General features: G+C 42.8%; 121 protein-coding genes, 4 tRNA genes and 3 pseudogenes (2 of these 128 running past the window's edge). 56 read left to right on the plus strand and 72 right to left on the minus strand.

Annotation, left to right across the window (positions count from 1 at the left end; genetic code table 11):
* Positions 1-1,177 carry the 3' portion of a hypothetical protein gene (locus C0582_05070; protein PLX29253.1) on the plus strand. It extends 8 nt beyond the left edge of the window, so the window shows 1,177 of its 1,185 coding nt (coding positions 9-1,185); its start codon lies beyond the left edge, outside the window; its stop codon occupies positions 1,175-1,177.
* Positions 1,174-1,785, plus strand: coding sequence for a hypothetical protein (locus C0582_05075; protein ID PLX29254.1), 612 nt, complete (start codon positions 1,174-1,176; stop codon positions 1,783-1,785). The genes C0582_05070 and C0582_05075 overlap by 4 nt, the downstream gene beginning before the upstream one ends.
* Positions 1,786-1,791: 6 nt before the next feature.
* On the opposite strand, the gene C0582_05080 is transcribed toward C0582_05075, so the two are convergent.
* Both C0582_05080 and C0582_05085 read right to left on the minus strand, forming a co-directional pair.
* A tRNA-Gln gene (locus tag C0582_05080) sits at positions 1,792-1,866 on the minus strand.
* A gap of 84 nt (positions 1,867-1,950) precedes the next feature.
* Positions 1,951-3,663, minus strand: coding sequence for a hypothetical protein (locus tag C0582_05085; GenBank protein PLX29255.1), 1,713 nt, complete (start codon positions 3,661-3,663; stop codon positions 1,951-1,953).
* 171 nt (positions 3,664-3,834) lie between these two features.
* Between C0582_05085 and miaA the strand changes: the two genes are divergently transcribed.
* Positions 3,835-4,746 carry a tRNA (adenosine(37)-N6)-dimethylallyltransferase MiaA gene (gene miaA / locus C0582_05090; protein PLX29256.1) on the plus strand — a complete coding sequence of 304 codons (912 nt, stop codon included), beginning with the start codon at positions 3,835-3,837 and terminating at the stop codon, positions 4,744-4,746.
* On the opposite strand, the gene C0582_05095 is transcribed toward miaA, so the two are convergent.
* From C0582_05095 to C0582_05105, 3 genes are read right to left on the minus strand one after another with little or no spacing between them, the layout of a single operon-like run.
* Positions 4,733-5,185, minus strand: coding sequence for a dUTP diphosphatase (locus C0582_05095; protein PLX29424.1), 453 nt, complete (start codon positions 5,183-5,185; stop codon positions 4,733-4,735). The genes miaA and C0582_05095 overlap by 14 nt on opposite strands.
* Positions 5,186-5,187: 2 nt before the next feature.
* Positions 5,188-5,817: a bifunctional demethylmenaquinone methyltransferase/2-methoxy-6-polyprenyl-1,4-benzoquinol methylase gene (gene ubiE / locus C0582_05100; protein PLX29257.1), complete on the minus strand. Its 630-nt coding sequence runs from the start codon at positions 5,815-5,817 to the stop codon at positions 5,188-5,190.
* A complete protein-coding gene (locus tag C0582_05105) occupies positions 5,769-5,936 on the minus strand; it encodes a hypothetical protein (GenBank protein PLX29258.1) in 168 nt (55 codons plus the stop codon). The genes ubiE and C0582_05105 overlap by 49 nt, the downstream gene beginning before the upstream one ends.
* 102 nt (positions 5,937-6,038) lie before the next feature.
* Here C0582_05105 and C0582_05110 point away from each other — a divergent pair, with 102 nt between their 5' ends.
* Positions 6,039-7,280 carry a hypothetical protein gene (locus tag C0582_05110; GenBank protein PLX29259.1) on the plus strand — a complete coding sequence of 414 codons (1,242 nt, stop codon included), beginning with the start codon at positions 6,039-6,041 and terminating at the stop codon, positions 7,278-7,280.
* Positions 7,281-7,367: 87 nt separating this feature from the next.
* The gene (locus C0582_05115) at positions 7,368-7,970 is read left to right on the plus strand and encodes an alkyl hydroperoxide reductase (GenBank protein PLX29260.1); all 603 of its coding nucleotides are present in this window, start codon (positions 7,368-7,370) and stop codon (positions 7,968-7,970) included.
* A gap of 62 nt (positions 7,971-8,032) precedes the next feature.
* Here the strand turns inward: C0582_05115 and C0582_05120 are convergent, their stop codons facing one another.
* On the minus strand, positions 8,033-9,928 hold the full coding sequence (locus C0582_05120) for a hypothetical protein (GenBank protein PLX29261.1): 1,896 nt from the start codon (positions 9,926-9,928) through the stop codon (positions 8,033-8,035).
* A 17-nt stretch (positions 9,929-9,945) separates the two neighbouring features.
* Here C0582_05120 and C0582_05125 point away from each other — a divergent pair, with 17 nt between their 5' ends.
* From C0582_05125 to C0582_05150, 6 genes are read left to right on the plus strand one after another with little or no spacing between them, the layout of a single operon-like run.
* A complete protein-coding gene (locus C0582_05125; protein PLX29262.1) occupies positions 9,946-10,206 on the plus strand; it encodes a twin transmembrane helix small protein in 261 nt (86 codons plus the stop codon).
* A gap of 2 nt (positions 10,207-10,208) precedes the next feature.
* Entirely contained in the window at positions 10,209-10,760 is a 552-nt protein-coding gene (locus C0582_05130) for an ATP:cob(I)alamin adenosyltransferase (protein PLX29263.1), read from the plus strand.
* The gene (locus C0582_05135; GenBank protein PLX29264.1) at positions 10,736-10,912 is read left to right on the plus strand and encodes a DUF1674 domain-containing protein; all 177 of its coding nucleotides are present in this window, start codon (positions 10,736-10,738) and stop codon (positions 10,910-10,912) included. The genes C0582_05130 and C0582_05135 overlap by 25 nt, the downstream gene beginning before the upstream one ends.
* Complete coding sequence (locus C0582_05140; protein ID PLX29265.1) at positions 10,872-11,507, plus strand: hypothetical protein; 636 nt, start codon at positions 10,872-10,874, stop codon at positions 11,505-11,507. Before C0582_05135 ends, C0582_05140 begins: the two co-directional genes overlap by 41 nt.
* Positions 11,508-11,511: 4 nt before the next feature.
* A complete protein-coding gene (locus C0582_05145; protein ID PLX29266.1) occupies positions 11,512-12,165 on the plus strand; it encodes a hypothetical protein in 654 nt (217 codons plus the stop codon).
* Positions 12,162-12,860, plus strand: coding sequence for a heme transporter HemC (locus tag C0582_05150; GenBank protein PLX29267.1), 699 nt, complete (start codon positions 12,162-12,164; stop codon positions 12,858-12,860). Before C0582_05145 ends, C0582_05150 begins: the two co-directional genes overlap by 4 nt.
* Positions 12,861-13,229: 369 nt before the next feature.
* On the opposite strand, the pseudogene C0582_05155 reads toward C0582_05150, so the two are convergent.
* Positions 13,230-13,325 (minus strand): annotated as a pseudogene (locus C0582_05155) (peptidase).
* A 46-nt stretch (positions 13,326-13,371) separates the two neighbouring features.
* On the opposite strand from C0582_05155, the gene C0582_05160 reads away from it, so the two are divergent.
* A complete protein-coding gene (locus C0582_05160) occupies positions 13,372-13,866 on the plus strand; it encodes a hypothetical protein (GenBank protein ID PLX29268.1) in 495 nt (164 codons plus the stop codon).
* On the opposite strand, the gene C0582_05165 is transcribed toward C0582_05160, so the two are convergent.
* From C0582_05165 to C0582_05195, 7 genes are read right to left on the minus strand one after another with little or no spacing between them, the layout of a single operon-like run.
* Positions 13,863-15,692, minus strand: coding sequence for a Fe-S protein assembly chaperone HscA (locus C0582_05165; GenBank protein PLX29269.1), 1,830 nt, complete (start codon positions 15,690-15,692; stop codon positions 13,863-13,865). The two genes, C0582_05160 and C0582_05165, sit on opposite strands and share 4 nt — an antisense overlap.
* A complete protein-coding gene (locus C0582_05170; GenBank protein PLX29270.1) occupies positions 15,676-16,191 on the minus strand; it encodes a hypothetical protein in 516 nt (171 codons plus the stop codon). Before C0582_05170 ends, C0582_05165 begins: the two co-directional genes overlap by 17 nt.
* Positions 16,148-16,483 (minus strand): Fe-S cluster assembly scaffold SufA, encoded by a 336-nt coding sequence (locus C0582_05175; GenBank protein ID PLX29271.1) that lies wholly within the window; start codon positions 16,481-16,483, stop codon positions 16,148-16,150. Before C0582_05175 ends, C0582_05170 begins: the two co-directional genes overlap by 44 nt.
* A gap of 8 nt (positions 16,484-16,491) precedes the next feature.
* Positions 16,492-16,878, minus strand: coding sequence for a Fe-S cluster assembly scaffold IscU (locus C0582_05180; GenBank protein PLX29272.1), 387 nt, complete (start codon positions 16,876-16,878; stop codon positions 16,492-16,494).
* 31 nt (positions 16,879-16,909) lie between these two features.
* Positions 16,910-18,127, minus strand: a complete 1,218-nt coding sequence (locus C0582_05185; GenBank protein ID PLX29273.1) for an IscS subfamily cysteine desulfurase — start codon at positions 18,125-18,127, stop codon at positions 16,910-16,912.
* Between the two features lie 11 nt (positions 18,128-18,138).
* A complete protein-coding gene (locus C0582_05190) occupies positions 18,139-19,260 on the minus strand; it encodes a cysteine desulfurase (protein ID PLX29274.1) in 1,122 nt (373 codons plus the stop codon).
* Positions 19,241-19,705, minus strand: a complete 465-nt coding sequence (locus C0582_05195) for an Rrf2 family transcriptional regulator (GenBank protein ID PLX29275.1) — start codon at positions 19,703-19,705, stop codon at positions 19,241-19,243. The genes C0582_05190 and C0582_05195 overlap by 20 nt, the downstream gene beginning before the upstream one ends.
* Positions 19,706-19,796: 91 nt before the next feature.
* Here C0582_05195 and C0582_05200 point away from each other — a divergent pair, with 91 nt between their 5' ends.
* Positions 19,797-20,435, plus strand: coding sequence for an alpha/beta hydrolase (locus tag C0582_05200; protein ID PLX29276.1), 639 nt, complete (start codon positions 19,797-19,799; stop codon positions 20,433-20,435).
* Between the two features lie 13 nt (positions 20,436-20,448).
* Here C0582_05200 and C0582_05205 read toward each other — a convergent pair whose 3' ends face one another.
* The 5 genes from C0582_05205 to C0582_05225 form a co-directional block, all read right to left on the minus strand.
* The gene (locus C0582_05205; GenBank protein PLX29277.1) at positions 20,449-21,318 is read right to left on the minus strand and encodes an acetyl-CoA carboxylase carboxyl transferase subunit beta; all 870 of its coding nucleotides are present in this window, start codon (positions 21,316-21,318) and stop codon (positions 20,449-20,451) included.
* 84 nt (positions 21,319-21,402) lie between these two features.
* Entirely contained in the window at positions 21,403-21,633 is a 231-nt protein-coding gene (locus tag C0582_05210; protein ID PLX29278.1) for an integration host factor subunit beta, read from the minus strand.
* A 48-nt stretch (positions 21,634-21,681) separates the two neighbouring features.
* Complete coding sequence (locus C0582_05215; GenBank protein ID PLX29279.1) at positions 21,682-22,350, minus strand: hypothetical protein; 669 nt, start codon at positions 22,348-22,350, stop codon at positions 21,682-21,684.
* On the minus strand, positions 22,334-22,789 hold the full coding sequence (locus C0582_05220; GenBank protein PLX29280.1) for a hypothetical protein: 456 nt from the start codon (positions 22,787-22,789) through the stop codon (positions 22,334-22,336). Before C0582_05220 ends, C0582_05215 begins: the two co-directional genes overlap by 17 nt.
* A gap of 44 nt (positions 22,790-22,833) precedes the next feature.
* Complete coding sequence (locus C0582_05225; GenBank protein PLX29281.1) at positions 22,834-23,796, minus strand: hypothetical protein; 963 nt, start codon at positions 23,794-23,796, stop codon at positions 22,834-22,836.
* A gap of 146 nt (positions 23,797-23,942) precedes the next feature.
* On the opposite strand from C0582_05225, the gene C0582_05230 reads away from it, so the two are divergent.
* From C0582_05230 to C0582_05255, 6 genes are all read left to right on the plus strand, one after another.
* Positions 23,943-24,019: transfer RNA gene (locus tag C0582_05230), tRNA-Met, on the plus strand.
* 62 nt (positions 24,020-24,081) lie between these two features.
* Positions 24,082-24,156, plus strand: a tRNA-Gly gene (locus C0582_05235).
* Positions 24,157-24,221: 65 nt separating this feature from the next.
* A complete protein-coding gene (locus C0582_05240; protein ID PLX29282.1) occupies positions 24,222-28,985 on the plus strand; it encodes a hypothetical protein in 4,764 nt (1,587 codons plus the stop codon).
* 19 nt (positions 28,986-29,004) lie between these two features.
* Positions 29,005-30,180 carry a Na+/H+ antiporter NhaA gene (gene nhaA, locus C0582_05245; GenBank protein ID PLX29283.1) on the plus strand — a complete coding sequence of 392 codons (1,176 nt, stop codon included), beginning with the start codon at positions 29,005-29,007 and terminating at the stop codon, positions 30,178-30,180.
* A gap of 99 nt (positions 30,181-30,279) precedes the next feature.
* A complete protein-coding gene (locus C0582_05250) occupies positions 30,280-31,089 on the plus strand; it encodes an enoyl-[acyl-carrier-protein] reductase FabI (protein ID PLX29284.1) in 810 nt (269 codons plus the stop codon).
* A gap of 7 nt (positions 31,090-31,096) precedes the next feature.
* Entirely contained in the window at positions 31,097-31,417 is a 321-nt protein-coding gene (locus C0582_05255; GenBank protein PLX29285.1) for a hypothetical protein, read from the plus strand.
* A 230-nt stretch (positions 31,418-31,647) separates the two neighbouring features.
* Here C0582_05255 and C0582_05260 read toward each other — a convergent pair whose 3' ends face one another.
* From C0582_05260 to C0582_05275, 4 genes are all read right to left on the minus strand, one after another.
* The gene (locus C0582_05260) at positions 31,648-32,412 is read right to left on the minus strand and encodes a hypothetical protein (protein PLX29286.1); all 765 of its coding nucleotides are present in this window, start codon (positions 32,410-32,412) and stop codon (positions 31,648-31,650) included.
* 110 nt (positions 32,413-32,522) lie between these two features.
* Positions 32,523-33,326, minus strand: coding sequence for a TIGR00282 family metallophosphoesterase (locus tag C0582_05265; GenBank protein PLX29287.1), 804 nt, complete (start codon positions 33,324-33,326; stop codon positions 32,523-32,525).
* A 63-nt stretch (positions 33,327-33,389) separates the two neighbouring features.
* Positions 33,390-33,941, minus strand: coding sequence for a 5-formyltetrahydrofolate cyclo-ligase (locus tag C0582_05270; GenBank protein ID PLX29288.1), 552 nt, complete (start codon positions 33,939-33,941; stop codon positions 33,390-33,392).
* Positions 33,941-35,350, minus strand: a complete 1,410-nt coding sequence (locus C0582_05275) for a deoxyribodipyrimidine photolyase (protein ID PLX29289.1) — start codon at positions 35,348-35,350, stop codon at positions 33,941-33,943. Before C0582_05275 ends, C0582_05270 begins: the two co-directional genes overlap by 1 nt.
* Before the next feature lie 106 nt (positions 35,351-35,456).
* Between C0582_05275 and C0582_05280 the strand changes: the two genes are divergently transcribed.
* Both C0582_05280 and C0582_05285 read left to right on the plus strand, forming a co-directional pair.
* A complete protein-coding gene (locus C0582_05280) occupies positions 35,457-38,174 on the plus strand; it encodes a DNA polymerase I (protein PLX29290.1) in 2,718 nt (905 codons plus the stop codon).
* 88 nt (positions 38,175-38,262) lie between these two features.
* Entirely contained in the window at positions 38,263-39,024 is a 762-nt protein-coding gene (locus C0582_05285) for a hypothetical protein (GenBank protein PLX29291.1), read from the plus strand.
* Positions 39,025-39,079: 55 nt separating this feature from the next.
* Here the strand turns inward: C0582_05285 and C0582_05290 are convergent, their stop codons facing one another.
* The 6 genes from C0582_05290 to C0582_05315 form a co-directional block, all read right to left on the minus strand.
* Complete coding sequence (locus C0582_05290) at positions 39,080-39,670, minus strand: hypothetical protein (GenBank protein PLX29292.1); 591 nt, start codon at positions 39,668-39,670, stop codon at positions 39,080-39,082.
* A gap of 152 nt (positions 39,671-39,822) precedes the next feature.
* Positions 39,823-41,247 (minus strand): anion permease, encoded by a 1,425-nt coding sequence (locus C0582_05295; GenBank protein PLX29293.1) that lies wholly within the window; start codon positions 41,245-41,247, stop codon positions 39,823-39,825.
* A gap of 75 nt (positions 41,248-41,322) precedes the next feature.
* Positions 41,323-42,063 (minus strand): tRNA pseudouridine(38-40) synthase TruA, encoded by a 741-nt coding sequence (locus C0582_05300; protein ID PLX29294.1) that lies wholly within the window; start codon positions 42,061-42,063, stop codon positions 41,323-41,325.
* Positions 42,063-43,007 (minus strand): methionyl-tRNA formyltransferase, encoded by a 945-nt coding sequence (locus C0582_05305; GenBank protein PLX29295.1) that lies wholly within the window; start codon positions 43,005-43,007, stop codon positions 42,063-42,065. The genes C0582_05300 and C0582_05305 overlap by 1 nt, the downstream gene beginning before the upstream one ends.
* Positions 43,004-43,537 (minus strand): peptide deformylase, encoded by a 534-nt coding sequence (gene def, locus C0582_05310; GenBank protein ID PLX29296.1) that lies wholly within the window; start codon positions 43,535-43,537, stop codon positions 43,004-43,006. Before def ends, C0582_05305 begins: the two co-directional genes overlap by 4 nt.
* Positions 43,538-43,542: 5 nt before the next feature.
* Entirely contained in the window at positions 43,543-43,875 is a 333-nt protein-coding gene (locus tag C0582_05315) for a BolA family transcriptional regulator (protein ID PLX29297.1), read from the minus strand.
* On the opposite strand from C0582_05315, the gene C0582_05320 reads away from it, so the two are divergent.
* Together C0582_05320 and C0582_05325 are read left to right on the plus strand one after the other, a co-directional pair.
* Complete coding sequence (locus C0582_05320; protein PLX29298.1) at positions 43,864-44,490, plus strand: hypothetical protein; 627 nt, start codon at positions 43,864-43,866, stop codon at positions 44,488-44,490. The genes C0582_05315 and C0582_05320 overlap by 12 nt on opposite strands.
* A gap of 184 nt (positions 44,491-44,674) precedes the next feature.
* Entirely contained in the window at positions 44,675-45,955 is a 1,281-nt protein-coding gene (locus C0582_05325) for a sodium:proton antiporter (protein PLX29299.1), read from the plus strand.
* A 9-nt stretch (positions 45,956-45,964) separates the two neighbouring features.
* Here the strand turns inward: C0582_05325 and C0582_05330 are convergent, their stop codons facing one another.
* Positions 45,965-47,320, minus strand: a complete 1,356-nt coding sequence (locus C0582_05330; GenBank protein PLX29300.1) for a hypothetical protein — start codon at positions 47,318-47,320, stop codon at positions 45,965-45,967.
* Positions 47,321-47,463: 143 nt separating this feature from the next.
* On the opposite strand from C0582_05330, the gene C0582_05335 reads away from it, so the two are divergent.
* From C0582_05335 to C0582_05390, 12 genes and pseudogenes are all read left to right on the plus strand, one after another.
* Positions 47,464-49,860 carry a hypothetical protein gene (locus C0582_05335; GenBank protein PLX29301.1) on the plus strand — a complete coding sequence of 799 codons (2,397 nt, stop codon included), beginning with the start codon at positions 47,464-47,466 and terminating at the stop codon, positions 49,858-49,860.
* 36 nt (positions 49,861-49,896) lie between these two features.
* Positions 49,897-50,676, plus strand: coding sequence for a hypothetical protein (locus C0582_05340; GenBank protein PLX29302.1), 780 nt, complete (start codon positions 49,897-49,899; stop codon positions 50,674-50,676).
* Positions 50,627-50,893, plus strand: coding sequence for a hypothetical protein (locus C0582_05345; protein PLX29303.1), 267 nt, complete (start codon positions 50,627-50,629; stop codon positions 50,891-50,893). The genes C0582_05340 and C0582_05345 overlap by 50 nt, the downstream gene beginning before the upstream one ends.
* Before the next feature lie 6 nt (positions 50,894-50,899).
* Positions 50,900-51,619: a F0F1 ATP synthase subunit A gene (locus C0582_05350; protein ID PLX29304.1), complete on the plus strand. Its 720-nt coding sequence runs from the start codon at positions 50,900-50,902 to the stop codon at positions 51,617-51,619.
* Between the two features lie 46 nt (positions 51,620-51,665).
* Complete coding sequence (locus tag C0582_05355) at positions 51,666-51,890, plus strand: F0F1 ATP synthase subunit C (protein PLX29305.1); 225 nt, start codon at positions 51,666-51,668, stop codon at positions 51,888-51,890.
* A 3-nt stretch (positions 51,891-51,893) separates the two neighbouring features.
* On the plus strand, positions 51,894-52,346 hold the full coding sequence (locus C0582_05360) for a hypothetical protein (protein ID PLX29306.1): 453 nt from the start codon (positions 51,894-51,896) through the stop codon (positions 52,344-52,346).
* On the plus strand, positions 52,339-52,761 hold the full coding sequence (locus C0582_05365; GenBank protein PLX29307.1) for a hypothetical protein: 423 nt from the start codon (positions 52,339-52,341) through the stop codon (positions 52,759-52,761). The genes C0582_05360 and C0582_05365 overlap by 8 nt, the downstream gene beginning before the upstream one ends.
* Positions 52,762-52,871: 110 nt before the next feature.
* Positions 52,872-53,426: a ubiquinol-cytochrome c reductase iron-sulfur subunit gene (gene petA / locus C0582_05370; protein ID PLX29308.1), complete on the plus strand. Its 555-nt coding sequence runs from the start codon at positions 52,872-52,874 to the stop codon at positions 53,424-53,426.
* Positions 53,426-54,655 (plus strand): annotated as a pseudogene (locus tag C0582_05375) (cytochrome b). The gene petA and the pseudogene C0582_05375 overlap by 1 nt, the downstream one beginning before the upstream one ends.
* Positions 54,652-55,428: a cytochrome c1 gene (locus tag C0582_05380; protein PLX29309.1), complete on the plus strand. Its 777-nt coding sequence runs from the start codon at positions 54,652-54,654 to the stop codon at positions 55,426-55,428. The pseudogene C0582_05375 and the gene C0582_05380 overlap by 4 nt, the downstream one beginning before the upstream one ends.
* 51 nt (positions 55,429-55,479) lie before the next feature.
* A complete protein-coding gene (locus tag C0582_05385) occupies positions 55,480-56,316 on the plus strand; it encodes a hypothetical protein (protein ID PLX29310.1) in 837 nt (278 codons plus the stop codon).
* 141 nt (positions 56,317-56,457) lie between these two features.
* On the plus strand, positions 56,458-57,954 hold the full coding sequence (locus C0582_05390) for a hypothetical protein (GenBank protein ID PLX29311.1): 1,497 nt from the start codon (positions 56,458-56,460) through the stop codon (positions 57,952-57,954).
* Between the two features lie 10 nt (positions 57,955-57,964).
* Here the strand turns inward: C0582_05390 and C0582_05395 are convergent, their stop codons facing one another.
* From C0582_05395 to C0582_05435, 9 genes are all read right to left on the minus strand, one after another.
* A complete protein-coding gene (locus C0582_05395; protein PLX29312.1) occupies positions 57,965-58,594 on the minus strand; it encodes a ribonuclease HII in 630 nt (209 codons plus the stop codon).
* Between the two features lie 86 nt (positions 58,595-58,680).
* On the minus strand, positions 58,681-59,889 hold the full coding sequence (locus C0582_05400; GenBank protein PLX29313.1) for a cation/H(+) antiporter: 1,209 nt from the start codon (positions 59,887-59,889) through the stop codon (positions 58,681-58,683).
* 94 nt (positions 59,890-59,983) lie between these two features.
* Positions 59,984-61,402, minus strand: a complete 1,419-nt coding sequence (locus C0582_05405; GenBank protein ID PLX29314.1) for a phosphoglucosamine mutase — start codon at positions 61,400-61,402, stop codon at positions 59,984-59,986.
* Positions 61,353-63,263, minus strand: coding sequence for a cell division protein FtsH (locus tag C0582_05410; GenBank protein ID PLX29315.1), 1,911 nt, complete (start codon positions 63,261-63,263; stop codon positions 61,353-61,355). Before C0582_05410 ends, C0582_05405 begins: the two co-directional genes overlap by 50 nt.
* On the minus strand, positions 63,260-64,573 hold the full coding sequence (tilS, locus tag C0582_05415; protein PLX29316.1) for a tRNA lysidine(34) synthetase TilS: 1,314 nt from the start codon (positions 64,571-64,573) through the stop codon (positions 63,260-63,262). The genes C0582_05410 and tilS overlap by 4 nt, the downstream gene beginning before the upstream one ends.
* A complete protein-coding gene (ygbF, locus tag C0582_05420; protein PLX29317.1) occupies positions 64,563-65,654 on the minus strand; it encodes a tol-pal system protein YbgF in 1,092 nt (363 codons plus the stop codon). Before ygbF ends, tilS begins: the two co-directional genes overlap by 11 nt.
* 155 nt (positions 65,655-65,809) lie before the next feature.
* Positions 65,810-66,334, minus strand: a complete 525-nt coding sequence (gene pal, locus C0582_05425) for a peptidoglycan-associated lipoprotein (protein PLX29318.1) — start codon at positions 66,332-66,334, stop codon at positions 65,810-65,812.
* A 123-nt stretch (positions 66,335-66,457) separates the two neighbouring features.
* Positions 66,458-67,054 carry a hypothetical protein gene (locus C0582_05430; protein ID PLX29319.1) on the minus strand — a complete coding sequence of 199 codons (597 nt, stop codon included), beginning with the start codon at positions 67,052-67,054 and terminating at the stop codon, positions 66,458-66,460.
* Between the two features lie 54 nt (positions 67,055-67,108).
* Positions 67,109-67,714 carry a NifU family protein gene (locus C0582_05435; protein ID PLX29320.1) on the minus strand — a complete coding sequence of 202 codons (606 nt, stop codon included), beginning with the start codon at positions 67,712-67,714 and terminating at the stop codon, positions 67,109-67,111.
* Between the two features lie 150 nt (positions 67,715-67,864).
* Here C0582_05435 and C0582_05440 point away from each other — a divergent pair, with 150 nt between their 5' ends.
* Positions 67,865-69,466, plus strand: coding sequence for a hypothetical protein (locus C0582_05440; GenBank protein ID PLX29321.1), 1,602 nt, complete (start codon positions 67,865-67,867; stop codon positions 69,464-69,466).
* A gap of 6 nt (positions 69,467-69,472) precedes the next feature.
* Here the strand turns inward: C0582_05440 and C0582_05445 are convergent, their stop codons facing one another.
* Positions 69,473-70,729, minus strand: coding sequence for a hypothetical protein (locus tag C0582_05445; protein PLX29322.1), 1,257 nt, complete (start codon positions 70,727-70,729; stop codon positions 69,473-69,475).
* Positions 70,730-71,117: 388 nt separating this feature from the next.
* Between C0582_05445 and C0582_05450 the strand changes: the two genes are divergently transcribed.
* Positions 71,118-71,327 carry a cold-shock protein gene (locus tag C0582_05450; protein ID PLX29323.1) on the plus strand — a complete coding sequence of 70 codons (210 nt, stop codon included), beginning with the start codon at positions 71,118-71,120 and terminating at the stop codon, positions 71,325-71,327.
* Between the two features lie 164 nt (positions 71,328-71,491).
* Positions 71,492-72,187, plus strand: a complete 696-nt coding sequence (locus tag C0582_05455; GenBank protein PLX29324.1) for a DNA polymerase III subunit epsilon — start codon at positions 71,492-71,494, stop codon at positions 72,185-72,187.
* A gap of 5 nt (positions 72,188-72,192) precedes the next feature.
* On the opposite strand, the gene C0582_05460 is transcribed toward C0582_05455, so the two are convergent.
* Positions 72,193-72,267: transfer RNA gene (locus C0582_05460), tRNA-Val, on the minus strand.
* A 160-nt stretch (positions 72,268-72,427) separates the two neighbouring features.
* Between C0582_05460 and C0582_05465 the strand changes: the two genes are divergently transcribed.
* From C0582_05465 to C0582_05480, 4 genes are read left to right on the plus strand one after another with little or no spacing between them, the layout of a single operon-like run.
* Positions 72,428-73,150, plus strand: coding sequence for a short-chain dehydrogenase (locus C0582_05465; GenBank protein PLX29425.1), 723 nt, complete (start codon positions 72,428-72,430; stop codon positions 73,148-73,150).
* Positions 73,114-73,377: a TIGR03643 family protein gene (locus C0582_05470; GenBank protein PLX29325.1), complete on the plus strand. Its 264-nt coding sequence runs from the start codon at positions 73,114-73,116 to the stop codon at positions 73,375-73,377. Before C0582_05465 ends, C0582_05470 begins: the two co-directional genes overlap by 37 nt.
* On the plus strand, positions 73,305-74,855 hold the full coding sequence (locus C0582_05475) for a deoxyribodipyrimidine photolyase (GenBank protein PLX29326.1): 1,551 nt from the start codon (positions 73,305-73,307) through the stop codon (positions 74,853-74,855). The genes C0582_05470 and C0582_05475 overlap by 73 nt, the downstream gene beginning before the upstream one ends.
* Positions 74,856-74,859: 4 nt before the next feature.
* Positions 74,860-75,024 carry a DUF2256 domain-containing protein gene (locus tag C0582_05480; GenBank protein ID PLX29327.1) on the plus strand — a complete coding sequence of 55 codons (165 nt, stop codon included), beginning with the start codon at positions 74,860-74,862 and terminating at the stop codon, positions 75,022-75,024.
* A 95-nt stretch (positions 75,025-75,119) separates the two neighbouring features.
* Here C0582_05480 and C0582_05485 read toward each other — a convergent pair whose 3' ends face one another.
* Genes C0582_05485 through C0582_05495 form a run of 3 tightly spaced genes read right to left on the minus strand, consistent with a single transcriptional unit; the run spans position 75,120 to position 76,238 of the window.
* Positions 75,120-75,569: a hypothetical protein gene (locus C0582_05485; GenBank protein PLX29328.1), complete on the minus strand. Its 450-nt coding sequence runs from the start codon at positions 75,567-75,569 to the stop codon at positions 75,120-75,122.
* Positions 75,499-75,999 (minus strand): hypothetical protein, encoded by a 501-nt coding sequence (locus C0582_05490; protein ID PLX29329.1) that lies wholly within the window; start codon positions 75,997-75,999, stop codon positions 75,499-75,501. The genes C0582_05485 and C0582_05490 overlap by 71 nt, the downstream gene beginning before the upstream one ends.
* On the minus strand, positions 75,984-76,238 hold the full coding sequence (locus C0582_05495) for a hypothetical protein (protein PLX29330.1): 255 nt from the start codon (positions 76,236-76,238) through the stop codon (positions 75,984-75,986). Before C0582_05495 ends, C0582_05490 begins: the two co-directional genes overlap by 16 nt.
* Positions 76,239-76,468: 230 nt before the next feature.
* Between C0582_05495 and C0582_05500 the strand changes: the two genes are divergently transcribed.
* Together C0582_05500 and C0582_05505 are read left to right on the plus strand one after the other, a co-directional pair.
* Entirely contained in the window at positions 76,469-77,569 is a 1,101-nt protein-coding gene (locus C0582_05500) for a hypothetical protein (protein ID PLX29331.1), read from the plus strand.
* Positions 77,570-77,663: 94 nt separating this feature from the next.
* Positions 77,664-78,071: a GNAT family N-acetyltransferase gene (locus C0582_05505; GenBank protein PLX29332.1), complete on the plus strand. Its 408-nt coding sequence runs from the start codon at positions 77,664-77,666 to the stop codon at positions 78,069-78,071.
* Between the two features lie 728 nt (positions 78,072-78,799).
* Here the strand turns inward: C0582_05505 and coaE are convergent.
* From coaE to rsfS, 17 genes are read right to left on the minus strand one after another with little or no spacing between them, the layout of a single operon-like run.
* Positions 78,800-79,354, minus strand: a complete 555-nt coding sequence (gene coaE / locus C0582_05510) for a dephospho-CoA kinase (protein PLX29333.1) — start codon at positions 79,352-79,354, stop codon at positions 78,800-78,802.
* A 4-nt stretch (positions 79,355-79,358) separates the two neighbouring features.
* On the minus strand, positions 79,359-80,294 hold the full coding sequence (locus tag C0582_05515) for a chromosome partitioning protein ParB (GenBank protein ID PLX29334.1): 936 nt from the start codon (positions 80,292-80,294) through the stop codon (positions 79,359-79,361).
* On the minus strand, positions 80,291-81,061 hold the full coding sequence (locus C0582_05520; protein ID PLX29335.1) for a chromosome partitioning protein ParA: 771 nt from the start codon (positions 81,059-81,061) through the stop codon (positions 80,291-80,293). The genes C0582_05515 and C0582_05520 overlap by 4 nt, the downstream gene beginning before the upstream one ends.
* Positions 81,045-81,671, minus strand: coding sequence for a 16S rRNA (guanine(527)-N(7))-methyltransferase RsmG (rsmG, locus tag C0582_05525; GenBank protein ID PLX29336.1), 627 nt, complete (start codon positions 81,669-81,671; stop codon positions 81,045-81,047). Before rsmG ends, C0582_05520 begins: the two co-directional genes overlap by 17 nt.
* 2 nt (positions 81,672-81,673) lie before the next feature.
* Positions 81,674-82,927 carry a transcription termination factor Rho gene (rho, locus tag C0582_05530; GenBank protein ID PLX29337.1) on the minus strand — a complete coding sequence of 418 codons (1,254 nt, stop codon included), beginning with the start codon at positions 82,925-82,927 and terminating at the stop codon, positions 81,674-81,676.
* Between the two features lie 24 nt (positions 82,928-82,951).
* Positions 82,952-83,389, minus strand: a complete 438-nt coding sequence (locus C0582_05535; protein PLX29338.1) for a TIGR00701 family protein — start codon at positions 83,387-83,389, stop codon at positions 82,952-82,954.
* Complete coding sequence (gene hemH / locus C0582_05540; GenBank protein PLX29339.1) at positions 83,386-84,216, minus strand: ferrochelatase; 831 nt, start codon at positions 84,214-84,216, stop codon at positions 83,386-83,388. Before hemH ends, C0582_05535 begins: the two co-directional genes overlap by 4 nt.
* Positions 84,168-84,422, minus strand: coding sequence for a hypothetical protein (locus C0582_05545; GenBank protein PLX29340.1), 255 nt, complete (start codon positions 84,420-84,422; stop codon positions 84,168-84,170). Before C0582_05545 ends, hemH begins: the two co-directional genes overlap by 49 nt.
* Positions 84,422-85,003 carry a hypothetical protein gene (locus C0582_05550; protein ID PLX29341.1) on the minus strand — a complete coding sequence of 194 codons (582 nt, stop codon included), beginning with the start codon at positions 85,001-85,003 and terminating at the stop codon, positions 84,422-84,424. Before C0582_05550 ends, C0582_05545 begins: the two co-directional genes overlap by 1 nt.
* Positions 85,004-85,447 carry a hypothetical protein gene (locus tag C0582_05555; protein ID PLX29342.1) on the minus strand — a complete coding sequence of 148 codons (444 nt, stop codon included), beginning with the start codon at positions 85,445-85,447 and terminating at the stop codon, positions 85,004-85,006.
* On the minus strand, positions 85,444-85,683 hold the full coding sequence (locus tag C0582_05560) for a hypothetical protein (protein PLX29343.1): 240 nt from the start codon (positions 85,681-85,683) through the stop codon (positions 85,444-85,446). The genes C0582_05555 and C0582_05560 overlap by 4 nt, the downstream gene beginning before the upstream one ends.
* A 1-nt stretch (position 85,684) precedes the next feature.
* The gene (locus tag C0582_05565; GenBank protein ID PLX29344.1) at positions 85,685-86,581 is read right to left on the minus strand and encodes a hypothetical protein; all 897 of its coding nucleotides are present in this window, start codon (positions 86,579-86,581) and stop codon (positions 85,685-85,687) included.
* The gene (gene lpxK, locus C0582_05570; GenBank protein ID PLX29345.1) at positions 86,578-87,558 is read right to left on the minus strand and encodes a tetraacyldisaccharide 4'-kinase; all 981 of its coding nucleotides are present in this window, start codon (positions 87,556-87,558) and stop codon (positions 86,578-86,580) included. The genes C0582_05565 and lpxK overlap by 4 nt, the downstream gene beginning before the upstream one ends.
* 2 nt (positions 87,559-87,560) lie before the next feature.
* Positions 87,561-88,817 carry a hypothetical protein gene (locus C0582_05575; protein PLX29346.1) on the minus strand — a complete coding sequence of 419 codons (1,257 nt, stop codon included), beginning with the start codon at positions 88,815-88,817 and terminating at the stop codon, positions 87,561-87,563.
* On the minus strand, positions 88,805-89,464 hold the full coding sequence (locus tag C0582_05580; GenBank protein PLX29347.1) for a hypothetical protein: 660 nt from the start codon (positions 89,462-89,464) through the stop codon (positions 88,805-88,807). The genes C0582_05575 and C0582_05580 overlap by 13 nt, the downstream gene beginning before the upstream one ends.
* Positions 89,461-91,209: an ABC transporter permease gene (locus C0582_05585; protein ID PLX29348.1), complete on the minus strand. Its 1,749-nt coding sequence runs from the start codon at positions 91,207-91,209 to the stop codon at positions 89,461-89,463. The genes C0582_05580 and C0582_05585 overlap by 4 nt, the downstream gene beginning before the upstream one ends.
* A gap of 48 nt (positions 91,210-91,257) precedes the next feature.
* The gene (rsfS, locus tag C0582_05590; protein ID PLX29349.1) at positions 91,258-91,635 is read right to left on the minus strand and encodes a ribosome silencing factor; all 378 of its coding nucleotides are present in this window, start codon (positions 91,633-91,635) and stop codon (positions 91,258-91,260) included.
* 112 nt (positions 91,636-91,747) lie between these two features.
* On the opposite strand from rsfS, the gene C0582_05595 reads away from it, so the two are divergent.
* The 9 genes and pseudogenes from C0582_05595 (at position 91,748) to C0582_05635 (ending at position 103,658) form a co-directional block, all read left to right on the plus strand.
* Positions 91,748-93,988 carry a cell division protein FtsK gene (locus tag C0582_05595; protein PLX29350.1) on the plus strand — a complete coding sequence of 747 codons (2,241 nt, stop codon included), beginning with the start codon at positions 91,748-91,750 and terminating at the stop codon, positions 93,986-93,988.
* A 43-nt stretch (positions 93,989-94,031) separates the two neighbouring features.
* Complete coding sequence (locus C0582_05600; protein PLX29351.1) at positions 94,032-94,796, plus strand: hypothetical protein; 765 nt, start codon at positions 94,032-94,034, stop codon at positions 94,794-94,796.
* A gap of 102 nt (positions 94,797-94,898) precedes the next feature.
* The gene (gene atpH / locus C0582_05605; protein PLX29352.1) at positions 94,899-95,450 is read left to right on the plus strand and encodes an ATP synthase F1 subunit delta; all 552 of its coding nucleotides are present in this window, start codon (positions 94,899-94,901) and stop codon (positions 95,448-95,450) included.
* Positions 95,447-96,988, plus strand: a complete 1,542-nt coding sequence (locus C0582_05610) for a F0F1 ATP synthase subunit alpha (GenBank protein PLX29353.1) — start codon at positions 95,447-95,449, stop codon at positions 96,986-96,988. Before atpH ends, C0582_05610 begins: the two co-directional genes overlap by 4 nt.
* The gene (gene atpG, locus C0582_05615) at positions 96,975-97,853 is read left to right on the plus strand and encodes an ATP synthase F1 subunit gamma (GenBank protein PLX29354.1); all 879 of its coding nucleotides are present in this window, start codon (positions 96,975-96,977) and stop codon (positions 97,851-97,853) included. The genes C0582_05610 and atpG overlap by 14 nt, the downstream gene beginning before the upstream one ends.
* Positions 97,854-97,863: 10 nt before the next feature.
* The gene (gene atpD, locus C0582_05620; protein PLX29355.1) at positions 97,864-99,291 is read left to right on the plus strand and encodes a F0F1 ATP synthase subunit beta; all 1,428 of its coding nucleotides are present in this window, start codon (positions 97,864-97,866) and stop codon (positions 99,289-99,291) included.
* 5 nt (positions 99,292-99,296) lie between these two features.
* A complete protein-coding gene (locus C0582_05625; protein PLX29356.1) occupies positions 99,297-99,620 on the plus strand; it encodes a hypothetical protein in 324 nt (107 codons plus the stop codon).
* Between the two features lie 74 nt (positions 99,621-99,694).
* Positions 99,695-102,267, plus strand: a pseudogene (gene clpB, locus C0582_05630) (ATP-dependent chaperone ClpB).
* A 203-nt stretch (positions 102,268-102,470) separates the two neighbouring features.
* The gene (locus C0582_05635; protein ID PLX29357.1) at positions 102,471-103,658 is read left to right on the plus strand and encodes a hypothetical protein; all 1,188 of its coding nucleotides are present in this window, start codon (positions 102,471-102,473) and stop codon (positions 103,656-103,658) included.
* Here the strand turns inward: C0582_05635 and mutY are convergent.
* Genes mutY through tatA form a run of 6 tightly spaced genes read right to left on the minus strand, consistent with a single transcriptional unit; the run spans position 103,655 to position 107,999 of the window.
* Positions 103,655-104,674: an A/G-specific adenine glycosylase gene (mutY, locus tag C0582_05640; GenBank protein PLX29358.1), complete on the minus strand. Its 1,020-nt coding sequence runs from the start codon at positions 104,672-104,674 to the stop codon at positions 103,655-103,657. The two genes, C0582_05635 and mutY, sit on opposite strands and share 4 nt — an antisense overlap.
* Positions 104,675-105,568 carry a M23 family peptidase gene (locus C0582_05645; GenBank protein ID PLX29359.1) on the minus strand — a complete coding sequence of 298 codons (894 nt, stop codon included), beginning with the start codon at positions 105,566-105,568 and terminating at the stop codon, positions 104,675-104,677.
* Positions 105,569-105,591: 23 nt separating this feature from the next.
* A complete protein-coding gene (locus C0582_05650; GenBank protein PLX29360.1) occupies positions 105,592-106,869 on the minus strand; it encodes a serine--tRNA ligase in 1,278 nt (425 codons plus the stop codon).
* Positions 106,866-107,597 carry a twin-arginine translocase subunit TatC gene (gene tatC, locus C0582_05655; GenBank protein PLX29361.1) on the minus strand — a complete coding sequence of 244 codons (732 nt, stop codon included), beginning with the start codon at positions 107,595-107,597 and terminating at the stop codon, positions 106,866-106,868. Before tatC ends, C0582_05650 begins: the two co-directional genes overlap by 4 nt.
* Positions 107,587-107,841, minus strand: a complete 255-nt coding sequence (locus C0582_05660; protein ID PLX29362.1) for a hypothetical protein — start codon at positions 107,839-107,841, stop codon at positions 107,587-107,589. The genes tatC and C0582_05660 overlap by 11 nt, the downstream gene beginning before the upstream one ends.
* The gene (gene tatA / locus C0582_05665) at positions 107,841-107,999 is read right to left on the minus strand and encodes a twin-arginine translocase TatA/TatE family subunit (protein ID PLX29363.1); all 159 of its coding nucleotides are present in this window, start codon (positions 107,997-107,999) and stop codon (positions 107,841-107,843) included. Before tatA ends, C0582_05660 begins: the two co-directional genes overlap by 1 nt.
* Before the next feature lie 204 nt (positions 108,000-108,203).
* Here tatA and C0582_05670 point away from each other — a divergent pair, with 204 nt between their 5' ends.
* Positions 108,204-108,845: a hypothetical protein gene (locus C0582_05670; GenBank protein ID PLX29364.1), complete on the plus strand. Its 642-nt coding sequence runs from the start codon at positions 108,204-108,206 to the stop codon at positions 108,843-108,845.
* A gap of 113 nt (positions 108,846-108,958) precedes the next feature.
* Positions 108,959-109,636, plus strand: a complete 678-nt coding sequence (locus C0582_05675) for a hypothetical protein (protein ID PLX29365.1) — start codon at positions 108,959-108,961, stop codon at positions 109,634-109,636.
* 108 nt (positions 109,637-109,744) lie between these two features.
* Here C0582_05675 and xth read toward each other — a convergent pair whose 3' ends face one another.
* Genes xth through C0582_05700 form a run of 5 tightly spaced genes read right to left on the minus strand, consistent with a single transcriptional unit; the run spans position 109,745 to position 113,170 of the window.
* On the minus strand, positions 109,745-110,527 hold the full coding sequence (gene xth, locus C0582_05680) for an exodeoxyribonuclease III (GenBank protein PLX29366.1): 783 nt from the start codon (positions 110,525-110,527) through the stop codon (positions 109,745-109,747).
* A gap of 2 nt (positions 110,528-110,529) precedes the next feature.
* The gene (locus C0582_05685) at positions 110,530-110,856 is read right to left on the minus strand and encodes an iron-sulfur cluster assembly accessory protein (protein ID PLX29367.1); all 327 of its coding nucleotides are present in this window, start codon (positions 110,854-110,856) and stop codon (positions 110,530-110,532) included.
* Positions 110,857-110,884: 28 nt separating this feature from the next.
* On the minus strand, positions 110,885-111,982 hold the full coding sequence (locus tag C0582_05690) for a redox-regulated ATPase YchF (GenBank protein PLX29368.1): 1,098 nt from the start codon (positions 111,980-111,982) through the stop codon (positions 110,885-110,887).
* Between the two features lie 7 nt (positions 111,983-111,989).
* Complete coding sequence (locus tag C0582_05695) at positions 111,990-112,565, minus strand: aminoacyl-tRNA hydrolase (protein PLX29369.1); 576 nt, start codon at positions 112,563-112,565, stop codon at positions 111,990-111,992.
* Between the two features lie 2 nt (positions 112,566-112,567).
* Complete coding sequence (locus tag C0582_05700) at positions 112,568-113,170, minus strand: hypothetical protein (protein PLX29370.1); 603 nt, start codon at positions 113,168-113,170, stop codon at positions 112,568-112,570.
* A 224-nt stretch (positions 113,171-113,394) separates the two neighbouring features.
* Here C0582_05700 and C0582_05705 point away from each other — a divergent pair, with 224 nt between their 5' ends.
* A protein-coding gene (locus C0582_05705; GenBank protein PLX29371.1) for a hypothetical protein crosses the window boundary here: on the plus strand, positions 113,395-114,216 show its 5' portion. Its footprint extends 780 nt past the window's final position; the window shows 822 of its 1,602 coding nt (coding positions 1-822); the start codon lies at positions 113,395-113,397; its stop codon lies beyond the right edge, outside the window.

The following is a 114,216-nucleotide window of genomic DNA, read 5'->3' on the forward strand; positions in this document are numbered from 1 at the left end:
CCATCTCTATATCATCATCTGCACTTTCTTCTGGTCGTTCAACCTTGTTGCTAACTTGTCTGAAGCAGAAACCTTAACACGCTATTTAAAGGCCTTAGAACACATCCAGAAATACCACCCCACGCTCAGCCAGAAAAGCTTGGTTGAACGGTCAATCGATTCACTTGCTCAATCATTGGATGCCCACGGAAAGCTTATTGACATGCATGAGCAAGCAGATCTCCATCAGCAACTTCGGGGCGAGTTTAAAGGTATTGGCGTTTTTATTCAGAAAAAATCCCCACATTTTATCATTGATAGGGTGTTAAGCCATTCACCAGCTGAAAAAGCCGGGATTGAAGCCGGTGATATCATTCTGGCCATCAACAACGTACAAACAACTGGGTTAACCCTGAAACAAGTGATGCAGCACGTTCAAGCGGATCATCCTCAGGGTGTTAAATTCTCCTTACAAAGGCATAACGATACGTTTGATTACACCTTGAAAAAAGAAAAAATACCCCTCAGTGAACCAAAGCTGACCTATATGAAGGATGTTGCCATTCTAACAATCCCTTCTTTTCTTTCTAAAAATTTTACGGCAAAGCTTCATGAACGCATCAAACAGATTGATGAAAAAAAAGCGAAAGGCTTGATTATTGATCTGCGAGGAAATGGCGGCGGCCTAATTGAATCCGGACTTACGTTATGTAACCTCTTTATTGAAAACAAAGTCATCACCCAAGTTCAAGAACGTGGCACTTCAAACATTAAAAAATATCTGAGCGGGGGTGGGCTTCTTTTTCCAAACCTCAAAATCATCATCTTAGTGGATGGTGAAACGGCCTCCACATCAGAAATTGTCGTTGGCTGTTTCAAAGATCATAAACGGGCGTTAATTGTAGGCAATCAAACTTTTGGCAAAGCCTCCATCCAATCATTGATTCGCATCCATCAAGACTGGCTACTCCAGCTTACAACCCATCATTATCTAACGCCCAACGGCACCTCCATTGATCAACAGGGCATCAAACCAGATGTGCCACTTTCTCCAGAAACCTCCAACGATTCAGTGCTGGAGAAAGCATTGACTCTCCTCAACACGGGTCATCCTCTTCAAACAAACAACCCTGACGAAACCTCAAAAAAGAGCCAAATATCGGCGATCAACCACCCTCAAAAACCAACCGTAGCATGATTACTATTTATACAAATATCACCTCTCGCTCACTGTTGGATCGCTTTCAAAAGCTCATGTTGCCCATTGCCTATCGCTTTATGCCCCTGGATCAGCACCCAGAAAAGACCGCGGCGATCTTTCTCATGAAGGATGAAGGGTCTTTGTCTTCAAGCTCTTTCCCGCCGCCAGGATCCACCGTCATTCTGATTACCCAACAAGACTCTCTCTCTTCCAACCAAAAGTCTGTAAAAATATATCCATTGAAAATCCCTTTTCGCATTCAAGAGTTGAAAATCCTACTCAAAAAAGCAGCGAGGATCTGCTTAACACATGGCTCCATTCAATTAGCCTATGAAAAGCGCATACTGCTCTGCACAGCGTCCAATAAGAAGGCAATCCTCACCGAAAAGGAAGCGCATATTCTTTTGATTCTTTTTCAACACCCCGATCCAAAAGGGCTTTTAAAGGCTGACTTGCTGTACAAAGTTTGGGGATACAAGTCAGACATGGAAACGCATACCTTAGAGACCCATCTCTATCGTTTGCGCAAAAAAGTGCGGGATGAGCTTGGGATAGCGCTGATTGAAACAGGACAGAACCGGGTTTTTTTAGAAAGAAAAACATAGAAGGAATGGCTGGGGTGGCAGGATTCGAACCTGCGCATGACGGTATCAAAAACCGCTGCCTTACCGCTTGGCTACACCCCAATTTAATATCCAAAACATAATGACCCTGCCCAAAAAAAGCAAGTGTCTTTTTGCGCGCATTACTTAGTCAACCTTTCTCTGGCTTTATTGAACACTAGCAACGCCTGCAGCGCTGGCTGTCTCTTGACGTTCTCCTTGATTGTAGAATTGCTGAACAACGCCTTCAACAAAAGTTTCAATAAAACGCGCCGGGACTTTTGAATCTTTAGATCCATGCGGCTGCGCAATTGTCTGATCCCCCACCGTTAAATGACTGCCGCGTCTGGTAAGTTTATGGCGCACATATTGCATAAAATGAGAGCCGCTTCTCCCCATCTGTCGGGCTTGCTGGTTTAAAATCTTTCCTAAACTGCTGAACTTTAAACGGGATTTTTTCCTAAGGTCCTCGAGTGAACGCTCAAGGTCTACAAGAGCCGCTGCTGCAGCGGCGCCTGTGGCAGCTGATCCCGCCGCAGATGATGAAGATTGCGTCTTTTGTCTTTGTGTATGCTTCTTACGACTCTGTTGTTTTTTCGTTTGTTTCGTAAGTTGCGCCCGCGCTGCCGCATTTTTTTGTGCCATATCCTTTTGCGGGTCTGCTTGCATAATTTGATCTAAGAGAGACTGCTTCACTTCATCTCGCATTCTTACCAGCGCTGCAGCAGGATTTTCCTCCCCTTCTTCTGCAGCTTCAAGAGCAGGTAACTCTCTCACAATGCCCAAAAGAACTTGGTAAGCTGTCTGATTGCCTTTTGCATCTGGGTTCTCAATAATCTCATCCAGCCAATCCAAATACATTAATTCCAATTCTTGCTGGGTTGGCAGAGGAATAAGATTACTATTTTCACCCCCTAAAATTGTTTTGAATCGTGCATAATCTCGGTGGTGCTCCAAAATAAGTTGAGTCAATGATGCCCCCGACTCACCAATATAACCGGTGAAAGAAGGATCCTCAATCTGCACACCTTCAAGGTCCACAGAAGACTTTGAGTTAAGATTTTTGAGGGGATTCATTGAATCACTCAGGCCATTATAAGCACTGACTTCAATTCCTCGCTTATCCTCTCTTAAGTAAATACCTTTGGCTGCAACGACTTCTCCTTCAGGGTTAATAATAAACGTTCGTGGAACACCTGCTTTCATTTCACCATAGGGAAGCTTAATAAGTTCATGCGCATGTGAGTTTTTGGCTCTGGAGAAAAAAGGAACTGGCCCCTGAGCGTTCCAAAAATAGTGCAGTGTTAAGCGATCACTCATGCCCTTAATATTTTGAAGCGTCCCATATGGATAGGTCACTTGAGCTTTATCCTGGTAATGGAGGTAAGAAAGAACGCTCAACGTCATCCGTTGGAATTGCTTGAATGAGTCTGCATAATTCTGTTCAGACAGTTTTTTTAAAAACCCGCTTTCTAATACTGCGCCTATGCGGCTCTGAGTATAGAGAGTTGTCACACTAGAGGCGATATATAAAGTTGCTCCATGATAGCTTGCTGTAGCGTTTTGAAAAGCCACCATAAGATCATTGTTTGGATCTTTTGCCGTTTTTATTGAGCGCGGGTTTATAAATGTTCTTTTATACGCCTCTACAAAAGAGATAATGCTCCCTTGAGCCATGGTAGCAACTTGAGTATCAACGGGTGATAAAGGATAATTTGTTCCATCAACACACCATTTTTTCTGAAAAAATGGCTGCAGCAGGCACTGTTGCTGATCATCCGAGAGATCTTCATGCTTTCCAACTGGAAAAACCACTGCCTCTACTGACAAAGAAAAAATAAAGAAAAGAAGAAGATGTTTCATAATAGTTCTATATAACATTTAAAAGGATATATTAATGTTTTTTAAAGATTTCAAGGTTGTTAATACTCATGAAAAATTAAAAAACCATTTAAAAATTCCTTATCCGCGGTATCCCCTTTATATTAAAAGAGGGAATCACCCATATTTTCTCTTGGTTTGGTTGCCACTCAGGCCTTATAAAGAGGGAACATGACTATCAACATGAAAAATATTTTAGTGGTCGGCCCAACCGCCTCTGGCAAATCAGGCTTTGCAAAAGCAGTACAAAGCCGGGCGGGGGGCACCATTGTGAATGCCGACAGTTGTCAGGTTTATCAAGATGTGCCAATTTTATCGGCCCAGCCCCAGTTGAAAGATCTAAAGCAAACGCCGCACGCTCTGTACACGTTCATTCCACCCGATCACTCCTACAGCGTTGGTCAGTATTTGGATGATGTCCACACCCTTGAAAATACAAAGCCACTTACACCTCTTACCTTTGTTGGCGGCACAGGCCTTTATCTCAGCGCCCTAACCAAAGGTCTGGATGTTGGGCCTTCCAGTGCAGAAATCCGCAACAAAGCCCATCAGGATGCAAAGCAGCTGGGACATGATGTCATCCATCAACGCCTTCAAAAAGCTGCACCAAATTTTTCTGTACACCCCAACAATCATCAACGTCTTTTGCGCGCCTATGAAATTTATCTGGCTGAAAAGCAAGAAACAGCGCCGCCAGAAACTCAGCCCAAGCCACCTCCTCTTACTGAAGTTTATGTTGTTTTACTCAATCCGCCCGCAGATGCGTTGCGACAAAAAATCAAGAGTCGTCTTGGCCAAATGATGGAAGAGGGCGCTTTAGATGAGATAGAAGCCCTGAAAAGAAAATACCCAAACCTTGGCACCAGCGCCCAAAAAATTATCGGCGTCAAGGAGCTTTCAGACTATCTAGACGGCAAAGGGACGCTCGCAGATGCCCAAGAAAGAATTTACATTCGCACCTGCCAATACGCCAAAAGACAACGCACGTGGTTTCGCCATAAAATTGCTGTCGATAAAGTCATCGATACAGCGTGGGATCTAGCTGATGTCAAAGAGGTGGTTCAAAAAATCACATGCCCGTAGAGCCAAATCCACCCGTGCCGCGCTCTGTGCCTTCTGCAATGCTGTCTGTTTGTTGAAATGAGGCGCGTGTAACAGGCGCAACAACAAATTGGGCGATGCGCATTCCATGCTCTACTACAAAAGCCGCCTCACAATGATTGATTAACAGAACCTTGATTTCGCCACGATAATCAGCATCAATGGTTGCGGGGCTGTTTAAAACCGTAATGCCATGCTTAAAAGCCAGACCCGATCTCGGCCGAATTTGAATTTCATAGCCATCAGGAATAAGAGCCTTTAAGCCCGTGGGGATCAGCACGCGGGCGCCTGCTGCAACCACAACTGACTTTCCATCCAAAGCTGCACAAACATCAGCTCCAGCGCTTCCAGCAGTGGCGTAAAAAGGAATCGGGTTATCTCCCGCATGAACCAATCGTTCCATTTTAATATCTACCATCATCATTACTCCTTCCATGCATGATACGCACGCACCACACCACATGCGTAATTTTTAACAGATATAGACTGATAGTTTGCCTCTTCTAAAAGCTGGCAAAATGTCTCTGGCGCCATAAATGTTTCAATGCTCTCGGCTAAATATTGATAAGCCGCCTCATTTTTGGCAACCCATTTTCCCATCAGGGGCAACAACCCAAAAGCATAGCCATCATAGATCCTTTTAATCACCTGGCTTTTGGGTTGGCTGAATTCCAAGCAATGAAAAGAGCCGCCGGGCCCCAAACACCGATAACTTTCTTTCAAAGCGGCCTGAACATCAGACACATTTCGAATGCCAAAGGCAATGGAATACGAATCAAAAGCATCTGATTCAAAGGGCAAACGCTCTGCATTGGCGTGTATCCAGTCAATATTTTTAAAGAGGCCTTGATTAAACAGCTGATCCTGGCCCTTTTTGAGCATCTCTTCATTTAAATCAGTTGCAACAATCTGATAATCAAGGTTGTTCTTTTCCAGTCGACGTACAAGGGCGGCTGTAATATCACCCGTTCCAGCAGCCACATCCAGATGCTTCAGACCAGGCTTTAGCGGAAAGTCAGCAACAAATGATTTTTCCAAAGACGGTGTTGAAATCCACTCATTAAGTCGTTCATCAGATCATATAGATCAGAAACATCGGAAAAAATCTTTTGAACACCCTCTCTTTTTTCTTCAGGGGTCACTTTTTGAAAACCAAAGGGAGTTTGTGTCATGTGGTGCCCTTTCTAACAACCCGCCCAGTTGACCGTATAATAAAAATTTTAAATGTCAAAATTGTCTGTGCGCCCATCTGTTTTTATACAATTTAAAATAAAATGAGTATTTTTTTAGTTTTACATCCTAGGGTTGATGTTTTAAACCTAATTTCTATGACAGTGCATTCGCTTTACACATTCAAAAAAATAATTGGATTCAGTGCCTTAGTCCTATCTTCTGCCTTTGCCATGTTTTGTATGTTCTTTGGCTCAGGCAATCTTATTTTTCCTCTGGCAATTGGTCAAAAAACAGGCAGCGCCTATGTGTACGGCATTCTCGGACTCACAATAACCGGTATCATATTACCATTCTTCGGTTTGATTGTGACGTTTTTATTCCAAGGATCTTATCAAAACTTTTTCAAAAATTTTGATCGTCGATTCGGCATCGTCATGCCCCTTGTTATATTATCACTGATGGGCCCTTTTGCTGTTATGCCGCGGTGCATTACAGTTGCTCATGGAAGCTTTCTTCTGGTATCGCCCGATACTTCCATCTGGCAATTTAGTCTTTTCAGTTGCTTCATCATCTATATCCTGTCTTTTGACAAAGGAAAAATCGTTCCCCTTCTTGGCAGCGCGTTAACCCCGATCCTGCTATTTTCACTGGGAATGATTATTTATTCAGGGATCTCCGCAGCCCCTAAAGTGCCGCTCAACCCAGAGACGCAAAAGGCTTTTTTGACCGGGATGCATGATGGATATCAAATGATGGATTTGTTTGCCGCTTTCTTTTTTTCTGCAACGGTCGTCTCTTATCTCAAGGCAAAGCTCAGCCATAAAAAAATCTCCGCAACATCGCGCGTACAACTCATCGTAGCCTCGCTCACATTGGGGGCCGTCTTCCTAGCTGTGATCTATGCCTTTCTCATTTATCTGGGCGCTGCCTACAGTCAAGAATTAGCAATTGTTCCAGTCGAGTCACGCCTGGCTTACATTGCTCAAAAAACCCTGGGTCATATTGCCGGGCCTATGGTTGCAACCGCCGTGGGTCTGGCGTGCATTACAACGGCTATTGTTCTCACATCGGTGGTAAGCGACTATTATCAGAAAGTCCTATTTCGCTCAAAAATATCTAAGGGGGCAACCAATGTCTTGATTCTCACCATAACTTTTTTTATTTCAACGCTCAAATTTAACGGCATCGCTCAATACCTCTCCCCAATTCTCACCTTTCTTTACCCTGGCATCATTATGATGACGCTCCTGTCCCTTGGACAAAAACTGTTTAATTGGCCCTATCCACGCTGGATCATTGTGGCGGTTTTTGTCCTTACCTTTCTACGAATGGTTCTAAATTAGTAAAAAACCAAATCCTTTTTTATTTTAAGGTTTTTTTAAAATTAAGAATCAACTAAAGATAAAGAACCCAATAACAAAGGAAAAGATATGAGTGTACTTGTTGGCCAAGAGGCGCCTAATTTCAAAGCAACAGCTGTCATGCCTGATAATGCCATTATCGAAAATTTTGATCTCAAAACATATTTAAACGGCGAAAAAGGATTTCTTTTCTTTTATCCGCTCGATTTTACGTTTGTCTGTCCGTCAGAAATTCTAGCATTTCACAATCGCCATGAAGACTTCAAGAAACGCGGAGCCAAGCTAGTTGGCATCAGCGTTGATTCACAATTCACCCATCTCGCGTGGCGGAACACGCCCGTTGAAAAAGGCGGGATTGGGCAAATCAGCTTTCCCCTTTTTGCTGATCTAACGAAATCTATTGCCAGAGACTATGACGTTCTCATCAATGACTCCGTCTCTCTCAGAGGGTCTTTCTTAATTGATGAAGATTTTGTTGTACGCCACCAAGTTGTCAATGATCTTCCTCTGGGCCGCAACGTTGATGAAGCACTTCGTATGGTTGATGCCTTGAACTTCCATCAAGAGAACGGCGAAGTTTGCCCTGCCAACTGGCGCACCGGTGAAGAAGGTATGACCCCCACAGCCGCTGGTGTTTCTTCGTATCTATCGAAGAACGCTTCACGCTTGTAAATATATAACAGGCTTTCAGAACAACTCAGGAGGGGGGATTTCCCCCTCTTTTTTTTATGGCCTTAATTTTTATGGCCTGAAGCATGTGGCTGCACGATAAACTGATATCCAGATCTTACAAGCGCGTCTTCATCCTCGAAAAGCTCCTTCACCTGTTTCACAAAAGCGTCAACATCTTTGTAAGGCACCATTTCTTTTGCCTTTGAGCCATCAATGAAATGAACACCATCAATCACATTAAACTGGCATTTTTCATCTTTATAATGCAGTTCTTCATTCAATTTTTCCCCCGCGCGCATACCGGTAAAAACAATCGGGATCTGCGTGTAGGGTTTATACCCAGATAGCTCGATGAGCTTTTCTGCCATTTTAACCACACGGACAGGTTCCCCCATATCAAGAACAAAGACGCCCCCTTGATACGTTTCTTTTAACGTGCCCAGCGCCCCGGCCTGCAAAACCAAAGAAACCGCTTCTTGGATGGTCATAAAGAATCTTGTCATGTCTTTATCGGTAACCGTGACGGGTCCTCCGCGGGCGATTTGTGACTGGAACAAGGGTATCACAGACCCTCGCGATCCTAAAACATTCCCAAAACGAACGGCCGCAAAACGTGTTTTAGATTGGCTCAGATCACACGCCTGACAGATGATTTCCGCTATTCTTTTGGTAAGTCCCATGGTGTTCGAAGGATTGACGGCCTTGTCGGTTGAAATCAAAATCATTGATTCAGCCTGAAAGTCCATTGCCAGTTTGGCAACGTTCCATGTCCCAATCACGTTGTTTTCAAAAGCTGCTTTGGGGTTGACCTCCGATAAAGGCACATGCTTCATAGCGGCTGCATGAAAAATAACGTGGGGGCGATATTTTTTAAAAATTAACCGCATGGCGTCCTGATCAGAAACATCCGCCATCAGCGGTATCCATTCATTGGCACATCGATTTTGTCGAAGCTGCTGATCGATTTCATATAAAAAATACTCAGATTGATCCAAAATCAGCGCCCTTTTCGGACCAAATTTCATAATTTGGGTAACGATTTCACTGCCAATGCTCCCCCCTGCCCCCGTGATCAGAATCGTTTTGTCATGGATCAATGTTGCAGGCAGCTCATTGGTCAGCTCCACCCGTTCACGGCTGAGCAAATCCTCAATCGCAACTGGCTTCAGCGTTAGCTGGTTGGTTTGCAAAGGATTCAAATCAGCAACCCGAAGTGTTTCAAGATCATGGCTTTTTGCCGCGTCAAAAATTTGTTCTAATGTTGCTCCAAACAGGCGCGCATCAACCACAATAAACAAAGTACCTTCTCGGTAGGTCCGCTCACCATGCCAGCTCATAAACTTTGAAAAGGTGAGAACGCGCACACCATGAATTTTTTGGGCGCTATGTTTTTCTTTTTTCTCCGTGACGACGGCATAATCAACCTTAAAAGGATTTTCACGGGTTTTGTTATAGCGCAGAAAAAGGTCGATACTGGTTAGGTTCCCAAATAAAATCACCTGGGTTTGACCAGCCGCTTTCTTGCGCTCAAACATGAAATATCGATAGAGCACGCGGGGGAAGGTTAAAAAAGTCAAAAATATAAAGGTCGCAATGATCAGCGTTGTCACCCTGAGCGGGAGGCCAATATGATATACATGCCGCAAAAGGAACAGACTTAGCAAGAAGCTCAAGTTTGTGCAAACAGCCACATAGGCAATCGACAATAAATCACTAAAGGAGGTGTAGCGCCATGACGGCTGAAACGTTCGAAAAACGGCAAAGTTTATAATACAGAGCGCCAGATAGATAGTATTAACAGCCCAAAACCCAGCGGTTTTCGGGGATGTCAGAAAACGATCTAATACCTCCCACTCAATGGCATAAACGGTAAAATAAAAGGCCGCATATGCAAAAACGACATCTAAAAAAACAACAAATAAATTTCTAAAAAAAGAAGGAGCCATATATTTTTTCATTCAAGATACTCAATACCGTGTTGAATTTGAAGTTTTTTATTATCTTGCTCAAAAAGCTTTTTTTTAGCTACAATGTTTTCATGTCTTTGAATTTTGTTGAGATCATCCTACTTATTTCCTTATCTTTGACGCTCATCGTCTTAGCAAGTGGGATTTTTATTATGCTTAAAGGTGGTCACGTGAATAAAAAATATGGTACAAAGCTCATGTGCTGGCGGGTATTTTTGCAAGGTATAAGCCTTGCTCTCCTCGCCCTGGTCATTTTACAAAGAGGATAAGTATGGTTCAACTCACACGCATTTATACAAAAGGGGGAGACAAGGGAAAAACATCGCTGGGCGATGGCACCCGTGTTTCGAAAAGTGCAGCACGCATCCAAGCCATCGGCGCTGTCGATGAGTGTAATTCTGTTTTGGGTGTTGCTGCCTTATATCTTGAAGTAATTCCTCTGTCTGATATTCGCCGCATTCAAAATGATCTGTTTGATTTGGGCGCTGATCTCTGCATTCCCTCAACAGAAAATAAACTGACTGTCTCAGATCAACAAGCCACGTGGCTGGAAAATCAAATTGATCTCATGAATGAAAAACTAAATCCGTTAAAATCATTTATACTGCCTGGGGGAACAAAGGCTTCTGCCTATCTTCATCATGCCCGCACAAGTGTCAGATCTGCAGAACGATTGGTTGTCGGCGTCGCTGAAAAAGAGGCGATCTCAAGCGCTGTTGTTCAGTATTTGAATCGATTGTCCGACTATTTATTTGTTGCAGCCCGCACTGAAAATTCTTATGGAGAAAATGAAGTTCTATGGGAACCTGCCAAAAATCGATAGAGTTTAAAAAGGACTCAAAAAAGGCACCAAAGCACCAAGTTCAATCATCATTGGCAAATAAAAGTCAAAAGTCTTCACCTGTTAAAGAAAAAGAGTTAGACCCCACACGTTATGGTGATTGGGTTAAGAATGGTCGTTGCATTGACTTTTGATTCCCTCCACCTTGATTTAGAAAAAGTGGTTGTGGCCCACCCTCCTGTTTTTTATTCAAAACCCATAAGTTTTAAAGCAAAGAATCGATCGTTGATCCATCTCGGCGCCAATGGCGCTGGCAAATCTTCTCTCTTAAAAGCCCTGGCAGGTCTAATTTCTGTTTACTCAGGGACGATAAACGGGCGTTCCCCAAAAAACGCCCCTTCTGACAGGTGTTACCTTTGCACAAACCAGGGGCTTAATAGAGATATCACCGTGAAACAGCAAATAAAGCTGTGGCATTTACCCTATCAAAATCCCACCTCATGGCAGACCAGCTTAGAGCCGTTTAATATTGAGGGCCTTCTCACTCAATTCATCCGATCTCTCTCCAGCGGCCAACGTCAACGGGTGGCTCTAACAAGGTTAGTGACAAGTCATAAGCCCATTTGGCTTTTGGATGAGCCCATGAATAACCTAGACAATCAGCATCGAAATTTTTTATCTGATGTGATGAAGCGACATATTAAAAAGGGGGGGATGATTATCTATACCGGCCATGAACCAATGCCAACGCTCTCCCCTCAGATCATTTCTTTAGAGTGCGAAGGATAAAGTCATGAGGTTGCATCTTTATCGTGAATATCTTTTTCTGAAATACAACACCTCCTTAGCCATTATAGCTGTTGGAATATTTGTGCTGTTCTGTCAACTGCTTCACTGGATAGGCGTTGAAGCATCTCTCTCCCCCGCCCATTTAAAAAACATGCTTTGGTTGTTGTCTTTGATCGGTTTATTTCTAACAGCAGATCATGTTTTTAAAGAGGACATTGATCAAGGTCTGTTGATGCATCATCATCTTGAAAACGTGAACTTTTATATCCTGACGTTAATGCGTTTTTTCTCCTACTTTCTTCTAGTTATTTTACCCCTTGCCCTGAGTAATATCATGATTTCAGGTCTTTTTAATTTAGAACCATTCCTATCCGATTTCAGTTATTTTCTTGTTTTATTTTGCCTGTATGCTTTTGTGATCTTGAACGCCTCCCTGTTGACACACGGGTCACAACAGCAAAAAGGGCTCATGTTTTTGATTTCCATTCCTTTGATGATTCCAATTTTTCTATGCCAAGTTATTTTACTGGATAAAGCCGCCCTTTATTTAACGATAGACAATCCTTTACTATTACTTGCGGGACTATTTTTGTTTTTTGTCCCCTGTTACAGTGCTATGGTAATGTATTGTTTGAAGCTCTCCGTAAAAGTATCATGATCACTTTTTTTCAGCCCAAGGTCTTTCAAAATCTATGTAATCGCTCATGGGTCTGGCTCATGATAGCCATGATGTTTTGTCTTAACATTGGGTATTTTTGGGCCTTGTTTTTCTCACCCATCGATGCACAGCAAGGCCCCATCGCAAAAATCATGTTTATCCATGTTCCTGCAGCCTGGATGGCTTTGATGTGTTATGCCTGTCTGGGTCTTTTTTCACTGTCCTACCTTTCTAGTAAAGCCTGGGTTTCTCTGTATTTGGCGCAGAGCGCCGCTCGGGTTGGATGTGTTTTTACCTTTGTTTGCCTTATATCAGGCAGTCTGTGGGGCCTCCCCACTTGGGGAACCTGGTGGGTTTGGGATGCCAGGCTTACGTCTGTTTTGATTCTGTTTTTTCTCTATATTTCCTATCTTCTGCTCTCAAGCACGTTCCAGAATCAAGAAAAGGCCACAAAGTTTTCAAGCGCCCTGGCTCTATTGGGCTTGGTGAACCTGCCAATTATCAAATGGTCCGTGGACTGGTGGTCAACCCTTCATCAACCTGCAAGCATCAGCAAGCTTTCAGCGCCTTCCATGCACTGGTCTTTTTACGTGCCACTCATCATTATTTCTTTTGGTTGGTTCTGCTACACGGTCTTTGTCATGATGTGCGCAGCCCAAACAAAACTTATTGAACAATCAAGGAAAAACGTATGACTTTCTGGTGCCTGACCCTAAGCTATATCATTGGCTTTTCAAGTTTGTTTTCTCTTCTGATTTTAACCATCTTACGGTATTATAAAGCTGTTAAAACTAAGAGATCCTCATGTCTAGATTGACCCTTTTTATATGTCTTTTATCAGTCGCACTCTTTGAATCTATGGGCGCCCTAGCTGCAAAGTGGCAATCCTCTCGTCAGGGTCAAGAAACCATTGTTGATCACTCTCATCCTAATCCCCCGGCAGAGGTTTCTGTGCCCAAAAAAGTAGCAGAAAGCCCTGAAGAAGGGTCTGATGAGGTTCTTTCTTCTCTTGACGATGGTACCTTTGAGGAGGAGATACCCACTGAGGAAGCAGGTATAAACACCGCGGAAGATGACGACGACGACTTAATGCTGGAAGGCTTAGAAGACGATGATGACGACGATGAAATTGAAGACAATGACATGGCTGATGATGAAGATTCCAGCGATGCCTAGACAGACATCTTAAACCTTGACCCTTGCCTCATGCAACCGCTCTCTAAACAACTGCTCTCTCTTTATCAAAATATTGCAACCATGGGGTATGTGGGCTACATGCCCTATCCCGGAACCGCTGCATCATTCGTAACGCTCCTTGTTGGTTATCCGATTGTTTTTTTGATGGGGATTCCTGTATCCCTTTTTTTGTGCTTACTGGTTTTATTTTTGGGTAGCCTTGCCTGTGCCGTTCTCATGAAAATTCGTCCCCACCTCAAAGATCCGCGCGATTATGTCATTGACGAATGCGCCGGGCAATTGATTGTAATTCTCGGCATCATGATGCTCCAGTTCTCTGCTTTATCATCACAGGTGGTGGGTTTTCTTTTATTTCGTTTTTTTGACGGGATAAAGCCGTGGCCGATATGCCTGATCAATAATTGGCGTCCAACATCGCCTGGCCTGAAGTCCATCGCGTTGATGTTTGATGATGTTTTAGCAGCTTTCGCCAGCTTGGTTGTTCTCTATTTTATTTATGCCTAAGAGGATTGCTCTTCAGAATGCCTGAAATAGTTTTCAAGCTTTGCCGTATAGGTGCGAAAAAGATCGGCCGATCCGTCCTCTTTTGTCAGCCTCTTTGTCTCTGTGACCAACTCTCTTAATTGATGATACGTATCATCAGAAAGATTGTCCTTCTGCGCCTTAAGTATTTTTTGACAAATATCCAAAACAAACTGCAGTTTTACCCACTCTTGTTCTTTAAGACGAATCGCCATATCATCCTGAGCAGCTTTAAAACCACTATAAACCATGTGCTCCATTTCGGCCGTCGTAAGCCCATGCCCAGGTTTCACTTCGATAGATTGATATACACCCGTCGTCTTTTCTTGGGCGCTGACCGTGAGCAACCCATCTGCATCCACATCAAACGTCACTTCGATGCGGGCAAACCCTGCAGGCAGAGGGGGAATACCCTTAAGGCTAAAGCGTCCTAACGTTCGACAGTCCGAGGCCATTTCACGTTCACCTTGCACCACATGAATAGACATCGCGGTTTGATCATCTTGATAGGTTGTAAATTCTTGTGTCACTTGGTCTGGGATCGGACTATTCCGCGACACAATTTTCTCAGCAATGCCGCCCATCGTTTCAAGGCCAAGAGACAGCGGAATCACATCTAGTAAAAGCGAGTCACTTCCATGGATCAAGGCCCGTGCTTGAATGGCTGCCCCCTCAGCAACAACATGATCTGGATTGAGATCGGCTAACGGCTTTTTACCAAAATACTGTTCTAAGAGATCTTGGACCGGTTTTAAGCGAGTCGATCCTCCAACTAAAACACATGCTTGGATGTCCTCTTTTGATAGGTTGGCAGCATCAAATGTTTGGTCCAAAAGGGTCTCAATTTTGGCCAAAAAGGGCCTCAAAAGTGTCAAAAAGTGGTCAAAATGGATCGAAAAAGACATGTTTTGACCCCTAAAAGAGACATTTTTTTCAGCTTTTTCTCCCTGCGTGAGCTGTTTTTTTAGGTCTTCGGCAACCTGTAATAGGCTCTGTTCCTCGTTCTGGCTCAACGTCTCAAGCTGATAGCGGTGCTGCAGATCAATCATCACCAGACGATCAACATCATCCCCGCCTAAAAGCGTGTCACCGCCTGTAGCAAGCACTTGAAAAATATTGTTTTCAAGGTTTAACACAGACAAATCAAACGTCCCGCCTCCCAAATCAAAAATCAGAAACAGCCCATTTTTTTTCTGATCTAAACCAAATTTAATAGCCGCTGCTGTTGGTTCAGAGATCAACCGAAGCACTTTCCAGCCAGCCAGCTTCGCCGCAAGCCGTGTTGCTCCCCGCGCACGCTCAGAAAAATACGCCGGAACGGTGATAACAGCATGATTGATCTCTTCTCCTAAAATTTCTTGCGTTTTGATTTTGAGATGTTTTAAAATTTCTGCTGAAATTTCAATAGGATTACTCAGGCGATTGCCAAGGGTGAAACGGGCCATTTCCCCAGCCTCTGATGGTAAATAGTCTAGTTTGGGCAATGCTTCTTTGAGTTGATGAGTGTCAGGATCCATAAGCCTTTTGACAGAAGCAATCACATGCTGATGCCCCTTTTTCTGAAGCGCCTTCGCATCTCGACCAACTTGAAATTGGTCTTCTACCAATGCAACGATTGAGGGCACAATAGTGGCGCCCTCAATTTCAAGTATCTTTGGACCTTGTTCATCAACAATCGACACAAGGGAGTGGGTTGTTCCCAGATCGATTCCAACTGCTTTGATGATATTATTATTTTGATGGCTGCCTGTTTGACCAGGTTCCATAATTTGAAGAACCATTTGATTTCCTTTAGCTACATCTCTCAATAAGCTGGTCTAGAAACCTTAACCTCTGCCATAACTCTAACAAGACGTCTTTTTCAATTTCTTTATTGCCTTTTTCAGAAAGCGCGTCAAGAAAAGCCGATACGGTTTGATTCATCCGCACGTTGATATCGGCAAGGACACCAGCTTTATCAGTAGGCTGTTGCGCCAGTCTCTCTTCAAGCTCCATAACTTCCATTAAAGTCTCCTGATCTTGAGTAGATGCGTCACCCTCAATTCCATAATGAAGCAAAAGGTAGCGCGCGGCATTACTTGTTTTTTTCATTTCGGTGTAATACCGATTGATAAGCCCCGCGTTTATCTCTCCTGTGGCTAAAGATTGCTTTTGATCCGGGTGATTTTGCCGCTGAAGCTCAAAATAAGTGTTTTTTAATTTTTCTGAATCAACTGGTAAAGTTAAGGGAAGATCAAAAAGGTCAAAGGGATTGATCCCGGCATCAGACATGAAATGACTCTCCACACCCACAACGTCCTTTTTCATTGGGGTTTTTAAAGACAAATCCCGATTCAAGCTCTGTTGTTTGAAAATCCATTTCACTGCCAAGAATAAAAAGAATGGTTTTAGGATCAATGAAAACTTTAAAATCCTGACAGTCTATAACTTCATCATATTTTTCTTGATGCTCGGCGAACTCTAAGGTGTAAGAAAGTCCGTTACATCCTTTGGTGCGCGTTCCAATGCGCACACCCATGCAAGGTTTTTCCCTTTGGCTTAGCAGAGCTTTGATCTGATCTTTAGCCCGATCTGTTATCTGAAGAGGCGATTTATCCATCTTTATAATCAACGATGACTTTTTTTTGTTTGATAATCTTTAATCGCTGATTTGATGGCATCTTCCGCTAAAACAGAACAGTGGATTTTAACTGGGGGCAATTCTAAATACTCCGCCACATCTCTATTCTTAATTTCAAGGGCCTCATCAATGGTTTTTCCCTTGATCCACTCCGTGATAAGAGAGCTCGAAGCAATTGCCGATCCACAGCCAAATGTTTTGAACTTAGCATCTTCGATGCGCCCATCATCGCTGATTTTTACTTGAAGCTTCATCACATCACCGCAGGCAGGCGCGCCCACTAAGCCTGTGCCGACCTGATCGTCCTTCGCATCTAAACTGCCAACATTTCTTGGTTTTTCGTAATGATCTATTACTTTTTCACTATAAGCCATTTTTCTCTCCTTGTACTATATTTTGGTTTTTTTAATGACCGGACCATTGAATTGATTTCAAATCAATGCCGGCTTGAGCCATTTCCCATAAAGGGCTCATTTCTCGTAGGTGGGTAACAGCAGCGATAATATCCTCAGCTGCTTGGTCAACTTCTTCTTGGGTTGTAAATCGTCCTATGCCAATGCGCAAAGACGTATGTGCTAATTCTTCATCCACGCCCAACGCCTTGAGAACATATGAAGGTTCAAGAGAGGCAGATGTACATGCAGAGCCCGATGAAACAGACAAGTTTTTGATACCCATCATAAGTCCTTCTCCTTCAACGTGGGCAAAACTTATATTTAAGTTGCCAGGATAACGCATGACTGGATCTCCATTTAAATAGATCTGAGGCAAGCTTTCCTTGAGCTTTTGATACAATCGGTAACTCAACTTTTGAATCTGTGCAGACTCTACAGCCATTTCTTTCTGAGCAATTTCACATGCTTCTCCTAATCCGACACATAAGAAAGCAGAAAGCGTGCCCGAACGCATCCCTCTCTCTTGACCGCCGCCACTGATCTGAGAAACCAGACGCACGCGGGGCTTACGTCGAACATACAACGCACCAATGCCCTTGGGACCGTACAATTTATGACCTGAGATGCTCAATAAATCTATGTTCATCTCCTCAACGTCTATGGGAGTTTTCCCCACAGCTTGGGCTGCATCTGTATGGAAAAAGATGCCGCGCTTGCGGCATAAAGCACCAATTTCTTTCAGCGGCTGTATCACCCCAATTTCGTTGTTAATAGCCATCACCGAAACCATTAACGTCTCTCCACGTATAGCCTTATTGAGAGTCTCCAAATTTACCAAGCCATTTGGTTCTACATCAAGGTACGTAATGTCAAATCCATTTCTTTCAAGCCAACGACAGGATTCAAGCACACATTTATGCTCTGTTTTGCAGGTGATGATATGTGTTTTTTTGTCCCGATAAAATTCTGCAACCCCCTTAATCGCCAAGTTATTTGACTCTGTCGCGCCAGAGGTGAAGATGATTTCTTTAGGGCTGGCATTAATAATATTGGCAACCTGCTTTCTTGCCTTTTCAATCGCTTGTTCCGCTAGCCAGCCATGATAATGGGTCCGTGAGTGTGCATTTCCAAAAATCTCTGAAAGAAAAGGCATCATTTTTTCTGTAACACGCAGATCACAGGGTGTTGTTGACTGATAATCGAGGTAAATGTGGTTATTTTCTGACATAAGCTATCCTACTATTTATTTTGTCTCGTTTGATTAAAAAGCTGAATCCAGGCTTTTGAAAAATGGTCTAAGTCTGATTGCGTTGTTTGCCAACCACTACTAATACGTAGAGCTGTTTCAGCAACAGAATCCTGAGGTATCATCGCTTTGATAACCCGTGATATCGAAACTTTTCCAGATGAACAAGCACTGCCCGCACTAACTGCAAACCCGGCCAAATCCAATGACATCACTTGTGTATGGTTTGGCACACCGGGCATGGTAATATTAGTTGTGTTACAAACACGCGGCGCTTGCCCGCCAACAACAACAGATTCTGGCGCTGCCGTGCGTAAAACTGTTTCAAGGTGATCATGCCATTTTCTAAGATGCTGCAGATCAGGCATATTTTCTAAAGCCGCCTGCCAGCCACAAATGGCCATAATGTTTTCAGTGCCAGATCTGCGGCTTTTTTCTTGACCACCCCCGCGCATCAGACTTTGCAAAGAAATAGTCTCTCGTAGAACCAAAGCACCTATACCCTGAGGCCCGCCCATTTTATGGGCACAGAGAGTCATGGCATCGATTGCAAGTTTAGAAAATGAAAGAGGTACCTTCCCCAGTGCTTGCGAAGCATCAACATGTACGAACACGTGATCATATGCATGCGCTAACCGAACAATGTCTTCCAAGGGTTGAATCACACCTGTCTCATTATTCGGGGAATTAACGGAAATCAGCACCGATCCTTGATCAGCACATGTAGACAGTTTTTTTTCAAGGTGCGCCAGATCAATCACCCCTGATTCACTAACCTTCAGCATCTCTCCTTTTTCAAGGGCTTTGAAAGCGCTGTCATGTGCAGTTGGGTCCATTAAGACAACATGCCAAGGAGCTCCTCGCAAAAGATGGTTGTTACCCTCTGTTCCGCCACTGGTAAAAACAACATGATCTGGATGCGCCTCAATACTTTCAGCAAGTGTTTTGCGCGCTCTTTCCAGAAGTCTTCGGGTATTTTGGCCCCAATGATGCACTGAAGAAGAATTTCCTAACGTCGTTTGCATTGTATGGCTTATAGCCTCAAGACAAGCAGGAAGCGGGGGCACCGTTGCATTATAATCCAAGTAAACCCTCTTAAGCATTTTTACTCTCATACATGAAAGAATACGCGGGGTCACTCACTCCAGACTGATGCCTTCTCAGCGCATCTTTTAGCGAAATGCCCTGTAAATAGGATAGAATTTGGTCTCCAAGATCAGCCCACAAATAATGGGTCAAACAACGCGCACCATTGGCCATACACCCTTTTTTACTGTGCGGCACACATCGGGTGACCCGCATAGGCTCATCCACTGCTTGAATCACATCTGCAATAAATATATCTCCAGTGCTCTTGCTCAAACGATACCCACCACCAGCGCCTCGGATACTTGATACAATCTGATGACGGCGCAGCTTATTAAAAATTTGCTCAAGATAGCTAAGAGAGATGCTTTGACGCTCCGCAATAGAAGAAAGTGAAACGGGCCCGTTTTTCTCATTCAAAGCTAAATCGAGAATGGCCATTACGGCGTATCTTCCACGTGTTCCAAGCTTCATTGTTGTTTTTCCCTATAAAAAAAGCTAATCTCCATTGAACTTAAACTAAAATACTTGACTAATTTAGTCAAGTTTAATTGAGGCACACCCAATGGCAGACATCGTTATTCCAGGCCCCGCAGGGCGGTTAGAAGTAAAGCACCACGCTCAGATAAACAATCCTGAAGCTCCCACGGCTCTTGTTCTGCACCCACACCCTCTTCATGGCGGGACCATGAATAATAAAATGACATATACCCTTTACCAATCGTTTTATCGCGCTGGGTTTCACGTTTGTCGGTTTAATTTTAGGGGGATTGGCAAATCCACCGGCGAGTATGATCATGGTGAAGGTGAGTTAAGTGATACCGCCACTGTTATGGATTGGCTGCAAATACAGTATAAAGATTCGCGAAACTTTTGGATCTCTGGTTTCTCATTCGGCGCCTGGATCGCCATGCAATTGTTGATGCGCCGGCCAGAAATCACCGGATTCGTTATCGCTTCCCCCCCTGCAAATAAATATGATTTTAGCTTTTTAGCGCCTTGCCCTGTATCAGGTCTCATCCTTCAAGGAGATCAAGATGATGTTGTTGATCCTACCAGCGTTAACAATCTCGTCAAAAAGCTACGACAACAAAAAGATATACAGATCAGCTATGAACCCATTCAGGGGACAGATCATTTCTTTTTAAACAGGCTGCAAGAGGCGTCTCAGCTCATTGAATCTTATCTAAAAAAAGAAGTATAAAAAGTTTAAGGAGCTACTTAGCTTTTGCGACTATCTTCTGATTCAATGGTCTTAAAATCCGAGCCAGCTTGCTTCGCAGATCATGACGATGCACAATCATATCAATCATGCCATGCTTAAGCAGGTGCTCTGCCGTTTGAAAGTCATCTGGCAGCTTCTCACGAATGGTTTCTTCAATAACTCGACGGCCTGCAAATCCAATCATTGCCTGGGGTTCAGCAATGGCTATATCACCGGCCATTGCAAAAGAGGCTGAAACACCACCAGTTGTCGGATCAGTGAGTAACACCAAATAGGGAAGGCCGGCACTTTTCATCATTGCAACAGCCACCATGGTTTTTGGCATTTGCATGAGAGAAAAAGCGCCTTCTTGCATCCGCGCGCCCCCTGAAGCCGTGATAATCAAGAGCGGCTTTTTAAGGCGGAGGGCTTCTTCAGCAGCTTTAACAATGGATTCACCGACAACAATTCCCATTGATCCACCCATGAAATTGAAGTCAAAAGCACAAATCACCAATTTTTCATTGGAAATTGTTCCTGAAGCAATGCGAACAGCATCAGAATGCTTGGTTTTATCACGGTATGTTTTTAGACGCTCAGAGTATCTTTTGGTGTCTCTAAACTTAAGAGGATCATGCAAAGCTTCCGGCAAGGTGATTTCTTTATACTGACCATCATCAAACAAAAACTTTAAGCGCTGCTCTGCCGACATGCGCAAGTGATGATCACACAATGTGCATACATTGTGGTTGCGCTCCAGATCGCGCATGAAAAGCATTTGCTCACACTTGGGGCATTTGGTCCAAAGGTTTTCAGGCGTTTCGTTCTTAGCTCCTACAAGAGCGCGGAGCTTTGGACGCACATAGTTGCTAATCCAGTTCATGTATGATCCTTCATAAGGTCAGCCGAAGCTATCAACTTTATTAAAAAAAAGCAATATCATAGCTTGAGCTGAAAAATGACTTGGTTATGAATTAAGACTTTCGTTCAATGCCTTGCCTGTCCGCGGATCACACCCAACGCGGGGCGTTCGGTGTTTGACATAAAAAGAGCCGAAGCCTCTTAGTTCCACACGATGATTTTTCTCAAGAGCTTTCACGATAGCATCAAAGAAAATTTTAACGATGTGCTCAACGTCCATTCTTGATTTTTGTGGCATCCTTTTCATAAGACGATCAACTAACTCTGACTGCGTCATAGCAAACTCCCTGTTATTATATATTTTAGGCTTCTTGGCGGCCTATTTTTACTTTACGATTGTGTCATAGCTTTTCTGCCTGGAAACAAAGGCTTTAGCTAGACCCTTCATGGCAGCGGCTTTGTTTTCAGCGAGCACCTTCCAGTGCCCTTTCAAGCTAACCACATCAAATTGGTATTGTTCGATAACTTCTATGAGGTCTTCACAGTTTTTAGCCATGGCTTGAAGGTGTGATTTTTCCAGTCGACTTAAAGTTGTCACCCCTTGAGGCTTTTGTGTTAATTTTTTAAATACGCCCAGCGGAGAATTATCATCTTCTTGAATGCGTTTTTTATCATCCAAATCATCATCATCATCTTCACCATCTTCGTCTTCGTCATCTTCGTAGCTGGAAATATATGATCTTTGCTTTTTCTTTTTTTTCTTTTCTTTTTCTTTTTCTCTTTTGATACGCTCATCTTCATCTTCTAGAACACCATAGGTGTTCGCCAGATTGACTAAGATCAAACAGTGTTTTTTGTATTCCTGCATTTCTTGCTTGGTTTGATCGCAGGATTTTTCATCTTCTACCCTGATAGAATAAGACATTAAACACAAAGAGAGCCCAATAAGAATAGATAAAAACTTGATCAATAAAACCTCCGTGTTGATATTATTATGGGGAACTAATGCATTTTTTGTCAATGACAATATCTGCACATCAGTGGGCTGGTGCACCTGCCCACGGCTCTCGAAAACCAATACCAGAATCCTTAGACGCTCGGCTTGATTTATCTTCTTTGAGCTCAAACTGCTTGAGCCTACTCTTCAAAATATCAGAGGCATATTGGTTTTCCCGTAGCACTTGTTTATTGAAAGAAGGGGGAGATTGATCCGATTGCGTTGAGAGAAGATTCAACATAAAAATAGGTTGTTTTTTATAGCTTAACCCCAATCCAGGTTTTGTCTTTTTTTCATAACTGCTTGCTCGAAACTGATTATTGCCTTGTGCATGAAAGCCACGGCTTGCCAAGCCTTTAGTAGGTTTCTTATACACTGATGAATGATAGCCAACATCAAGATTGATTGGCTTTTTTTTCCGGGGATAAAACGAGGCACCCATCCCTAAAAAAAGGGGAATAAAAGTTAAAAGAAAAATATATTTTTTATATTTCATTTTGATCAAAACCCTAAAAGTGTTATTTACATAAATAGGTTTGGCTAAACAAAGGGATCCTCTTCCTCCATGGATTGAACCTGCCTTGGTTGGGATCGTTTAGGGGGATTAAGAATGCTTTCAAGATAGTGTGTTTTAAACGTGTACAAATCCGGCGCCTGACTTTGAAGCCTGCTTTTCCAATCATCTTTAGATTCACCTTCTCCTTGACTTAACAGGCTTGTATATGCCGTTCCAGCTTGTAAGACTGGGATTTTACCCCGAATCGTAGCCATCAAAAGCGGCGCAGACATCTCTGAAGGCCTAAACCCACCAGAAACACCACCAATGGCATAGGTCATAACAGGGTCCTTTATTTTAATACCGCTAGGAATAAATTGAAGCTCAGCTAAATTGCCATCGTGAATCCACGCTGTCAGTGCAGATTCTGAAAAGGACATACTCAAATCCTTCAAATCGTCAACAACTTGATTTTTGAACGCGAGTCCATTATCCGCCCAATTAGCCAATCTATCTTGAGGAATTTGACGTCCTTCCCGACGAATAAATGCCACATAATATATCGGATCAACATCCTTATCTGACCTTAAAAGAGCAGAATTTTCAGCAACTGAGGCTTGTGGCCGCGGCAAAATAAACTCCACCATTTCTTCTGCTTCGTGAAAAGCTCTTTCAAGTGCCATTTTTTCAAGGGCGTTCATTCCACAAACAAGTGCTCTATGCATGGCACTTTCAATATTTCTTTTTGGGATGAATTGCTCAGCAAAACTTGGCTCTGCGCAAACATGCCAACAACTCAGCCCACAATCACGGATCCAGGAAAGAACCTGACGCCTGCCCTTTTCTGTTTTAAGTTGTTGGCGCACACCCTCTACGATGTCTTTTGCATAGGATCCAAGACCGGCCACAGAGCCAATGAGAGCCAGCTCCACTGGTGTTGTAGCTTTCACAGAAGTAGCCCCAAACACCATCATCACCATTAAAGAAAGAGGGATGATTTTTTTCATTCAATCTACTCAAAAAATGTTTTTCTATTCTAAATCTTTTGTGCTCAAATGGCGAAGAAAAATTATTAAAAATGCTTCCATAATGTCTATAAGGCTTCTAATTTTCTTGACTTTAAAACGGACTTTGGTCTAATGAGCATCTAAAAGGGCCTGTAGCTCAGTTGGTTAGAGCCCACCGCTCATAACGGTGTTGTCGTAGGTTCGAGTCCTACCGGGCCCACCAAAAAACTCGGATCAAAAAGATTGCATCCTCTTTTTTTTGTGATATGATCCGGCCATATTTAAGCGGGCGTAGCTCAGTGGTAGAGCACAACCTTGCCAAGGTTGGGGTCGAGGGTTCAAATCCCTTCGCCCGCTCCAAATATTTCCCCTTCTCACTTTTTTTTGATAACCTCACTTATACAAATTAATGATGACCTTATTTGATGATGAGAAAAAAATCACTTCCTGACTCTAAACCCCGGGCTGCGTCTAAAAATATTTTTTTAAAGAATTTATCGCTATCGGGCACCCCTAAAGATTTACTAGCTCTTTTGCTTGATGATCCCTCAACCAGTGGTGAGGACTTAGAGGAGCTTGGAAAAGCAGACCTTGAGCTTCTGTTAACAGAAAGCGTCAACTGCATAAAGAATACCGCCGCACAAGAAATTGTTATAGAATTTCTAATGCTCTCACATGAACCAAAAAACAAAACCGCTGTTTTAATTCACAACCAGGATAAACCATTTTTGGTAGATTCCATTACAAACTGTCTACGCCTGGAACAACTAAATGCTGATTATTTCTTTCACCCCATCTTTAGACGAAAAATAAGCAATACAGGCAATCTCTCTCTTATTGCGCCAGACGAAGAAAAGCCACATGAAAATGAATCTCTGATTATCATTGTTATCAATCAGGACCTTCAAAAAGAGCAAAAAAAACAATTACATTTGAGCCTAGAGCATGTTCTCAGCCAAGTTGGACTAGCTGTTACAGACTGGGAAGAAATGCTCAAGAAAATGACCCAAGCCAAGAGCAATATTGATCTGGGTAAAAAGCATTTTAAATCTACTTTCCTGAGTGAAATAAAGAATCTCCTGGAATGGTTTGAGCAGGGTCATTTTACATTTTTAGGATTCCGGGAATATATCTTTGAAGATCAAAACCCAAAAATCACTCAAAAGCTTGGCATTACCAAAGCACAAAGTTCTTGTTATTTTAAGCTGAATTGTACCCTGAATGATGAAGGGCAAGACTTTCTACCAACAGATGAGCTCTTTATCATCACCAAAACCATCAGTCGCTCTTGGGTCCACCGATCAACACCCATGGATGTTATTCGGCTCAAAAAATTTAATAATACTGGAGAAACTGTTGGGGAATATGAGTTTATTGGTTTGCTGACCTCCACGGCCTACAATATCAGTATTAAGCACATTCCCCTCCTTTCACAAAAATTAGAAATCGTTTTAGCAGCAAGTAAAACGCATCAAAACACCCATACACAGAAATCAATCATCCATATTCTAGAAACACTGCCCCGCGATGAATTCTTTCAATTCAGTGATGCTGATTTAATCTCCCTTGTACGGCACATTTTACAACTCCAAGATCGTGATCGTTTTCTCACTTATATTCGTCCTGATCCACTTGGACATTTGATTTCTGCGTATGTTTACCTTCCCACACAAAAATACAGCGATATGCTTCGTCAGAAAATTCAAGTTATTTTAGAACAAAGGCTTCAAGCACACGTCAACTCCTACAAACCAAATTTAGATCCCGATACCACCTATGCACGCATCTCATTTTCTCTTGCAAAAGCATCCGATCAAAAAACCAAACTAAACACAAAAGAGCTTCAAAAAGAAATTGAAGAAGCTTCACAATCTTGGTCAGAAAGGTTCAAGGCCCTTTTGCTCAATGAGAAAGGTATTCCATTAGAGTTTTCAGAGGCATTTCCAAAAAACTATCAGCTCCACCACACGCCCACTGAAGCCCTCTACGATACTAGAAAAAGCTTACAATCTCAAAATGATGGCGACAAAATCGTTCATTTAGAACTCCATCAGGATCAAACATATAAAGTCAAGATTTACTATCCAGGACCTGCGGCGCCTTTAACAGAGTTAATGCTTGTTTTTGAACTCATGGGGCTAACCATAAAGTCTGCAATGAGTTACACAGTTGATAAAGCAGGAACAGCTTGTTTATTTACGATTCACGATTTTATTATTTCCATCCCTCAGGAAGTCAAGAGCAAAAACCCAAATCATTTAGGCAACATCGAGGATGGCGTTCAATCTATTCTAAGGGGCTATTACGAAAATGACTTCTTAAATTCTCTTATCTTTTATGCCAACTTGACTGTGTCACAGGTTAATGTTTTCCGGGCTTATTTCAAATATCTAAAGCAAATACGGTTTCCTTACAGTTTTCGGCTGATTTCTTCTGTTTTGAAAGAAAATGTAGCGTTTACCCAAATCATATGGTCTCTTTTTGAGAAGCGCTTTGACCCAAGTCTTAAAAATCAAAATTTAAATCACCTTCATTACAAGATTGACCGTTATCTTAAAAAATTAAAATCCCTTGAAGAAGATAGTATCTTTAGAGCGCTTTATACCCTAATCAAGGCTAGTCTTCGTACAAATCACTTCCAAAGAAAGTTGGCTGTATCACCCATAATTATAAAATTGGACTGTGCTTCCATTAACTTCCTACCAGAACCAAAGCCCATGATTGAGCTCTTTGTCTATCACAAAGACTTTGAAGGCGTTCATTTGCGCACGGGTAAGGTAGCACGCGGTGGCATGAGATGGTCTGATCGGATTGAAGATTTTAGAACTGAAATTCTAGGCCTGATGAAAGCACAAAAGGTTAAAAATACGGTCATCATTCCTGTTGGCGCTAAAGGGGGATTTGTTCTCAAGAAAGCATTCAAACCTGAAGAACGCGATGAGAAACAAGCTTTTGGGATCGCGTGCTATCAGAAAATGATCCAAGTTATGATTGATATCACCGATAATGTGATTAACGATAAGCCCAAGCACCCTAAGAACATTGTGTGCCATGATGACTATGACCCCTATCTTGTTGTTGCAGCTGACAAAGGAACCGCCACATTTTCTGATTATGCAAATGAGATTGCTCTAGAAAATAAATTTTGGTTGGGTGATGCTTTTGCCTCAGGGGGATCAAATGGTTACGATCATAAGAAGATGGCCATTACCGCAAAAAGTGCCTGGAAGTCCGTTCAACATCACTTCCGAAAACTCGGCGTTGATGTTCAGGAAACCCCGATTGATGTTGTTGGTATTGGCGATATGTCCGGGGATGTTTTTGGCAATGGCATGCTTTGCTCTGATAAAATCAGACTGATTGCCGCTTTTAATCACCAGCATATCTTTATTGATCCAAACCCTGATCCCAAGAAAAGTTATGATGAGCGCCAAAGAATGTTTCAGCTTAAAAGGTCGACATGGCAGGACTATAATCAGGATATGCTATCCAAGGGTGGGGGTATTTACAGTCGCTCTGATCGAGAAATTGATCTGTCTTCCCAGGCCCAAAAAGCTCTTAAAATTTCAAAAAAAAGAGTCAATCCCAATGAATTAATAAAAATAATTTTAAAAGCTCCGGTTGATCTCCTCTGGTTTGGGGGAATTGGAACTTACGTAAAAAGCCGTCAAGAAACCCAAGATAGTGTCAATGATCACAGCAATGACGATATTCGTATTAATGGATCTGACCTGAAATGTACAGTTGTTGGAGAAGCTGCAAATTTGGGCATGACTCAGCTTGGACGCATTGAATTTGCGCTTGAAGGCGGACATGTTAATACTGATGCCATTGATAATTCCGCGGGTGTTGACTGCTCGGATTATGAAGTTAATATCAAGATCCTTCTTCGCAAACTTCTCCTTGAGAAAAAAATTACAGAACAGCAGCGCAACACGCTCCTCAGGGGCATGGAAGAAGAAGTTTCTGAATTGGTTCTATTTCATAATACGGCTCAGAATAATGCCATTTCTATTATTCAAGAAAGAGGGCTTAAAGTCCTGAGTAGGCAACAACGTTTTATGCGTTTTTTAGAATCAAAAGACTATTTAAACCGGCAATTAGAATTTTTACCCAGTGCAGATGGTATGCTTGAAAGACAAAATGAGCGAATGGGTCTGACGCGCCCAGAGATCGCTGTCTTGCTCGCCTATGGAAAAATTTTCACCTATGATCAAGTTTTAAAAAGTTGCCTCTTTGAGCAAAGATATTTTGTGAAAAATCTGAAAGACTACTTTCCAAAAGCACTGTCTCAGAAGTATCTCTGGGCTATAGAAGAGCATCCATTAAAAAAAGAGATCATTACGACATCTATCTGTAATGAAGTTGTGAATCAACAAGGTCCGTCTTACCTAACAGAGATCATGTCAATAACCAACGCAGAAGCTGAGATTATATTACTCTATTATTATCTGATTCGAGATAGCCTGAGTATCAAAAATCTCTCCCAAGCGATTAATGATCTGAAAGCAAATATCCCCTTTGATTCCCAACAAAAATTAACCCTTGAGCTGATGACGGCACTGGATTACTGCGTGATATGGGCTGTGTCAAATTTAGAGGTGCATAAAAAGAAAAATTTTGATTTAGAAACCACAATCACACACACCCATCAAAAAATTTCTGCTTTACGAGAAAAACTCCCTCAAATACTCGATAAGCTCTCCCTGAGAGAACTCGAAAAAGCCAAGGGCGCCTATCTAAAGAAAGGCGTTCCTGAAAAATTAGTACATCATGCTTTAGCCAATCGTCATCTAAAATACGCCTGGGTTTTTCTAAAAATCAGTCAAGAACAACACCATGATTTTCTCAAGGTCGCTGAAATCTTTTTTATGCTGAATGGCTTCCTTCACCTTCCTTGGTTCCATGAAAAAAATGAGCTTCTGAGAACAGATGATCCATGGCGAAAAAAGAATATCACACAGATCAAAACTGAACTTGACAGAGCTCATTTTAAATTAACAAAACAGGTGTTATCAAAGATGCCCTCCAAAAAATCCTCTGTGTCCCATTGTTTTGAAAACTGGAAAGATCAAGCTCAAGTCAAGGAGTATCAGAAACTCATGAAAGAATTTATAGGCTGTCAAAAAATAACCATGGACATGCTAAGAATTGCATTAAACTCTCTGTTATCCCTGATGCAGGAATAGTCATAAATAGGATAAAATCATGAAATATCAATCAGTCAAAACATTCATTCATAATCCCAAAAATGTGGGCCTCTTGCTAACTATCTCAACCATTATTGCTCTTGTGTGGCAAAACAGCCCTTGGCGCCCTCTTTATACAGATCTGTTTTCAGCCCAGCTTTCTCTGCCATTGGGAGTGGTGACAATTAATAAGTCCGTATCGCTCTGGATCAACGATGGATTAATGGCAGTTTTTTTCTTGCACGTTGGTTTGGAAATCAAACGGGAACTCTTACAAGGAGAACTCAACTCTTTCAAAAAAGCACTACTCCCCGCGATAGGTGCGATGGGAGGGCTTATCATACCAATTGTACTTTATAAACTGTTTGTTGACAGTGCATCAGCCTATGCTAATGGTTGGGCCATACCTGCTGCAACGGATATCGCCTTTGCACTTGCACTTTTATCTCTCGTTTCTTCAAAAGTGCCTCAATCCCTTAAAATCATTCTTTTAGCCATGGCAATTATTGATGATATTGCTGCCGTCATTATCATTGCCTTTTTCTACACACCCCATTTAGACATAAGTTTTTTACTATGGGCAATAATTCCTCTCTTTGGTTTATGGACCCTGAACCGAAGAGGCATAGGTGTCACAGGCTTTTATATACCCTTGGGATTCTTGTTGTGGGTTTTGATCCTAAAATCCGGCATTCATGCAACCCTCGCAGGAATTATGTTCGCTTTTTTCATTCCTATAAAAGCCAATAAGCAAAATAAGTCTATGTTGATCACGTTAGAGAAAAAGCTGCATGTCGTTGTCATGGGTTTTATTTTACCTCTTTTCGCGCTGGCGAATGCCGGTATTCCTCTCACAAATATTTCCATTGAAAACCTCACACATCCCATGACCTATGGAATCATGGCGGGATTGTTCTTTGGTAGTCAGATTGGTGTTTTTGGAAGTGTGAGAATAGCGAAACTCCTGGGTGTTTGCACGCTTCCTGATAACATTCGCTGGTCCCACTTTTATGGTCTCTCAGCACTGATGGGAATCGGGTTTACCATGAGTCTTTTCATTGCCAATTTATCCTTTACCGATCCTGATATTCTTGATCGGGCACGATTAAGCATCTTACTGGGGTCATCTGCCTCAGCCATTTTAGGATACAGCATCCTGAAGCTTATTCCAGCAAAAGCCCGGATTCAGTATTGAGTTTATTAAAAATATTTGCTAAACAGATTTTAATTTCAATTCAAGTCTGCTATGTTAAATCCCATATTTATTATAAGGCTTTGTTAAGTAGGAACTTCTATGAATCATCAACTTCTTAAAGGTAAGCGCGGCCTCATTATGGGGGTTGCTAACGAATTTTCAATTGCATGGGGCATCGCTAAAGCTTTTGCCGAAAATGGCGCCGAGCTTGCATTCACCTATCAAAATGATCTACTTTTGCGTCGGGTCAAACCCCTGGCAGAAAGCATTAGATCAGATTATATCATTGGCTGCGATGTTGCCAATGACGCTGACATTGACCAAACATTTGAAAACATTCAGCAAAAATGGGGTGAACTTGATTTTGTTGTTCACGCGATTGCTTTCTCTGATAAAAACGAACTCAAAGGCAAATACTGCCATACAAGCCGCGGCAACTTTAACACTGCATTAGATATCTCATGCTATTCTTTCACAGCTGTCTGTCAACGTGCTTATCCCCTTATGAAAAAGGGTGGAAGCTTCTTAACCATGAGTTACTATGGTGCTGAGAAAGTGATGCCCAACTACAACGTTATGGGTGTTGCAAAAGCTGCTCTTGAATCAAGCGTAAAATATATTGCGGCCGACCTTGGAGAATACCAAATCAGAGTTAACTCTATTTCAGCAGGCCCCATGCGGACATTGGCGGCTAGAGGAATTGGTGATTTCAATTACATTCTTCAGTGGAACCAAAGAAATGCGCCTCTACGCCGCAACACAACAATGGATGACATTGCTGGATCTGCCCTCTACCTAGCAAGTGATCTAGGTGCTGGTGTCACAGGTGAGAACCTTCACGTTGATGGGGGGTATCACGTGGTGGGTATGAAAGCAATTGAAGCCGAAGATATCCCTCTCGTTCGCTAAAACCACCATGAATGCAGTACTCTATCCATTATTAAAGATTTTATTATTTGCTCTCTCTGGATATAAGGTCCTGCTGCTCGCCTATGCCCTGTTAAGCTGGCTTTATCTTTTTGGAATTATTCGCCCGGACAGCAACTTTTTTGCCGCTGTCAATCAGTTCCTTACCTCGATTACTGAGCCGATCCTGGTACAAATAAGAAGATTTGTGCCTTCTCCAGGAGGCATTGATCTCTCTTTTATTGTGCTATTTATTGCCATTCAAATGTCTTCAGAAATTGTTAGGCGATTTTTAGTCAGCCTGAGCCATCAGGCTGACTATATCATTTAAAACTATAGTTTGACGGTGCCGCCCAGTGCAGCTGAATAGGATTTAAACGTTCCACCGCGAAAATAGTCCCCTAACGTTTGCTGATTGGTTTTGACGGACCCGCGCTTAATCTTAAAGTATTTCATACCAACATCTGCTGACATGTTAAAAGTCTGCGTGAGTTGAGCGGTTACCCCAACTTTGGCTTCCCCGCCATAGGTATTGCTAGAATCACGATAAGAGTGACTTGGTCATTTACCATTTCCTTTAAACCAACCATACATCAGCTTAAGTAGGCCTTGTCCTTTAACGTTACTGCTAATTTCCAAGTTCATATCTCCCCCGACCCACGGGCCATAAATTTTCATTTTATAAGTGCCACGCTTTCCACTGAATACTGTCCCAACAGCAGGAGGGGCGTTGTTGGCCCCATTATTCGGGAAAATATTATAATTGGCTTGGCTCGAGACCGTTTGTTTTGTATCACGCATTTCATAATCACGGCTTGTATAGAATGCCCCAGCAAGCGCTCTAAATTGATCCGCATCTAAAAAAGCAGCCCCCACACTTCCATCTAGTGCCGATCCTACAACTTTGCTCTGAGACTCCGACCACATCAGTGTTTTATTACTCCCTGAATAATCCCGATCAATCATTTTTCCTTTTTTGCGCAGCACACCATAAAAAACTTCATAGATCACTGGAATGCCCATGGCTTCAGCCTCCCCTGAAAGCCCTCCACCCATCACATGTATATTTTTCCAATCAAGCGTCGAAACCACATTAGGTGTGCCATTTTTATAACCAATGCCAATATCAAAATTTTCAATGGCATACCGAACAGCCGGCTTCATTACAACCTTAGGTTTTTTTTGGGGGCCAGATGAGCCAAACATCCCTCCCATTATACCAGAAGGGCTTGATCCAAATCCTCCAAGGGTTTGGGCAGCCTCTAAAGATACAACAGAAAAAAACAACACTAAAAACACATAAATAAAAAAGAAAGATTTTTTCATAAGCCCGATGTCCCTGCTTTACTCATCAAGAGGATATTAAAATATCAACTATTTTAACGTTTACATTATCATCAGAAAGCGCCTTATCCTACAAAAAAACAGATGCAAACCTATCGATTAATAAGGTGGGGCCCTTGAACAATGGGAAGGATTTCCCGGCACAACCCTGTTTCATCATCTGTGGTGATTAACGTACCACTCAGTGTTCCAGGGCCTTCGGCTGGTGACAATCTCTCTGTCGGTCCATGTTTAAGAAAGCGTTTCACAGGCTGTTCTGAGCAAAAACCAACAACCGAATTGTAATCACCGCACATGCCTAAATCCGTTTGGTACCCCGTTCCTCTTGGTAAAATTCTTGTATCAGATGTAGGAATATGCGTATGCGTTCCAACAACAGCAGACACACGGCCATCCAAAAAATAGCCCATGGCATTTTTCTCACTGGTTGCCTCAGCATGTACATCAACAATTGTAGCGGCAACATCTTTTCCAAGATCATAAAAGTTAACAACATTTTCAACGGCTGGAAAAGCAAGGTTCAGGCTATCCATAAACAAGTTACCCATCACATTAATAACCAAAACTTTTCTTCCATAGGCCAATTTATGAACCACATATCCTTTGCCAGGTGCTTGCTGAGGATAATTTAAAGGACGAATGACGGTAGGATTGTTCTCGATATCATGAGCAAAGTCTCGCTGATCCCACACATGGTTGCCGGTTGTAATCACATCAACGCCACAATCATAGAATTCTTGGCAAATTTTTTGATTAAGGCCAAACCCATGGGCGGCGTTTTCACCATTTACAATGATGAGGTCAAGGCTATGTTTCTTTTGTAGTTCTGGTATATAAGACTTTATCGCCTCACGACCTGACTTACCAACCACATCACCACAAACCAATATTTTCATATTCTCTCTTAGTACTTGTGGCCCCAACGGTACCAGAAATAATTCAAATCAGCAAAAAAATCCTTAATAAGTATGAACCCTCTTTTCTGTAACAACCATGTTCAAAGGAATATCATGCGTCTCTGAAGTTAAGGCTGAGCAATAACTCATTGAAAAACCAATGCCAATAAGAGTAGGTCGTTTCTCCACCTTTGAAAAGGTGCGGTCATAATGCCCTTTACCAAACCCTAAACGCACGCCTGTGGGGCCAAAGGCAACAAGCGGCACCAGAACAACATCCGGCCATAAAGCGTTATCCGTTGACTTGGGCTCTTGCATGCCATGAGAAGATGTTTTAAAGGCCGTTTTTTCTGTCACGTGGAAAAAGTGAAGCGCCTGATAAGAATCATGCACACCAGGAAGAAGTAGCCGATTTTGCTGCATCAAAGACGCATTGATCCATGTCAAATCCACCTCAGCATCAAAGGCAAGATAGCTCGCAACCAGTCCCTCATCAGGCAAAATCTGCGTCAGCTTTTTCGCAATCTCTAAGCTATAGTCTTTGTGAAGATTGGGAGCGGTTTCCTGAAAGATACGCCTTTGGTTCCGATACTGCTTACGCCATTTTTCTTTCATCAGTTGTCAGCATTTTCTTTAATTTTCTCATAAGCTGACAGTGCGCGATCGCGCGTCGCTTTCAAATCAACCATGGGTTTAGGGTAGTCTTTCCCCAGAACAACCTTATAATTTTCTTGAATATCACTTTCCTTTTCCCAGGGCGCGTGAATCACAGCGTCATCAATGCCTTTCAACTCCTGCACCCATGAGCGGATGTAAGCACCCTCTGGATCAAATTTTTTACTTTGCAAGACAGGATTAAAGACCCGAAAATAAGGAGCTGCATCGGCGCCTGATCCAGCAATCCATTGCCAACTTGCGGTGTTACTAGCGGGATCTGCATCATAGAGATGTTCCCAAAAATAGGCCTCCCCCTCTTGCCATGGAATCAGGAGATTCTTCGTTAAAAAAGACCCAACCACCATTCGAATCCGGTTATGCATATAGCCTGATTGGTTAAGTTGACGCATGCCGGCATCCACCAATGGGTAACCTGTTTTACCTTGCTGCCAGCGTTTCAAATCTTCTTGATAGTCTTCCTTTTGACGCCAAGGGAAAGCATTGAATTTAGACTGATAGTTTACTTTGCCAAGTTCAGGAAAATGATAAAGTAAATTATAAGAAAATTCACGCCAACCAACTTCGGATAAAAACTTATGCATGGCTTTGCCACTGGCTTTGTTGCGCACATAATGCCAGATCTGTCTGGGTGAAATGTTGCCAAATCGTAGGTATGCTGAAAGCTCTGATGTTGATTTTTCAGCTGGCATATCGCGTCCTGTGGCATAATTTTCAAGACGATCCTCAACAAACATTTCAAGCTTCTCCCAGGCTGCTTTTTCATCAGGATCGCCCACGCGATCAGACGTTGGACATTTCACATCAACCTTGATAGAAATCTCTTCCAGTGAATGTTTGGCAAATTCAACTTTGTCAGGCGCAGGCAAATCAGGGCCGATTCGATCTTCATGCTCAAGGCAGTTTTTCCAAAAAGGGGTAAAGACCTTAAAAAAGTCGCCTTGTTTGGTTTGAACCGTCCACGGCTCAAACAACAGAGAGCCATTATAAGAATGAGCATCAACCTCCAACTCTTTCAGAGACTGCTTCAACCGTTGATCTCTCTCAATGGCTGGCTTTTCATAGAGCCGATTCCAATGAATGCCCAAAACATTATACTCTTTGGCTATTTGGGGGATCCATTTTTCAGGCTCTCCCTTAAGATACACCAGTCCACCCCCTTGCTTTTTCAGGTCTTGATGAAGCTTGAGTAAACTTTGGTGCCGCCACCATGTGCTGTTACTGCCATCGGGCCGGGGCCAACTGTCGATATACACAGCTAAAACGGGGCCAAGATTGGCAGCCTGATAGAAAGCAGGGTTGTCCTTTAATCTTAAATCGTTGCGGAACCAAACTAATTGTGTCGACATACTTGAATCGTTTTTATGGTCATAGTACACCTTAAATGAATAAATTTTAATGGGTTTTTTTGAGCCACATTCATCGCAAGTTAATCTTTAAAAAGGCACCCCTCTAATGGCAGACACCCCCAAGAACCTCTTTCTGATTGACGGCTCGGGCTTTATTTTTCGGGCTTATTATGCCTTACCTCCCTTAACCAGGCCTGATGGCACACCTATTTCCGCCGTCTTAGGTTTTACCAACATGATTTTAAACTTAAGGGAAAATTTAAAAGCCCATCACATAGCGGTGGTCTTTGACAGTAAACGCCGGAATTTCCGCCATGCCATTTATCCTGACTATAAAGCCAATAGAAGTGAAGCCCCCGAAGATCTTGTGCCCCAATTCCCCCTAATGCGAGAGGCCTGTGACGCTTTTCAAATCCCAACGCTAGAGCTAGAAGGCTACGAAGCAGATGATCTCATCGCAGCCTATACCCACAAAGCCAGACAACAAGGCTATCATGTCACCATCGTGTCCTCTGACAAAGACCTCATGCAATTGGTTTCAGAGAATGTCACCATGTATGATCACATGAAAAGCACCTACATCCATCCAAAACAAGTGTTTGAAAAATTCAATGTCCCACCTGAAAAAGTTCGAGACGTTCTAGCGCTGGCTGGGGATAGTTCTGATAATGTGCCTGGTGTGCCAGGCATTGGCCCCAAAACCGCTGCAACGCTTATCAATGATTTTGGAAGTTTTGATGCTTTATTTGAAAACTTAGATCAAATCAAACAACCCAAACGGCGAGAAACGCTAAGGAATAATTTTGCTCAAGCCAAGCTATCGCGTGAATTGGTTTCACTCTGTGGAGATATTCCAAGTTTAAGGGAGATTGATAATCTTGTTCAAGGTCCAATGGATGAAGAAAAATTGGCCGAGTTTTTAGACATGCAAGGATTTAAATCAATTAAAGCGCGCCTCCAAGTCAACAGAAAATCGGAGGCACTCCCCACTCCTGCCAAGCCTAAAGTTAAAGCAAATTACAGCGGGATTACAACTGAAGAGGCCTTGCGCTCTTGGGCTGCTAAGGTCAAGAAAATGGGCTATGTTGCTTTTGATACAGAAACCACAGGTCTTGATGTGCACCATGACAAAATTGTTGGTTTATCGCTGGCCATTTCTGAGGGTGAAGCATGCTATATTCCCCTCGCTCATCAAACAGAGAGCACCCTTTTAAACCAACAGACAAATCAGCAACTCAGCATCCAAACAGTTGTAGAGATATTAAAACCCCTTTTCGAAGATCCCACTATTCTTAAGATTGCGCATAACGCCAAATTTGATGCCCATGTTCTAGGGTATATCGGCATTCATGTTAACCCTGTTGACGATACCCTCATCATGGCAGCGCTCTTGGAATCTGGAGGAAAAAGTCTTGATGAGCTGATCAGCAAGTATTTTGATCACCCCATGATCGGCTTCAAAGATTTGGTCGGAAAAGGGTTGGCCGAAAGCTTTGCCAAAGTTCCCATCGACCAGGCCATTACCTATGCTGCTGAAGATGCTGATTATACCCTAAGGCTATGGAAGCTATATCAAACGCAGCTCTTTTCACATCATCTCTATACGCCTTATTATACTGTTGATCGTCCTATGATCTCGGTTCTTCTTCAAATGGAACGCCGCGGGATTACCATTGATCAAGCATTACTTACCAAACTCGGGCAAAAATTTGATCATGAAATGATCGGACTCGAGCAAAAAGTTTATGCTCAAACGGCCGCGCCCTTCAACATCGGCTCCCCCAAACAACTTGGCATTGTCTTATTCGAAGAGCTTGGTTTACCTGGAGGCAAGAAAGGAAAATCAGGCGCCTATGCAACCGGCGCTGATGCGCTCGAAAAACTCTCCTATGACGGCCATCAAATTGCCAAAGACGTTCTGGAGTGGCGGCAATTTTCCAAATTGAAATCAACTTATGTTGAAGGACTGTTGCGTGAGTGCAACCCCCAAACAGGGCGTGTTCATACCAATTACACCCTCTCCTTAACTTCGACAGGTCGGCTTTCTTCGACAAATCCAAACCTTCAGAATATTCCCATTCGCACAGAGATAGGCCGACAAATTCGGCAAGCGTTTATTCCAGCTTCTGGCTACACGCTGGTGGCTTTGGATTATTCACAAATCGAACTCAGACTCCTCGCCCATATGGCCCACATTGAGGTTTTGCAAAATGCTTTCAGAGCCAATCAAGATATTCATTGCCTGACAGCAAGTCAGGTTTTTGATGTGCCCTATGCAGAGATATCGAAAGAGCAACGGCGTCAAGCAAAGGCCATTAACTTTGGTATCATCTATGGAATTAGTGGCTATGGTCTAGCCCGTCAACTGAACATTGGTATGTCTGAAGCCAATGAATACATCAAGCGGTACAAAGAGCAATATCCCGGTATCACCCTGTATATGGAACACACCATTGAACAAGCCCGCCATCATGGATATGTCAAAACGCTGTTTGATCGACCTTGTTACGTTCCTAATATTACGTCTAAAAATCCGATGATGAAGAACTATGCGGAACGACAAGCCATCAATGCCCCTCTCCAAGGATCCAATGCAGATATCATCAAGCGGGCCATGGCTAAAATACCCCACATGATAGAGCAGTATCATTTTGATGCGCATATGCTTTTACAGGTGCACGATGAACTCATTTTTGAAGTACGCCCTGATCAGGTTGAAGATTTCATCCAAAAAACAAAAAAACTGATGGAGCAACAAGCCAGCCTCTCTGTGCCATTGGTTGTAGATGCCGGCACGGGTCAAAATTGGGCTGAAGCTCATTGAGTGGTTGAAACAGGAAAGGATAAAGTCAGTCTTGACGTGCAAGCAATAACTTGCCAATATAATGTGTTAATAATTAGGACTTCAAACCATGTCTGATCCCATCTGGAACGAATCTTCATACGAAGCACGCAGCACAAAAGAATCCATCTTAACGTCCAAGTGGTTCACCATCGCATTGGCAGTTCTAGCAGGCGTTATCGGGCTGGTCATTTTATATTATCTTTTTTATCCAAGCGCTCAAAAAAACAACAAGCACTATGTGATTGGGCGTGAAGAACTTCCTTTAAAACAAAAACCAGCAAATCCAGGCGGCGTACAATTCCCACATCAAGACAAAGTCGTTTATGAAAATTTGTTGGGCAAAAATAGAGCCGTGGTTGAACCGGAAGAAGAAGTGGTTTTAAGCAACGATCCAGAAAAACCCATGGAAATCATTCAAAGAACTGCGCCTGTAAATACCGAGGAAAGAACCAAGCAGCCGCTTACCGTTGAAGAAATCACGCCTGTCATCGAAAAAGTTGTTGTTGAAGAACCGGTTATTGTTGCAACACCCCCATCAAATCCCGTTATGAAACCAGCGCCTAAACAGGCTAACAAACGTGAAAAAGTTTATCGGGTGCAGTTGGCGTCTTTTCCCAATAAAAAACGTGCTGAGATGGCTTGGAATTCTCTAAAACGCAAACACAAAAAGTTAGTTTCTAGCGAAAAAATGATGATTGATAGCAAAACAATCCCTGGCAAAGGCACCTTCTACCGTGTTCAAGTGGGTGCTTTCCCCACCCATGATCAAGCAGCTACCTTCTGCAATAAAATCAAAGCAGACAAAGGCCAGTGCTTCGTTGCTAAGTAAAACTCTTTCCTTCGTCTAAGCCTAAATACTTGGTTAGATAATGTTCTGTAGACTGTTATGCTGCAATAGCGACAGCGTTGTTCTTTTGGTAAAGCGCATATTCATTGCTTAAGCGCCTGACTTTCACCGCAAGTTTTTTTTGCGGCAACTCTAAAATAGCATCTAATGAACGTGTTCGGCTATGGTCTGATTGATAACGCTGGGTCCATGTTTCTCCAAAACCTAATTCAACAGAGTTATTCATTCTTTGATTGAATCTCATAGACGCATCACCCAGCAGTGGGCACAGATAAAAATGAAAATCACGCACCCATGCTTGCAAATGTGATGTCTTCATTTCTAATAATCCATCAAGGCGCTTGCCTTGATCCTGTATAGACTGTTTCCTTAGACGCCTCTCCCAGGCAACATCAACCGGCTGAAGCGGGTGAACAAAAATATCAGGAAGGGCGTTGTTGTTTACAACATTTGGTTGAGTAAGAACGGCTGGCTCTTCAATGCCCGCTGGAACTTGGTTTACAAAACCTTGAACGGGCAGATCATCATGCCCAAAATCATCAGAACTTTGAGATAAAACATTTTGAGCGTAAACCAAAAACATCCATACAAAAATATGGCGCGCAACAAAGGAGAGAAGAGTTTTCATTTTTTCCTCTTTTAAATTTAAGATGGGGATTTAAATCCAAATCAATACTCAAAATAGGAAGGAGAGAGTCAAAATTCAAGGGCAGAGAAATCGATCTTCCAATGCTACTTGTCGCATTAAAAACCAAAAATTTAGAAGGTGTTTTTAAATGGTCATCCCATGAGAAAAGGACTTGTGCCCAAGCCCAGCAGTTGCCACCAGAGGCTTCCAACTCCCCACCAAACAACAATGTAAAACAATCCAAGGACAAACCCAATTTTCCACCAGGTTTTGACCGTCAAGTAATTCCCTCCAAAATATACAGGGGCAGATCCTGTCCCGTAATGGGTAATACATGACGACAAGCAACTAAACGCAGCCAACGTCATAGCCGCTTGAAACCCATCAATCCCTTTGTTGATCAAAACAGCTAAGAATACGCCAAACATGGTGCTGATTAAAGCCGTTGTACTGGCAAAGAAATAATGCGTGTAAAAATAAACAGCCGAAATAATCACAAACGCCATCACAGGACTTTGGGTGGCAACAAGATCAGCCACGCCTGCCCCAAACCAATCGATGATGCCAGACTTGCTGATTTCATGGGCATACATAATCAAGGCCCCAAACCAAACAAACGTATTCCAAGCTGACTTCTCTTTAATCATATCATCCCAGCTAATAACCTTAGCCATCACCAGCAGAACAATCCCAATCATCGCTGCAAGGGTGGCATGAATGCCGTATGAGGCGCCACCCGCCCACATCAATAACAATCCAGCAAAAATAAAGGAGAGAATCTTCTGTTTTTGATCCATGGGGCCCATGTGCCCTAATTCCTTTTTGGCCATTTGCCGAGCATCAACCGATTCAAGTTTTTCCGGTTTCAAGAAGGGATAAATGATCACCGGAATCAAGGCCAAACAGATCAAACCAGGCAAGCTTCCGGCCAAGGCCCATTTACCCCAGGAAAGCTCTATCCCTTGCTGGGCTGCAAAATCAGCCGCAAACGGGTTACCCGCAATCGCTGTTAAGAACATGGTACTGGTGATGATATTTGCTTGAAATGCGCTTTTGATTAAAAAGGGCCCCAGCGCTCCTTTTTTATCAGGGGTAACGCGGTTGCCGTCAAAAGCATTAATCAAAGACCTAATAATGGGGTAGATAATACCACCCCCTCTCGCTGTATTACTGGGTATAGCAGGCGCCAAGATTAAATCCGTTAAAACAAAACTATACGCAAGTCCCAACGGGCTCCGCCCAAACCGCGCCAAAATATGATACGAAATCCGCTGTCCCAAACCCGTAAGAGTCAAAGCCTGGGCAATAAAAAACGCAAACAAGATCAGCCAAACAATCGGTTTACCATAAGCAGATAAGGCATCCTGGATAGTCAGAACACCCGTCAAACAGGCCGAGGAAATTGACAGCGTAATCAATGCACCAAGGGGAAGCGGTTTAAAGATAATGGCAACAATCGTTGCGATAAATATAATAAAAAGGTGCCAGGCATGCTCTGTCAAACCAGAGGGCACAGGTATATACCAAAAAACAACCGCTAAAAGAACAATAATTCCAAGGTTAATATAGTCTCTCATCAAAAATTTACCTCTATAATTTCAACATGAAATAAGCCGAGATTATGCGATTTTTAATAGTATTTGTAAAGCAATCTAATAGTCAACCCGTTCAAAGTAAAGACCTTGGGCAGGTGCTGTGGGCCCAGCTGCACGCCTGTCTTTAGCATCGAGAATATCTTGAATGTAAGAAGGGCGCCATTTTCCGCGACCAATTTCAACCAACGTGCCGACCATGATACGTACTTGATGGTGCAAAAAAGAGCGCGCCGATACATAGACAAAAAGGCTCTCTTTTTGCCGGGTAATCATTATTTTGTTCAGAGTTTTGACAGGGGAAAGGCTCTGGCATTGACTATCGCGGAAACTACTAAAATCATGATGTCCCATCAAGCATACGGCAGCCGCTGTCATGGCGTCACAATCAAGCCCTTGATAGACCTGCCACGCTTGGGTGCGTTGCCATGTAAGCGGCGCACATCGATTGAGGATGTGATAATAATAATGCCGCTCTCTGGCATCAAAGCGGGCATGAAATTGATCTAAGGTCGGCTCAATCGATACAACAGCGATACCAGTATTTTTCAAAAAGTGGTTTGTTGCTGACATTAACGTATCACAATTCCATTTCTCCCCCTCAACATCCACATGAGCCACCTGTCCCAGGGCATGAACGCCCGCATCTGTTCGCCCGGATCCAACTACTTCAACAGACCGGCCTAAAAATTGTTTAAAAGCCTCTTCGATGGTTTGTTGAATGGTTGGAGCATTCTCTTGCTTTTGCCACCCCGAATAGGATGTGCCGTCATATTCAAGGGTTAGTTTATAACGTGTCATTACTTGACCTGAGTGCCAGGGTGAATTTTGAAACCGCGCAAAAAGTCATCTCGATTCATCGGCTTTCCCCCTGGCTTTTGCAGGATAACCGGTCGTATCATTCCTGCACCACAGGCAATATCAAAACTGTCAGAGAGAATCGTTCCTGGTTTTTGATGGGGCGCGCAAACATGGTCATCGATCACATGAGCTTGATAGAGTTTTAATTTCTGATCTTCATAGCGAAACCAAGCAACCGGATTTGGGTTCATCGCCCGCACTTGGCGTTCAATATCAACGGCCGATTGATGCCAATCTATTTTTGCCATTTCTTTGGTAATTTTCGGCGCATAACTCTGTCCCTGAGTGGATTGGGGTTTCGGCTCCAGTTGATTGGATAAAATTTTAGGTAAGACGTCTGCTAAAGCCTCAATACTCAAACGCTCCATTTCCCAATAAAGATCTGCGCTGGTTTCCTGCCCCGTAAGTTGAATCGGCATCATCTGATAAATGGGCCCCGTATCAAGACCTTCATCCATCTTCATAAAACAAACCGCTGTCTTTGTATCTCCGGCCCAAATCGTATGTTGAATAGGCGCTGCCCCACGCCAGCGCGGCAAATGAGATGTATGAATATTCATACAGCCCAAACGGGGGGCTTCTAAAATTTCTTTGGGTAACAGTAACCCATAAGCCACCACCACAGCCATATCAGCCGCAAGCTCCTTAAAGTGAAGTTGATCTGCTTTGGGCTTTAAAGAAATCGGCGTTTCAACCGGCAAATCATACAGCTCGGCAAGACGATGGACGGGGCTTTTGGTCACTTTCTTTCCACGACCTTGGGGGCGTGGCGGCTGAGTATAGACGGATGCAATGGTGTAGTTTTGAGAGTGAATAAGTGATTCTAAAATCCTGGCTGAAAACGCGGGGGTGCCCATAAAGATCAAGCGTGGTTTTTGCGTCATTCGGATTGAGATTCTTTTTCCTGTTCACGCTGGTAACGGATGGATTTATTGAGCAACATCTTCCGTTTTAGGGGAGACAAATGATCAATATAAAGCTTACCGACAAGGTGGTCATACTCATGCAAAATGCACCGCGCCTGCCAGTGACAAAAGTCATTTTCATGCTCTTTAAAGTCCCGATCTAAATACTGAACACGGATCTTTTCTGGGCGGGTCACTTCAGCACTCACACCTGGAAGCGACAAACACCCCTCTGTTAAAGTAACCATTTCATCAGACATATACGTGATTTGGGGGTTAATAAAAACCTGAAGATGCTCCCCCTCACGTGTTTCTTTATCAGAAATATCCATAACAAAAAATGTTTTATGGATCCCAAACTGGGGGGCAGCAAGACCCGCGCCGTTTTCTCTGTACATAAGCTCAATAGCTCCATCAACCAAGCTAGATGTTTCCGGGCCGAAATCATCAACCAGGTCCGCTTTGATGCGTAATTTTGGATTTGGTACAGTTAACAACGTGTATGTCATATCATTTACCTTTCATTTACAATACATAAATGACTCTTACTTAAAATCAACCCTTTCATTTGAATTTTAAGAGACACTGCATGGATGGGCCTTGGAATCAAATCATCTAAAATTTTATAAACCAGTCGCTGTCTATCTAAAAGCCTGAGTCCTTCAAACTCGCTTGCCCATAAGCTCAGCTTAAAATGAGATTCCTGATGTGAGACATCTTTCATTGCTTGATGACCGGCGTGCAAATGACTTTGGTTTTCAACGTCTAAGTAAACCAAATCAAGCGCCTGACTTAAGCGTGTTTTGATGATATCTTCGACTGGCTTTTTAAGATCTTGAGTCATCATTTTTTAATCCAACAGCGTGCTATCTTGAAAAGCGCATTCAGCCCGATTATAGTTCAGGTTATGGCTCCTAACAAAGATAAGTTTTTCACCTTAAATTATACCGCTTCTGCCGAAGAAGCCAATAAACTATTGTGCTCTCATCAAGGTTGCACTCAACCGGGTGAACATAGGGCGCCCAAAAGCCGAGAAACTTTACATGATTATCTCTACTTTTGTACTAAGCACATCGCCAATTATAATGCCAACTGGAATTATTACAAAGGTATGAGCCCTGAACAGGTCGCCCGCGAAAATGATATTGATCTTACATGGCGGCGCCCCCGGCATCTCTTTGGCACACGATATAAAGATCAAAAAAAATACTGGCAAACCAATCCTTATGATCTTTTCAGTCAAGAATCAGCCAACACCCCGGTATCTGATATTCCTGAAACCGTTCATCAAGCCTTGAGAAGGTTTGAATTAAATTATCCCTTTACCTCAACAGAACTTAAAAAACGCTATCGACTTCTGGCTAAAAAATATCATCCGGATACCTCTTCAGATGCTCAGACCACCGATCAGTTCTTCAAAGTTCTCAAAGACTATCAGCTATTACGAGGGTATGCTCTGTAACGGTGAACCTCTTTTTGAATCATAAAATCAACATAAGGCCTCGGAAAACTATTAAAATAGGGTATGTTATTGATACCTAAAGCCTATAACCTTGTGTAAAGTTGACTCTAGAATTCTTACACAGAAAGAGAGCTGCATAAAAATGATTAAGCAACAAAAGGAGATATAAGTGCGATCTTACTTAATGCTGTTTTCCATTGCTATTTTCGTCATTCTGTTCTTAGGAGGCGGCTTATACCTAAGCGCCAACGGTGTTCCGAACGCCTTTTATCAAATTTCCCCCTCCGTTGCGATTTTACCTGCTCTGATCTGGGCTCTGCTCATGTCCCGGGGCCCCTTTGAAAAGCGCCTGAAACACATCTTCCAAGGAATGAGCAACCAAACGCTTTTGACCATGTGCATGATTTATATTTTCGCCGGAGCGTTCGGCGTGGTCACTCAAGCAGTCGGGTGTATCGATGATCTGGTGCACTTCATCATGACGTTGTTGCCATCAAAAGCTTTACTTCCCTCCCTGTTTATCCTCAGCGCGTCAATCGGTTTTGCCATGGGGTCGTCCATGGGGGTGGTGGCCGCTGTCAGCCCCATCGGGATCGGCCTTGCTCAATCAACGGGGACAGACATTTCTTTAACGCTCGGTATTGTCATTGGTGGCGCGATGTTTGGGGACAACTTATCTCTGATTTCCGATACAACGTTGGCAGCCGTTCATACTCAAAAAACCACCGCTCAAAAGAAGTTTTCCGCCAATGCGCCCATTGCCCTGGTTGCCGCTGCGCTCTATCTTGGTCTTGTGGTTGTTTTTCAGCCCACCGTTTCAGCGCCCTTTTCAACCGATTTTCACACCATCAAATTGATTCCTTATTTAGCTGTTATCGTCTTTGCTTTATCAGGAATGAATGTTTTTCTGGTATTAGGATTGGGAACAATCGTTGCCGGCTTGATTGGCATCATTGAGCCGTCTGACTATACCTTACTCCAATTCACCCAAGACATTTATCGAGGATTTGCCAGCATGAATGAAATCATGGTGCTCTCACTACTGCTCGGTGGTTTGATGGGACTGATTCAATCGCAAGGCGGATTTGCCCCTCTTTTACAGCGCTTAGAAAAAATCAACACTGGTCAAAAACACACCCAAGTTTATATTTCCCTAAGCATTGTGACCATCATTTCTCTGATAACTGCTGCCGTTGCCAATAACGTGATATCGATTTTAATCATTGGTGTCATTGTTGAAAAAATGGCAAAGAAATCTGGGCTAAGCGCGGCCCACTCGGCAACCCTACTTAGCGTTTTCTCATGTGTTGTCCAAGGAGTCCTCCCCCACGGCGCCCAAGTGTTATTGGCCAGTCGTCTGGGCCAAGTATCCCCCCTTGATGTCATAGGCCATGTGGGCTATTGCTATGTTCTCGCCGGGGTTGGCATCATGGTCATCGCGCTCAGATCTCTGACTCAAAAATAAAGCTATTCTTTATCTTGCTTCAGCGCGCGTGCGGACGGCGTTCAGAAGCCTATCTCGCTGCCCATGCTCCATCGCTTCAATAATACCACCTCCTTTTTCTTCAAGCTCTGTTATAAAAGGCACATCAACACGGGCCATGTCAGTATCACTCAGATCAGCATTTAAAGTGAAAATATTCTCTTCTTTAATACCCAGTGATGTTGCAAGCCTACGAGCATTGCCCTCTGCTAAGCCACTATCCATAAAACTATGAAAAACCGATCCCGCATGTTCATAGAGTCCCCCTCTTCTAAACGGACTAATTCGGTTTAAGGATCTGGTGATAAATCCCGGTTTTTTTTCTAATTTTGGATCTAATCCACCGGTTCGATACAGCAAAACAATGTCATCTGACCCTAATTTTTGATAATGTTCGTACGCCAGCAGCAAAACCTCATTATCTGGCGAGTTGGCAACAAGCCCGCCATCTAAGGCACGCGCTTTTTTTCCTGCATACTCCCACTCAGGGCTTCGAAAATAGGAGGGCGCTGCAGAGGTTGCCGCCAACACATGAGACATGTGCGTATCATGCAAAAGCAGGTTCTCAATGGCTATTTTTGAATTAAAAATATGCGACACTGGGTTGCTCCAAAACCCATACGGATCTTGATATTGCAACACACTCACAGCAGCATAAGGAATCCTGGCATCTGACAATTTTTTATCCCCAAATTTATCCTGCAATATAAGATCCAGGGGCTCTCTTGAATAAACCGGCGCTGCAAATCCACCCATGGTAATGAATTTATTCCACAGGGAGGCGGGAAATACTCCTGGCACTTCCTCTTTAAAAAAATTTACACAATCCTCAGCAGATAAAACATCAAAAGCCGAAGCCGCTCCTAAAATGGCACCAACAGATGTGCCGGCAACAGCGTCATATAAGTCTCTCAGCTTAATGCCTGTTTCCTCACATATCGCCCGTTGCGCACTGGCTTGTAGCAAGCCTTTTGCCCCACCACCACTAAAGTAGGCGTAAATTTGAGGGGTAGTATCCAGACCAACACCACCATCTTTCACGGGACTATTAATTGGCGTTCCATACTCATCATCAGAAACATCGCTGTCTCTCACCTGTTCAACGAGGGAAGGCAAAGCTTGTAAACGTTCCTCATAATCTTGACGCAAACAACTAAAAGGTTGAAAGGACCTCTGGCTCAACTTTTCACTAGGATGGCCAACGCTAAAAGTTGGCATCATCCACAATCGCGGCAAGCCTCCTAAAAATTCTGAACCATCCGGGCGCGGCTCAGGAGAACCACCACTTAAATTCATGGATACAATCAGGCTGCATAGGCCTTGTTTAAATAATGAGCGCATAAGCATCCTCCCTCCACACACCTATAAGACTAGCTGAACAAATAATAATATTTAGTAAATTTCTGTCATTATTATTTAAATATTACTCCAAAATTTATCAAACTACTTAAAGGGATCCAAACTTTCACGAGAGAATCTTGCATAGCCGCATGTCTTGCGATAGAAGTAAGATTAAAATGATGACTCAGCTTTTAAACCGACTTGCAATTATCTGTGGGGGCCCTTCAGCCGAAAGGGGTATTTCTCTTAATTCAGCGCGATCTGTTGTTGATCATCTCACCCCACTTATTGAGCAAATCCGTCTTTTTTATGTCGCGCCCGACTTAAAATTTTACCAGCTTTCGCCGGTTCACTTGTATTCAAATACGCCCATGGATTTTGATTTTAAGCTTGAAACCATCGCCCAGGCACTTTCTGAACAAGAGTTCGTTCAAAGCCTCAAAGAAGTTGATTTGGTTTTTCCAGCCATTCACGGCACGTTCGGAGAAGATGGCGCTCTCCAAGGGTTGCTGGAACAGAATCAGATTCCCTACATCGGTCCTTCAAGTGAGGTCTGTGATAGAATGTATCACAAGCCAAACGCTCGTAAAGTTTTGGAAAAGACCGGATTTCCAACCTATCCTGTTTTAGAGCTCACTAAAAATGATCCAAATCAAGCGCAAAAAATCCACCGTTTTTTTGACACGCATCAGTTAGACCGCGCCGTGGTAAAGCCTGCTGCTGGTGGATCTTCCATCGGGGTGATGTCGGTACAATCTCCCATGCACGCAGCGCAGGCTGTGCAAACTATTTTTACCGAAAAGCTGTGCGATCAAGCCTTGGTTGAGCCCTTTTTCAAAGGCAAAGAATTTACCCTGATTGTCCTTCAGAACAGGCGGGGAAAACCCGTTGCTCTGGTACCCAGTCAAATTCAGATCAGTTACGATCAAAATCAACTGTTTGATTATCGCCGCAAATATTTGCCCACGGCGAACACCCACTGGCTTTGCCCGCCCCAGTTTGAGGATGCGACGATTGACAAAATTCGGCATCTTGGCGAACAGTTATTCACCGCTTTTGGAATGCGGGACTTCACCCGGATGGATGGCTGGCTGCTCGAAACGGGGGAAATTCTGTTTACAGATTTTAATCCGATCAGCGGCATGGAACAAAACAGCTTTATTTTTCAGCAAGGCGCGTGGATGGGGCTTTCACACCAAGAGCTGTTAGCCTATATCATCACCCACGCCTGTCAGCGGTATGGCCTCACGTTCAAACACCCCTCCATACCAAATCGTCCCAAAAAATCAGTTGCTGTATTAATGGGGGGCAAAACAGCTGAAAGACAAGTTTCCTTGATGAGTGGGTCAAATGTCTGGCTCAAGCTCCGTCAATCAACCATCTTCAAACCCACGCCTTTTTTCTTAGGTTCTGATCAAACAGTTTGGTCTCTGCCCTACCCTTATACGCTGAGTCACACGGTGGAAGAGATTGAAGATAAATGCCAAAACTTTAAGGATCAAACAGCTAAAATCCAACCGTTTCAACAAAAAATTCGCCAGCAACTCGGCTTAGATCCGCTGCCTCTTTTAACCCCCACAAAATACACCCTCTCTGATTTCTGCACGCACATCAAAACAGATTATGATTTTCTTTTCCTGGGCCTCCATGGTGGCATTGGCGAAGATGGAACGTTGCAAAAAATCCTAGACAGCCACACCATCGCCTACAATGGATCAGGCCCTGAAGGCGCTGCCATCTGCATGGACAAAAACAAAACAGCAGTATACGTCAATCAAGCTCAGATCAAAGATGTCTCGGCCCTAGAAAAAGTCATCTTTGATCCACGAACAGAAGATCTCAGCCCCTACTGGCAAAAAGCCAAAGACCAGTCCCCAGATGCACAGGCCTTTATTGTGAAACCACAGTCAGAAGGATGCTCAGCAGGCATTGTGGTTCTTGCCTCGCTTAATGATTTATGTCGGTATTGTCAGTTAATCAAAGAAGGGCACACCGTTGCACCTGCCCATACTTTTCCTCATCAACCGATTGAAATTGAATTGATGTCAGATCCCCATCAACAGTTGATGTTAGAGCCCTACATTGACGTTGACATCATCGTCATGAAAGATCATCAACTGTCTCATACCCCGGGTACAGGATGGCTGGAACTGACCATCGGCATCCTTGAAAAAGATGGGAAATATCACGCTTTTAATCCCAGTATCACGGTTGCTGCTGAAAAGGTTTTATCCCTTGAAGAAAAATTCCAAGGAGGAACCGGCATTAACCTCACGCCCCCGCCTGAAACCTTGATCAAAGAGTCAAAACAGGCATCAATCAGAAATAAACTTGAAGAGGTTGCCAAAAGCTTAAAGATTCAAAATTATTGCCGCATTGATTTCTTCTACAACATCCACACCGATCAACTCATCATTATCGAAGCAAATTCACTGCCGGCCTTAACGCCTTCAACGGTGATTTATCATCAGGCCCTTGCCGAACCAAATCCCATATCCCCGTTATCATTCATAGAACACCTGATCCTCTCCAAACCATTCGTTTGACTAAAGCGGCGTGTGTGCTAAATTAGGTAAAATTCTGTGGGGTGTTTTGTGCGTGCTTTTCTTATTTTGGGTCTTCTCATTTGTTCTGGTGTTACCACGGCAAAATCCAATTCAAATCAACACTGTTCTAAAGTTTCTTCAAAACACCCTCACTCAAGTCAACATGGCATTCAATTTGGTTATGGAAATCCCAAAGCAAAAATTCACGTAACAGAATACAGCTCCATGGCTTGTGGGGCCTGCGGTTATTTTAAAAAACATGCCTGGCCCGAAATCAAGAAGCACTACATCAAAACCGGCAAAGTTTATTGGGTGGTTAAACCGTATGTGTTCTCAAAAGCAGATCTAGTGGCCGCACAACTCAGCCACTGTTCTTCAACAAACTTGCTCTTTGAACAATACTATTTGCAACAATCAAAGTGGTTAGCAGCTGATGATCCAGAAAAAGCTGCTGAAAAAATGGCGCGCAAATATGGACTCTCTCAAAAAGAAATCACCCAATGCCTGGCCAAAGAGTCCATTGAAGATGGCTTGATTAAATGCCGATTGGAAGCCGGCCAAAAAAACATTGAAGCCACCCCAACGTTTATCATTGGGAACACTAAAGTTTCGCAAGCGATCGATTTCAAAGAATTTTCTCAAATCGTCACACAGGCCCAGGCTTACTTAAAGAAACATGAAACATTGCAACATTTCTTTGTTAAAATTGATGGGGCTGAGAAATTAGTCAAAGCTCCTCGTCATAACAAGAAAAAGTCAGGTCAATATGACAGATCTTCAAAAACGCATCAAAGCGGCCCAGCAAAAAGCCGCTAGTGCTGCTCAAACAAAGTCTTCTAAAGATTCATCGCACGGATTTTTGCGTATCAGCATCGACTTGGTTTCTGCCTTAGCTGTGGGGATTTTGCTGGGCTATTTCATTGATCAGTTGCTAGGATCGAAACCCATCGGCATGGTCATTGGATTTTTTTTAGGATCTGTCTCTGGATTTTTATCGCTTTATCGGTTAAACCAGAAAGTGAAAAAAGGTTAATAAAGTATGCACAGCCCCCTTCATCAATTTGAGATTGAGGAAATCTTCCCCTTTTCAATAGGTGGTATTGATCTTCCATTTACCAACGCAGCCCTTTATATGGCCCTATCCGCGTTTGCCATTACCCTCATGGTTATGCTCAGCGGCCGTTCCATTGAAAAACCAGGGGTTCTTCAGGTTTTTGTTGAGAAGATTTTTGACTTTATTCATAACTTGGTCGATGAAAACATTGGCCCAACAGGCCAAAAATACATTCCGTTGGTCTTTAGCCTTTTCACCTTTATTCTCTTTGGTAACTTATTTGGCATGATTCCCTACGCCTATACATTTACCAGTCAAATTATTCTCACGTTTGCGTTGGCCCTTGTTGTTTTTATCCTGATTACAGTGATCGGGTTCATCAAACATGGATTTCATTTTTTTAGTTATTTCATGCCGCCCGGGGCGCCTCTTTTTATGGCGCCGTTGCTGATCGTGATTGAAATCATTTCATTTCTTTCACGCCCCGTCAGCCTTTCCATTCGGTTATTCGCCAACATGATGGCAGGGCACACCATGCTCAAAGTTTTCTCCATGTTCACCATTTCATTGGGTGTTTTTGGGTTTTCAACCATCATTGCCACATCGGTTTTGATTGGGTTTGAATTCATGATTGCTTTTTTACAAGCCTATGTATTTAGTGTTTTGACTTGTTTATATTTGCGAGATGTCATAGAACTCCATTAGAAACAAGTTTTAAGAAAATATAGAAATTAATAAAGGAGTATAGATTATGGATATTGGTGCAGCTAAAATGATCGGCGCTGGTTTAGCCGTTGTTGCTTTACTAGGTGTTGGTATCGGAATCGGCAACATCTTCTCAACCCTTATCAGCGCTATTGCCCGCAACCCTGAGGCTAAAAAAGATGTCTTTGGTGTGGCGATGTTGGGTTTTGCGCTTACAGAAGCAGTGGCTTTATTTGCATTGCTGATTTCCTTCCTGATTTTGTTCAACTAGAAAATGCCTCAGTTTCAGGTTGAAACGTTTCTACCGCAGCTTTTTTGGTTGGCGGTTATCTTTAGCCTTTTTTATGGCTTAAGCAGATACGTCTTTGTGCCCAAACTTCAAGATCTGTTTAAAAAGCGTAGTGAAAAAATTCAGTCTTATCTCTCTGAAGCAGAAACGCTGACAGACCAAGCCCTCGCTTTGGAACAAGACCTCAACCACAAAAGAGCGCTATTAGAGGCAGAGTTGTTGCAGGACTATGAAAAAGAAAGCCACGCTCTCCAAGAAAAGCATCAACAAAAAGAAAGACAGTTGATCAAGGAAATGGCTGAAAACCTTCATAAACGAGAGCAAGACCTGATTAACCATGAGCAAAAACTAAAAGGATCGCTAAAGGTCAGCAGCAAACCCTTATTTGAGTTGGCCTTGAAAAAGATTCAGTCTGCTCAGGAGCGTCTTCATGGCTAATCTATTTCAAGATCCAGCTTTTTGGTATGCCGTCTCCTTCGCACTCTTTGCCGCTGTTGCCGGGCGTCGGGTCGTCAAGTTGGTTCAAGGCATGGTTCAATCTTATCGTCAGAGCATCTTGGATGATCTACAAGAAGCCCAAGCCCTTAAAGCGGAGGCCCACAGAGTTCATGCCCAAATACAGCACGAGATTGCCCATTGGCCAGATGAAGAAAAAACCAAGCGCCGGCGTCAACACCAACAAATAAAAGATCTTAAAATCGCTTACGAAGAAGGCTATCAAAAACTCTTGCACCAAAAAACGCAAGGAAATGAAAGCTACATCCAAGCAAAAGAGGTCGAAAGCCGTAAAAGACTCGAAAGCCTTATTTCCGAAGAGATTATCACCAAAGTCCGCCACGATATTTTAACGTAAAGTCCCCACAGTTTTGCTGCGCTTCAAGCGTGATTCGCCATAAAAAGCTTGTCTTTTCAGCTCTCAAAATTCATGATAATTTTACATAAATCCAAAAGAGTAAGCTGAAGATGAATTCTTCAAGGGACGAGCTATCCGATACAGGCAAAAAAAGACGTGATTTTATCACGCTCACAGCAACAGCCATGGGCGGTGTCTTAGCTGGCTCCATTGCCTGGCCTCTTCTTCAAAGCATGAACCCTGCAGCAGATACGCTGGCTGAATCCGTTACCGAGGTTAATCTTGCGCCCATCTTATCCGGTGCGGCTCTCACCGTTATTTGGCAAGGTAAACCTGTTTTCATTCGCCATCGAACCGACCGGGAAATCGCCGAAGCAGTGGATGCCCCCTTGTCCACATTACCAGATCCTCAAGAAGACAAAGCACGGGTTCAAAAACCCCAGTGGCTGGTGGTCATGGGAATTTGTACCCACCTGGGATGCGTTCCTCTTGGTCAAAAAAAAACAGAGACACGGGGAGAATATGGCGGCTGGTTCTGCCCCTGTCATGGCTCGCACTATGATACATCAGGCCGAATCAGAAAAGGGCCAGCCCCAACCAATCTTGTTGTACCGCCCTATAACTTTATCAGCGATCAACTCATTCGAATTGGAAGGGAAGAGTAATGTCTGACGGTGGGTCCAACCCTTATCGCCATCCGTTTGTCCGCTGGCTTGAAAAGCGTTTGCCGATCATCAGCTTTGTAGAGCACGCCCTCAAAGGCTACCAGGTCCCTAAAAACCTCTCGATCCTCTGAACAAGTGGGTTTATCGCCGGCTTCATGCTGGTGGTGATGATCCTCACTGGGATCTTGCTCGCCATGCATTATGTCCCCCATCCCGATCATGCCTTTGATAGCGTTGAGCGCATCATGAGAGAGGTTAATTTCGGCTGGCTCATTCGCTATCTTCATGCCAACGGTGCGTCGCTGTTTTTCTTGGTTGTGTATATGCACATGTTCCGGGCGCTCTATTACGGCTCCTACAAATCACCGCGAGAAGTGTTATGGATCATCGGCATGATTATTTTCCTGGTCATGATGGCCACCGCTTTCTTAGGCTATGTGTTGCCCTGGGGGCAGATGAGTTATTGGGGCGCCACAGTCATCACCAATCTTTTTACAGCGATCCCCTGGATTGGGGATAGCATTCTTGAATGGCTGCTTGGTGCACCTTACGTAGGGGCGCCTGCTTTGAACAAATTCTTTGCGCTCCATTATTTGCTTCCCTTCCTCATGTTTTTACTGGTCTTTATTCACATATGGGCCCTGCACACCCATGGATCCAATAATCCCACCGGTATTGAACCTAAAACCGCCGAAGACACCCTTCCCTTCCATCCCTATTACACTGTTAAGGATCTCCTTTCTATCGCCGGATTTATGGTGATTTTTGCTTTTTTCATTTTCTTTGCGCCCAACTTTTTTGGGGAGCCCGAAAATTACATCCCCGCTGATCCAATGGTCACCCCCGACCACATTGTGCCTGAGTGGTACTTTCTTCCGTTTTATGCGATTTTGCGCGCCATTCCCGATAAATTAGGGGGCGTTGTTGCCATGATTTCATCGATTTTGGTGTTGTTTGTGTTGCCCTGGCTTGATGGCTCCAAAGTTAAAAGCTGCACGTTCCGACCGATTTTTCGGGCCCTGTTCTGGGTTTTTGTTCTCGATGTTCTCATTCTAGGCTGGGTAGGTGCTAAACCAGCTGAAGGGCATTATATTGGAATCGGGCAATGGGCCACCGCTTATTACTTCATTCACTTTTTAATTTTGGTGCCCCTCGTAAGCCGTTTTGAAAAGCCCAGTGGCTTGCCCGACTCTCTCTCTGCCTACTATCGAGACAAGGGCTGTTCATGATCCAGGTCATTTTCATCCTTGCCTCTCTTCTTTCAACCTTTCAAGTCAGCGCCCTTGAGGAAGCAAAAGTCCCTCCCAAACATGCCTGGAGCTTTAATCACATGCTTGGTACCTTTGATAGAGCGTCAGCGCAACGGGGCTATAAAGTCTATCGTCAGGTGTGTTCAACCTGTCACAGCCTTAGACATGTTCGCTACCGCCATTTGGAAAAAATTGGCTTCAGCAAAGCAGAAGTGAAGGCCATTGCAGCCGAGTATCAAGTGCGTGATGGGCCCAACGACGAAGGCGAAATGTTTGATCGGCCCGGCAATCCTTCCGATCGTTTTGTGGCGCCTTACAAAAACAAGAAAGCCGCAGAGGCAGCCAATGATGGCTCCTACCCCCCTGATTTAAGCCTAATCACCAAAGCACGCGCGGGCGGCGCAGATTATCTTTATGCTCTATTAACGGGTTACCAAGAAAGTCCCCCGGCGGGGATAGACCTTGTCCCCGGCAAATATTACAACCCTTATTTCCCTGGCGGACAAATTGCTATGGTTCCACCCCTGATCGAAGGCGTGGTTTCATATGAGGATGGCACCCTGGCAACTCCCAAACAAATGGCTCACGATGTGACAACATTTTTGGCATGGGCCTCTGAACCAGAACTCGAAGAACGGCGTCGCCTTGGGGTGCAGTGGCTGATTTTCTTAACCGCATTCGCTTTTATCTGCTATCTGGTGAAGCGTTCTTATTGGCGGCCGTTATCTCAAAAAGTCATAAAAAAGAAGTAGCTTTCTTTTTAGAAGGTTAATAGACTTAAGGGCAATAAACAGTGTGGCATTGTGATCAATACTTTCACTTTCAGATTCGTTCTTCTTTTTTTTAGTGCTGTTGTATCCGCTGAGCACATTCAAACCGTCAAAATTGAAGAAATCCGTTGTGATCTTCCTCACAATAAAGACGCTGATGATTTTGCCAAAATTGAAATCATTGACTATCAAAAATGCCAAAAAGATTTTTCATACGCTCTCGATCGCTTTCTTTGGGGCTATCAAACCATTCAATCCTGTCCAACTCTTCAAAACAAGGCGGGCCAAAAACGCGCTGAATTAGGCAAAGTTGCCGACTGCCTAGCTGTTTACGATGCACCTTTTTTGAATAAAATCGTTTCGGAGCAATTGATGGCGGCTCGTAAGAGTCGTGACCAGAAATCCAAACGTTCTTCACACCAACGGTATCCCCATGTATCGCCCGCCAACACAGAACTTTATGCTCTTCTAGATCAGTATAGCCCTCTCTATCAAATTCTAGATGCGATCATTCGTTATCTTGAGAGCCCGACACCACACATTGCCCAAAAGCAAACGATTGTCCCCCTAAATTCAAATAAATCAATTTCCATTAATGTTGCAGAGCTCATCAAACAGTTTGAAGCACATGCTCAATCAGTTGAGCGGGGAGTTAACAAAAAAGAAAATTTAAAAATCCTCAAAGCACAAAAGATAGTGCTGTATCTGATTGACTCTCTTATTCCAAAAGTATCACCTCATCTTTACGTGTGTGCCTGTGGCGACAAACGATACATCATCAATGCCACCACCCTTAAAAAAAATCCCGAAAAATTCTTCGTGCTTTTCCCTCAAGTTTTAGAATTTATTGAATCCAATCAGTGCGCCTAAAATGAAAAAAAACGAAATTATAGCCTTCTGTCAAAAGCCGTTACGGGTGTTGATTTCAAGCCTTTAGCCCAGACAAAATTCAATAAGCATCCCCAAATCTTTGGCCCTCTTGCTCAAAAAACGTTGCAAGAACTAGATAAAATGACCGATGTTAACAGTCTCATGGTCGGGTTTTTTAAGGCTCTTGCACGCGGTCAAGAAACAGCCACCATCCCCAATGAAAAGTTTAACCATTCCCGCACACACCCCCAGCAAGGCGAAAAAAAGATTTTTGCCACCGCCCAGTACACCGTTGATACCCAAAAGCTTTTGACGCTGTTAACCTCTCTGCCCGTTCAAAAAATAAGTCCCTCAGATTTTACCAATTTCTTTCTCGAATCTATTCTCACCTCTCTTGATGCAAGCTATGCCCAAGAGCTGCCCAAAAACCTCCAAGAGGGCATCAAAAACTCCAGCAGATCTCTCGCTGAAACCAACCTTCTGGGGTGCAAGATCAAAGAAACAGGTGCAGACTTTCATGTTCTTTTTGACCCCAAAAAATGTACAAACCTCGTGTATGCTTTTTCACATCTCTACAGACTCTTCATTTTTGCCAAAGACTGTCAGACGAATAGTTCACAACCCATGACAAAAGCCCGGGAATGTTTAAAAACCGCAACAAAATCCTTTGAAAAGAATCCCACGTATCCGCCAGAACTCAAACAGCCCTTGGGGGAAATTTCACATCAAATGAACGTTGAGACAGCTCTTCGTTCTTTTTCAAAGGCGCTAGAAAATATCAACCCCAAAGGACAGTTTTCATCTCAGTTCTCCTCCCATAGCCCTGCCGGTCGCACCACCCTTCAAAACAGTTCCATGATCACCTTTTCGATCGCGGGTCTTGTCAAACATGTTCGCAACGCCATCAACCAAAAGCTCGCTGATGATGTTGCCCTCATGAAAAAATATCAAGCCCCCCGAACGCACAACCAAGCGCTGAAGGAACTTGATCAACAGCAGGCCTCTCAAGCACAAGCTTCTTTAACGTACATCTCGCAAAAAATTAAGAGCGGGCTCTCTGAGCGCATGGTCTGTCCATCCTCCCAGTCAGACATATATATAAACCGCTTTGCCTGCTCTCTGGGGGATATCGCTCTTCTCAACACCCTTTATGACATCGTTGCCTTTCAGCCAACGTGCAAGGAAGAACTCAACGTTCAAAAGTCAAAATTAGTGTCCAAATGCTTCACCTATTTTGAACAGGCAAACGAGAGCGGCTTTAAAAGTCTTTCTGCTGATCAAATGAAAACGTTGGCTCAAGCTCATTTTTCTCTCTTTAACTTTTTGAAAAGCTACACCAACGCTGTTAAAACGTTTTCAGAGTCCTTTAACGTTCCCATAGGTTTTCCTGAAGTTCAGGAAATAACGTTCACGGTTAAAGAGGTGAATGAGGCCATACGCAAAAGCCAGGCCCACAAAGCCACAGACCCCCATAATCAACGACGGGCTGGCGCCGTGTTCAACGCTCTTTATCAGTTGATCCTTCTTAAAAGATCAGACCTATACAATAAGAAGGCGCCGCCGGCTCCCAAAAAACGAAAAAAAATGGGGCGATTCTTTCCTAAGAAGAAACAACAATCAAAAGCAAAAAAAACCTGAACGGGGGCCTTCAGCCTTCTTTTTTTAACAGTGCTTGAATAGGTCTGTAGCTGCGTCGATGATACGCTGACACGCCATATTGATCGAGCGCCATCTGATGGGCCTTGGTGCCATAACCGGCATTTTTCACCCACCGATATTCCGGATGAAGCTTGTCTAATTCAGCCATATACCTATCCCGGCTTACCTTGGCTGCAATGGAAGCGGCGGCAATACTATAACTTTGTTGATCGCCTTTAATAATCGGCTGGACGCGGCAAGGCAGAACGGGGGTCATCGTGCCATCTACCAACGCCAGCTCAGCCTCTAAAGCAAGCGCTGCAAAGGCACGTTCCATGGCTTTCAAAGCAGCCCCTCGAATATTTAACTGATCAATCTCTGCCAGAGAAGCAGAGGCGACAGCAACCTGAACACCAACAGCGGGATAGCCATCCAACAGATCCTGTCGTTTTTGAGGAGTTAACTTTTTCGAATCATGAATGTGCTGCAGGAAATGAGCTGGAACCGTCTCTGGAACGTAAGCTGCGGCCGCAAAAACATCCCCGGCCCAACAGCCCATCCCCGCTTCATCAAGACCAACAACTAGCCCCTCAACGTGGTTTTCAAACCCAAAAGAGGGACGGTGGCCGTTTTCAATCATACGATCACCCGTTACTTGCTGATCATTTTTTAAAGTATTGATGAAGAGTTGTAATTTGTGTGCGAATCCATTGTACTTCCGGGCGATTATATAACCTCAAAGAATTCTTTAAGCGTCTTTTGAGATTTTTTTGGATAAGCACCCAATTTACAAAGCCGCTGCGCCCCCAGCATCCAGATGGGGCTTAACAACAACGATAACACTGTCAAACAAATCACCAAATCGCCTTCCGCTTTACTCAACAGGTTTTGATCCAGACCAATGGTTGCCAGCACGAATGAAAATTCTCCAATCTGCGCCAGCACCAAACTACTTAGCAACGCTGTTTCAAGTGGCTGGCCAAAATACTTCAAAAATAGGGTGTTCAAAACGGTTTTAACAACGAAGATCATCGAGAGCAAAATAACAACCTTTAACCAATTGTGGGCCATGTACTCAAGATCAAGCAACATCCCAACCGAAAGGAAAAAGGTCATTAATAAAATGCTTTGTGTTGGATGCGTTGCTTTGATAATGGCATGTCGATCGGCGGTGTTTCCCAAAATCAACCCCGCCACAAACGCCCCATAAGCAGCTGATACCTCTAAAAACCCACTCAATGCTGCAGCTAAAAAGCAAAACGCCAAGCCCATTAAAGGATACAATTCTTTTCGTTGGCCAACGGCGTCTAAAAAAGGAATCCGAACGCGCTCTTTTTTTGAGAGGTAAAGAATAATCACAACCAAGCCGCCGATGGCACAGACAATTTTAAAGATCGTTAGCAGAGAGAATCCTTGAGCATTACCAAAGCTTTTGAGAATCAACGTCATCGGCACAAAGGCAAGGTCTTGCGCAATCAGAATACCGATTGTCAACTTACCCGCCGTTGATTTCAGCTCGCCAATATTTTCCAGTGTTGCCACCGAAACAGCCGTACTACTAAGGGCAGTGATAAACCCAATCAAAAGGGTTGTTCCCACCGAGAAATTAAAAATAAAAGCGGCGCCTGTCATCATAACCAGCGCACTGGTCACCTGCAAGGCCACACAACCCAAAGCAATATGCCAAATTTCACGGAAGGTTCGAAGGTTCATCTCAAGGCCCAAGATGAACAGAAGCAGTAAAACGCCTAATTCAGCCATGAATCCGATCAGTTCTCTGTTTTCAATCAGTGAGAGCCCCGACGGTCCTAAGATAAGTCCTGCGATTACATAGCCCAAAACAGCCGGCTGACGGAGCCTTGTAAACAAAAATCCACTGATTAAAGCAACAAAGGCAACAAGAGCAATTTCAGTTAAGTTTCCAGCGCTATGCATTTTCTAAAGTTTTTTCCGTATCATAGTAAAAGGGATCCACAACCACAAGTAAATATGTTTAGAACCTCTGTAGCCAAAGAAGAGGCTAAGGTTTTTAAGGTTTTGACTCTTGATTTTCGATCACGTGTGCCAGTCTTTGACCTATGTCAGAGATCATATCTCTGTTATCTCCTTCAACCATGATGCGAATCAAAGGTTCTGTCCCAGACTTACGCACCAGGATGCGTCCTTGATCGCCAAGATTTTTCTCCTCAAGCTTCAAGGCGTCTTGGAAAGGCGCAGACGATAAAAGCGCAGCGGCATCTCTCACCCGAATGTTTGTAAGGATTTGGGGAATCGCTGTAAAGGGGTGGCCAACGACACTGGCAGGCTGTTTTTTTCGACACATGATTGCCAAAAACTGCAAGGCACTGATTATGCCATCCCCCGTCGTGGCATAATCTGATAAAACGATATGGCCCGACTGTTCTCCCCCCAGGTTATAGCCCTTCTTACGCATGGTTTCGAGCACATATCGATCGCCAACGTTGGTTCGTTCTAACTGAATGCCCGCTTTTTGTAGATATCTCTCTAGCCCCAAATTTGACATCACCGTTGCAACAACCGTTGGTTTGGCAAGCTTGCCCATTTCTTGCCAATATGTTGCGATGCGGCCCAAAATCGCATCCCCATTGATGGTTTGTCCCATTTCATCCACAATGATAACGCGATCCCCATCACCATCCAGGGCAATACCAATATCAGCCTGCTCCTCTAAAACCCGGGCCTGAAGGGTTTCTGTTGCTGTCGCGCCGCAATTGACATTAATGTTCATCCCATCTGGGTCAACACCGATCGGAATGATTTCAGCCCCCAATTCCCACAAAACCTGGGGGGCAATCTTATAGGTGGCACCATTAGCACAATCAAGAACGATTTTAAATCCTTCCAACCGTTGGCCGCGGGGGAAGGTATTCTTGGCATATTCAACATAACGCCCTTGGGCATCTTGCAGGCGTTTTGCTTTGGCCAGGGCCGGGGCATCGACAAGATGATCATCCAAGGACTGTTGATAAAGCGTTTCAATCTCAAGTTCTTTAGCATCACACAACTTAAAGCCATCGCTGTTGAAAAACTTAAGGCCGTTATCCTCGGGCGGATTATGGGAGGCAGAAATCATCACCCCCAAATCAGCGCGTAACGACCGGATAAACATGGAAACAGCGGGGGTTGGCACCGGGCCAAGATACGTCACACGCATCCCCGCTGACAAAAATCCAGAAGCCAATGCTGATTCAACCATATAGCTTGAAAGCCGGGTATCCTTTCCAATCACAACCGTTGGCTGCATCGATCCTTTTTGACGGCACACAAGCGCAGCTGCCTGCGCAATTTTAACCAGAGCAGCCGGTGTTAGTTTGCCCTGATTGGCCCGTCCTCGGATGCCATCTGTTCCAAAAAATTGCCGTTTTGTTTTTTCCACGTTAAGCCTTTGGTTTGGAGTCAGATCTTGGCTTTTTTTCTTTTTTAGCATCCGCCTCTGCTAAGCCATCAATAGAGGAGGTTCTTTTTTGACGCGGTTTTGTTGTGAGGGGCTCGCGGTGAAGAGTGCCCTCGGTCAAAAGTGTTTTGATTTCATCAGCCATCAACGTTTCGTATTCAATCAATTTTTCGGCAAACAAGTGCAATTTATCGATGTGCTTTTCCAGAATTTCTCGGGCGCGCTCATATCCCCGGGCAACAAATTTTCGTACTTCCGCGTTGATCAAAGCCGCTGTTTCTTGTGATACATTCTGGATGCTGGTTTGATCAAACATCCCGCGGTCTGAATAATTCAACGGGCCAAGGGCGTCACTCATCCCAAACTCCACAACCATGGCATGGGCAATCGAGGTTGCCTGGCGAAAATCAGATTGCGCACCTGTCGTGACTTTTTCTTTACCAAAGATCAATTCTTCGGCAACACGTCCACCCATGGACAAGGCGATATGCGCTTCTAAATCAGCTTTTGTATCGGGGTGGCGTTCATTGTCCGGCAGCGTTTCCACAAACCCGCCCACACCACTGGTCCGGGGGATAATGGTTGCTCTATTAATAGTTCCTTTAACCGGTAAGAAGAAGCCAACCAACGCATGACCTCCTTCATGGTAGGCAACCAATTTCTTTTCTTCATCGGACATCGCTTTTGATTTTTTCTCTGGCCCCATCGCAACCTTATCGCGTGCGGCATCTAATTCAGTCATGCCAACCACACGGCGTCCCCGGCGCGCAGCCAATAGCGCTGCTTCGTTTACAATATTCGCCAGATCGGCTCCAGAAAATCCCGGCGTTCCGCGTGCCAATGTCAAAGTATTAACATCATCACCGGCCGGTACTTTTTCAAGGTGTACATTCAAAATCGCTTCTCGCCCCTCGATGTCTGGCAAGCCAACAGTCACTTGTCGATCAAATCGGCCAGGCCTTAAAAGTGCTTTATCAAGGACATCCGCCCGGTTGGTCGCAGCAATGACAATCACGCCTTCGTTATCGTTGAATCCATCCATTTCAACCAACAGCTGGTTTAGCGTCTGCTCGCGCTCATCATGGCCACCGCTAAAGCCGCCACTACCTCTTTGACGCCCCACAGCATCAATCTCATCGATAAAAATAATGCACGGGGCGCTTTTCTTCGCCTGCTCAAACATACTTCGCACCCGGCTGGCACCAACACCAACAAACATTTCAATAAAGTCAGATCCTGAAATGGAAAAGAACGGTACCTTGGCTTCTCCCGCAATCGCACGGGCCAGAAGTGTTTTCCCGGTTCCAGGGGGACCCACCATCAAAACACCCTTGGGAATTTTCCCGCCAAGACGCTCAAACTTGGGAGGATCTTTCAAAAACTCAATAATTTCCTCAACCTCTTCTTTGGCCTCTTCCGCGCCAGCCACATCCTTAAAGGTCGCTCTTTTTTTCCTCTCATTCATCAACTTCGCTTTTGAACGACCAAACCCCATTCCTTTGGCGCCGCCTTGCATTTGAGAAAAGGCATAAATCAAAAACCCGATAAAAATAACAGTGGGCAAATAGCTCAACAGAATTTGCCATACGGAAGTGCTTTCTTGTTGTAGCGGCTCTGCTTTGACTTGTACGCCTTTATCGGCCAAAGCCGTTCCCACTTCTGAGTTGTAGGGGATACGTGTACTAAAGGGCTGCCCATCCGATGTTGTGCCGGTCACAACATTGCCGCGCATTAACACGTCGCGAACACGCTGGGCATCAACCATTTTCTTAAAGTCTGTATAGCTGATATCTGTTTTTTTTGCGGGTATATTATAGCTTTCCATCGCCACAAGCCCCAGAAAAAGTGAAGCCAGAAGAAGAAGGAAGTAGATAAAATTGCGATTATTTTTCATGTCTTTAAACCTTTAAATTTGGTCATGCCCAAATACGTTATACTAAAGAGCTGTGGGTTAAAATTCAAGTGAGGAACGGAGACGATGCCAGTTTTTTTATAAATCACCGGCAGTGTAGAAATTACCTTATCAGATGCCTTCAAAAAGTCAAGATCAAAACCCGTAATTCCATTTATTTTTAAGTATTGAATAGGAGAAACATAATACTCATTTTTATCCATATTATTTTTTATTTTAATGCTAAAGCGATGGTCCCAGATCATGGAGGGAGACGTTAGTTTCATCACCGGCGGAATCTGTGCATATTCACGATAAAACCATACTTTTTTGAAGCAATGCAGGTCCACCAAACACCCCTGGAGGGTATGGCACGTCTGTCGTCCAGACAGAATCATCTGCTGTAAACGCGCCAGTCTCTTCAGGCGCATAGGTTGGGCATTGCCGGAAACGCTCTGCAAAATATCCGTTAAAACCCTCAGTTGGATCTCCGCTGGATAACTTTCAAAAGCTGCTCGATCAAGGCAAGCATAGCCAAGCTCCTGCATCTTTGTACTTTCCTGCAGGGCCTTGTTCCGATAATGATCCATCGCCTCTTCAGCCCGTCTTATTTTCATCAAGGCCGTTGCAAAATCATGCTTTTCTTCTGGTTTAATCAGGCCGTCTAAAACCTTTCGCCAGCGCACGCGGGTGTAATGCCAATCCTCATTACTGGGATCGATAATTGGCGCCAAGGATACTGCAGTGCAAAGCGCTTCTAGTACCGATTTTTCAACAGTCAAAAAAGGTCTGACACAGGTGACATCCCCCCTTTTTTGCAGCAGGGACATCCCGCGCAATCCCGTCAGACCTGATCCTCGGAACAGCCGCATGAAGACCGTTTCGATTTGATCATCCAAATGATGGCCTAAAAAAAGGTAACGGGCCTGATGCTGACGGCAATACTCTGTCAGCAAGGCATAGCGAGCCTGGCGTGCTTTTTCCTGAAGGCCAGTTTTCAGGGGCGAATGGTGCCATTGAAGGATATCGCACGTTAATCCCATCTCTTGAAGCAGTTTTTGCAAATCCAAAACCTGCGCCGAAGATTCGGGTCTCAAGGCATGGTCAACATGAACCAATCGAACCGTCAGGCTGCGGGCTTTTGCCCAAGCAAAAATCAGAAAAGAAAGAATCAGGCTATCCGGCCCTCCTGAAACAGCCACAACAACCGTTTGGGTCTCAAAAGGAATCAGCTTATTAAACGTCGGGATCACCCTCTGACATAAGTTCTGAAAGAGCGGGTTGCTTAAAAGGTGAGTAAGTTTATGCACCACACTTTAATTTTTTCTCCTCTTTTTCGGCAATATGCTTATGCGTTGCGCTCAGAGGAATTTTTGAATTTCTTAATTTTTCATAGGTTTTACAAGCTTCGGTTTTTCTATCCAGAGCCCCGAGACTCATTGCTAATTTCAAAAGGATATCATTCACCTTGTGGGAAGATTCATTCACTTTATACCCTTTCAAGAACGTCTTAGCCGCCTCAACATAATTCTTTTCTATGAAGTATGTTTCGCCCAGCCAATAATAGGCAGAGGGCGCCAAGGTGTGATTGGGATAGGTTTCAACAAAAGTCTGTAAATCGAGGCGCGCTTGCTTATAGTTTCCCTGGGCAATTAAAGAGCTTATTTTTTGATACTGCTGCTCGGCCTCACTTATTTCAGGCTTTGAGGGAGCCTCTTGGCTGGCGGCCACCTCCGCTGTTTTACCTTTGGGGTCGGGTGTAACCTGATTGGCCGCAACCACTTTCTTTTCTTGCTCTTGAGTTTCAGCCGCAGGCTTTTGTTCACCTGTAGTGGCCTCTCCCTTTTTCTCAAGCATCTCGGGGGTTGGTTTTTTTACCGCGTCCTTTTCTTTTGACTCTTTTTCTTCAACAGCCGAAACCATCTCTTTTTTTAAAGGCGCCGCCTGTTCTGGCTTTTCCATGGGATTTTTTTGGGCCTCCTGGGGCTTCTCTGCCTCCAGAGGCTTTTTAGCATCCACACCAGGTGCCTCCATTTTCTTTTGATGGTGCTCAAGCTTTTGAACAAGATCCGCTATTTTTTGATGGAGCCTATCGATTTGATGTTGAATTTCCTCCAACTTGCCATACTGATGAACGCTCATTTCATGAATATTTTCAAGCTTACTTAACTTGAGCGTCTCCATCCCTGACGCTGTCGTTGGCGCTGAGGCACTGTAAGTAACCGAATTCTTATTTTTGCTAACAGGGTAATATATTTGCGGCTCAGGATCAGCAGCAAGCAGGGAGGCTCCTAAGCAAGCCAAAAATAGAAGAGAACATCGTTTCATGAGAGACCTAATTTTTCTGATTACCATACCGCCGGCACTGGGAAATTGACAAGGATAATTTGTCATTAAAGTGATGGACTTTCTTCAATCCGCGGCCTCCTTAATCTTCTTTAATCCCGGCCACGTGGCTGTACCGTTTGGCCCTGGATTTTTGACGCGGACTCAAAAAATAGGCCGCTCACGGCGACCCATCTTCACAATCTCAAACGTTTTGAGGTTTTTTATTTATCACCACATTCAATGCGCGTGGTGCTCACCCGGTTCAAAGCCCATGCCATTGGCGTTGATCCCAGAACAACTGGTTTATCTTTACCATAGCTCAGTGTTTGAATGCGGTTGGCATCAACCCCTAAAGCCACAAGGTAATCTTTTGCGGCATTGGCGCGGCGCTCACCCAGGGCCAAGTTGTATTCCCGTGTGCCGCGTTCGTCACACCGTCCTTCAACCACAATCTTTTTCTCAGGATGGGCTTTCAGCCAAGCGGCTTGATCTTTCAGAACTTTTTGTGCATGGCTATCAACCTTGTAGGCATCATATCCAAAGTAAACACTATCACCTGATTCAAAGGCCGAGTCTTCCGTGCTCGCAACCGGTTTGCCATTAACAAAAACGGCGTCATCCTTGGCGTCATTAACATGTTCAACATCGTCTATCATCATTTTTCCGCATTCTTTACCACAGTCACAAGCGGAAAGAAGAAGCAAGGCGATGGCTGCAAAAGAAGTTTTCAATACAGTATTCATCATAAAAGGATCCCCCTAAAATTTTTAACTTAATTTAATAGTAAAAGTATTTTTCATCTATGTAAACATAGATTCTCTATTGTTAACAATAAAAGTGTCTCTGTCAAAGATCCCGATGAAAGACTTTTATGCTTTAATGCAGTAAAAGTGGTGGCTGCCAATAACAGCAACTGTCTTTTGGCCAGCAGCCCATTTGGGCTTAACCTGTTTGGTGTGATAGTGGCTAGCACCGCGGGCTTTAGAGTTTGATCCCGCTAAAGCTGCTTCCATCGCGCGCCATGCAAGCTTATACCCTTTGCTCTGTTTGTTTAATCGAAGCATTTTTTGCCGGTTCGGATCTTTAGGGTTCCAGCAGGAAAATTGTTTTTTGGCCTTGATAACCTTTTCGGCAGAGCAGCCAATGGCCCGCATCCGTGTTAAAACCACCTCAGCAATGGCCACCATCCCATTAAAGGACTGATCCCGGGCTTCTCCCCATATTGTGCGGGTGATTAAGTCTTTTTCGGCATCGTTCAATAAAACGGGAAGTTCTGTTGGTACACCCAATTTTGCTACGGAGCCAGAGTGAGGGCGCAAAACATATCCCGCAGCCTCATAAGGATTGGCATCGTCTCTTGCTTTGATATCAGTAACCATTGCCAAACAGGACACCAAAAAGAAGGCTGTCATTGCTGGAATCACCAATCGAAGATTAAGCATTTTTATGTCAATAATAATGTTCATCGTTGATATGGTGTCTTTTTCTCTAAATTCAAGTTGTCTAATACAAAGCTTGTTTTACACGATTGGGTCATGGGTGTCAGAATTTTCTTCTGCGCGCACCTCTAAAACTTCAGGAATGTAATGCCGAAGCATGTTTTCAATGCCATTTTTAAGGGTAACCGTTGAACTTGGGCACCCCGAGCAGGCGCCTTTAAGGCGTAGATAAACAACTCCTTTTTCATAGCGCACAAAAATAATATCGCCCCCATCCACAGCAACGGCCGGTCGAATCCGGGTATCCAACATGTCTCGAATCTGAGTAACGATTTCCTGCTCTGTTTCGGAGTAAGCGGAATCGTCTCCAGAAGAACCCTCCGTCTCCATATGTAAGAACGCTGAATCAATGGCTGGCAAACCAGAACTAAAATGGTCCATCAAACTTCCAAGAACCATTGGCTTTAAGACATCCCAAGATTCACTGTCTTTTTTGGTAACAGAGACAAAATCTGTCCCAATCAAAATCCCGTCAACACCAGCCAACTTAAACAACCTTTGGGCCAACGGCGAAGGCTGTGCTTCCTGTTCCGTTTTAAATTCATACACGTGCCCCATTGTTAAGGATTCACCTGGAACAAACTTTAATACATTGGGGTTGGGCGTTTCTTCTATCTGAATAAACATCTGTTTTTTTGAGTTTTTAGCAACTTAGCAGAATGTGAAAAAAAAACAATATTTGAAAAAAAAGAAATAATTTATTATAATATCAGTAGTATTTATCTTTTTTAAATTTATCATTAAAAAATAAATTACGCAACTTCTAAGTCTAGGGCTATGTGTTTTAAAAATTCTCATCAAGAAATTCTAAATCTTTTTTCCCTGATTCACTACGAATCTTTAACGGGTAAAGATTTAAAAAAAGTTTTTAGTGAGGCTTTGGGCACTTTAAATGATATCCTCAATATGCAGTATAGCTTCCTTGCGGTATATGATGCCAAGAAAGATCTGTACTCAACCTACGCCATCGGAACGCCGCGGGATCAAGTCATCTCTATTCCCGATTCTTTCAAAATCAAGGATAATAAATCTCCAGACTCTCTTACGTCCACGTCCTCTTTTGATTTTCTCAATCCCAAAAATTGTGTCGCTGAAGATCATTCTTTCTTAAACCTCTTTCCCCCAAAGAGATCGTTCCTTTACCCCATTTTTTATGGCGCACTCAAACTTGGATTTCTTTGCTTCATCGCTGATTCAAGTAAAAAACCCATCCACGCTGCCAAAGACCTTATCAAAGAATCCTCTGTTCTTTTTGGGAACCTGATTCACACCCAAAACGTTGAAGAACGACTTGTCGACAACATGCGGATTATCCAAGAAAATAAAGCATTTTTAGAAAAATTTTTCCAAGATTTACCGTCTCCTGTTGCCATTATTGATCAAAACCAAAAGTTTCTCAAAGTAAGCCAAGCTTGGCGTACTTATTTTGGCCCCACCCAAAAGAACTCAACTCTAGAAAATTATTTTTCACCTGATATCTCGCAAAAATTGAAACAAATGATTGCATCTGGATTCATCGGGTCTTTGCCAAATCATAAGGAGATAACTTTTTCCCTGCACAATGAACAAAAAACCCTCGACTTTTTTTGCACCCCTTGGTTAGAGGTAACCCAAGAAGTCAGGGGCTATGTTTTTTTCTGTCATGACGTCACAACAGAACATATCCTGAAAAAAAAACTCAACCAAACCATTCAAGAACTGCAAGAAACCAACCATCAACTTGATTCTTTTGCGGCGATTTGTGCCCATGACCTCAGAGAACCGCTCAGAACCATTTCGAATTATAGCCAAGTTCTTGGTTTGGAACCCATTGATTCTACCGAGAGAGAAGAGATTATCTCTAAAATTACCGAAAGTTGCATGAATATGGGTGCGCTGATTCATTCGATCCTAAAATACAGTAAAATGGGCCAACGAAGTGTAAAATTAGAGCGCATTTTTCTCGCAGATTTAGGGGAAGATCTACAAAAAGAAATGCGGGCGCTACTGACAGAAAAGAATGCTTTTTTGGACGTCATCGACAAAACAAAGTACCCCTTCCAGGCAGATTATATCCAAATCAAGCAACTGTTTTCAAATCTGATTATCAACGCCATTAACTACAATACCTCAAAACAGCCCCGCGTTAAAATCACGCTTGAAGATCAACCATCTCATTGGGTCTTTCTTGTGGAAGATAACGCTCTCGGCTTTAGCGCTGATGATGGAAAAAAAGTGAATCAAATTCTTAAATCACAAGGCCATCCGCCCTCATACTCAAGTGGCCTTGGTTTTTTAATTATTAACAAAATCATTAAAAATCATGGGGGAGAAGCCTGCCTCAAGAAGACTTCCGCCAAAGGCAGTATTTTTGAAATAAAGCTGTATAAAAAAATCTAAGACAGTCTAGAGATCGTAGTAGGGGCCTTTGTATCTTTTCAATAAGATAAACAGCACCAAGCCAGCAAAAATCATAACGATGGACGGCAGAAGAAGCATACCGGTTTTTTCAACCAATACTTTCATCACAAGGGGGCTCACGCCAGCTCCTAACCCCATACCTGTGGAAAAACTAAAAGCCACCCCACTAAAACGGTCTTGGGTTGGGAAAAGGCGCTGAATAAAGGCATGCTCTGGTCCAGCAATACTAGCCACGCATAGCCCCATTAATACTTGGGCCAACCCAATCATCCACGGATTTAAAGTTTGTAATAAAAAGAAGATAGGAACGGCAAGACCCATGGCTAAACAACAGGCAATCATCATCATGAGCTTGTAGCCAATTTTATCCATGATATAGCCCCACGTTGGAGAGCCAAAAATAAAGACAATAATCCCAATGTTGGTATAAAGCAGCGTGTCGTGCTTAGCCATCCCCAAGTTTTGCAAGTATAAATTGATAAACTTGTAAAGCGTATATGACAGAGTTCCATTTAAAAACCCAATTGCAATCGAAAGCCGAACACTCTTAGAATGTTTTTTCAAAGCGACTAAAAGCGGCGATCTTCCTGATTTTTCTTCTGAATCGTCGTCCCCTTCTTCCTCTTGCAGGGCTTGGTAAGCGGGCGATTCTTCGACAAAAAGGCGAATATAAAGACCCACCAAACTGACCAGAGCCCCAATGATAAAGGCAATTCGCCAAGACCAATCTGGCATGGCATCGTTGGTAACCAACACACCAACCCCCACTGCGCCAAGCGCGCCAATAACACTGGCCCCGGTGATCAATCCGCCAGCAAAACCAGGCAAATTTTTCCCCACGTGTTCCAAGGTAAAGATAGCCGATCCATTGTATTCACCACCGGTACACAAACCTTGAATCAGTCTTGAAATAAATAAAATAATCGTGGCGGTAATGCCCAAGGTTTCATAACCCGGCATCACCCCGATGATAAAGGTTGGAATCCCCATACAGGAGACGGTCAGGATCAGCGAGAATTTTCGGCCATACTTATCTCCAATATACCCAAATAATGTTGCTCCAAAGGGCCGGGACAAATACGCAACAATAAACGTGAGCCATCCAGATTGGAAATCGCTAATGACACCAGGGGGGAAAAAGACATGGCCGATGCTCTCAGAAAAAACCGCAAAGAGCATGAAGTCGTAAAACTCAAGGGCTGTTCCAATGATACTGGCAAAAATAACTCTCGATTTTCCCATATGCGGTGAGACTTCCTCTCATAAAATAAAGTTTTATTTCAAGCGACTCTTGTCTTTTGAGCGCTATAAGTCGGGCCATGTTAGCTTTTAAAAAACTTTTTGACAAGTTTTTGAGGAATACTACAGGGAAAACAAGTCTTTGTTTGCCTTTTTTACCCTTAATTCCTGTTTAAAATCATCGTTTCAAGGCGCTCTTAAGGAAACCATGTTTTATTTTTGTTTTAAAAACATAAAGGGTGTGATATTAGGAAAACTGTTTAGTTTAATGGTAAAGGTTTTTTGCTTAACGGCACGAAGCCCTTCTATAAAATTTGAACGTACCTTTTCGGTATCAAGAAAATTTGTAGACATCAAACTAATTAATTAAAGACGATCGAAGGAGAAGAACATCGCACATCAAGGTACAGTAAAATGGTTTAACGCAACCAAAGGGTATGGTTTCATTACCCCTGAAAGCGGAGAAAAAGACGTATTTGTTCACATCAGCGCTGTTGAAAATGCAGGGTTGAGAGATCTTAAAGAAGGTCAAAAGCTTTCATTTGATTTACAAGCAGAAAAAAACAAAACATCTGCTGTGAACTTACAGATTCAAAACTAAAACGAGTTACATCGTTTTTCATTAACAACAAGGAGATATGTTTTATATCTCCTTTTTTTATGCTGGGCTCCCCTATCATAAAAACCTCTCTCTTTTTCTGGCAAAAGAAGGAAGATTTTTGTATCTTTAAAAGGATACACTTAACAAATTAAACATCAAAATCCATGCGCGAAATTGCTCTCGATACCGAAACCACCGGCCTAAGTCCTGAAACAGGGCACCGTATTGTTGAAATTGGCTGTGTTGAGCTCATTAATCATATTCCCACTGGCAAGACCTACCAACAATACATCAACCCCGAGAGGGCTATGCCAACAGAGGCCTTTGCTGTCCATGGTCTCTCAGAAAAATTCCTCGCTGACTTTCCAAAGTTTTTTGATGTTCATCAAGAGTTCCTTGATTTTATTGCCGATTCACCCTTGGTGATTCACAACGCGTCTTTTGATATGAAGTTTCTGCATTATGAGATTCAACAAGCCGGCGGCACCCGGATTGCCAATAAAATTGTTGATACACTCGAGATGGCCCGTCAGGCGTTTCCCGGCTCGCCTGCCTCTCTGGATGCCCTCTGTAAGCGCTATAAAATTAACAACACCCATCGGATCAAACACGGCGCTTTACTCGACTCCGAGATTTTAGCAGAAGTCTATCTTGAACTGATCGGCGGGCGGCAAATTGATTTGTTTGTTCATTGTGATCAAGAGACTGGGGCAAAGCCTCATCAAAAATATGGCCACTTCCCCCCCTCGGTCAAAGATTTCCCCAAACGGTCTTTTGATGTCACACCAGCAGAGATTTCCCGCCATCAGGCCTATTTAGAGGAATTCATCAATGCATCTTTGTGGAAGGAAAGTTTCTAAAAGGATGGTGGGCGTAACTGGGATTGAACCAGTGACCCCTACGATGTCAACGTAGTGCTCTACCGCTGAGCTATACGCCCCACTCATTCTCCCTTGATATACTGGTCCAAGGCCCAGCCTGTCAAGATAAAGGTCCATCCATCAAGAACAAACCCGATCCATGGCGCTGTTCAATTTAACTCTTTATTCATGTCTGAGTTCGCGATATCTTTAAAAGATATTCACGATTTTAAGAAAAACATGTTTAAAAATATCGTTATCTTTGGAACCGGTGGCGCCATTGGCAGCGCTGTTCTGGATCATCTTGTCTCAAAGTATCCTGGAGCCCATATCCATGCCTGTTCGTCGCAGCCGTTCCTCGGTGATCATCATCCCCAAATAACATTTCATCTCATCACCTATGAGGATGAACAGACCTTGGCCGACGCCGCTCAAAAAAGTCAAAATTCTGGACCAATTGATTTAATCTTTGTTGCCACCGGCCTGCTTCATCAGGGCGCTCTCATGCCTGAAAAATCCCTAAAGGAGATAACAGCAGATAACTTCATCACTTTGTACAAAGCAAACACGATTATACCAGCCCTGATAGCCAAGCATTTCTTGCCCCATCTCACCCGTGATGGTCGTGGTGTTTATGCCGTTCTCTCAGCGCGGGTGGGGAGTATCTCAGATAATCAATGGGGGGGCTGGTATGCCTATCGATGTGCCAAAGCCGCCCTTAATATGTTGGTTAAAAATCTTAGCATTGAGATGGCACGTCGATATCCAGATGCTGTGATCCTTGGCTTGCATCCAGGAACGGTTGACAGTGCCTTATCAGCACCCTTTCAAAAACAAGTGCCCGCCGATCAGCTTTTTACGCCAAAGTTTGCTGCTGAAAAACTCATATCCATTCTCGAAACCATTCAACCCGTAGACACTGGCAAATGTTTTGCGTGGGACGGACAGGAGATAAAACCATGACCTCCTCTACATGCCAAATCCCCGTTGATGAAGTCATTGCCATGGCCTGGTGTGATAAAACATCATTTGATGATATCCAAGAGGTTGCCGGGCTCTCGGAAAAAGAGGTGATCATTTTAATGCGTCAAAATTTGAAACCGAGTAGTTTTCGATTATGGCGAAAACGCGTGACCAATCGCCCAATGAAGCATCGATCCCTCGTCAAACAACCCACCCGAGATCGATGAATATTGTCTGGTTTAAACGAGATCTAAGACTTCATGATCATGCAGCCCTCAGTCAAGCTGCAACCTCTGGACCGATCTTACCTCTCTATATTCTCGAGCCTGATTTATGGCAGCAGCCCGATCTCAGCCACCGTCATTATGTGTTTTTGCTTGAATGCCTCAAAGAATTAGAGGCCAGCCTCAATACACTTGGTGCTAAACTTGTGATTAAAATCGGCGATGCCGTGGAGATCCTTAACCAACTCCATCAAAACATATCTTTCTCCTCTCTTTTTTCACATCAAGAAACTTGGAATTACTGGACCTATCAACGTGATCAGCGTGTTTTAAAATGGGCACAATCAAAGGGGATTATCTGGGTTGAACCACGCCAGCACGGTGTTTTCAGACGATTAAAAGACAGATCCCAATGGGGATGGCGCTGGTATCAAGAGATGAGAAAGCCGATTTTACCACTCCCGACAACAATTGATTTTATCCCTCATCATCACTGTGACGGCTTACCTCACAGTCAAGAACTTGGTCTCATAGAAGGGTCCTGCTCCCAACACCAAATGGGAGGAAGAAGCCAAGCTCTAAAATTGCTAGACTCTTTTTTAACCAGCCGCGGCAAAGACTATAGCAAGGAAATGTCTTCTCCTGTTACCGCTTTTGAAAGCTGTTCTCGGCTCTCTCCACATTTTTCTTTTGGTACAATTTCTATTCGTGAGGCCTTTCAAGCAGCTGAAAAACACTCACTTGACCTCAAAAACCATCTCCATGACTTCTCCTCTTCTTCTTGGCCCAGTGCCATGCGCTCCTTTCTTAGCCGACTCAGGTGGCATTGTCATTTCATTCAAAAGCTGGAAGATAATCCTAAAATTGAATTTAAATCCATTCATTCAGCCTATGCCCATGTCCGGCCAGAATTACCCGATTCAGAGCTCTTTGATGCCTGGAAGCAAGGGCGCACAGGCTTTCCAATGGTTGACGCTTGCATGCGTGCCCTCATTAAAACGGGATGGATTAATTTTCGCATGCGCGCAATGCTGGTCAGTTTTGCCAGTTATCATTTATGGCTTCCTTGGCAACCAACGGCGATATATCTAGCTCAATTATTCATTGATTACGAACCGGGTATTCATTATTGCCAAATCCAAATGCAATCTGGAACAACAGGTATCAACGCTCTGCGTATTTACAATCCGATTATACAAAGTATAGACCAAGATCCAAAGGGGGTGTTTATCAAAGCATGGATCCCAGAGCTTGCTCATGTATCGGAAGCGTTAATTCACACACCTTGGAAGCAGCCATTGCTTATGAACGGTTATCCCCTGCCAATTATTGATGAAAAAACAGCGCGTAAAAAAGCGGCTGATAGCCTCTATAGTCTGCGTAAAAATCCAGAACATCAATCTCTCTCTGCTGAAATTCTTAACAAACACGTTGGGCATAGACGGGTCTCAAATAAATCTTCTAGCCCCATAAAAAAATAAAACGATGACCAAAAAAGAACACTTACCTGAAAAAATCTGTCTTGTTTGTCACCGTCCATTTAAATGGCGCAAAAAGTGGCAAAAGATTTGGGATAATGTTAAATACTGCTCCGAGCGCTGCCGCAGAACTCGTCGCACAAAGCTCTTTATTGAAGAAACATCACCGTGATTTTGCTGAAATAGACTTTAAAAAATAGAAAAATCAACGATAATCCTCATCATTTTTATAAATGATGAGGACGTCGCTAAAGATCACCACACGGGTTATTTTTTGGAAGACTTAGCTTTTTTACGCTCTGCTTTTGCCATCGTTCTAAGACCTTCAAAAGTTTCTGCACTTAAGCTTAACCTTTGCTGAGGATCTGATGAAGATTGTTGAAGCATTTGGGTAAGCCGCTCCATTTCAGGATCTGTCTCCTCATCTTGTTCTGCGGATGATCCTTCTGAGCCCTCCAAAATTCTTTGGGCAATTTTTTCCTCTAGCCGAGGGGTTAAAAAATGGCTAAGAGCTTCTAAAAGCAGTTTGTTAGTATGTATTTCAATCGGGGTGACGCCTGCATCATACTTTTTCGATCCTGCTTGACTTGCTTCGCCAACCCTATCATTGATCGTCTGGTAAATATCCCGCGTCTGTAGCCTTATATCATGAAAGATCTCGATATAGTTGGCTGTACTTTCTTCTATTTGATTGCCAACTATATCGAGATTTTTCATGATACACATCAATATTACGGGGTTGAGACAAAAATAAATCAAAGGCTTCTTGTGTGCTTGGATCAAAAGCAATTGATAGCTCTTTAATAAAACCAGATAAAATTCCTTGATCTTCTCCTAAAAATCCGAAAACTAGAGACCTTTTTCCATGATGGGATTGATCATGCTTAGTTTTTAGAGATTGCCGGTTGTTTTGTTCATTCATCTTATGTTCTTTATGAAGCAAAGCATACAAACCATATAAACCTATAATGGATGATGGATTTTCTTCAAGAGCAGGTTTTACTTTTTTAGCAATCCCCATGTAGCACTTAAAATCTTCTAAACACCCAGATCCTAACGTTAATAAAATTTGGGGATCAAGTTTGGCCCACTCATCTTTAAGTGTATATTTTTCAGATCGTCCGTGAGATTTCAAAAAATCAACCATAGCTGTAATTTTTTCTTGGACTTCTTTCCTATGCCCCCCCTTTTTTTCTCAGCAATCTCATTAAACATTCGTGAAAGTTCGAGGTTTTGCGTTGCAATTTCTTTTGCTTGTGTCTGAATGTTTGTTAAGGATGTGTTAATATCTTCATAATTGGAGAAAAAATCTGGATCAACAGCTTGCAGACTTGATGCCATGACCATTCCGATAATAAATTTTCTGTATTTATAAATTAATTTCATTTTTTTTAATTTTTGTTCTATTTACAAGTAATAATTAGAACATAAAAAATCAATAAGGATGTTTGATAAAAATACTTATCCCTCTCCAAAACTTCTGTGGCCCTTAAGTTTAAGCCGTAGAACTCGTCGCACAAAGCTCTTTATTGAAGAAAAACATCGATAGCCTCATCATTTTTAGAGATAATGAGAAGGTCACAGATTAAATCCAGGCATGAAAATTAGAGGGAAAAATGAGTCATAAAATCACTTTTGAAAAAGCAACAATTGCCTATAAAGAAATTATTTTTTCATGGTTGGCGGGGCCTCATGTGCAGGAATTTTGGGATAATACTCAGGAGCACAAAGATGACATCTTAAACTTTATGGGTGGTCGCCTTGAACCATCAAATTACTATGATGGTAAATACGTTTACTGGATTGGGCTAGCTTTTGGTCAGCCATATGCAATGCTCATGACGATTCAAGAAACGATTCAAGATGATATTGGTGAACTTAAACACTCGCATTTATCTAAAACAGGTAATACTTACAGTTTAGACTACATGATTGGCAACACAGCGTATATCGGCAAAGGATATGGCACTAAAACCTTAATTGAATTTGTTAATTTTTTTAGAGATCAGTTTGATAAAAAAGCAGATACATTTTTAATTGACCCAGCAAGCGATAACCATAGGGCTAAACGAGTATACGAGAAAGCTGGTTTTAAGCATATTGCGGATTTTGCTATGGGTGGTGATTGTAGGGACGCAGGCAAACCACATCATTTGTTAATCAAGAAATTTGCACCTGCTGTAACCCTCCAACCTGGTGGCATTAGTGATTATCCAATGATCCAAAATATGGCCAGATTTTACGTATATGACTTGTCTAAAGAATGCGGACATATTTCAGATGATTGGTGCTTACCAGCAGATGGTTTATTTGAAAGTTTTGATTTTAAAAATTACTTTGAAGAGAGCTCACGAAAAGCATATCTAGTAAAAGTCTACGATGATGTGGCTGGATTTATTCTTCTCAACCAAGCTGTAACGTGCAAGGATTCAGACTGGAACGTAGGAGAGTTCTTTATACTTGGCAGATACCAAGGACAGGGGGTCGGTAGAATTGCTGCAGAAAAAGCTTGGCAGTTGAATCCAGGAAAGTGGGAAGTATCTGTGATACCTGAAAATATTTCAGCGCTTAAATTTTGGGAAAATACCATTGCAAAATTTACTGATAATATTTTTGCAAAGCAAACGAAATTAATCGATTTCGACAAAGACCAAAAAAAGCAAATCATTTATACATTCACAAGCAATAAGGCAAGAGGTAGCATACCTATTTTATAGGTGAAGCAGTAGATTCTACAGATTTTGAAATTTATAATGAAAGAGCAAAAAACTGTGGAAACATAATTTTAGATATTGATAGGGGTATACAGAAGTGAATATAGAATATGTAAAAAACCCAGCTGCCTGCGATGTTGATTTTATTACAAAACAAATCAACCAAGAAACATCTAAATACGGGGAAGCTTATCCTTTTGCTTTTTTCATGAGAGATAATGATTCTAACATCATAGCAGGTGCCAATGGTTTTGTTATTTATGGCGCAATATACACCGACCAACTTTGGGTTAGTAAAGACTATAGAGGCCAAGGATTTGCTCGAAGAATAATGGATAAAGTGCATGAATTTGGCAAGCTAGAAGGATGCAAAATTGCCTCTGTACAAACAATGAGCTTTCAAAACGCGCAATCTTTTTATAAAAAGTTAGGTTATGTGCAGGATTTTAAGCGAGCTGGATATGTAAATGGTAGCAATTGTATTTTTATGAGGAAAGCATTGTGATCAACACTCATGATCCAATCACGTTATAAAGAGAATCCTACTACACCTACGTAATATTCTTCTCCCTATTTATTAATAGTCTAAACTCTCTACTTAGTTATATGGTTGCGGATCTCTACATTTTTTTTCTGGTGTCCAACCACACACCCCTTCTGTCGCATCAGTTGTCGCGCCACAGCAAACTCCTGATACCTTTTTGCGTTTGTCATTCTTAACATGCCCGCAATCACTTGAAAGACCGAGATTGAACGGCGTATCTGGTAGATTAAGACAGGGATTCCCAACTCCGTAAGATTTGACCCATGGACAGGATATGACCACAACAAACACCAAATATTTGAGAGGTGTTCTTGTTAATAATTTAATCATCTTTTTGTCTCCCTTATAATCTGCCCCCTGAGGGTATAGGATAGGGTCCGTCCCCACCCACAGCTCTGGGTGCTGTCGATTAAAACGCCGGCGTCAAGTTTAGGGGGGGAGGCGATTTCTGATTCTTTGATATATCTGAATCTATCCCCAGCTCTTTTTAACGCCTGCCTGATATCAACCTGTTAACTCTTAAAAGCTTCATCGGTGTACCAATCTCTTGTCAAGAGAGTGACAAATACCCGTTTCAAGAAGACGGGTCTTTTGACACGGCTACCGGGCAAATGGGAGCTCTCTGTGTTCATCACCAATCGTCTGTCTCCCCTTTTATGGGGGGCATTTTATATGGGGCAGTCCCAAAATCAACTTTTGAGAAGCTGTCTAAAATCGTCAAGGGAGGTGATGACCTGATCACATTTTTTTTTCTTGAGCTCTGATGGCATGTGTTGGTTTAGGATCAATTGTCTAAATTCCTCTGGCCATGTGGTCAAGGGATGGGGGTTTGGACCAGAGCCCTCGTCTTTCAGGTCGACAAACCAAATTTGATCAAACAGATTTTGCCATCCTGCTTCAAATACCAACGGCACTTCAACCAGCAGATGTTTTTCATTTTGTTTTTCTTCTAACCATCGTTCTAATTTTTCCTGTATCAAAGGATGCAAAATATGCTCAATTTTGATCAAAATCGCCTCTGTTTTGATCAAATTCAGGGGTATTTTACCGTTTTTTGTGTCTTCTTTTTTGAGCCCCAACACCTGCTCTATCAACTTAACCACAGATTTATCCCCAGACCGGATTTGTCGGGCAATATCATCACTGTTAAATGTTTGAAAACCCTTATTTTTTGCCAAATTTAACAGGGTGGTCTTACCACTCCCCGGGGGGCCTGTTAAGCAAATTTTTTGATTTTTATCCACAGTTTCACCGCGTCAGCAGTTTCTTTAACACATCATCCAGTTGGTCCATATTCGAAAAGGTAATGGAAATCTGCCCCTCATCCCCTTGAGCTTCAATCTCCACCGGCATTCCGAGAACCGCTTCAACCCCTTGGCGAATATCCTCAAGTTCTGGATAGAGGGGGACGCTCGGCCCTTTTCTTTTCTGAGGTTTTTGTATCTGGGGCTGTGAGGCAGCCTTTGAGGTAGACGCGCCCCCTTTAACGACCAATTTTTCAAGCTGACGCACATTCAACTTCTTCTGAATCACATCATCAATCAGGTGCAGGGCCCGTTCTTCAGACAAACCAATGAGGCACCGCGCGTGTCCCGCTGAAATTTCACCGTTCTGGAGGATGCTACGCACACTGGGAGATAGGCTCAGCAAGCGCAACGTATTAGCGATGTGACTCCGGCTCTTACCCACCGTTTCCGAGATTTGCTCTTGGGTCAGCTGATGCTGCTCCATAATTTTTTGATAGCCCTCAGCCTCTTCAATCGGTGACAAGCCTTCCCGCTGAATGTTTTCAATAATCGCAATAAGGTGCGCCTCTTGATCCGTGACGGTTTTGATAATCGCCGGCACATACTCCATTTGCGCCCGCAGCGCCGCACGCCATCGCCGTTCTCCGGCGATAATGGCATACTCCCCTTGTTGCGTACTTGGCGCCACCAGAATGGGTTGAAGCATCCCATTGGTACGGATGGATTCTGCTAATTTCTCAATTTCGCTGTCATCGAAATGTTGCCGTGGCTGCCAGGGGCCCGGGCGAATATGTTTGGCTGCAAGCATCTCAAAGCCAGCCATTGTCTGACGGCTGGTCCCTTGCATGTCTGGCTGGCCCTCCATATATCCTTCTCGATCGTTGATATCCCCAATGAGGGCCGAGAGACCGCGACCAAGCTTTGACTTATTGGTCATGATGTATGTGTCCTTTCTTGTCGTATAATTTCAGCGGCTAATCTGATGTATGCTTGAGCGCCTGCGCTTTTCATATCATATATCAATGCCGGTTTTCCGTGTGAAGGCGCCTCAGAAAGCTTCACATTCCGCGGAATAACCGTTTGATATACCAGTGATCCCATGGTTTGCCTCACATCATGAACCACTGCTTTGTTCAGCGCATTTCGCCCATCATACATGGTCAGGACAATGCCTTGAACCTTCAGGCTCTTGTTGTAATGTTGTTGAACCAGTCTAACTGTTTGCAATAGCTGTGACAGCCCCTCTAAGGCAAAATATTCGCACTGCAACGGGATGATAACACTTTGACTTGCGACCAAGGCATTAATGGTCAGAAGCCCTAAAGCTGGCGGGCAATCAATAATAATATAATCGTAATTCAATTCATTCAGACGTCTTTTTAACACTGAGTCACGGTTTTTGGTTTGGGAAAACTCTATCTCAAACCCTGCTAAATCATTGGAAGCTGTCACAATACTGAGATTGGGAATCAGCGTCTGGCGACACAGTGTTTTAAGAGGTAGTTGATCTGTTAAAAGTTCATAGACGCTTGGATATCTTTTTTTGGAATCAAACCCAAGACTGGTGCTTGAGTTTCCCTGGGGATCGAAATCAATGAGTAATGTCTTCTTACGCGTTGCGGCTAATGCTGTACACAAGTTAACGGTTGTTGTCGTTTTACCCACCCCACCTTTTTGATTGGCAATACTAATGATTTTTTTCATTTTTTTTGCTCTTAGCTACAACATTTTTGACAATTAGAATGACACCCCTGTCATCCGTTATACTTTGATGGAATTCTGTTGTAAAGGACCAACATCTCTGAGCGTCTTCAATTTCTTTTTTAACAGACTCCCCTTTTAACAAAATGTATGTGGTGTGCTTACCCCTCAGGTCTTTTGTCAGTGTCAATATTTTATCAAGACTGGCGAATGCGCGACAGGTTATTTGATCAAAACTCATCCCTTGAATATTTTCAACGCGATCATGAATGATCTTCACTTCTGTACTTGTTTCACGTGAAACAACTTTTAAAAAATTCACTTTTTTTGTAACGGAATCAACAAGAGTAAGTTTGGTATTACCAAGCATTGCTAATACCAAACCAGGGAAACCTGCCCCCGCTCCTATATCGATCAACGACTTGGTAGGATCTATATATTTTTGAAGTTGGGCAGAATCTTTAAAATGTCTTTCGACAACATGATCAAGTGTAGAACGACCCACCAAATTATAATGAGCTGCGTGTTGCTTTAAGAGAGAGTGATAGGTGTTGAGTTTTGATATTGTTTCACGTGAAACATCCAAGAAAGAAAACAGACCCTCATTGCTCATTCTTAAGAATTCATAGAATTAAAAAAGTCCTCATTCGTCTTGGTTTGGCGCAGTTTGTCCGTTAAAAATTCCATACCTTCAACCGGCCCCATAGGCGATAGGACACGCCTTAGAACCCACATTTTTTGCAAGGTGGCTTTATCAATCAGCAGTTCTTCTTTACGGGTGCCCGATTTAGAGATGTCAATTGCTGGGAATATACGCTTATCAGCCAACTTTCGATCCAAAATCAGCTCAGCATTACCTGTTCCCTTAAATTCTTCAAAGATCACCTCATCCATACGCGACCCTGTGTCAATCAGAGCTGTCGCAAGAATGGTCAAAGAACCACCGTTTTCAATGTTACGCGCCGCACCAAAGAAGCGCTTAGGGCGTTGCAATGCATTGGCATCCACACCCCCTGTCAAAACCTTACCAGATGAGGGAATAACCGTGTTGTACGCCCGCGCCAACCGGGTAATATTATCCAACAAGATAACCACATCCTTCTTTTGCTCCACCAGACGCTTCGCTTTTTCAATCACCATTTCTGCAACTTGCACATGGCGTGAAGGTGGCTCATCAAAAGTTGAACTGACAATCTCTCCCTTGACAGCACGCGCCATGTCCGTCACCTCTTCCGGACGCTCATCAATCAACAAAACAATCAAATAAACATCAGGTTGGTTTTTAACGATGGCATGGGCCAATGTTTGCAGCATGACGGTTTTACCAGACCGAGGCGGTGCAACAATCAACGCTCTTTGCCCCTTACCAAGGGGAGCAACCAAATCAATCACCCGGGACGTTAAGTTTTCAACTGGATCGTCAAGATCTAAAACAAGCTTATCTTCAGGATAAAGAGGTGTTAAATTATCAAAATTAACGCGATGTTTGGCTTTTTCTGGGGGCTCAAAGTTAACCTTGGTAACTTTAGCCAAGGCAAAATAACGCTCTCCCTCCTTGGGCGCACGAATGGGTCCCTCAACAACGTCCCCTGTGCGCAAATTAAATCGGCGAATCTGGCTAGGAGACACATACAAATCGTCTGGTCCTGGGTAGTAGTTGGCGTCTGGCGATCTTAAAAAACCAAAGCCATCCGACAAAACCTCAACCACACCATCGGCAACGATCGGGTTGTCTTGCTCTGCTAGCTTTTTTAAAAAGTAAAAAATAAGATCTTGTTTTTTAAGGGTACTAGCGCTCTCAACGCCTCTTTCTTCACAAAGCTTGACCAACTCTTCGGGGGATTTTTGCTTTAAATCTCGTAATTGCATTCAATAACTCACATCAAAAGGGTTTTAACACGACCAAAAAAAAATAATAATAAAGAGTATTGGAGGGATTTCGTTTATTAACCTAAAGAATTTATCAGTATACGTGTTTTGATTAAGAATAAATCTTTTTCTACAATAGGAAAGAAACCCATGATACGCAAGCAAAAAAAACACCAAAACTAATTTAACATAAGACCAGTATCCTGAGCCGAGACCAACACCTGGAATCAACCACAGCAAAACACCAAAAAACAAAGATAAAAAAATCATGGGGTTGATAATGATTTTCAACAAACGCTTTTCCATCACTTGAAGGGTTAGATCAAGATCACTCCCCGGCTTAGCTTTGGTATGATAGACATACAATCGCGGCAGATAAAACATACCCGCCATCCAAAAAGTCACAAATATGAGGTGAAGGGCTTTAATGGTTAAATAGTATTCCGATAAAAAATCAATCATATCAACGACTTAAACAACAAACTTTGGGAGACACCAACTGTCTGGGACACTTCATCTGTAAGCATGGATAAACATCCTGATTCAAAAGTTTGGGTGATTTCCTTCTCCCGGACCAAAAGCGCTAATCCTTGGATGAACAAAGGATCATCTTGCGGGGTTGCAACCCGGTGATAACTATGAGCGCCGCTCTCAATAGCAAGAATATCAAGCTCAACCAGGGTTTCAGAATGTTCCGAGACAAAAGCCAGTGGCACAATCACCAGATCTTTTCCTTGTTTACCAGCACGGGTAATCTCATGATCGGTATAAGGATCTAACCATTTCAAGGGGCCAACGCGACTTTGATAGGTCACCAGATAATCGGGCTCTTTAGGAAGTTTTTCTTGAATGGCCCGCGCTGTTTCAAGAATTTGTTTTTGATAAGGATCACCTTGGGCAATTATTTTTTCTGGAAGACCATGTGCCGAAAACAAAACGCGACAATTTGATAAATCACTAACCAGTCTTAGCTGAGCTTGAATGGCCGCCACATAAAACGAAATGAGACCATCAAGGGTTGGATAAGATTTGATAACACGCGTTTGCCATGAATCTTGAGAAGCCCATTTTTGAACATCTGCCCATTCATGGAGGGATGATAAGCTCGTGGTCGTTGAGTACTGAGGATAAAGGGGCAATAAAATGACTTCTTCAGGTTGATAAGCGCGGACTTGTTCCAGGACTTCTTCTGCCCGTGGATGCCAATAGCGCATCACAGAAAAAACTTTGTAATTCAGCCCTAACTGTTTCTCAAGAGCCACAGCTTGTGCGGTCGTTTGTTGAACAATTGGCGATCTCCCCCGCCCATTTCACGATAAATACCTTGAGCTGTGGGTGTGCGTCGCCATGAGATCAATTTGGCAACCAGAAAACGTAAGATTCGAGGGAGTTGGATAATGTAAGGATCGTTGAACAGGTTAAACAAAAACGGACGAACAACTTTCAGGTCGGTGGGACCACCAAGGTTAAAGAGAACAACTGCTCGTTTTGTCATCACGTTCCTTTTCGAAGGGTATCAACCAATGCATGAATGGCTTCCACGGAAATCAAGGGGTCAAGGCCATGGCTTAGGTTAGCGATATATCGTTGCTTTGAGAATAAACCTACCAACGGTGGGACTTCACGCTCAATAGCTTCTCGACCTGCCAAAAGGATAGCAGGATCAATACCACCCTGAAAGCATATTTTATGACCATATTTTTGAATCAATGCTCCAAAATCAACTTGATGATCCAAACTTAATCCCTCAAATAAACCAGATTCCACATAAGCATCGTAATAGCTGCTGGCACCTCGCGGAAAAATAATCAGCGGGACATGAGGATGCTTTTTCTTAACAGCTGCTGCGATATCAAGGGCTGGTTGAATCACATACTTCCATGTCAGTTTTTCCGGTAAGATTCCTGCCCAACTTTCAAAAAGTTGAATCACATCAACACCTGCTTCAATTTGAAACGATAAATAGTCAATCGTTGCTTGAACCAAAACCTCAATAAGAGAATCAAATTTTTCTGGATGGCTATAAATAAACGCCCGGATGGGATTGTGGGTTTTACTTTTCTGACCCTCAACCATTTAACATGCAACGGTGAGAGGTCCCCCGGCAAATCCAATAAGCGTTTTATCCTGTGAAAGTTTTGAACGAATTGATGCAATAGAATCCGCAATGGGACTTAGATTTTTTAAAAACTCATCCGGCTGATAAGAAAGGGAAGTGGTTACAAACGCCGTATCTGATAAAGGCCCTATTCCGGTTTTAAAGTCAATTTTTTGACCGAGGGCTTTGGGAACAGTTAGAATATCAGAAAACAAAATAGCGGCATCCATATCAAAGCGTTGTACGGGTTGCAAAGTTGCTTCAACAGTAAATTTGGGATTAAAACACATATCCCAAAACGAGGATGTCTGCGCGCGTAAAGCCCGATACTCAGGCAATGTCCGACCAGCTTGTCTCATAAGCCAAACCGGAGCACACGAGTTGTTAACCCTTTTATTTAATAATAAGTCTTTAATAATCATTTGGTAGTAGAATAGCGCTTAATAGCGTTTATAAAAGGATTTAATTGATATTTTTTAATTTTATCCACAGATTGATCCTCAGGTACTAATGGCTGTAGGAAAAGATTAAAACAACCTTGACCGACCCCTTGGGATAAAAAATATCCCCCTTTATTTTTTGGGGATACAGCTGTGGATGTTTTTAAGCGAGCGGGAACAACATTTGAGGATATTTTAAAAAGACATCTTATCCACATATCATACCTGATCTTTCTCTTTTACTTTCCAGCGATCATGAAGCCATAACCATTGTGCAGGATTTTCTCGAATCCACGACTCTATGTGCCCATTAACATCACGCATGATTTTCTTTTCATCTTCATATTTATTGGCATGAAGGGGAGGGTGATAGCGAATAATAAACGTATCATCATATTGACGAATCACTTGAACCGGTAAAAGGAGAAAATCCAGTTTTTGGGCCATCCGGGCCAGCGATGTGGTGGTTTTAGCAGGGCGGTTAAAAAATGGAATAAAAACCCCATCAGAATCATAAACATCAAACAAAGCCCCAATAAACCCACCGCCTTTAAGAGTTTTGATCAAGGTTTTTCGTCCTTGACTGGTCCGTGGAATCATGGTGACTTTTTGTGCCCGTCGCGTACGGTTAATCAACCATTCAGCAACCGGGTTGCGCTGCTTACGAGCGATCAAACGAATGGGAATGTTGTGGCGTAAAACATCTGCATAGCATAGCTCCCAATTTCCCAAGTGGGCTGAAAAAAAGATAACCCCTTTTTGGGTATTGAGTGCTTGTTGAAGATTTTTGGAGTTTTCAATTTTAAATCTATTTTGTTGGTTGATAAGAGAAGAAACTGAGCCAAATTCAGCAGCAATTTTACCCAGGTGTTCCCAGCAATTTTTAATCAAAAGCTTCTTTTTACCTTCAGAGAGATCGGGATAACATAAGGATAGATTACGCTGTGCTTTCTGTGTAACGGGTAGGTAAGGGCCCAACAAACGAGCCAGAGAAGAAAGGAAAGAACTTCTTAGAGAGAGGGGAAAGCAAACAAGTAAGTAATATAAGATCAACAAAAAGGGGGCCTGAAGATAACTAAAAAAAAGCTTGCGGGTTATACGCATGGGAGGCCTCATCGTTGAAGGGCAGGCAAGGTGCCTGTGAGTGTTTTTACTAAATCATCAGGAAGGAGAACATCAAGATGGGCAACATAAATCTGTGATAGTAGATCCTCTGGAATTTTAACAGCATCTTTGGCTGTGCAGACCAACGTTAACTTGTTTTTTTGTACTTCTGCAACTATTGATTTTAAAGTCTGAATATCCAACACGGCATGATCTGCAAAGGATGTTTTTTGGCAAATAACGAGTCCTATTTTCTCTAGGCTTTGATAGAACTGGTCTGGATTTCCCAAACCACAGAAAGCCCAAATATTTTTTGAGGGGACTGGCGTTTTAAAATAAACCCTTTTTTCCAGTTGGAAAACGGGAACAGGATTCGGTATGTTCAGATTCTTTTTCAAAGTAGATGTGGGTTCAAAGGTTAAAATTATATCAGCTTTACTGCATGCCCCCTCAACAGGTTCTCGTAAGGGGCCAGCTGGAAAAAGTTTTTGGTTTCCCAATGATGAGACCGAATGAATCACCAACAGGTGAAGAGATTTTTGAATGGTTGGATTTTGGTAGCCATCATCCATAATCAATAGGCTTGCTTTGGTTTTTTCAGCTTCTTGAAGAGCTTTGACCCGATTTTTACCAACGATGGTTGGAAAATGTTCTGCTAGCAACAAGGGTTCATCGCCTACCTCTTGAGCGCTGTGTGTATGTATATTAACTTGAAATGGTACGTGGGTGGATTGACCGCGATAGCCTTTTGAAATCAAACATACCTTTTGTCCTCTTTCTTCAGCCCAGCGTGCCAGAGCTAGCGTTATGGGTGTTTTTCCAGACCCACCTAAAGTGATGTTTCCAACACACCAGACGGGGGTCTTACAAACCCAAGGTGTGACCACCTTTGATCGTAGCCAGGTAAAAAAAAGATAAACCTGTGATATAGGCCATAGCATCATTGCCAACAAACCTGGTGATCGATGCCAAAAAGGAGGGGATTTCATCTTCACTCGTGATGTTTTTTATTATCCAACAACGTTACCATGCGTTCAACTAAAGCAGTGGATTTTTTTACTTCTTGATCTAAAATTTTATCCGATTCTTTGAAAAAACCATCACTTTTGGGTGATTGATAGATGGTTTCTTTTACATGATTGATGATGTCATCTTCAGTGTGAACAATTTTAAGGGCTGGCGTATTTTTAAACGGATCGTACAGCGATTGATTAGCATAATGATAAGGCCCAACGAGAAGCTGACAATGATTGCTGAAAGCTTCAATGGGATTGTGACCCCCTTTGTCAATCAAGGATCCTCCTAAAAAGGCAAGGGGCACTAAAGAATAAAAAAGATTGAGACTTCCATATTGATCCATAATAAGGACATTTGATTGGACCTGATGAGGTTCAGAGTATGTTTGATAGGTTAAATGATATTTAAGGCATAGATCTTTGATTTCCTCAGCCCGATGAGGATGGCGGGGTGCAAGAATGAGAAGAGTGTCGGGATTTACTTTTAAGAGGTTTAGATGAACTTTGAGTAATACCTCTTCTTCACTTGGATGGGTGCAAGATCCCAGCCAGATAATATCTGACTGTAGGCGTTTTTTAAACAGAGATTTCTGCTGAGTTGAAGGAGGACTTAGACCTTGCAAAAATTTAATATTTCCATCGTATTCAACATGATTAATCCCCATTTCTTTATAAGCTTGTTCATCTCGTGCAGATTGGGCATAAATCATAGAAAAACAACTCAGCATATGCTTGAAAACAGAAGAGAGAATTTTCCACCTTTTTGTTGAACGCTCAGAGAGTTTTCCATTAATTAAAAATGCTGGAATATTTCTTTTCTTAACTTCAGTTAAAAATCCTGGCCATAAATCAGATTCAGTCCAAATCACGGACCTAGGGTTCCAATGATCCAGAAATTTTTTCTGTAACTTAGGGATGTCAAAGGGTAAAAACTGGTGGGTTCCATACAGTTTTGCAAAAGATGAAATGCCTTTAAAGGAGCGTTGTGAAGAGGAGGTGATGACCAGATTGAGAGACGTCTTTTCCTTAATGTATCTTAGAAGAGGCTCAAGGGTTTTGAGCTCTCCCAAGCTTGCGCCATGAACCCAAATACACGACCCTTGTGGCCGTTGGGGAAGTGTATAGACCAAGCGCTGATCAACGGCTTCTTGGTTATAAAAAAAAGGCGCTAGAAGGCGGAAGAGGGGATGCAGACCTCTCATTAGAAAGATGTAAACGGTTAGTATACCCATTGGTCTGCTTGAGTAGTTAGATGATCAAGGCTTTGCTTTAAAGCTGTGTTTGTTTGGTCAAAATCTTCTTTAGATTTGGGGGGAGAAATTGGCTCTCCAATCAGAAGACATCCTCGATTAAAAGGCCGCGCTAAAACAAAATGATCCCAGCTTTTTAAGACCTTTTTGCGTTTACAACTATAACTGACTGGAACAATGGGTTTTTGTGACATAAAAGCACTTTGGATAACGCCAAGGGCAATGCTGTAGCGCGGACCTCTTGGTCCATCAGGTGTAAAGCCAACAATGGCATTGTTCTGTAGTAATTTTAGAATCTCTCTCAAAGCTTTTGTCCCCGATTTTTTGGTTGATCCCGCCACGGTATCCACCCCAAAATATTTCATTGTTTTGCTGATGATTTTACCATCTTTATGGGCTGAAATCAGCATATGTAAAGGTTGTGGAATTTTTGAAATCTCGGGAGCAATCATCAACAATCGCCCATGCCAAAAGCATAAAATAAATCCCTTTTTTTCATCGATAAGCTTTTGTGTTTGGGGATGTATTTTGATGGCCCACTTGCTGGTGATCCAAACAAACCGAATATATAACGCCACTATAAAGGCAATCGTTCCTTGGACCCACTCTTTTTTTAAAAGATTTTTCATGATTGGGAATTAAACTGAAGAGCACATAAATTTTGATAAAGTCCCTTTGTGGCTATCAGCTGTTTATGGGGTCCTTTTTGAACCAAGCGCCCTTGATCAAACACAAGAATTTGATCTGCACCTTTAACGGTCGAAAGACGATGTGCAATGGTGAGAGTTGTTCGATTTTCTGTTAAATTCGCCAGGGCGTTTTGAATAATCTTTTCAGAACTTGAATCTAAAGATGACGTTGCTTCATCAAGCAACAAAATAGGGGCATTTTTTAAGAAAGCACGGGCAATGGAAATACGTTGTTTTTGCCCACCCGATAGTTTCAGGCCCCGTTCACCAATTTGCGTTTCCAACCCTTGGGGTAAATTTTTGATGAATTCATCACAAGCTGATTTTTGAATGGCTTGTTGAATTTTTTGATCAGTAGCTTCTGGGCTACCATAGCAGATGTTTTCTCGAATACTGCCGTGAAACAAGACGACGTCTTGACTGACCAGAGCAATGTTGTGACGCAGACTTTCAATGGTAACATCAGTGATGGATTGCCCATCAATTTGGATGTCCCCCTGCTGAGGATCATAAAACCGCAGCAATAAATTAAACAAAGTTGATTTGCCAGCGCCACTTGGACCGACAAGCGCAACATGTTTTTTCGCCGGAATCGTGAAAGAAAGGTTTGTTAGAGTGGGCTGGTCATCGTAAGAAAAGCTGACATTCTCAAATTTTATTTCGCCTGCTGGCAGATAAAGTTCTGTTGCTCCTGGCTTATTTTGAATGGCTTTCTGATGATCAAGGATAGAAAATACATCTTTAGCTGCAGTAAGACCCTCTTGAAGATTGGTGTGAAGGTTTGCCAGTTTTTTCATTGGTTCATAGGTCATCAGCAGAGCGGCAATAAAGGAAAAAAAGGCACCTGCAGTGTTGTATCCTTTAATGACTTGCCAGCCACCATATCCAATAATAATCACAATGGCTAACCCCCCAAGGGTTTCCATGATCGGGGAAACGCTGGCTTTGGCTCGACCAGATTTGATTGCGTACTGCTTCAGGGTATCGATATATGTTTTTGCTCGGTGTTCTTCCGTTGATTCCATGTTGTAGGATTTAACGATTTTGATTCCTTGAAAAACTTGGGTCAGGTAAGAAACCCAATCGCCCGTTTCACTTTGGGTGCTGCCAGAAATTTTCCGCATTTTCCGCCCTGTTTTTGAAAGGGGAATGATGGAAAAAGGTAGAACGATGAGTGCCACGCTGGCTAATTTATAATCTTGATAAAACATCAATCCAACAAGGACAAAAAGAGTTAAGGAGTCTTTTCCTAAACTGGTAATAATTTGGGCAATTAAATTCCGGATCATGGTGATGTGGTAGGTACTAAAAGAGATCAATCTTCCTGTTTTATTTTGTGAAAAAAAGGCAATATCGGCGCGGGCGATTTTTTCAAAAATTTTATTTTGTAAATCAGCAATAATGGATTGACCAATGTCATTGAGCAAGATGCCTTGTCCATAGCTTGATAAACCTTTGATGATAAAGGTAATTAAGACCCCTGCAGAGAGCCACTGAAGCATATTAAGATCTTCATTCTTAAAAACATCATCCACGACAGGTTCGAGAAATTTAACAACAGCACCCGTTGTTATCGAGTAAACAACCATAAAAGCAAAAGCGAGGATGATTTTATATCGATAGGGAGAAATATACTCATGCCATAACCGAAGGATGAGATGGAGGTTTTTATTTGAATCTGTCATGATTTAAAAATATCTTAGATTGCCAGACGTTTGTAAAGGGTCTCTGGGTTAATCTGTCTTTTCTTGTGTAAGACTTTCGGCGACATATGTTCCCCACATCTTTTCAAGGTCATAGTGACTACGCGTTTCGGCGGTAAATAAATGAACAATGTGATCCCCTGCATCTAGGATAACCCAATCGGAACTTCTTTCGCCTTCCATGTGATTTAGAGATTTTTGTTCTTTTAGTTCTTGACTGAGGTAATTCGCTGTTGATTGAATATGTCGTAAACTTGTACCTGTGCCAATAATCAATGCATCTGCGATGGATGATTTGTCCTTAAGGTCAATGACAACAATGTCTGTGATTTTTTTTTCTTCAAGGAATGAAGAAATCCCTTTAGTAGAGGAGAGATTGAGAGAAGGTGTATGATCTATTGATGACATGATATGAGATAAAAATAAAAATATGTTAATCGAGGAACTTTGTATTTATCCAAAAGACTATGCTATTTATATGGTTTGTAACAGCTTATATTAAAAAAATACAGTTAAGAATATGACACAAAATATTTTATCACAAGAATTTAAAAACTTTATTCGGGCCAGATTGGTTGAATTGGCTGCGTTATCGGTGTTTTTCTTTGCCATTGCCTTACTGACAAGTCTTATAAGTTATAGTCCTATGGATGACTCCTTAAACACTGTTGGCGGGACTTCTCCCCAAAATATTTTGGGATATTGGGGCTCCTATGTGGCTGATTTTTTGTTTCAGTTTCTGGGGCTATCCGTTTTCCTGATGCCTTTCTTTTTGGCTTTTTGGAGTGTGCAAATTTTTCTCCACAGACCCCCTACTTTTCTTTTTTTGAGGGTTTTGACATTAATTTTTGCTTTGATCTTAATGAGCACCTATTCACAGCAATGGTTTATGGATCAACTGAATTTTGGCTTAATCAGCAATAGGGGAGCAATTGGGCTACTGCTTTACGATCAAGGAACAAGCCTGCTTCAACATTGGGCATTATCTGATCTAACCTTCTACATTGTCGTATCCATTCTGTTATTCATTTCATTTTCCTTTTTACTGAATTTGACGTTGACAAAATGGGTTTGGATCTTGGCCAAGGTTGGTCAATCGATGGTGTTTATTTTTTTATCTCTGATTGGTATGCTCACCAAACGTAAAGAGACGAATGTGCTTGTTTCAGACTTTGCGCAACCTAAGGTTAAAGCGCGCATTAAAAGTTCCCCGAAATCTGCAAAAAGTACGCCGGCTGTCCCTCATTCTCCCATTCAGTATAAAACGGATTCAAGCTATCAATTTCCGCCCTTTGATTTATTGGCAGTGGCTGAGGCATCTAAAATGCCTAAAATGACACCCCAACAACTCCGAGAAAGCGGGGTCATGTTGGCTGGCGTTCTTGATGAATTTGGTGTGAAAGGAGACATGGATGAAATTAGCCCAGGACCAGTTGTAACTCTCTATCAACTTCGACCAGCACCAGGTACAAAATCGGCGCGGGTCATTGGGTTGGCTGATGATATTGCCCGCTCTATGAGTGCTGTTTCAGCGCGGATTGCTGTTATCCCCGGCTACAACGCCATCGGCATTGAGTTGCCCAATGAAAAGCGCCAAATGGTTTATTTTCGGGAAATGCTTGTTTCTAAATCCTATCAAAACAATACCCTGCGCCTTCCTTTGGCATTGGGTAAGAATATCGGCGGGGAACCCGTTGTTGCTGACTTAGCAAAAATGCCGCATTTGCTTGTGGCGGGAACCACGGGGTCTGGGAAGTCAGTTGCCATTAATACCATGATCTTATCGCTGCTATTCTGTAAAACGCCCGAGCAATGCCGATTTATCATGATTGATCCAAAAATGTTGGAGCTCTCTGTCTATGATGGGATCCCCCACTTATTAACACCTGTTGTGACTGATCCACATAAAGCCATTTTATCGCTAAAATGGGTGGTGCGGGAGATGGAGTCACGCTATCAAAATATGGCAAAATTAGGCGTACGTAACTTGGATGGATATAATCAACGTATTCAACAAGCCCAACAAACCGACGAAGTCTTGACACGTAAAGTGCAAACTGGATTTGATCCGCAAACCGGTCAGGCGATTTTTGAAGAACAGGAGCTCAAGTTAGAAGAGCTCCCACAAATTGTGGTAATTGTTGATGAGATGGCAGATCTGATGTTGGTGGCGGGTAAGGAAATTGAATCAGCTGTGCAAAGGTTGGCTCAAATGGCGCGGGCGGCGGGCATTCATTTGATTATGGCGACCCAACGTCCCTCCGTTGATGTGATTACAGGAACCATTAAAGCAAACTTTCCAACGCGGATCAGCTTTCAGGTGACATCAAAAATTGATAGCCGTACTATTTTGGGAGAGCAAGGGGCAGAACAATTATTGGGTCAGGGAGATATGCTGTATATGGAACCTGGCGGCCAAGTGAGGCGGGTGCACGGTCCGTTTGTTTCAGACCAAGAAGTAGAACGTGTTGTTCAGTATTTAAAATCGCAAGGTAACCCCAACTATGTAGATGACATCGGAAAAGAAATTGAGGGCATGGGCGTTGATGGAGGGGGGCTTGATGATCAGGATGGAGATCCGCTTTATCGCCAAGCGCTTGAACTGGTGTTGTCTGAACGTAAAGCCTCTACCAGTTTTATTCAGCGGCATCTCAAAATTGGCTATAACCGTGCTGCAACGATTATAGAACAAATGGAACAAGCCGGCGTTGTGAGTGCGGCGAATCATGTGGGTAAGCGCGAAATCCTCATTGAAAAATAGTGAGTATGTGCATATTGTCATGACAACTAATGAGTGTTAAATGATGCTTTTTCTTCAAAAAAACCTCTATATTTCTTTTGTTATCGCCCTACTGGCGTTGTCAAACTGTTCTAAAATTGAGCGTGAAAACTTTGTGATCAGTCAATCTCTGATTGATTCGCTTTCAAGTGTGACTTTGGTTGAAGTCTCAGGATTTGAAGAACCTAGATTTTATAGAGGGGATCAAGCAGGGTTGCTCGATTGTTTTGTGAATGGGGTTTTTGGTGCTGAGTTGAGAGAGTCTATTAAATATATTGCAGTTAAGAAGTTTATTCAAAATTCCTTCTATCAAAAGTTTGCTGCAGCACTGAAAAAAGCAGGCTTTACAGTTTTGACATCTAAGCCGATTGATCGCGAAAGTCTGAAAGCACCCAAAAATGAGACTGCTGAAGGTGCCCCGTATGATTTTTCACCTTTATCCAAGCAATACAAGTCTGATTATTTGATGGTGTTAGATCCCCTTGAATTTGGTATTCGACGTGAATATTATAGTTTTATTCCAACAAGCAGCCCATATGGACACACGTTTTTGAGGGTGTATCTTGTAGATTTAAAAACCAATATATTAGAAGGCTATTTTGCAACGCGTTATAATGTTGCCACATCTGACAAATGGGATGATCAAGGTGCACGGTATGAAGAAGTGACCAATGCAGCTGAGAAATCAGTTAAGGAGGCAATTAATGCCGCTTATGGCTTTTTCTTCGATAATTTTTTCCATCAAATGCATCTTAAAGTGAAGGCTGGTGAAATTGAAGCACCACAATAGGATGTTATCTAAGGTCCCAATATTAAAAATTAATTATCTAAGAGTAATTGTTCACGATTCTCAACATTTATGTTACAACCACAAACATAAAAAGTATTCGACATGAGTTTTAGCATCGAAAAAATTCTTTTGATTGATCATTTTTGCAGCGCTTTGCTTGAGCAATATGGTGTTGAAAGCGCAGAAAATTTACATGGGTTTATGGTTGATTTGGGGAAAGTATTAGAAGAAAACCCTTCTTTAAGACGCTTTATCCTTTCCCCGAGGACATCAAGTAATCGGATGAATAGATTTTTAACGGGGGTTGCGGATGACATCCCTTCCATCGCAATATCTTGCATATCTATCATGGCAGAGTTTAAGCTTCTTGGAGACTTATCAAGAGTTAAGGGGCGGCTACATCTAGCCATCATGCGAAAAAAAGGGATAGTGAAAGTTGATATTTTTTCTGCGAAAAAGCTGGAAAAAAACGACATAAAAGCCATTGAAGTAAACCTAGCATCCTTGGGTCTTAAGGAATATGTTTTCGAAAACCAGGTTGATCCGAGCTTGCTCAAGGGCTATAAAATGCGGTGGAATAATCAAATTTATGATCGATCACTCAAAAAACAATTAGATGAATTAAAAAACACTCTTATGGGAGTAAAGGTATGACTTTAACAACAGCTGAACTGAATACGATACTAACGAAGCGTTTGAAATCTTTTGATTCTAAAGAAGTGCTCGAAAATGTTGGTGAGGTAATCAGTGTGGGTGATGGGATTGCCCAGGCATATGGTCTTGAAAAGGTGAAAGCCGGAGAAATGGTCCGTTTTGAAAATGGTACCAAAGGAATGGTTTTGAACCTGGAAGATAAAAACGTTGGTATTGTGATTTTTGGCGACAAGAAGTCCGTTAAAGAGGGTGATACTGTCTATCAAACTAATGAGATGATGTCTGTTCCAACCGGTAAATCATTGCTTGGTCGTGTTGTTGATGCATTAGGTGAACCTATAGATGGTAAGGGTGATTTGGTTGATGTTGAGCTCCAACCAGTCGAAAAAAGCGCGCCTGGTATTATTGCTCGAAAATCTGTCCATGAACCAATGCAAACGGGTATTAAGGCCATTGACGCCCTTGTTCCAATTGGACGAGGACAAAGAGAGCTTATTATTGGTGATCGGCAGACAGGGAAAACGGCTCTGATTATTGATACAATTTTAAACCAAAAGCGCGCCTTTGATGAAAACAATGACAACGAAAAGCTGTACTGTATTTACGTTGCCATTGGTCAAAAAAAGTCAACCGTTGCTCAGATTGTTAAGCGATTGGAAGACGCGGGTGCCCTTGATTACACCATCATTGTTTCCGCCTCGGCCTCTGATCCAGCGCCCTTGCAGTTCCTTGCGCCCTACGCGGGGTGTGCCATGGGTGAATACTTCCGTGATAATGGCATGCACGCATTGGTCGTCTATGATGATTTATCAAAGCAAGCCAACGCTTACCGTGAAATGTCGTTGTTGCTCAGACGCCCTCCCGGCCGAGAAGCTTATCCTGGAGATGTGTTTTATCTTCACTCGCGGTTGCTTGAACGGGCTGCTAAGCTGAGTGATGAGTTTGGCGGTGGTTCTTTAACAGCGTTGCCTGTGATTGAAACTCAAGCTGGTGATGTGTCAGCATATATCCCAACCAATGTTATTTCGATCACAGACGGGCAAATTTTCTTGGAAACAGAACTTTTCTTTAAAGGATTGCGTCCAGCTATTAACGTCGGGCTTTCGGTGAGTCGTGTAGGATCTGCAGCACAAACTAAAGCGATGAAGCAAGTGGCTGGAAGTATTAAGCTTGAACTGGCCCAGTATCGTGAAATGGCTGATTTTGCCCAGTTTGCATCAGATTTAGACCCCTCAACGAAAAAATTATTAGATCGAGGTGATCGATTGATTGAGCTTTTGAAGCAACCTCAATATCACCCTCTCTCTCTAGCGGAACAAGTTCTCAGTATTTTTTGTGGGGTTGAGGGTTATTTAGATCGTTTGGTGGCTAGCAAGGTGCCTTCTTTCCTTGCCTTTATCATAGAAGAAGCAAAAGATGAAAATGTCCTTCTTGATCAACTCGAACAAGACGGAAAAATATCTGATGACTTGAGGGAAAAAATGCATCAATTCATCAAGAAAAAAGTTGAAAAGTTCTTAGAGCATGGCCAGTCTTAAGACATTAAAAAAACGTATCCAAAGCGTTCAATCAACGCGCAAGATCACCGCTGCTATGCGGATGGTAGCAACATCTTATTATCGTCGGTATCAAGCACAAGTTATGCCATTGCGGCATTTGAATGCTGAACTTACGTCATGCTTGAAAACAGTGTATTTTGCCACCCCTCTTGAAGGTGCTGTTGACCCCTTTGTAGCAAACAAAAAACCCGTCACAAACCATTTAATCCTTGTTCTGGGAACTGATAGAGGTTTATGCGGAAGTTTTAACGTTAAGCTTTTGAATTATACGCAAAGTATGATCAGTCAGCTGAATGAGCAGGGGCAGAAGGTTTCGGTCCTGTGTGTAGGTCATCGACTTTTATCGATGATCAGTCTGCTGTCAGGAGCACATGCTGTCCGCGGATGTGACGTTGACTATAAAAAAATCATGGACTTTATTGTCCCTTTTGTGGCTCAGTTAAAAAGTCTTCAACGCAGCAATACGATACAGGCTTGTTCCGTTGTCTATGGTTCTCATGAATCAGCTATTTATTCCAAGCCTCAACTTCTGTCTTTGATGCCCATTTTTAAGCCAGAAGATCTGGCCAATAAAGAGGATAGTATTGAGCCTTTTTTTGGATCGGAGCCGGCACCGAGTGATTTTATGGAAAGATTTACGCCCGAAATTGTTAAAACGTTACTGCAACAAGCATTGATTGAAAGCAAGGCATCTGAAGAAAGTACTCGGATGGTGGCCATGGAAAATGCAACAAAAAACGCTGATGAAATGATTCGAAAGTTGAATATCGAGTTTAACCGAAACCGCCAAGCTTCGATCACTAAAGAGCTTATTGAAATCATTTCTGGAGCAGAAGCAGTTTAGAGGAGAATTTATGACTCAGAAAAAAGCCCCCCAACATCTTATTGGTCGTTTACATCAGATTATTGGACCTGTTGTAGACGTTGAATTTCCAGAAGACTTGCCTGCAATAACCAATGCCCTGATTATCAAAAATGATGGTCATGACATCACGCTCGAGGTTGTGATGCACCTTGGAAATAACATTGTACGGACCATTGCCATGCAAGCAACTGATGGCCTAAGGCGTGGGTTAGAGGTCGTTGATACCGGTGATGCCATTAAGGTGCCAGTTGGACCAGAGACATTGGGACGCATTATGAATGTTATTGGTGAACCCATTGATGAACGCGGTCCGATTAATGCTAAACAGTATGATGTGATTCATAAGCCAGCTCCTCTTTTTACCAATCAGTCTACAGAAACGCAGATGCTTGAAACAGGTATTAAGGTTGTGGATCTTTTAGCCCCATATATGCGTGGGGGTAAAGTTGGTTTGTTTGGTGGTGCGGGAGTTGGAAAAACCGTATTGATTATGGAATTGATCAACAACATTGCCAAAGCACATGGTGGGTATTCTGTTTTTGCAGGTGTTGGTGAGCGAACCCGTGAGGGGAACGATCTTTATCATGAGATGATTGATTCTGGTGTGATTGACATTAAAGGAAAAGAGTCCAAAGCCGCTCTGGTTTATGGACAGATGAACGAACCTACTGGAGCGCGGGCCCGTGTGGCATTAACAGGTTTGACCGTTGCAGAATACTTCCGGGATCAAGAAGGCCAAGATGTTTTACTTTTCATTGATAACATTTTCCGGTTTTCACAAGCAGGATCTGAAATTTCTGCCTTGTTGGGCCGTATTCCTTCAGCGGTGGGGTATCAGCCAACATTGGCAACGGAAATGGGAGAACTGCAAGAGCGAATCACTACAACGCAAACGGGGTCTATTACCAGTGTGCAGGCGATTTATGTTCCAGCTGATGATTTAACGGACCCAGCGCCAGCAACCTCATTCTCTCACTTGGATGCAACAACGGTGTTGAGTCGTCAGATTGCATCACTGGGTATTTATCCAGCTGTCGATCCGCTAGATTCTACGTCTCGTATTTTGGATCCAGATATTGTGGGCCAAGAGCATTACCAAGTAGCTCGTGAAGTGCAGACCGTTCTCCAGACTTATAAATCATTGCAGGATATTATCGCAATTTTGGGAATGGATGAATTATCAGATGAGGATAAATTAACGGTGGCCCGGGCCCGAAAAATCCAGCGTTTCTTCTCACAACCGTTCCATGTGGCTGAAGTCTTTACAGGCATGAAAGGTGCCTATGTTCCCCTTGCTGACACCATTCGGGGATTTAAAGAAATTCTTGCTGGCAAGCATGATCGTCTGCCGGAGTCCGCTTTTTACATGGTGGGTTCTATTGAAGAAGCCATCGAAAAAGCTGCAAAAATAGAGTAGAAATCATGGCAAAACATCTGACGCTTAAGGTTTTAGGAAGCCAAACAGCGGTTGAAAAGAAGAATATTTCTTCAATTTTAGCGCCTGGCCTTGCTGGAGATGTTGAGGTGAGACCAGACCATGCAACCATGATTATGGGATTGCGATCGGGAACAGTAAAGCTTCTCCCATCAAATGAGACCATTGAGATTTCTCATTCAGGGCTTTTGAAAGTTCATCAAAATCACTGTATCTTGAGCCTTATCGAACAATCTGTTTCTGATGATGTCGATGAAAATCAGGACGCAAAATCACTCAGTCAGATTTTTTCAGAGGGTTTCTTTTCATAAAAAGCTTATAAAGCCAATAATTTTTGTTAAGATGGAATTGTGAGTCTTAACGGCTTTATTGACTAAGGATGGCTATGAATACTGAGAAATTTACCGATCGTGCCCGTGGTTTTCTTCAAGCTGCGCAAACACTTGCCCAAACAAGAAATCATCAAAGGCTTGTTCCTGAACATGTGCTAAAGGTATTGATCGATGATCCAGAGGGATTGGCTTCAACGCTGATTCAATCGGCCCAAGGTAATGTGCAATTGATACAATCGGAGACAGATCGTTTTCTTGAAACACTACCAAAAATTAGTGGTGCTGCCTCTGGCCAAGTGTATGCAGCTCCTGAATTTTCTCAAGTTCTAGCCGAGGCTGAAAAAGTCGCTAAAAAAGCAGTGGACAGTTACGTTACCGCTGAAATGATGTTGTTGGCATTATGTTTGACGCCTAAAACAGAAAGTCAGACTATTTTGAAAAAAGCTGGCATAACGGCCCAAACTTTAAACGAAGCGATCACAGCTATGCGAAAAGGACGACAAGCGCATAGCGTCAGTGCTGAAGATGGATATGATGCCTTGAAAAAATATGCTCGTGACCTGACTGCTGTGGCGCGTGATGGAAAGCTAGACCCTGTGATCGGCCGTGATGAAGAAATACGCAGAACAATTCAGGTCCTTGCACGGCGCACCAAAAACAATCCTGTGTTAATAGGGGAGCCCGGGGTTGGTAAAACAGCTATTGTTGAAGGCTTAGCCCTGCGAATTGTTAATGGCGATGTGCCCGAGAGTTTGAAGAATAAAGATTTATTGTCTCTGGATTTAGGGGCGCTCATCGCAGGGGCTAAATACCGCGGTGAATTTGAAGAGCGATTAAAGTCTATTTTGGCTGAAGTTTCTGATGCGGCTGGCAAAATCATTTTGTTTATTGATGAACTACATACGCTGGTTGGGGCTGGTAAATCCGATGGCGCTATGGATGCCTCCAATATGTTAAAACCAGCTTTAGCGCGTGGTGAGCTTCATTGTGTGGGGGCAACAACGCTCAATGAATATCGGCAGTACATTGAAAAGCCGCATTGGCCCGCCGTTTTCAACCTGTTTTCGTGCCTGAGCCAACGGTTGCTGAGACGGTTTCCATTCTAAGAGGAATCAAAGAGAAATATGACCTGCATCATGGTGTTCGTATTACCGATGGCGCCATTGTCGCCGCGGCGACACTCTCGGATCGATATATCTCAGATCGGTTTTTGCCAGATAAAGCCATTGATTTGGTGGATGAAGCCGCCAGCCGGGTTCGGATGCAAATTGATTCCAAGCCTGAAGCGCTTGATACCTTAGATCGACAATTGGTCCAACTAAAGATTGAGCAGGCTGCCTTAAAAAAAGAAACAGACGCTGGTTCAAAACAGAGGCTTTCTGAGCTTGAAAAAGAAATTAAAGAGCTTGAATCCAAATCATTAGACCTATCAGGTACTTGGGAAGCGGAAAGACAGAAACGCGCAACCACTCAAACCATTAAAGAGCAACTGGACCATGCACGCAGTGAACTGGAAGTTGCTCAACGTTCAGGGGATCTGACCAAGGCAGGGGAATTGATGTATAGTACAATCCCCAAACTTGAATCAAAGCTGTCACAAACAGAGTCATCTGAAAAACAAGCTTTTACAGCAGAAGAAGTCACCGATCAAAATATTGCTGAAGTTGTTTCTAAGTGGACGGGGATTCCTGTTGATAAGATGCTGGCCAGTGAGCGATCCAAGCTTATGGAAATGGAGGATCTGTTGCAGCAACGGGTGATTAGCCAATCCGAGGCAATTACGGCCGTTGCAAATGCTGTTCGCCGAGCACGGGCTGGATTGCAAGATCCCCATCGTCCGCAGGCTTCATTCCTTTTTCTTGGGCCAACAGGCGTGGGGAAAACAGAATTAGTCAAGGCACTCGCCGAGTTTTTATTTGATGACGATTCGGCCATGGTACGCCTGGATATGTCAGAGTTTATGGAAAAGCACGCGGTGGCGCGCTTGATAGGAGCGCCTCCAGGATATGTGGGATATGATGAAGGCGGGGTTTTGACAGAGGCTGTTCGCAGGCGGCCTTACCAGGTTGCGTTGTTTGATGAAGTTGAGAAAGCCCACCCCGATGTTTTTAATATCTTGCTACAAGTTTTAGATGATGGCCGATTAACGGATGGTCAAGGTCGAACCGTTGATTTTCGCAATACGATCATCATTCTAACCTCAAATTTAGGCAGCCAAGAGCTTGCCAATCAAAAAGAGGGAGAGTCCACGGATCTTGTGCGTGAGAAGGTGATGGAACACGTTCGGGCCGCATTTAAGCCAGAGTTTATCAACCGTATTGATGAAATCTTACTTTTTAGTCGCTTAACAGAAAAAGACATGAGCTTCATTGTTGAAATTCAAATTAACCATCTTCTCAAGCGATTAGAAGATCGAAAGATTGACCTTGTTCTGGATGATACAGCTAAAGCATGGCTTGCAAGTAAGGGATATGATCCGGTTTATGGTGCTCGGCCATTAAAGCGCGTGATTCAAAGCCATATTCAAAACCCACTGGCTACACTTTTGCTTGAAGGCAACCTTTCAGATGGTCAAAAGGTGGCTGTTACTGTTAAAAATGACCAGCTTGCCTTTGAAGTCAGTTAGGGTGGATCATGTTTTTTGCCTTGTTCCTCAGAAGAAATGGCAAAGGGTTGGGTTTAACGATGATAAAAAAATGAGCGAGTCTGAGGGTGGTAGGAGCATTCACTGCGAAATAAAAAGGAGGCATGAATATAACTTTTTTCTTCACAATTCCAAAATTAACTCATAAGAGTGGACACACAATTTTTTAATATTTAAGGAAAATTATGCTTATCCGTCTCTTACCTGTTTTTGTCACTGGCTTTATTATTGCGATTGAATGCTCGATTAGTTTTAATTCTCTCCTTTTGCCAAGGGTTCAAGAAAATATCGGCATTACTGAACAATTGGCCAGTTATTCCATGAGTTTGGGGCTTTTTGCTCTCGGAATAGCCGCAATGATCTATGGGAGTTTATGTGATGGTTTAGGTAGGCGACCCATCATTATTTTGAGTAGTGTCTTATTTTCCCTTGGAACAGCCCTGAGCGTTTTTGCCCATAGTTTTACTACTTTGATGATTGGTCGTTTTTGCCAAGGTCTTGGTGCTGGCGCGGGTTGGGTTGTTGGTAATGCAAGCTTGCGTGACGTGTACAGCGAAAGAGCCTATGTGCGCATGATCAATTATGTACACTCTGTTGTTGGAATTGTGCCTGCTGTGGCGCCTATGCTTGGATCTTACTTATTAAAGTATATGGACTGGCGTTCAATTTTGGGGCTTCTTCTTGCCTTTTCCCTTATTATTTTAGTCCTGCAAATTTTCTTTTTACCGGAAACATTGGTTGAAAGACGCAAAGTCACGTCTAAGACTTTTTTTAAAAATTTTTTAGTTGTGCTGACAAATCGTCGATATCAGTATTTTGCAATCATTAAAGTTTTGGCTGTTACTCTTCTCTTCATGGATATAAGTACATGCTCGTTGATGCTTGTTAACCATATGGGGGTTCAAGAGGTAGAGTATGGTTATTATGTTTTCCCTTTATTTTCCATGTATGTGATTGCCATCATTCTCTCTGAGAAAGTTATAGTCAGTAAGATTTCTATTGAGTCTATTTTAAATCTTGGTTTTGGATTTATTCTAGTGGGGAATGTTATAACCCTTATCTTAGGTCTTTTTTATTCGTTAAGCCCCGAGGCTATTCAAGGTTTGAAAATGTTAACCTATATAGGATTTGGCCTTGTTTTTGGAAATGCAACCGGATGTCTTATTAATTCTGTTTCTAAGAAAGCTGGATCAGCGGCCGCATTAATGATTGCACTTGAAATGTTATTCAGTGCAGTGGGCATCACGATTATTGGATATTTTTTCAATGGCAGCGCTGTACCCTATAGTTTTTCCGCAGTTATCGTGTGTATGATTGTTTTTGTGCTGACTTTTTCTATGAAAAAATTCAAATACATTCAGCCTAAAACTTAATACTGATCGCTTATTTTCCTAATAACTTTTCTCATCACGGTTGGAAATGCATAATTCTCTAGATCATTTTTATCGCACCAAAAACCACCTTGAGTCCATACAGGAACAGCATCTGTTTTGATGATTTCAAGAATGAGATGAAAATGCGTAAAGGTGTGCATGACTTTTATGTCACCATCAGCAGGACTTTGATTTGACTCTAACCATGGTGTTGAGGGAAATTCCATCAATCCCAACAATAATCTTCCTTCTGTTCTTTTGCGAATATAAACCTGACTTTTGTTATTTTCGATCCAAAAAAGGCTGGAATATCGGGTTGGTTTTGGCGTTTTTGGAGCCTTTTTTGGATAGTTTTGGGTATTTTTTGATGCAAAAGCACAACATTTTTGTTGAATTGGGCAGTCTGTACAGGAAGGGGATGTGGGTTTGCAAATCATAGATCCTAAGTCCATGATTGATTGGGCTAAATCTCCTGGTTTGGCAACCTGAAAAATCTCTGAAATTTCGCCAGAGAATTGTTTTTTTGCTTTTGGAAAAACACCATCAAAGCACAGATAACGAGATAAAACGCTCTCTATATTGCCATCAACCACGGTTTCTGGTTGATTGAATGCGATGGTTCGAATGGCCGCGGCTGTATATGGGCCAATGCCAGGTAGGGATAGTAAGCTGGATAAATCTTCAGGAAAAACACTCTGATAGGTGCTTTCTATAACTTGTGCACATTTGAGGAGATTACGAGCCCGTTGATAGTATCCTAGACCTTGCCAGAGATGAAAAACCTCATCCTGTGTGGCGTGCGCGAGGTGAGTGATGGTGGGCCATTTTTTAATAAAGCGATTAAAATAAGGAATGACTGTTACAACAGTTGTTTGTTGTAACATGATTTCGCTGAGCCAGACATAATATGGATTTGGTTTAACATCAACTGCACGCCAAGGCAAAGCCCGTTGATATTGATTATACAACTGTAATAATTGCTTTTGAAAAAACAGCCGTTTTTCTGGTGTCATCATTTATATATACGCGAGGGGATCATAAGTTTGACGCCCTTTTCGAATTTCAAAATGCAGTTGGGGCGCGTCAACGAAACCGGTCTTTCCAATCAATCCAAGGATTTGGCCCCGTTTGATTTTAGTATTTTCTTTAGCTGTTACTTTGGATAAGTGCGCATAGGCTGTCACCCATCCCCCTTCGTGTTTAATCAGTACAAGGTTTCCGAAGCTTTTGATACTTTGACCTGTATAAACCACAAGGCCAGTTTCAGCAGCTTTCACGGGTGAGTTTAAGGGGGCTTTGATGTTAATGCCATCATTTACTATACCGCCTTTTTTAACACCATATCTTGAGATAATGCGCCCTCCAGAAACAGGATTTTTGAACCGTCCCTCTCTTAAAGGCAGAACAGATCCAATTCTCTTTTTGGGAGACGCTTTTCTCTGTTTCTGAGCAAGCGTTTGAGGAGAAGATCCATGAATTCTAAGTTTTTGACCAATGGATAATGTGTAAGGTTCTTGGAGATCGTTTAAGCGAACAAGTGTGGTTTGATCCATATTATATAGCCTAGAAATGCTATAGAGCGTCTCTTGAGCTTTAACAATATGATAACTGGCAGTTGGGATTTTCAAGACCTGACCTACCGATAGAACATAAGGGGCGGATAAATTATTATGTTGGATGAGATCTTCTAAAGGCATGTGATGTTTCTGGGCAATGCTATACAAAGTTTCCCCTTTTTGAATCTCATGATTAGACGTACTTGTAACTGCTGGTGGTGAGGATGTTTTTGAGAGTGAGCGAGAGAATAGCCTTGGGAACGATACCAAAGGCGCAAGGCCACCAGGACGCCCACACATCGTTAGCAGTGTTAATATACTAATGTTTAACGCTATAAGGTAAAACCGAGCCATAGAGCAAGTTTACACCAAAACTCTTAGGAGAGAATAATTTTGCCATTCATGTAGGAATGAAGAACGGGAGGGATAACAATAGATCCATCTTCTTGTTGGTAGTTTTCCAAAAGAGCAACCAAGGTTCGACCCACTGCTAAACCAGAACCATTCAGGGTATGAATGAATTCGGGTTTGGTTTTTTTCCCTTCAGATAAAGGACGATAACGCGCTTTGAGTCGCCGAGATTGATAGTCACCAAAAGAAGAACAGCTAGAGATCTCTCTATAAGTGTTTTGACTTGGGATCCAGGCTTCAAGATCATAGGTTTTTTGAGCGTGAAACCCAAGATCACCTGAACAAAGCAACATAACACGGTAAGGAATTTCCAGGGCTTGAAGGATATACTCCGCAGCTGAGAGCATGCGCTGATGCTCTTGTTCTGCCATATAGTGTGGAACAAAACTAACCAATTCGACTTTATTAAATTGATGTAAACGAATGATTCCCCTGGTATCACGCCCAGCAGCACCAGCTTCCGAGCGAAAACAAGGGGTATAAGCAACATAGCGCAAAGAAAGCTGATCTTGGTCATAAATTTGATCAGCGGCAAGATTGGTTAGGCTAACCTCGGCCGTTGGGATCAGCCAGTGATTCGTTGTTGTTTGAAAAGATTCTTCCCCAAATTTGGGGAGTTGTCCTGTGGCAAATAGGGCGGAATCACGCACTAAGAGCGGTGGTGAAATTTCTTCATACCCAAATTTGGTGGTGTGGATATCAAGCATAAAATGGGCCAGTGCTCGCTCCAATTTAGCAAGGTCACCCTTAAGGACAACAAATCGACTTCCAGACATTTTAACAGCAGATTCAAAGTCCATAAGCCCCATGCTAACACCCAGTTCGTCGTGGGATTTGGCGGCAAACGTAAGAGGTTGGGGTTCACCCCACGTGCGAATGAGGGCATTATCAGTTTCATCCTGACCGGTAGGAACATCGCTGGCGATCAAGTTAGGAAGATGAGAGAGAAGCAAATGAAGTGTTTCTGACAGAGCTGTTTTTTTTTCTTCTAAATCTTGACTCTCTGTTCGAATTTTAACACCCGTCTCTTGAAGCTCTTCGGTAGCGTCTCCCTGTCTTTTAGCCTGCGCCATTTCTTGAGCCAGAAGATTCTTTTGATGCTGAAGGTCTTGGAGCTTGGTTTGTACGGTACGCAGATTTTCATCTGTGGTCAAAATTTCAGTCAAATCTACATCTAATCCACGCTTGGTGCACATTTCTTCAAAATGCTTTGGTGTGTCACGGAGTAATTTTATATCGATCATTTTTCTCTCTTATTTATCATACGTAAAAAAAGGATGGTTCCTTCATATAGCAACACCAATGGAATTGCTAGTGCAACCTGGCTTAACAGATCAGGCGGGGTTAAAAAGGCGGCTAAGGTGAAGATAAAAACCACGACATATTTTCTGTTTTTTTGAAGAGACGATCGATGAAGGATCCCTGTCTGAACTAAGAAGATCAGGATGATTGGCAATTGAAAGCTTAAGCCAAAAACCAAAACAAACAGGCCGAAAAAGTGAATTGAATTCTCTAAGTTGGCAAGAAGAGGAATGGTTGTGCTGCCCAGATTTTGTGCTGTTGTCATGAAAAAGAGTAGCGCGTTTGGTAAAACCACTAAGAAAAGAAAAAAAGAACCTAAAAGAAAAAAGAGTGGAAAACTCAAAAGTAAGGCGTAAAGCCACTTTTTTTCTTTTTTATATAGGCCGGGAACCATGAATTGATAAAGCTGATACTCAATGATGGGCACAATCAGGCATGAGATAGACCAAAGAGAGAGTTTTAGTTTGATAAAAAACGCTTCTGGTAAGCTGCCGTATACAAATTGAAAAGAGGGGTATTTTGCCTCTAATACGATGTGGTGGGTATAGGTGAGAATCAGGTTTAGCAGAGGTTTGCTGGCCCAAAAGAACGACACTAGAAAAACAATAACAAAGCAGCCAAGGGTGATGAGAAAGCGTTGCTTAAGTTCAGCCAGGTTGCTACTGATCATTTTTGGTTTGAGAGGTTAGAGGCTGCTTGGTGTGGGCTTCTTTTTCGGCATTGGTACGATAGGCATCAATTTCAGCCTGTTGCAGGTGATTCTTTAATTCATTCTTGAAAGAGAGCCACATTTTCTGGAACTTGCTGTACCACTTTCCAAGATTAAACAGTATTTTGGCAAAATCTTTTTTATTCCACAATAAGCCGACAAGCAGCGTAATGAGGCATATTTCATAAAAACCAACGCCAACCATTATTTTTTTTTCTTTTTTTTATCGTTGGAGTCAGCGCCTTTACGAAAAGCCCTGATGCCTTCTCCAAGCTCTGACATCAGGTTTTTGATGCGTCCGGAACCAAACAGCAGGAGAACGATGAGAGCAATAAGCAGAATTTGAAAAAAACCAACAGACATAAAGGACCTTTTTTTTTATACTATACAATATGTTAGTCGTTTCATCATCCTCAATAATAAGTTGGCTCCATATCCTGGTGTTGCATAAAAACATCACAAATAAAAAATGTAAGAGGCAAAAGGACATTTTTATCTTAATTCTGTTGCACGGATGTTTGCCCCTCAATATGGTATAGATATAGTTAATAATATTAGGAGAATATGATGAATAAACTACTTATGTCTGCATCAGCTCTTGCTCTCGTAGCAATGTCTGGTCAAGCAATGAATGACGGTTTCAACACTTATGTTAAACTTGGTTACTCTGGAACTAAAGCAAAAGGTAAAACAGTTAATGCCGGTGCTGTTCGCGGTACATCTCAAGACAAACTTGGAAATGGTTTCCTTGGTGGTCTAGGGGTAGGTTACTGGAACACGCTAAGCAACAAATTGATGCTTGGTGTATCAGTTGGTTTTAACTACGATACTGGTAAAGCTAAAGTTGGTAACAAAACTTTTCCTGCTGCTTCTGCTGGTAAAGTCACTTTTGAACCAAAGCACAACATTGATCTGACTCTTAAAGTAGGTCGTATGTTCAACGAAAAAATGTCTGGTTACTTAGGTCTAGGTCATGAATTCGGTTTCGGTCGTTACAAATTCGGAACTGTTAAAGACAACGTACGGACTTTCTCACTTGTTCCACACTTGGGTGTAATGGGTAAACTACACGAGAAAGTATCTTGGTTGGGTGAAGTTGGATACAAATTCGCAACTAACGTAAGCGGACTTAAATCTGACCACAAAGCTCTTACTGACAAAAAACCACACGGTTTCCAAGCTAAAGTTGGTGTTTCTTACCACTTCTAGTTGTGAAACAGTTAAGGTTTCAAAGGGCTCCTTTAGGAGCCCTTTTTTTGTCGCTTTGCACGCGGTTCGAATTAAGATAATCTGGCATTAAATAAATTATCAGGAGAGGTAGCATGTTCTATCGTAATAAGTTCTTTTTATATGGTATCGCAACCACATTGATCGGTATGATGACGATACTGGCTTTTGATCGCTTGGTTCTTGGGGTGCGCTTTACAACCCAGAACTATGAACTTAAATTACTCGAGGGTGATTTAGCGCGCACCACCGAAGAAGCGTTGGAGCTTGAGCAACACCTTACGCAGCTGAAAAAACAAATTAACATTATTAAACCTCTGGCAGCTTTAAGTTTGGATCAACAACAGCAGCTTATGGAATCGGAGCAAGCGTTTACCAGAGCCCAAGAAAAAATTATGGCGTTAAGTTTAGTCATGGATCGTTTGAAAAATCAGTTTTGGACGAAACTGAAGTTATTTAGCCAGCGTTTTCCAGGCATGATTGAATACAAGAATGGTCGCTATAGCTTTAACACTGCTTTGTTCTTTGCCAGCGCGTCTGCAGATCTCAATGAGCAAGGACAGTTTATGCTTGAGGAATTTGCTGAATTTTTAGGCCAATTTATTGCCCAGGCCCCCTTAGGTCTTAATTGGTTTATCCGCGTTGATGGTCATACCGATTCTGAACCGATCGATACAAAAGAGTTTCCATCCAACTGGCAATTAGCAAGTGCAAGGGCGATTGAGGTTGCTAGCTATTTAATTGAGCGAGGGGTGTGCCGGCAAAGTATTTAGCGCCTACAAGCTTTAGCTCTTATTGGCCATTGGTTGAGGGAATCTCAGAGGAAGCTATGGAAAAAAACCGTCGTATTGAGTTTACGCTCTCTCATTACTAAAGGGCATTTAAGCTAAGGTTAATAGAACAGGCGCGTGATCAGAGGGGCGGGTGTTCCCTCTGGTCTCAGTGTCCACCTCAACTTTATCGATGCAATCAGCGGCTTGGGGGGAAACGAGGAAGTGATCAATCCGCAAGCCACGATTCTGTTCCCAGGAACCTTGGCGATAATCCCACCAGGTATAAAAAGTTTCAGGATTCAAATCATGCGCTTTTTGATAGGCAGCCGCGGCATCAATCCAGCCGGCATTGGTCAGTTTTCGTAGCGCCTGACGTTCCACAGGGCTGGCAAGAATACGGTCTTGAAACTTTTTAACATCATAAACGTCTTGATCAAAGGGAGCGATGTTGTAATCCCCCCCTAAAATAATTTTTTCATTTAAGCTCAATAGCGTGTTGGTGTGATGGTATAAATTATCTAAAAAACGTAGTTTGTAGAGATACTTATCATGACCAACTTCCTGACCATTGGGAACGTAAATACTGGCAACCCGAACCTGATTGGTGACGGCTTCAAGATAACGCGCTTGTGCTGGGTCTTCTTGTCCAGAAAAGCCAACCTGGATATCCTCGAGGGGGTATTTTGAGAGGATGGCAACACCGTTATAGCTCTTTTGACCGTGGATGGCGATGTTGTAGCCACTGTCCTCAATAAATTCACGGGGAAACGCTTCATCTAAAACTTTGGTTTCTTGCAGGAGAACAACGTCGGGCGAGACTTTTTGAAGCCAGGAAATCAATTGATCAAGGCGCGTGCGAATCGAGTTGATGTTCCAGCTAGCAATAAGCATTGTCACACCGAAAACGAACTGCCACAGCCACAAGATGAAGCTGCATCAGGGTTGTTGACTTTAAAATAGCTGCCAATTAAATCTTCAACATAATCGATTTGAGCATTTTCTAAGAAAGGCTGAGAAACCGTGTCAATGGCAATTTTGACACCCTCTTGTTCAATGATCAAATCTTCATCAGATGCTTGTGGATCAACCCGAAATTGATATTGAAAGCCATTGCAGCCCCCCGCATCGATACAAATACGAAAGACAGAATCCTCTTCTTTTGTTGAGAGGAGCTTGGTGATGTGTTTGTGAGCACGTGGTGATAAAAAATCTTGTCTCATTTGATCCAAAACTTCTTTGTTTTATTGATTATACATTAAATCGAAAATGGAAGATATCTCCATCCTCAACGATATATTCTTTGCCTTCTTGACGCATTTTGCCAGCATCCTTAACAGCTGCTTCAGAGCCACAAGAAACATAATCAGCATAGCGGATAGTTTCTGCGCAAATAAATCCGCGTTCAAAGTCAGTATGGATTTTTCCAGCTGCTTGCGGTGCGGTTGACCCTTGATGTGTTGTCCAGGAGCGCGCTTCTTTTGGACCAACGGTAAAAAAAGTAATAAGATTAAGCGCGCTATATCCCTTTTGAATCACTTGATCCAGCCCGGTTTTTTCAAGGCCCAGGCTTCCTAGGAACTCTTGTTGTTCTGGAGCGTCTAGAGCAGCAATTTCTGCCTCAATGGCGCTGGAGATATAAACCATCTCTGCTTTTTCTTGAGCAACAACTTCAGCTACTTTTTGGGTGTATTGGTTCCCGGTTGCAGCATCTGATTCCGCGACATTGCACACGTAAACGATCGGTTTTGCTGTGAGGAGCTGTAGCTCCGAAAACAACAGCTCTTGATCTGGATCAATTTTTATAGTGCGGGCAGGATGGCCAGCTTCGAGTGTTGGGAGAATGTAATGGATGAGTGATAAAAGATCTTTGCTGCGCGCGTCTTGAGCTTTGGCTTTCTTTTCCAAAGTCACCTTACGCTTTTCCAAAGATTCCATATCAGCCAGTAACAGCTCTGTTTCAATGATATCGCGATCACGTAGAGGATCAACGGATCCTTCAACATGAGTGATGTCATCATCATCAAAGCATCTTAGAACGTGGATGATTGCATCAACAGTGCGTACGTGACCCAAAAATTGGTTGCCTAATCCTTCTCCTTTGCTGGCTCCGCGCACAAGCCCGGCTATGTCAACAAATTCTAAGGTTGTTGGGATTTTTTGTTTGGACTGCGCCAATTTTGCCAAGGTATCCAAACGCTCATCAGGAACACCGACACGGCCTATGTTCGGCTCTATGGTACAAAAGGGGTAGTTAGCAGATTGTGCTTGAGCTGTTTTCGTAAGGGCGTTGAAAAGAGTTGATTTCCCGACATTTGGTAAGCCAACGATGCCACAATTAAATCCCATGATTTTCCTATGAGTTTATTGATTCATTCATTAATACTGAAGTGAATTTATGGGGATCGGTCTCAAAAAGCAAGGGGAGATGCGTACAGATATTTTGAAGCGTTGGAACAAGCCAGGCTTCATCGTCAGTAGTAAAATTTTGGAGGACATAATCGGCGGAAGACAAAGAGGTCATTTTGGGTCGGCCTATGCCAATTTTTAATCGCCAGAAGTTGGGTCCTATTTTTTGTGTTAGGTCCCGTAACCCATTATGCCCACCATGCCCTCCCCCAAACTTGAGACGGATTTTACCTTCTTCAAGATCAAGATCATCATGAATGATACAGAAATCCTCAGGTTTTAATTTGTAAAATGATTGGAAAGCTGAGACAGCCTTACCAGATACATTCATGAATGTTTGAGGTTTGAGCAGAAAAACAGACCTGTTGTCTATGCGTCCTTGGCTATAGAGGGTATGAAACTTGGCTTTAAAATCTAGAATATCATAAGACTGGCTGATGGCATCTATAACCAAAAAACCAATGTTGTGGCGTGTGAGGGCATAGTTGGCGCCTGGATTCCCAAGGCCAACAAATGCTTTCATTGTTATGCAGCGCCTTCTTCAGCTGCCGCATCTTTACCTTTTACTTTCGGTGGAACGATTGTGTAGACCGTGTCCTGCATGCGTTGATGTGCGAACTTCATTCCTTCAGGAAGAGCGAGATCAGAAAAACGAATACTTTTGCCAACAGGAGCACCATTGAGATCAATTTCAATGAAGCTTACAATGTTCTTAGCCAAGCATTTTACATTAAGGGTGTGATGAATAACGGATAAAACACCCCCACGTTTCAAGCCGGGACACTTTTCACGATTGATAAATCGCAGAGGAACAGACAGGCGAACCATTGTTTGATCTTCAATAGCTTGAATGTCAAAGTGTAAGGGAAGTTCTGATACACGATCCCGGTCAATATCACGAACAAGGCCTTTAAACGTTTTACCATTTAATTTCACGTTAAACGTACGCATGAAAATACCTGGCTTTTTCATTTCTTTGATAAACTCGCTGTTGAGCACTTGAACGTTTACCGGTTCTTTTTGCCCGTAGAGCGTTCCAGGTACGTAACCGCTACGTCTTGCTGAACGAGCAGCGCCCTTGCCTGTTTGATCTCTGAGCTCCAACTCAATGGTGGGAAGAGAAGACATATAAAAACTCCTTCTTGAAATACTTAGTGATTTATAGCAATTCAGTGCAATAAGGCAAGTATAAAGTTAACCCGCTGATTTTAGCTTGTTTGCATCCGGCCATGAATACTGATATAAAATCCCATAATTAACTTATATTTAATATAAAATTATGAATTTTTTATGCCTTGTTTGTCTGTTTTTCCTTTTGATGGGCTGCAGTATGGTTCGCAATCCTGACATTCATGACCCGTCTCGAAAACTTAACGCGCGATGATTTCAAAGCCCTCAATACTGCACCTGACTTCTACGAGGAAGAAGATGAGTTAGAAGAACCCGATGAAGCGCCGCCGGTAAAAAAATCAGGGCTTATGGTGACCTTGGATTTACAAGGAAAAATAACGTTGGCTGATATTGTTAAAGAATTAGCTAAGCAGCTTAAGTGTGGGTTTTTAATCCAAGATAACAAATCTTTACAGTTATCATACAAAGTAGAAAATAGGCCTTTAGAAGATGTTTTTTCTGATTTGGAAGAGCTGACCGGGGCGCTGTTTAGTCACAGCAATAAAATGATCGCTGTTCGCATCAATGGTTTTTCGTTTAAAAGCTATCCCGTCAATTATCTTGCCCTTAATAGAGAAGGATCGAGTGATGTTTCTGTGAACACACAAAGCACAGAGGGAGCGACAAATCAAAAGTCAAATGCGTCCCATACGCAAATTAAATCCGGTTTCAAAAATGAGTTCTGGCATGAACTGAATCAAACCATTGCCCATATTCTGAATGTTCCGATTCAACCTCTTGCTGGTGATACCACTAAAAAAAAGGATGATAGCTCCGTTCCTAACTCTGATGGTGCTTCTTATTCCCTTAACCGCCACACAGGTGCTATCCATGTGTATGGTCAAAAGAAGCAGCACGATATTATTGAGGATTTATTAAACAAGGTCCGTAAAGTTTTAAGAACGCAAATTTTGATAGAGGCGAAAGTTGTAGAAGTTCGATTAAACGATGAGTATCGCAGTGGTATTAATTGGTCATCGTTACGTCAAAACCTAAGTATCACC

The sequence above is a fragment of the Alphaproteobacteria bacterium genome, from assembly GCA_002869105.1.
Classification (GTDB): domain Bacteria; phylum Pseudomonadota; class Alphaproteobacteria; order UBA7879; family UBA7879; genus UBA7879.

What these genes read in the sequence shown, in the direction of transcription:
- C0582_05575 (PLX29346.1), bottom strand. Translation starts at nt 88,817, where the DNA reads ATGGGTATACTAACCGTTTACATCTTTCTAATGAGAGGTCTGCATCCC.
- C0582_05480 (PLX29327.1), top strand. Translation starts at nt 74,860, where the DNA reads ATGACCAAAAAAGAACACTTACCTGAAAAAATCTGTCTTGTTTGTCAC.
- C0582_05195 (PLX29275.1), bottom strand. Translation starts at nt 19,705, where the DNA reads ATGAAGCTTGGAACACGTGGAAGATACGCCGTAATGGCCATTCTCGAT.
- C0582_05365 (PLX29307.1), top strand. Translation starts at nt 52,339, where the DNA reads ATGGCTAATCTATTTCAAGATCCAGCTTTTTGGTATGCCGTCTCCTTC.
- C0582_05115 (PLX29260.1), top strand. Translation starts at nt 7,368, where the DNA reads ATGAGTGTACTTGTTGGCCAAGAGGCGCCTAATTTCAAAGCAACAGCT.
- miaA (PLX29256.1), top strand. Translation starts at nt 3,835, where the DNA reads ATGACTATCAACATGAAAAATATTTTAGTGGTCGGCCCAACCGCCTCT.
- C0582_05585 (PLX29348.1), bottom strand. Translation starts at nt 91,209, where the DNA reads ATGACAGATTCAAATAAAAACCTCCATCTCATCCTTCGGTTATGGCAT.
- C0582_05330 (PLX29300.1), bottom strand. Translation starts at nt 47,320, where the DNA reads ATGCTTATGCGCTCATTATTTAAACAAGGCCTATGCAGCCTGATTGTA.
- C0582_05225 (PLX29281.1), bottom strand. Translation starts at nt 23,796, where the DNA reads ATGAAAAAAATCATCCCTCTTTCTTTAATGGTGATGATGGTGTTTGGG.
- pal (PLX29318.1), bottom strand. Translation starts at nt 66,334, where the DNA reads ATGATGAATACTGTATTGAAAACTTCTTTTGCAGCCATCGCCTTGCTT.
- C0582_05265 (PLX29287.1), bottom strand. Translation starts at nt 33,326, where the DNA reads ATGAAAATATTGGTTTGTGGTGATGTGGTTGGTAAGTCAGGTCGTGAG.
- def (PLX29296.1), bottom strand. Translation starts at nt 43,537, where the DNA reads ATGACATACACGTTGTTAACTGTACCAAATCCAAAATTACGCATCAAA.
- C0582_05695 (PLX29369.1), bottom strand. Translation starts at nt 112,565, where the DNA reads ATGAAAGCATTTGTTGGCCTTGGGAATCCAGGCGCCAACTATGCCCTC.
- C0582_05650 (PLX29360.1), bottom strand. Translation starts at nt 106,869, where the DNA reads ATGATCGATATAAAATTACTCCGTGACACACCAAAGCATTTTGAAGAA.
- C0582_05435 (PLX29320.1), bottom strand. Translation starts at nt 67,714, where the DNA reads ATGTTTATTCAGATAGAAGAAACGCCCAACCCCAATGTATTAAAGTTT.
- C0582_05190 (PLX29274.1), bottom strand. Translation starts at nt 19,260, where the DNA reads ATGAGAGTAAAAATGCTTAAGAGGGTTTACTTGGATTATAATGCAACG.
- C0582_05315 (PLX29297.1), bottom strand. Translation starts at nt 43,875, where the DNA reads ATGATGACTCAAGATCTTAAAAAGCCAGTCGAAGATATCATCAAAACA.
- C0582_05200 (PLX29276.1), top strand. Translation starts at nt 19,797, where the DNA reads ATGGCAGACATCGTTATTCCAGGCCCCGCAGGGCGGTTAGAAGTAAAG.
- C0582_05150 (PLX29267.1), top strand. Translation starts at nt 12,162, where the DNA reads ATGATCACTTTTTTTCAGCCCAAGGTCTTTCAAAATCTATGTAATCGC.
- C0582_05555 (PLX29342.1), bottom strand. Translation starts at nt 85,447, where the DNA reads ATGATTATTAAAGACTTATTATTAAATAAAAGGGTTAACAACTCGTGT.
- C0582_05240 (PLX29282.1), top strand. Translation starts at nt 24,222, where the DNA reads ATGATGAGAAAAAAATCACTTCCTGACTCTAAACCCCGGGCTGCGTCT.
- C0582_05275 (PLX29289.1), bottom strand. Translation starts at nt 35,350, where the DNA reads ATGTCGACACAATTAGTTTGGTTCCGCAACGATTTAAGATTAAAGGAC.
- C0582_05660 (PLX29362.1), bottom strand. Translation starts at nt 107,841, where the DNA reads ATGGTTGGCGTTGGTTTTTATGAAATATGCCTCATTACGCTGCTTGTC.
- C0582_05325 (PLX29299.1), top strand. Translation starts at nt 44,675, where the DNA reads ATGCTGTTTTCCATTGCTATTTTCGTCATTCTGTTCTTAGGAGGCGGC.
- mutY (PLX29358.1), bottom strand. Translation starts at nt 104,674, where the DNA reads ATGATGACACCAGAAAAACGGCTGTTTTTTCAAAAGCAATTATTACAG.
- atpH (PLX29352.1), top strand. Translation starts at nt 94,899, where the DNA reads ATGAGTTTTAGCATCGAAAAAATTCTTTTGATTGATCATTTTTGCAGC.
- C0582_05220 (PLX29280.1), bottom strand. Translation starts at nt 22,789, where the DNA reads ATGAAATATAAAAAATATATTTTTCTTTTAACTTTTATTCCCCTTTTT.
- C0582_05465 (PLX29425.1), top strand. Translation starts at nt 72,428, where the DNA reads ATGTTTAAAAATATCGTTATCTTTGGAACCGGTGGCGCCATTGGCAGC.
- C0582_05120 (PLX29261.1), bottom strand. Translation starts at nt 9,928, where the DNA reads ATGAAAAAATATATGGCTCCTTCTTTTTTTAGAAATTTATTTGTTGTT.
- C0582_05130 (PLX29263.1), top strand. Translation starts at nt 10,209, where the DNA reads ATGGTTCAACTCACACGCATTTATACAAAAGGGGGAGACAAGGGAAAA.
- C0582_05535 (PLX29338.1), bottom strand. Translation starts at nt 83,389, where the DNA reads ATGATTGATTTTTTATCGGAATACTATTTAACCATTAAAGCCCTTCAC.
- C0582_05445 (PLX29322.1), bottom strand. Translation starts at nt 70,729, where the DNA reads ATGGGAAAATCGAGAGTTATTTTTGCCAGTATCATTGGAACAGCCCTT.
- C0582_05580 (PLX29347.1), bottom strand. Translation starts at nt 89,464, where the DNA reads ATGAAAAATCTTTTAAAAAAAGAGTGGGTCCAAGGAACGATTGCCTTT.
- C0582_05250 (PLX29284.1), top strand. Translation starts at nt 30,280, where the DNA reads ATGAATCATCAACTTCTTAAAGGTAAGCGCGGCCTCATTATGGGGGTT.
- C0582_05270 (PLX29288.1), bottom strand. Translation starts at nt 33,941, where the DNA reads ATGAAAGAAAAATGGCGTAAGCAGTATCGGAACCAAAGGCGTATCTTT.
- C0582_05140 (PLX29265.1), top strand. Translation starts at nt 10,872, where the DNA reads ATGGTGATTGGGTTAAGAATGGTCGTTGCATTGACTTTTGATTCCCTC.
- C0582_05545 (PLX29340.1), bottom strand. Translation starts at nt 84,422, where the DNA reads ATGACAAAACGAGCAGTTGTTCTCTTTAACCTTGGTGGTCCCACCGAC.
- atpD (PLX29355.1), top strand. Translation starts at nt 97,864, where the DNA reads ATGACTCAGAAAAAAGCCCCCCAACATCTTATTGGTCGTTTACATCAG.
- C0582_05075 (PLX29254.1), top strand. Translation starts at nt 1,174, where the DNA reads ATGATTACTATTTATACAAATATCACCTCTCGCTCACTGTTGGATCGC.
- C0582_05515 (PLX29334.1), bottom strand. Translation starts at nt 80,294, where the DNA reads ATGACCAATAAGTCAAAGCTTGGTCGCGGTCTCTCGGCCCTCATTGGG.
- tatA (PLX29363.1), bottom strand. Translation starts at nt 107,999, where the DNA reads ATGTCTGTTGGTTTTTTTCAAATTCTGCTTATTGCTCTCATCGTTCTC.
- C0582_05560 (PLX29343.1), bottom strand. Translation starts at nt 85,683, where the DNA reads ATGTGGATAAGATGTCTTTTTAAAATATCCTCAAATGTTGTTCCCGCT.
- C0582_05645 (PLX29359.1), bottom strand. Translation starts at nt 105,568, where the DNA reads ATGGCTCGGTTTTACCTTATAGCGTTAAACATTAGTATATTAACACTG.
- C0582_05160 (PLX29268.1), top strand. Translation starts at nt 13,372, where the DNA reads ATGCAACCGCTCTCTAAACAACTGCTCTCTCTTTATCAAAATATTGCA.
- C0582_05290 (PLX29292.1), bottom strand. Translation starts at nt 39,670, where the DNA reads ATGAAAACTCTTCTCTCCTTTGTTGCGCGCCATATTTTTGTATGGATG.
- C0582_05095 (PLX29424.1), bottom strand. Translation starts at nt 5,185, where the DNA reads ATGATGGTAGATATTAAAATGGAACGATTGGTTCATGCGGGAGATAAC.
- C0582_05455 (PLX29324.1), top strand. Translation starts at nt 71,492, where the DNA reads ATGCGCGAAATTGCTCTCGATACCGAAACCACCGGCCTAAGTCCTGAA.
- C0582_05185 (PLX29273.1), bottom strand. Translation starts at nt 18,127, where the DNA reads ATGTCAGAAAATAACCACATTTACCTCGATTATCAGTCAACAACACCC.
- C0582_05610 (PLX29353.1), top strand. Translation starts at nt 95,447, where the DNA reads ATGACTTTAACAACAGCTGAACTGAATACGATACTAACGAAGCGTTTG.
- C0582_05565 (PLX29344.1), bottom strand. Translation starts at nt 86,581, where the DNA reads ATGAGGCCTCCCATGCGTATAACCCGCAAGCTTTTTTTTAGTTATCTT.
- rsmG (PLX29336.1), bottom strand. Translation starts at nt 81,671, where the DNA reads ATGAGCAATGAGGGTCTGTTTTCTTTCTTGGATGTTTCACGTGAAACA.
- C0582_05260 (PLX29286.1), bottom strand. Translation starts at nt 32,412, where the DNA reads ATGAAAAAATCTTTCTTTTTTATTTATGTGTTTTTAGTGTTGTTTTTT.
- C0582_05405 (PLX29314.1), bottom strand. Translation starts at nt 61,402, where the DNA reads ATGCTAAAAAAGAAAAAAAGCCAAGATCTGACTCCAAACCAAAGGCTT.
- C0582_05475 (PLX29326.1), top strand. Translation starts at nt 73,305, where the DNA reads ATGGCGAAAACGCGTGACCAATCGCCCAATGAAGCATCGATCCCTCGT.
- rho (PLX29337.1), bottom strand. Translation starts at nt 82,927, where the DNA reads ATGCAATTACGAGATTTAAAGCAAAAATCCCCCGAAGAGTTGGTCAAG.
- C0582_05685 (PLX29367.1), bottom strand. Translation starts at nt 110,856, where the DNA reads ATGAGACAAGATTTTTTATCACCACGTGCTCACAAACACATCACCAAG.
- C0582_05470 (PLX29325.1), top strand. Translation starts at nt 73,114, where the DNA reads ATGTTTTGCGTGGGACGGACAGGAGATAAAACCATGACCTCCTCTACA.
- xth (PLX29366.1), bottom strand. Translation starts at nt 110,527, where the DNA reads ATGCTTATTGCTAGCTGGAACATCAACTCGATTCGCACGCGCCTTGAT.
- C0582_05690 (PLX29368.1), bottom strand. Translation starts at nt 111,982, where the DNA reads ATGGGATTTAATTGTGGCATCGTTGGCTTACCAAATGTCGGGAAATCA.
- C0582_05335 (PLX29301.1), top strand. Translation starts at nt 47,464, where the DNA reads ATGTCTTGCGATAGAAGTAAGATTAAAATGATGACTCAGCTTTTAAAC.
- C0582_05295 (PLX29293.1), bottom strand. Translation starts at nt 41,247, where the DNA reads ATGAGAGACTATATTAACCTTGGAATTATTGTTCTTTTAGCGGTTGTT.
- C0582_05600 (PLX29351.1), top strand. Translation starts at nt 94,032, where the DNA reads ATGCTTTTTCTTCAAAAAAACCTCTATATTTCTTTTGTTATCGCCCTA.
- C0582_05550 (PLX29341.1), bottom strand. Translation starts at nt 85,003, where the DNA reads ATGGTTGAGGGTCAGAAAAGTAAAACCCACAATCCCATCCGGGCGTTT.
- atpG (PLX29354.1), top strand. Translation starts at nt 96,975, where the DNA reads ATGGCCAGTCTTAAGACATTAAAAAAACGTATCCAAAGCGTTCAATCA.
- lpxK (PLX29345.1), bottom strand. Translation starts at nt 87,558, where the DNA reads ATGAAATCCCCTCCTTTTTGGCATCGATCACCAGGTTTGTTGGCAATG.
- C0582_05635 (PLX29357.1), top strand. Translation starts at nt 102,471, where the DNA reads ATGCTTATCCGTCTCTTACCTGTTTTTGTCACTGGCTTTATTATTGCG.
- C0582_05280 (PLX29290.1), top strand. Translation starts at nt 35,457, where the DNA reads ATGGCAGACACCCCCAAGAACCTCTTTCTGATTGACGGCTCGGGCTTT.
- C0582_05400 (PLX29313.1), bottom strand. Translation starts at nt 59,889, where the DNA reads ATGCATAGCGCTGGAAACTTAACTGAAATTGCTCTTGTTGCCTTTGTT.
- C0582_05355 (PLX29305.1), top strand. Translation starts at nt 51,666, where the DNA reads ATGGATATTGGTGCAGCTAAAATGATCGGCGCTGGTTTAGCCGTTGTT.
- C0582_05360 (PLX29306.1), top strand. Translation starts at nt 51,894, where the DNA reads ATGCCTCAGTTTCAGGTTGAAACGTTTCTACCGCAGCTTTTTTGGTTG.
- C0582_05485 (PLX29328.1), bottom strand. Translation starts at nt 75,569, where the DNA reads ATGAAAAATCTCGATATAGTTGGCAATCAAATAGAAGAAAGTACAGCC.
- C0582_05285 (PLX29291.1), top strand. Translation starts at nt 38,263, where the DNA reads ATGTCTGATCCCATCTGGAACGAATCTTCATACGAAGCACGCAGCACA.
- C0582_05675 (PLX29365.1), top strand. Translation starts at nt 108,959, where the DNA reads ATGTTCTATCGTAATAAGTTCTTTTTATATGGTATCGCAACCACATTG.
- C0582_05595 (PLX29350.1), top strand. Translation starts at nt 91,748, where the DNA reads ATGACACAAAATATTTTATCACAAGAATTTAAAAACTTTATTCGGGCC.
- C0582_05625 (PLX29356.1), top strand. Translation starts at nt 99,297, where the DNA reads ATGGCAAAACATCTGACGCTTAAGGTTTTAGGAAGCCAAACAGCGGTT.
- C0582_05345 (PLX29303.1), top strand. Translation starts at nt 50,627, where the DNA reads ATGACAGATCTTCAAAAACGCATCAAAGCGGCCCAGCAAAAAGCCGCT.
- C0582_05350 (PLX29304.1), top strand. Translation starts at nt 50,900, where the DNA reads ATGCACAGCCCCCTTCATCAATTTGAGATTGAGGAAATCTTCCCCTTT.
- C0582_05145 (PLX29266.1), top strand. Translation starts at nt 11,512, where the DNA reads ATGAGGTTGCATCTTTATCGTGAATATCTTTTTCTGAAATACAACACC.
- C0582_05410 (PLX29315.1), bottom strand. Translation starts at nt 63,263, where the DNA reads ATGAAAAATAATCGCAATTTTATCTACTTCCTTCTTCTTCTGGCTTCA.
- C0582_05700 (PLX29370.1), bottom strand. Translation starts at nt 113,170, where the DNA reads ATGTCTTCTCTTCCCACCATTGAGTTGGAGCTCAGAGATCAAACAGGC.
- C0582_05175 (PLX29271.1), bottom strand. Translation starts at nt 16,483, where the DNA reads ATGGATAAATCGCCTCTTCAGATAACAGATCGGGCTAAAGATCAGATC.
- C0582_05520 (PLX29335.1), bottom strand. Translation starts at nt 81,061, where the DNA reads ATGAAAAAAATCATTAGTATTGCCAATCAAAAAGGTGGGGTGGGTAAA.
- petA (PLX29308.1), top strand. Translation starts at nt 52,872, where the DNA reads ATGAATTCTTCAAGGGACGAGCTATCCGATACAGGCAAAAAAAGACGT.
- C0582_05305 (PLX29295.1), bottom strand. Translation starts at nt 43,007, where the DNA reads ATGACGCAAAAACCACGCTTGATCTTTATGGGCACCCCCGCGTTTTCA.
- C0582_05135 (PLX29264.1), top strand. Translation starts at nt 10,736, where the DNA reads ATGGGAACCTGCCAAAAATCGATAGAGTTTAAAAAGGACTCAAAAAAG.
- C0582_05180 (PLX29272.1), bottom strand. Translation starts at nt 16,878, where the DNA reads ATGGCTTATAGTGAAAAAGTAATAGATCATTACGAAAAACCAAGAAAT.
- C0582_05495 (PLX29330.1), bottom strand. Translation starts at nt 76,238, where the DNA reads ATGAAATTAATTTATAAATACAGAAAATTTATTATCGGAATGGTCATG.
- C0582_05380 (PLX29309.1), top strand. Translation starts at nt 54,652, where the DNA reads ATGATCCAGGTCATTTTCATCCTTGCCTCTCTTCTTTCAACCTTTCAA.
- C0582_05170 (PLX29270.1), bottom strand. Translation starts at nt 16,191, where the DNA reads ATGAAAAAGGACGTTGTGGGTGTGGAGAGTCATTTCATGTCTGATGCC.
- C0582_05490 (PLX29329.1), bottom strand. Translation starts at nt 75,999, where the DNA reads ATGGTTGATTTTTTGAAATCTCACGGACGATCTGAAAAATATACACTT.
- C0582_05390 (PLX29311.1), top strand. Translation starts at nt 56,458, where the DNA reads ATGACCGATGTTAACAGTCTCATGGTCGGGTTTTTTAAGGCTCTTGCA.
- C0582_05430 (PLX29319.1), bottom strand. Translation starts at nt 67,054, where the DNA reads ATGAACATTATTATTGACATAAAAATGCTTAATCTTCGATTGGTGATT.
- nhaA (PLX29283.1), top strand. Translation starts at nt 29,005, where the DNA reads ATGAAATATCAATCAGTCAAAACATTCATTCATAATCCCAAAAATGTG.
- C0582_05255 (PLX29285.1), top strand. Translation starts at nt 31,097, where the DNA reads ATGAATGCAGTACTCTATCCATTATTAAAGATTTTATTATTTGCTCTC.
- C0582_05670 (PLX29364.1), top strand. Translation starts at nt 108,204, where the DNA reads ATGAATAAACTACTTATGTCTGCATCAGCTCTTGCTCTCGTAGCAATG.
- rsfS (PLX29349.1), bottom strand. Translation starts at nt 91,635, where the DNA reads ATGTCATCAATAGATCATACACCTTCTCTCAATCTCTCCTCTACTAAA.
- C0582_05085 (PLX29255.1), bottom strand. Translation starts at nt 3,663, where the DNA reads ATGTTATATAGAACTATTATGAAACATCTTCTTCTTTTCTTTATTTTT.
- C0582_05300 (PLX29294.1), bottom strand. Translation starts at nt 42,063, where the DNA reads ATGACACGTTATAAACTAACCCTTGAATATGACGGCACATCCTATTCG.
- C0582_05110 (PLX29259.1), top strand. Translation starts at nt 6,039, where the DNA reads ATGAGTATTTTTTTAGTTTTACATCCTAGGGTTGATGTTTTAAACCTA.
- ygbF (PLX29317.1), bottom strand. Translation starts at nt 65,654, where the DNA reads ATGACAAATTATCCTTGTCAATTTCCCAGTGCCGGCGGTATGGTAATC.
- C0582_05210 (PLX29278.1), bottom strand. Translation starts at nt 21,633, where the DNA reads ATGACGCAGTCAGAGTTAGTTGATCGTCTTATGAAAAGGATGCCACAA.
- C0582_05105 (PLX29258.1), bottom strand. Translation starts at nt 5,936, where the DNA reads ATGACACAAACTCCCTTTGGTTTTCAAAAAGTGACCCCTGAAGAAAAA.
- C0582_05205 (PLX29277.1), bottom strand. Translation starts at nt 21,318, where the DNA reads ATGAACTGGATTAGCAACTATGTGCGTCCAAAGCTCCGCGCTCTTGTA.
- C0582_05500 (PLX29331.1), top strand. Translation starts at nt 76,469, where the DNA reads ATGAGTCATAAAATCACTTTTGAAAAAGCAACAATTGCCTATAAAGAA.
- tatC (PLX29361.1), bottom strand. Translation starts at nt 107,597, where the DNA reads ATGATCAGTAGCAACCTGGCTGAACTTAAGCAACGCTTTCTCATCACC.
- C0582_05440 (PLX29321.1), top strand. Translation starts at nt 67,865, where the DNA reads ATGTGTTTTAAAAATTCTCATCAAGAAATTCTAAATCTTTTTTCCCTG.
- C0582_05395 (PLX29312.1), bottom strand. Translation starts at nt 58,594, where the DNA reads ATGATTGAAAACGGCCACCGTCCCTCTTTTGGGTTTGAAAACCACGTT.